This window comes from Chryseobacterium phocaeense (assembly GCF_900169075.1).
GTDB classification, from domain to species: domain Bacteria; phylum Bacteroidota; class Bacteroidia; order Flavobacteriales; family Weeksellaceae; genus Chryseobacterium; species Chryseobacterium phocaeense.
Map to the genome: position 1 here is coordinate 1 of NZ_LT827014.1, position 115,343 is coordinate 115,343.

Genomic DNA, 115,343 nt, shown 5'->3' on the forward strand with positions numbered 1-115,343 from the left:
AAAAACGTCTCACACAAAACTGTATGAGACGTTTTAATAAAAACTGGCGGCGGCCTACTCTCCCGCTTGTCGCAGTACCATCGGCGCTGGTGGGCTTAACTTCTGTGTTCGGAATGGGAACAGGTGAGCCCCACCGCTAAAACCACCCTAAAGAAGGTATATATTGTACAATGTCGGATGTATCATGTACAATGTATTTACATTATACTTTCTACAACCTACAGGGTACAAGTTTTAAGCGATAAAAACTTTCACAAAGACAAAACCTTTACTGCGCATAAAAGGCTTGTTATATAGCAACCATAGGCTATAAATCTACGGGTAATTAGTACTACTCGGCTATGCTGTTACCAGCTTTACACCTGTAGCCTATCAACGTCGTCATCTACAACGACCCTTAAAAGATGTCTCATCTTGAGGCGAGTTTCGCACTTATATGCTTTCAGTGCTTATCTCTTCCAAACATAGCTACTCAGCGGTGCACCTGGCGGTACAACTGATACACCAGAGGTTTGTTCAATTCGGTCCTCTCGTACTAGAATCAAGCCCTCTCAAACATCTAACGCCCGCAATAGATAGAGACCGAACTGTCTCACGACGTTCTGAACCCAGCTCGCGTGCCACTTTAATGGGCGAACAGCCCAACCCTTGGGACCTTCTCCAGCCCCAGGATGTGACGAGCCGACATCGAGGTGCCGAACCTCCCCGTCGATGTGAGCTCTTGGGGGAGACTAGCCTGTTATCCCCGGAGTACCTTTTATCCTATGAGCGATGGCCCTTCCATACGGAACCACCGGATCACTATGTCCTGCTTTCGCACCTGATCGACTTGTTGGTCTCACAGTCAAGCACCCTTATGCCATTACACTCTACGCACGGTTACCAAGCGTGCTGAGGGTACCTTTGAAAGCCTCCGTTACTCTTTTGGAGGCGACCACCCCAGTCAAACTACCCACCACGCAATGTCCTTCAATATGAAGTTAGGCTCCAAGTAAGTAAAGGGTGGTATTTCAACGTTGGCTCCACCAACACTAGCGTGCCAGCTTCAAAGCCTCCCACCTATCCTACACATTACTTACTCAAAGTCAATACGAAGTTATAGTAAAGGTTCACAGGGTCTTTTCGTCCCATTGCGGGTAATCGGCATCTTCACCGATACTACAATTTCACCGAGCTCGTGGCTGAGACAGTGCCCAGATCGTTACACCATTCGTGCAGGTCGGAACTTACCCGACAAGGAATTTCGCTACCTTAGGACCGTTATAGTTACGGCCGCCGTTTACTGGGGCTTCAGTTAATGCCTTCGGTTTAACCCTAAGCACCTTCCTTAACCTTCCAGCACCGGGCAGGTGTCAGACCCTATACAGCATCTTTCGATTTAGCAGAGTCCTGTGTTTTTGATAAACAGTCGCCTGGGCCTCTTCACTGCGGCCACCATTGCTGATGGCGTCTCTTCTTCCGAAGTTACGAGACTATTTTGCCTAGTTCCTTAGCCACGACTCACTCGAGCACCTTAGGATTCTCTCCTCGACCACCTGTGTCGGTTTTGGTACGGGTTGCTTCACTTCGGCTTTTCTTGGATCCGAGTTCACTACAGCAGCTTCGCCCGAAGGCTAGGCCTTGACTATTCCGTCAGTCTCCAGTAGCTACATCGAACCGTCCCCTTTTTAGTGTGAGCAAGTATGGGAATATTAACCCATTGTCCATCCACTACCCCTTTCGGGTTCGCGTTAGGTCCCGACTAACCCTCAGCTGATTAGCATGGCTGAGGAAACCTTAGTCTTTCGGTGAGGGGGTTTCTCGCCCCCTTTATCGTTACTTATGCCTACATTTTCTTTTCTGTCCGCTCCACAATACCTCACGATACTGCTTCAGCGCAAACAGAATGCTCTCCTACCAGATGTATTAATACAAATCCATAGCTTCGGTAATATGTTTATGCCCGATTATTATCCATGCCGGACCGCTCGACTAGTGAGCTGTTACGCACTCTTTAAATGAATGGCTGCTTCCAAGCCAACATCCTAGCTGTCAATGCAGTCCAACCGCGTTGCTTCAACTTAACATATATTTGGGGACCTTAGCTGTTGGTCTGGGTTCTTTCCCTCTCGGACATGGACCTTAGCACCCATGCCCTCACTGCCGCAGAACATTTATTAGCATTCGGAGTTTGTCAGGAATTGGTAGGTGGTGAAACCCCCGCATCCAATCAGTAGCTCTACCTCTAATAAACTCATTTGCGACGCTGCACCTAAATGCATTTCGGAGAGTACGAGCTATCTCCCAGTTTGATTGGCCTTTCACCCCTACCCACAGGTCATCCGAAGACTTTTCAACGTCAACCGGTTCGGTCCTCCACTCTGTGTTACCAGAGCTTCAACCTGCCCATGGGTAGATCACAAGGTTTCGCGTCTAATCCTACTAACTAACTGCCCTATTCAGACTCGCTTTCGCTCCGGCTCCGGTACTTAATACCTTAACCTCGCTAGTAAAATTAACTCGTAGGCTCATTATGCAAAAGGCACGCCGTCACCCAACTTGTGGGCTCCGACCGCTTGTAGGCGTACGGTTTCAGGTTCTATTTCACCCTTCTATTCGAAGTGCTTTTCACCTTTCCTTCACAGTACTTGTTCACTATCGGTCTTTCAGGAGTATTTAGCCTTGGAGGATGGTCCCCCCATATTCAGACAGGATTTCACGTGTCCCGCCCTACTCATTTATCATCTAAATATGCCTTTCAAATACGGGGCTATCACCCGCTATGGCTGTTCTTTCCAGAACATTCTTTTAAACATATTAAGACTTTTGGGCTAATCCGCTTTCGCTCGCCGCTACTTACGGAATCTCTTCGATTTCTTTTCCTCCGGGTACTTAGATGTTTCAGTTCTCCGGGTTTGCTTCCCCTAAGGGATGACATATCTTCAATATGCCGGGTTGCCCCATTCGGACATCTGCGGATCAAGTCGTGTGTGCCGATCCCCGCAGCTTTTCGCAGCTTACCGCGTCCTTCTTCGCCTCTGAAAGCCTAGGCATCCGCCATACGCCCTTAACGATTTCTTTCCTATTTTTGGTTACTCAAGCGCTCTTATGCGCTCGGTTTTCTCTTTGTGATGTCTTTACCGTTAATGTCAATGATCTTTAATGCTTGTATTAATGTATTATGTACAATGTAAAATGTACGGCTCTCGTACTTTTTTGATACATTTTCCATAAATACCCTCATACAGTGTACTCTATACTTTCGTACGTGGTACAATTCGTGGAGAATAAGGGAGTCGAACCCTTGACCTCCTGCGTGCAAGGCAGGCGCTCTAGCCAGCTGAGCTAATTCCCCCTCTAGTTAAGATTAAATGATTAAAAGATTTAATGATTAAATAATTAACGCTCGCTAATGTTTTAATCTTTCAATTTTTTAATATTTAAATCCCTTTAATTAGTAGTCTCGGGCAGGCTCGAACTGCCGACCTCTACATTATCAGTGTAGCGCTCTAACCAGCTGAGCTACGAGACTTTGTTATGAGTAATGGGTGATGAGTAATAAGTAATATTTTAATATCCTTTTTTTCCTCGCTTCATTCTCAATCTCTTCCCTTTTACTAATTTCTAGTGGGTTTTATTTTATAATTGATAGATGATGATTGATGTTTTATCAGTGATCAATTATCATTTATCTTTTATTTATATCAACCAAATAAAAAACTAAAGCTTAACTTTAAGCAGAATCAATGTACATCACTGTACTTAATTTTGTTTAACGTTCTTCAACGCTCTAAAATGAGATGTTCCAGCCGCACCTTCCGGTACGGCTACCTTGTTACGACTTAGCCCTAGTTACCTGTTTTACCCTAGGCAGCTCCTGTTACGGTCACCGACTTCAGGTACCCCAGACTTCCATGGCTTGACGGGCGGTGTGTACAAGGCCCGGGAACGTATTCACCGCGCCATGGCTGATGCGCGATTACTAGCGATTCCAGCTTCATAGAGTCGAGTTGCAGACTCCAATCCGAACTGAGACCGGCTTTCGAGATTCGCATCCAGTCACCTGGTAGCTGCCCTCTGTACCGGCCATTGTATTACGTGTGTGGCCCAAGGCGTAAGGGCCGTGATGATTTGACGTCATCCCCACCTTCCTCTCTACTTGCGTAGGCAGTCTCACTAGAGTCCCCAACTTAATGATGGCAACTAGTGACAGGGGTTGCGCTCGTTGCAGGACTTAACCTAACACCTCACGGCACGAGCTGACGACAACCATGCAGCACCTTGAAAAATGTCCGAAGAAAAGTCTATTTCTAAACCTGTCATTTCCCATTTAAGCCTTGGTAAGGTTCCTCGCGTATCATCGAATTAAACCACATAATCCACCGCTTGTGCGGGCCCCCGTCAATTCCTTTGAGTTTCAGACTTGCGTCCGTACTCCCCAGGTGGCTAACTTATCACTTTCGCTTAGTCTCTGAGTCCGAAAACCCAAAAACGAGTTAGCATCGTTTACGGCGTGGACTACCAGGGTATCTAATCCTGTTCGCTCCCCACGCTTTCGTCCATCAGCGTCAGTTATAGTTTAGTAACCTGCCTTCGCAATTGGTGTTCTAAGTAATATCTATGCATTTCACCGCTACACTACTTATTCCAGCTACTTCAAATATACTCAAGACATGCAGTATCAATGGCAGTTTCACAGTTAAGCTGTGAGATTTCACCACTGACTTACACATCAGCCTACGGACCCTTTAAACCCAATAAATCCGGATAACGCTTGCACCCTCCGTATTACCGCGGCTGCTGGCACGGAGTTAGCCGGTGCTTATTCGTATAGTACCTTCAGCTTTCCACACGTGGAAAGGTTTATCCCTATACAAAAGAAGTTTACAACCCATAGGGCCGTCATCCTTCACGCGGGATGGCTGGATCAGGCGCTAACCCATTGTCCAATATTCCTCACTGCTGCCTCCCGTAGGAGTCTGGTCCGTGTCTCAGTACCAGTGTGGGGGATCACCCTCTCAGGCCCCCTAAAGATCGTAGACTTGGTAGGCCGTTACCCTACCAACTATCTAATCTTGCGCGTGCCCATCTTTATCCACCTCAGTTTTCAATTCCAAATGATGCCATCCAGAATATTATGGGGTATTAATCTTCCTTTCGAAAGGCTATCCCCCTGATAAAGGCAGGTTGCACACGTGTTCCGCACCCGTACGCCGCTCTCTCTGTTCCGAAGAACAAATACCGCTCGGCTTGCATGTGTTAGGCCTCCCGCTAGCGTTCATCCTGAGCCAGGATCAAACTCTCCATTGTATGTTTTTCCTGACCCGCTCAAAGTTTATTTACGCTTTAGTTTTTCCTTACTTGGTTGTTATATTGTATGTCAATGATCTTTGTTCTTTCCGCTTTAATAAAGAACTTTCTTTCTGTCGTTCTGTTCCTTATTTGCGGTTGCAAAAGTAATTATTTATTTTCTAATGACAAAATGTTTTTGGAGAAAATTTTAAAGTTTTTTTAGTAACCTTAACCTCTTTTTAAAACCCCTATCCTTTATCTACTCCTGCGCCCCGGCGAACCGGACTGCAAAGATACAAACTTTTTTAAATCCCACAACTTTTATCTGAATAAAAATTAAAAGCTTTTTTCTTTGTATCCTTTTTAAGGAGTTTAAATAATTTCGCCTCTTTAATAGCTCTTCTGCGCTTACCAAATACTCTCGTTTTCAGTGGGGCAAAGATACACCCTTATCTACACACGAAACAAGTTTATTTAACATAAAATTGATATTTGTGTAATATAAAACCTTAAACAGCTGCTATTCAGAGAGAAAAATTTCAAACTAATGTTTAACTTTTTACCTCTCCCTGTACTCAAAAGGTTTCTACGGTTTATTTCGAGAATAAATAAGGCTTAAGAACTCTGCAAAAGATTTTTCCAATCCAATAATATCGCCTGATTTCAGGTTTAATCCACCAATTCCTGAAGTGTCTGATTTTACTTTTGCTGAAGAAACCTGGAAATATAGGTTTTCGTCATTATTTTTAGGCTGAACTTTAATGGTAGACCCCAAAAGCTTCTTTGTTGAGATGGTATATATTTCTCCCGGAATGATATCGAGTGTAAGGTAAGATCTCGGACTGAGTATATAATCTTTTTTATTGATATTAATTTTCTGATCTTTATCGGAGGAAGCAAAAACATACAGCATTCCATCCTTGCCGATCAGGTTTTCCTTGGGCGTGTAATAAAGAGCAATCTTATAATTTGCCGGATTGAGCGGCTGTGGTGTACCATCTATATTTTCAAACGGTATAAAAGAAAATGTATTGGCTCCTATTTCTTTTGCCTTCTTATATATTAAAGAGAAAACCGCCGCATCATCATTTGAGTATCCCTGCACTTCAATTTCGCCCAAATATTCCGCTCCTGTTACCGATTCAGCTTTTTTATAAAGGAACTTATCCGTATTGTCACTGGTTTTTTCAACTTTTGAAAGGTAAACATTCTGTGCGCTACAAAATGAGGCACAGAGTACGGAAAGAGCAACTGCCAGATTCTTCATCATATTATGGATGTGTTAGTAGTTTAACGGATTCTTCAAGACTGTTTTCCCAATGTTTAGGCTCAATTTTGTATATCTCTTCTATTTTATCCAAAGACATTGTACTTCTTGCCGGTCTTCTGGCAGGAGTAGGATACTGTTCTGTGGTAAGCGGATTCAATTTAACGGATGATTTTGAAAACTCGGCGATCTTTTTTGCGAATTCAAACCAGGTAGTTTCCGGATAGTTTGAGAAATGAAAAATACCATAAGTTTTTGCCGGCGTTTCAATGATCTCCATGATTGCTTCTGCAAGGTCATTTGCATTGGTAGGTTGTCCGAACTGATCAGCAACAATTCCAAGCTCTTCTTTTTGAGAAAAGAGGCTCAACATTGTTTTAACAAAATTCTTATTGAATTCCGAATACAGCCACGAGGTTCTCAAAATAATGGTTTTGGGATTGACTTCCAAAGCCAGTTCTTCCCCTCTTCTTTTTGATTCTCCATATACGCCAGTAGGATTGGTAAAATCGTCCTCTTCATAAGGAAGATTGGTATCGCCATCAAAAACGTAGTCGGTAGAAATATGAATGAGAATGGTTTTATGGTCTGCGCAAGCCTGTGCAAGACAGGCAACACCATCTGCATTGACCGCAAATGCTTTATCCGCCTCTTTTTCTGCAAGATCAACGGCTGTATAAGCTGAAGCATTAATACAGTAATCAGGTTTATTGTCATAAAAGAACCCATTGACCTGATCTTCGTCTGTAATGTCTAAAGTTTGTGAGTCTGTGAATATGAATTCATACTTATTTTCGAAATCAGGTGCTATCTTTCTGATACAGTTACCCAGCTGTCCGTTACTTCCTATTACGGCAATTTTCTTCATCTGCAATATTATTAGTTTACTTGTCAAAGACTGTTATTTTAACAGCTGACTATGAATTTTTCGCGTTCTGCGATCTTAAGAACTTCACTCTGGACTGAAACTCTTTCTGCTCCAGGTCAACATAGAACTTTCCGAAGGTCTCTTTTATATCTTCCGGATGAACTTCGGATCTTCTTGTTTTAATGTTAAAATAAATCACAGTTACCCACAGTACGGCATGAATTGTTTTTTCATCAAGACTTTTCATAAGTATCTCCACTTTAGCCGTTCTGTCCTGTACCTCAATGGTTTTGCTGCTGATCACTACCTGGGTATTGTATCTCACTTCCTTCAAGTAAGCAATCTCATTCTGAATAGCGATCCATGTACATCCTGTTTTCTTGGTATATTCTTCATAGGTAAAACCATAAAATGTTTCTACATGGTCCTCTCTGGCATTGAACATATAATCCAGATATTTTACATTATTCAAATGTCCTATCGGATCACAATCACTGAACCTTACTTTTACGGTTGTTGATACTTCTTTTTCCATAGCGCAAAAATAAAAAAACCGCCCCTAAAAGAGACGGTTAATTTATAAAACTTTGATAATTTCTTAGTTTACTCCTAATTCTTTCTTAACAGCAGCCGTTGCATCAGGACCTCCTTTGTACACAAATGCAGAAGAGTTTGCATCCATAATGAATTCATATCCGTTAGCTTTAGCTACTTTCTCGATAGCGTCGTTTAGTTTTTTCTCAATTGGACCGAAAGCTACATCCTGCTTACCTTGAAGGTCTTTCTGAGCTTTTTCCTGCATCTGAGCGATTTCTTCCTGAAGTTTCTGTAGTTCTGCTTCTCTGGCTTTGTTTTCGTCAGCAGTTTTCTTTGGAGCTTCTTCAGTATACTGCTTTAATTTAGCCTGCCCTGCGTCTGCTTTTTTCTTGATCTCCGCTTGTTTTGCATCAAGGAAAGTTTTTATGTCAGCATCTGCTTTTTTCTTTTCAGGCATAGCGTTAAGGATTCCCATTAGATCCACAGAAGCTATTTTCTGAGCTTTTGCCATACTTACCGATACAACCATTATAACCGCGGCAAATAATACACTTAATTTTTTCATAATTGGTAAAATAAATAATTTAATTTGTTTTTAGATTTTAATTTTAAGTAAAAGTTAATTTGAAAACTTACTTTTTGCTTTTACTGTTTGTCTTTTCTTTTTTATCTGATCCTTTTAATAATATGGCCAATACTTTCTCCGTATAATCATATCTTGGTAAAAGGAAAATGACATTGTTACTGGTTTTATCAAGAACTGTGCCCAAGCCGTTTTTTTCAGCCATGGTTTTCACAGCGTTCCAGATCTGATCCTGGAAGGGTACTACCAGATTTGTTCTAAGCTTTGTAATTTCGCCATTGGCTCCAAAACGCAAGCTGGTAGTGGTTTTGATGTTTTTCTCAAGGTCCATCACTTCTTTTTCACGAAGCTTGAGCTGATCCCCTATCAATAATACTTTTTCACTTTCAAAAGCAGCTTTTTTCCTTTCGTATTCAGACTGCAGATTTTGAAGTTCGGACTGCCATGTATCAATCTGCGAATTTAATCTCGCTTCTGCCTCTTTGTATTCAGGCATTTTATCTAAAATAAGCTGTGTATCTATTACTCCTACTTTCTGGGCGTTAGAAAACCCAAAAATCAGGAACAATACAACTGTGAAAATGATTTTAAAGTTTTTCATATTGAATTATAATGATTGGTTCATCAAGAAGTGTGTTTTCCATCCGGAAGGTTCTGTTCCTGTAACCGTTTTATCAAAGCCATAAGCAAAGTCAAATCCGATCAGACCAAACGCTCCCATGTATACTCTTACCCCTACACCCACTGATCTTTTCAGCTGGAATGGGTTATAGTTGCCCCATGAGTTCCATACGTTACCTCCTTCTGCGAAAGTAAGTGCATAGATCTTAGCCGTCTGGTTCATGGAAATCGGGTATCTCAGTTCTAATGTAAATCTATTGTAGATGGTACCACCTCCTCTCTGGGTGATATCCTCACTTTCTCCTCCATAAGTGGAAGCATTTTCATATCCTCTTAAAGGAATCAATTCACGACCGTCATATCTACCTCCGAATAAACCTGTTCCCCCTACATAGAATCTTTCAAATGGCGGAGCTCCAAGTTTTTTGTTGTATCCGTCCATGAATCCCATTTCCGCAGAAGATCTCAATACCAGTTTTCCGGCAACTTCATTATAAACGTCAGCCTTGAACTTGATTTTGTAGAATTCCATCCACTTATATTTATCCACCGGCGCCATTGTAGAATAGTCTTTATTACTGAACAATGAGTACGGAGCAGTCAGTTTAGCGGAAAGTTCAATATTTGAACCCATCGTCGGGAAGATCGGGTCAATACCTGCAGAGTTTCTGCTTAATCCTAAGTTAAGGCTTAAGTTATTGGCATCACCGTAGTATTCCGTCTGATCTCCAAACTGGAACGGATAGTTCTTGAATGTATATTTCTGGAACTGAAGTCCTGTATAAAGCGAGAAGTAATCATCCGGCCAGTTTAAGAGTCTGTTCAGACCTACTGACGCGGAGAAGATATTAAGCTTCTGATCATTTCCACTGCTGTCATTATATTTTACTCTGGATGTATTTAAACTCACAGAAAGAGCGGTTGGTCTTGTTCCGAACAACCATGGCTCGGTAAATGAGATTCCGTAATTCTGGAAATACTGTCCTGCCTGTGCCTGGATAGATAAAGTCTGCCCATCTCCCTGAGGTACCGGTTTAAAGTCTTTGAATTTAAGGAAGTTCTTCAACGAGAAGTTGTTGAACGTTAATCCTAAGGTACCGATAAAGCTGTTACCACCGTAACCTGCCTGTAACTGTACCTGTGAAGATCCTTTTTCAACGAGCTTCCAGTTGATGTCTACTGTATTATCCTGCTGATTCGGCTGGATATCCTGGCCTACCTGCTGTGGATCAAAGAAAGACATTCCCGCAAGATCGAAATAGGTTCTCTTGATTTCTGTCTTTTTGAAAAGCTCACCTGGTTTTGTTCTCAGAGCTCTCAATACCACATGGTCATGGGTAGTGGTATTCCCCTGCCAGGTTACTTTATTCCAGGTAGCCTGCTCGCCTTCATTAATTCTGATCTCAAGATTTACGGCATCGCCCGACACGGATTTCTCAACCGGCGTTACACTGGAGAAAAGGTAACCGTTATTCATGTATATGGACTTGATATCCGAATCATCTTCTTTACCTCCGTCTTCTCCTACTTTTTTGTTGAAACCTACGGCATCGTAGATATCTCCTTTTTTATATCCTAGTAATCTCTGTAAATATTCTGTAGAATACACTGTATTTCCGGTGAATGTAACATCACCGATATAATACTTCTTCCCTTCATTAAGCTTTACATTGATTTCGTAGTTGTTCTTTTTATTTCTCCATACAGAGTCTGAAACTATGGCAGCATCTCTGTATCCAAGGGAGTTATAATAACTGATAAGGCTCTGCTTATCTTCCTGGTATTTTTCTTCAATGAATTTTGAAGATTTAAGGATTCCCCCGATACCAAATCTCTTTTGCTTGGTTTCTTTGAATGCTTTTTTTCTAAGCTTCGCATCGGTCACGCTCTGGTTGCCTTCAAACTCGATATGGTCGATTTTTATTCTCTTTCCTTTATCTACCGTTATGGTCCAGTCTACCATAGAAGGATCGTTGGCATTCACCTTATCCTGAATGGTAATTTTAGCATCAGCAAATCCTTTTTTCACATAGTCTTTAGGAACTTTTGTTTTAAGACTGGAAATCAGGTTCTGCGTAATTTTTGTTCCCGGTTTCAGGTTGTTATCCTTCGTTAATTTTTCATTTTTAGATTTACCAATACCTTTCCCTGTGAATTTTACTTCTCCAAGTTCTTTAAGGTCTTCAAGGTAGAATCTTAAAATTACGGTCTGGCCTTCAATGCTCTGAACATATACTTCAACCTCTGAAAAAGAATGGGTGTCCCAAAGCTTTTTCACTGCGTTGCTAATTTTCTGTCCGGGAATATCTACTGCCTCTCCTTTGGTTAAGCCTGTAAATCGTAAGATCTGAGCCGGTGTATACTTTTTTACCCCATCTACAACAATGTCTTTAAGAGTGTAAGTTCCTGCTTCATTTTCTGCATGTACAGCACTGTTTACTTTGGTGCTGTCCTGAGGAGTTACTTGTCCATAAAAATGTGCCGAAGCAGCAAACATGATGATGGGTAATAGTCTAAACTTCATTTTATCGAGTCTTTCTTTTCTTTAAATTTATTGGGCTTTTATCTGATCGCCGGTTAATCCGTATCTTCTTTCTTTATTCTGATAATCCACAATACACTGGAAGAAGATATCTTTTGTAAAATCCGGCCATAGGACATTTAGAAACTGTAGTTCCGCATAAGCAATCTGCCAGAGAAGGAAGTTACTTATCCTTATTTCCCCGCTGGTTCTGATCAGCAGGTCTACAGGAGGAAAATCTTTTGTATAAAGGTAGCTTTCAAATAATTTTTCATCAATATTCTCAACATCCACATTTCCATCCTTCACATCGGAGCTTAGTTTTTTTACGGCTTCCAATATCTCGTTCTGTGAACCATAGCTTATAGCCAGTACAAGATTGCCTTTTGTGTTTTCTTTCGTAAGCTCTATCACACGTTCCAGCTGCTCTCTTACAAGGACCGGAAGCTTTTCAAGATTCCCGATTACATGCATTCTGAGCCCTTTGCTGAAAATCTCTTCTGCTTCAAGCAATAGGGTTTCCACCAGCAGGTTCATCAGTGTATTGACTTCCTCAGCCGGACGGCTCCAGTTTTCGGAAGAAAACGTATACAATGTTAAATAGGGTATATCTATTTCATTACAGGCATTAATGGCATTTCTTACTGCATTAATGGCATTCTTGTGACCGAACGTTCTTTCTTCGCCACGAGTTTTTGCCCATCTTCCATTACCATCCATAATGATGGCCACGTGTTTCGGTAAATTCTCAGAATTTATTTTATCTTTAATCAACGACATATTCATTAATCACAATAACATGGCGGTCTTCCGAATGAGTAGGTAAGCCCTAAACTGAAAGTATTTATCCAGTCTTTCGACCTGTCATCACCAATATTTCTTTTGTTTAAAAGTTCTTGTTCTCTTTCTTTAGAAACTGCATAATAGTTCCCTGACTGCAGAAGTGAAGCGCCGGTAGCGGGATCCAAAATATCTGCATTATAGCTGGAAGTAAGATCGCTGGCCAATAATCGGCTATGATCCAACTGATCAGTCAGTGTATATCTGAATGTAGCTTCTGCAAATATACCCCAGTTATGGTTGAACTTATATTTTAAACCTACCCCAAAAGGGATATGCATTGTTACTTTTTTTCCTAAAGAATATACCGGAGTACTCTTAAAATCAAGCTCATTAAGAGGAGCCTGCGCCACACCGTCTGCATCTCTTCTGAAATCATTCACAATATCTGCTTTAGGAGCATCAAACATCAATGCCCCGATACCTCCGAAGATGTATGGGCTCACCATGCTTTCCTGCTCATTATTAACAGGGAAAAGATTGTATTCAAACATTAAGCTTGCTTCGTATACGTTATTTTTTCCATATGAATTTCTATTCACTCTATATTCTTCTTTCGCAGCTTTATCGCTGAACTGGATCTGGTTGTATCCAAGGTCCAATCTAACGGTTTGGTGCGGGTTAAAATTAAATCTGTATAATAAACCACCATAAAAAGGGAATCCCCACTCTGACATCCTGTCCAAATCCAACGGCTTTTGTAAAATATAATTGGTCCTTCCTATGTCCCCCACCAGGTTACTCATACCTAGACGAACTCCCAATTCGTTTCTTTGTGCTTTAACACTGACCATTCCCAGGAAGGCAATAAAGCTAAACAATAATTTTTTATTCATAAAAGAATATGGATTTATGGTTATTTTAAAATTTAATTTTTGCAAATATAAAACTTTTTTATATTAATGATATTCTTAATGTATAGTTAAAAATAAACAAAAAAACATAATTTGTTATAAAGTAAACGGCAAAGTGCCAAAAATATTCTTTTTTCCTTAGATTCCAAATACTGATCGTATAAAAAAACCCCCATTTGCTGAGGGTTTAAAACGTTATTTTTTATTAAATATTGTTTGTACCTTATTTCGTATTCTTATGAGTAGCGGTTCTTTATAATTTTTATCTTCATCAAAATAGCCGTAGCCATAGCCATAACCGTATCCATAGCCGTAACCTTGTTTCGTATTATAATCATTATAGATCAGCCCCAAATGATCAATCTCTTCATTATGGTACTTTTCAGTAATCATTTTCAGCATGTACTTTTCAGTATATTCATGACGAACCACATAAATATTGGCATCAGAATATTTCATCAGTTCATAAGAATCGGCTACCAGACCTACCGGCGGTGAATCTATAATAATGAAATCATATCTTTCTTTCAGCTCTTCTATAAATCTGATGTTCCTTTCACTCATCAGAAGCTCTGATGGATTTGGAGGAATAGGTCCTGAAGTAGCAACATCCAGATTTGGGATTTTTGTCTTATTGATGATCTGTTCCAGCCCTACTTCACCGGTAAGGTAGTTGGAAATCCCGTATTTATTATCAATTTTAAAATCTCCGAAGATTTTAGGCTTTCTAAGGTCCATTCCCAGCAATATGGTTTTTTTATCGCTTAATCCCATTACTGAAGCAAGATTGATGGAAACGTAGGTTTTTCCTTCCCCCCCGATGGAAGAGGTTACGAGAATAGTTTTGCCTTTTCCGTCTTCTTTATTGTGGTCCATCAGGAGCCTTATGCTGGCTCTGATTCCCCTGAACGCTTCAGACACTGAAGACTTAGGCTGTTCAAGTACGGTAAGCATATTCTCGTTGCTGTTGTTTCCAATCACGCCCAGAAGCGGGATCTTCGTTGCACTCAGCAGTTCTTTAATATTTCTGATCTTATTATCCAGAACTTCTCCAACCAGGATGAAGAGAAGTGGAAATAACAGGAGTCCACCCATAATGGCCATCTTTATGGCTTTCACGTTAGGTCCTATAGGAGCCTGTCCAAGGTTTTTGGCAGGGTCAATTACGGTAATGTCAGACTGGTTGGTGGCTACTTTCATCTGTGCCTCGTTCTGTCTGGACAACAGGCTGTTGTAGGTAGCCTCTATCATATTATATCCTCTTTCCGCATCTAAATATTTCCTTTCCTTTTCCGGATATGAGTTGAGATCACTATTGGCTTCAGATACCTGACTGTCTATTTTACTGATCTCATCATAATATTTTGTATAATAGTTTCTTAAAGTACCGGTTGCACCAGCTCTTGCTTCATCAATAAGCCTGTTGACCTCTTTAATAGGCTCAGAGTTTGGCCTGTAAATAGTGGCCATTTCTCTTTTTTTGGTATACAACGCTTTCAGCTCTGTAACGGAAGCCGTAAAGAACCCATCCTCGAAGCCTGCTGCATTGGTACTGATCATTTTATCAAAATCCTGCGCCTGAAGGGTGGATTTAATGCTGTTCAGTGAAGTAATTTTGCTTACAATATCTGCCTTTTTGGCTTCCAGATCCTTTATTTTATCCAAAGATTTTTCGTCCCTGTCTTTAATATTATACAGTTTCTCTGATGTTTTCAGGTAGTTCAGAACAGCTGCGCTTGAATCCAGCTTTTTACGGATATTATTAAGATTAGCCTGCAGGTACTGGTCTGTGTTTTTGTTAACGATATTCTTATCGGCAAGCCTTTTCTTCTGAAGTTCGGTTACTGATTTGTTCAGGAAATTAACCGTACTGTTCAGGTTAAATCCTTTTTTATTGATGATCATAATCGTACCGATCTCCTTATCAAAATCCACTCCTATTGTAGATACGATCTCATTAACACTTTGATTCACAGAATTGAGTCTGACAATAATATTATCAACTTTTATTCTAGGTGTTTCAGGATTTTTAAGCAATCTGAATCTGAGATTAGGGGAATTATACCACTCGTTGATTCTTATGATTTTATTAGCCGGCCTGTTATAAGCACTAACGGTCTGAAATCCTTCTACTTCAAAGTTGTATAAGCTCGTAGACTGCCCTTCTTCGGGAAGGATCACTTCATAGGAATCCCCTCCTTTCGGGATCAGGGTGATGGCATAATTGATCTGCTGAAGGTGCTTTTTATCTATCTGCAGAAATATCGGCGAATCTGTTTTATCGATGTATGTAGACTTGATGACACCTTTAGTTGAATAATTCACAAAAAGATCAAGTTCTTTTACTAAAAATTCATTGTGAGATCTGGATAAAAGCATTTTTTTCAGGTACATTCCATCCTGATTTCCGCTTTGTCCCCAGATGAAGTTGATGGACTGGTTAGGGGTAAAATAACTCGAAGTATTATTCGACACACTTAATGAAAGGTCTGAGGAGTAAATACTCTGAGCGTAATATTTGCCGTATACCCATGAAATGATGTATCCAATAAGCAATACAAATGCAAACCAGTACCAGTTTTTGAGTATTCTTCTTAAAAAATGCTCGATATCAAATAATGCAAACGAACCGTACTTATTATCCTTCTGGCTATCGTTTCTCCCTACTTTCGCGTCGTTCTCTGGAATCATGATTAAAGGTTTTTAAGAAGCAGGTAAATTGATAATGCGGTTGTAATTACTGATACCCCGGTCGTTAAAGTCTGTACAGGATCTTTCCCGAATCCGTTTAAGCTTTTCCCTCTGGTGTTCAGATAGATTTCGTCACCATTTTGTACGTAATAGTATGGGGAATTCATAATATCTTCGCGGGTAAGGTCAATTTTTGCTACCTTGATTCCTTCAGGTAGTTTTCTGTGAATCACTATATTTTTACGGTCAATGGTTCTGTTCAAACCCCCGTTAATTGCTATAGCCTCTGTAATGGTAAGTGTATTTTTATGGGCCACTTTCTCCCCTGAAAGACCTGTGGTTTCCACGTCTCCCAATATATAATAAGTGATTCCGTCTGTATTCAGTCTTACCTCTGCCTTACCTTCCTGGAAGTTTTCATTTACTTTTTCCTGAAGCTCCAGCGTAATATCTTCAAGTGTTCTTCCCTCAGCTTTCACATATCCTATTCCGAATACATTGATTTCTCCTTTGGAATCTACCTTCAGACCATTAAAGTAGAAATTGATATTTCCTCCGTTTGATCCGCCACCAACACCAATACCACCTATTCCACCACGCCCTCCCATTGGAGAGTTGGTAGTACCCGTTACACCTCCTGAGGAATTCAGGGATGAATAAAACTGAGCGGCATCTCCTTTTGGAGTGGTTACAATATTAAGGTTAAGAATATCGTTTTTGGTTATTCTGTAGGTAGGAATATTGTAGGGAATAAGCCCTTCTTCATTGATGACAAGGCTTTCGCTTGGCTGCATATACCTTACATCTTTTTTGGTGATGCAGGATGTAATAAAAAATGGGAATATTAAAAATAAATACTTTAAGTTCTTCATCATGTTTGAATGTATTGCAAAAGTAAAAATTAAATTGTTATTTTCTTATTATTTCGTAAACGATAGATCAGATCTGGTAAATAGGCTCCAAAAAATCCTAATAAAATAATGATCAGTAGCAACAGGTTTATATTAATGTGTCTCAGATAGTAAGCCACGGTTACAATCATAAGATAATATACAATAATATAAAATGTGGAACGTCTGTGCGTAAGATCCAGTTTTAAAAGCTTGTGGTGGATGTGGTTTTTGTCTGCATCAAAGGGTGATTTTTTGTTGCAAAGCCTTACGATAATCACATTCAGGGTATCTACAATGGGCAGAATGAGGATGGCAACCGCTATAGCTGGTGCCGACTGAAGGTGATATCTGGGAACATTGGGAAGTTCTTTATCTATAAAAATGTCAATAAAACAAATGGATGTAAAAGCCAGCAGAAAACCGAGAAGCATAGATCCCGTATCTCCCATGAATATCTTATTGGTCCTGTAATTTGATAAATTGTAATAGAGAAAGGCCAGCACGGTTCCTATGATGACCACAGACAAAACCACCAACGGATAATTATATTCCCCCAGCCTGTAGTAACTTATCCCGAAAAGCCCGCTGCATATTACCGAGTATCCTCCCGCCAGGCCATCTATCCCGTCAATAAGGTTGAACGCATTGATAAGGACAATAAACGTAACGATACTGAATACCAGGCTTACAAAATACCCCATTTCATATATCCCGAAGATCCCGAACAGGCTTCTGATTCTGATATCCGAGCCAATCACAACAAGGGAAGATACAATGATCTGTGCCACGAGTTTCTTATACGCCCGCATCACCACAATATCATCCATCACTCCAATGTATAAAAGGATAACAAGGGATGCAAACAGGAATTTATAGAGATCAAAAAGCTCATAGGCAAAGATAGAAGTACAAATCCCGATGGAATAAAAAATGGCAATACCACCAAGATTTGGGATTTTTCTAAGATGAGAACTCCTTATTCCCGGTTCATCCATAAGGTTCTTTCTTCTGGATATCTTAATAATGGTGGGAATGGAAAAAAAGGTAATAAAAAAAGAGAATAGAAACCCTAATCCTATTTTCACGTAAAAAATAGAAATTCCTGATTCGCTTAAGAACAATTCAAAATTCTTCATTTTTTTTATCAAGTACATTATCAATGTCGTCTCATAAATCCAATAAGATGGTTCACAAGAAACTATCTGTCAAAGTCTTACTGATGACTGAAACAATTGCACTGATCATTTGTGTTATATAATTCTTCTTATCAGTTTCTTTTGCCCGGCAAAAAACAACAGATAAAAAATCTTTTTTTTCAACGGCAAAGATAAAAGATAATTCTTACCAAAACGACTATAGCCCAATATATCTTGAATTTTTATTTTTCTTTCTTTTATAAAAACAGCCAATTCATCTGCCATGGCATTAAAAATTTTTTCATCTTTTACAAAGGCAACGTAAGCCAGAAAAGAATATACTCCTTCGAAGATCTGAAAATTTTTCAGCTCATTTTTTTTATGGGCATAACCAGATTTTCCGAATGCTCCTTCTACATCTTTCACTGCTTTCAGGATATCCAGCCCTTTTTCCGTATGGGTTTTTGTAATGGAATCCGTCCTTTCCAGATACTGATAATGAAAATTCTGGGTCTGGGCTACTACCTTACATTCCAGAAGCAGCTGCGGAATCAATTGAATATCTTCAAAGTGAACTCCTTTTTTAAATTTCTTCTGATCAAAAAGCTCTTTTTTAAACAATTTATTGCAGGCAAAATAACTGAGATCTGAAAAAACAGAGAAATGATCTTCCAGCTCTATCTTTTCAGGCATATTAGGAATCTGTGTCAGTTTTTGTGTCACTTTCCCGTTCTGATCTACTTTCTGTATATTACAGATCACCATTTTAGCCTGATGTTTTTCTGCCAACTGAAGCATTTCCTCAAACATCGTTAATGCAACATAATCATCACTGTCTACAAAACCTATATATTCTCCCGAAGCCCTATCCAGTCCATAGTTACGGGCATCACTCAGCCCGCCGTTTTCTTTGGTGAAGGCTTTGATTTTACCGGGAAACTGCGCTGCATATTTTTCAATGATTAGTGCTGAGCCATCTTTGCTGCCATCATCAACAACCAGGATTTCAATATCCTGAAGGCTTTGGTTCACGAGAGAATCCAGGCATTTGGCCAGATAATTTTCTACGTTATATACGGGAACTATAATTGAAACCATTATTTTACGCCTTCTAAATTAACAATACTTTGGGTTAAAAAATCGCTGAACTTCTGATACCCCAGCTTATTGAGGTGAAGCGGGTCTGCGTATAAATTCCGGTCTTTGTCAAAATCACGGCTTACTCCATCAAAATTTAAAACAATTACTTTCTGAGCCAGTCCGTTATTTTTCAGATTTTCCTCTAAAGCTTTTCTGTAATCGGAAATTTTAAATGCTGTACCGCCGTTCAAAACCAGTTCTGCACCTTTATTACTGAGCGCACTGATCATATTTTTGCTTTTGAAATTTTCTTCAAGGCCGAATTCCGGCAGGGAAACCACAACAGGTTTGATGTTATAATTCAGCAGTGTTTTAACAATCATCAGCATATGATGACTGTAAAATTGAGGTCCGAGGTGCATCGCAGCATCATTTACTCCTGCAATTACAATACAGTAATCCGGTTTTTTCTCAATCACCTTTTTGGAGGAAAATTCCTGATCCTGATCTTTAAAAAGGTTTTCATAAATCATTCTCGTCTTCGCTCCCGGATTTCCCGAGGAGTAAATTTGCGCCTTAATCCCTTTATCCGAAAGTTTCTCCTGCAAAAGAGAATCCAGATTCTGCCGCACTACCCAGCTGTCGCCGATAATACCAATTTGCAGTCCTTTTTCCGGTGTTGTAGCAGAAGAAAAATATTTTTCCTCACCGGCATATGAATATTTATTCCAGAAATAGATCAGAGTGAACAGTACTGCCAGCAGAATACTACTTAAAATTATCTTTTTTTTCATCTTTGTGTATACTTAAAAGGTCAGCCTGGGATTAAGCGTTCCTCTTTTTGCTTCTTCAAAATCTTTTCTAGAACATGGAATACAGTTTTCTATATTGTCATCTTCCCCGAAATACCACAGATTGCTGAATGTATCCCGCTTAAAAGCATACTGCTCATCATCAATCAGAACATAAAACAATTCGTAATGCCTCTCTTTCGGATGCGATCTTTGGATATTGATCCCCTCGATCAGATACCAGATCATCTGGGCCAGCAACTGGTGATTTAACTGGTTTTCCGAGTAAATATTATAATTAAAAATCCCTACAGATTTTAAATTTTCACTCAATCCAATCTCTTTCATATAGGCACAGATTTCCCTCCGGTTCAGGCCATTCACCTGAGGATTCATAGAAAATGGCTCACTGAAACTCTCTACCGCATCACAGTTTAGGGTAACTAAGTCTGCTTTTCTGAAAAAAGGTTCTGTTTTTTCTGTGGAATTCATCATTTCCGCCAGACGGAGAATATCAAACTGTACATCTTTGATAAGCCTCACCGAATCTGTTTCGTTCAGATGTTTCTGGTAGCCGAGATGATGATAATTTTTGATCGAGAAATTCTTGGCGCCCAGTATTTTCCCCAAAAAGGTCAGTTCATTAATCTGCTCGCCCTGCTGCAGAGAGATAATATTGCTGATCTGGGTATAGTTGATGTTTTTTTTATGGAAATTCAGTGTTGAAAACAGCGAAAACGCAAAATCATTGGAGCCGCCGATAATCACTGGCAACGCTCTTTTATAATGGCATGCAGACAAAACCTCCTGAAGAATATAATGGGAATCCTGGACAGATTTGCCGGAAACCAGATCTCCAAGATCTACAATAGGAACATCAAAATCCAGCTGCGACAGTTTATAGAATTCTTTTCTTACGGATGTAAAATCCTGTACTTCCGCATCACCTCCGGCTCCCCTGTAATCTGAAACAAACAGAAGAACAATACTGTCTTCTTTGATATCTTTAGTGATCCGGCTGCCGATCTGCCAGCTTTCTGCTTTGAAATTTCTTGGTGAAATGATAAAATCTTCAAAATCCATACTTATCTGAAAACTTGAGAATATATTAGTGTATTAAATTACTTTTCCGGACAAACATACAAAAAAACCACAGCAAGTATACAGGCTGTGGCGTAATTATTCATAAAAAAAGCCGTCAATAAATTATTAACGGCTTCGTATGTTTATTCATATTTACTTCTTTTTCGCGGCTGTCTTTTTCACAGCAGTTGTTTTTTTTGCTGCTGTTTTCTTGGCGGCCGGCTTCTTTTTCTCTGCAAAGGCATTTTTATCCTGATCTGTGATCCATTTTTTAACCTCATCCAGGGAAACGTCCTTCAACTCTTCCGCATCATATTTGGTATCGTCTTTTTTCTTCGGGATTTTGAACATGGCTTTCCCGAATTTTACGAAAGGTCCCCATCTACCATTTTCAATTGATATTTTTTCTTTTTCCCACTGCTGGATGTAGCGGTTGGCTTCTTTTTCCAGCTTCGCATCAATCAGTTCATTGATATCGCTTTGAGAAAGGTTATCGAAATTATACCTTTTAGGAACATTCACGAATATATCTTTGTATTTGATAAAAGGTCCGAATCTGCCTGTTCCTTTCGTTACCGGGTCTCCTTTGTAGGTAGCAATCGGGGCATCTGCCTTCTTCTTTTCATTGATGATTTCTTCTGCACGAGCCTGGCTAACGGAAAGAGGATCTTCCCCTTTCGGAATGCTGATGAATGTATCGCCCCATTTCACATACGGACCGAATCTTCCCACTCCTACGGAAACAGCCTGCCCTTCAAATTCGTTCAGCTCAAACGGCAGCTTGAAAAGTTCCAGCGCCTCAGCCAGAGAGATCGTGGCAATATTTTGTCCGGTCATGAGCGAAGCGAAAATCGGTTTTTCCTCATCTTCTGTTTCACCTATCTGAATCATTGCCCCGAATCTTCCGATTCTTGCATGGACGTTTTTACCGGTTTTAGGATCTACCCCGAGAAGCCTGTCTCCTGTGGCACGGTCTGCATTTTCTTCTACATCTTCAATTCTTGGGTGGAACTTCGAGTAGAAATTGGTCATCATTTCTTTCCACTTCTGGTCTCCGTTCGCAATTTCGTCAAAACTTTCTTCTACTCTTGCCGTAAATCCGTAATCCAGGATTTCTTTGAAGTTATCGGTAAGGAAATCATTAACAACTTCACCGATATCTGTAGGTACAAATTTATTTTTATCGCCCCCGAATTTTTCTTCAAGAACTTCTTTTTTGATCTTATCTTTTACCAGAGACATCCTCATCACTTCACGGGTTTGAGGATCAATCTCTCTTTTATCCACATATTCCCTGTTCTGGATGGTCTGTATGGTAGGTGCGTAGGTAGACGGACGTCCAATTCCCAGTTCTTCCAGTTTTTTCACCAATCCGGCTTCCGTATATCTTGCACTTGGTCTGGTGAATTTCTCTGAAGCGGTGATTTTTTTGTAACTTAAAATTTCCCCTACACTTACTTTAGGAAGCAGTTTTTCGTTGTTTTCCTCATCATCTTCTTCCGTTTTTACAATTCCGTAGGCTTTTAAGAAACCATCGAAAATAATTACTTCACCCTGCGCTTCAAAATGCTGGGGCAATGAGGCATTTCCAATTTCAATTACCGTCTTCTCAATTTTAGCATTTGCCATCTGGGAAGCCAGTGTTCTTCTGTATATTAATTGATATAGCCTGTTTAATTGGGCATCACCAATACTTTTCACGGCAAAATCGGTAGGACGGATAGCTTCGTGAGCCTCCTGTGCCGATGCAGATTTCGTGGTATAGTTTCTTGGTGAAGAATATTCAGCTCCGTATTCTGAAGTGATCTGCTTTTTTGCGCCTTCTATAGCTTCCTGCGAAAGGTTCACAGAGTCCGTTCTCATATAGGTAATATAACCTTCTTCATACAGTCTTTGGGCAAGACGCATGGTATTCGTTACATTATATCCTAATCTTGAAGAGGCTTCCTGCTGCAATGTGGATGTGGTAAACGGAGCGGAAGCGGAACGGGTCCCGGGCTTGGTCTCTACATTCAGAACTTTAAATTCCGTAGTTTTTGCTTTTTCAAGGAATTTTTCAGCGTCTTCTTCTTTTTCAAAATCCTTTTTAAGCTTGGCAGCGATTTCCTGTTCAGTTTTATTCAGGAAAATTCCATCCAGTTTGAAGCTTGCTTTAGGAGCAAATTCACGGATTTCCTTTTCTCTTTCCACAATTAATCTTACCGCTACGGATTGTACCCTTCCTGCCGAAAGACCTGGTTTTACTTTTTTCCAGAGAACCGGAGACATTTCAAAACCTACAATCCTGTCCAGAACTCTTCTCGCCTGCTGGGCGTTCACAAGGTTCTGATCAATATCTCTTGGATTTTCAATGGCTTTCAGAATGGCATTTTTAGTAATCTCGTGGAAAACAATCCTCTTCCTGTTTTCCGGTTTCAGTTTCAGCTCATCAGCCAGGTGCCATGCAATAGCTTCTCCTTCGCGGTCCTCATCGGACGCCAGCCATACCATTTCAGCTTTCTTTACGGCAGCTTTGAGTTCTGTAACCAATTTCTTTTTATCTGCCGAAACTTCGTAATCAGGACTGAACGTGGCAAGGTCTATTCCCATTCCTTTTTTCGGAAGGTCACGGATGTGTCCGAAGCTTGATTTTACTTCAAAATCCTTTCCTAAATATTTCTGAATAGTTTTTGCTTTTGCCGGTGACTCTACAATTACTAAATTTTTCGACATTCTAAAAATTTTTTGCAAAAGTAAAGCTTTTTTATTATATACATTTTGTTAAAGCAGTTTAATTTAATAATTAGATGCGTTTAACAGGCGTTTCCATGGGCTTTTGTAAAGATATCAAGCCCCTTACAGGCTATCGTTTAGCGGAAAAATGAACCCTGGTAAAACAGATGATATAGAATTTTTCATCAGTGCTGATAGATGTAAAATATATTTAAGCCGTAAAAAAGCAGAACAGGAAACCCTATTCTGCTCTCTTGCTGAATTTTAAAACTTTACTGTTTGATCAATTTTACCAGCTTTTCGGCATTATTGATCCTGATCAGATATACTCCGGAAGTAAGCGCAGACAGATCTGCTGTCTTATTTTCAAATTTTCCTGACTTCACCAGCTGACCTGACATATTATAGATCTGGTAATAATATCCATTCTCTTCTGAAGCTTTGATATAGAGGATATCTCTTACAGGATTAGGATATAAGGAAATCTTGTTCTCATCCACTTTTTCTTTAATTTCACCACTGGTTAGCACTGCGGCTTCCCTACCCGAAGCCAGAGCAGTTACCTGCAGCCCGGGAATAGGCCCGGCTTCATTACCCTGCGCGTCATATTTCATTTTTACGCACCGGCAGCTGGTTCCCATATACGGATCATTATTATCATTAAATGCCGTGAATCTATTGGCTGAAGAAGCTGCGTCAAACAGTACATTTACGGATCTTCCCAGATAATTGGCTGCCAGAGCACCCGTCCAGGCACCCGGAAACTGGAAGTTTACCGTATTAAAAGTTCCCGACGAAGACTGATTAACAATAACATTTCTGAATCCGCGTGATCCTGAGTTCGGGAAATTACCAACCCTATATGCAGGATTAACAAACATATACCCTATGGTAGAAGTTGTTGAAGGATTTCTCACCCTTGTCCCTAAATAATCTGTCATCACATTATAAAAAGTAGCCACATTTTTATCTTTTTTATACCATGGCGACATTCCAAAGTCTTTGTAGGAAACCAGTGCCACATCGGAAAGATCAGGAATTCTCCATCCTGCAGGACATGGATCAAAAGGAGATTTTTTACCCCCACGTCCCCATCTGTCAGCGGCAAGGTTCGGTTCATTAGCCAGCCAGTCTGTTCCATTCGTATAATTAGGCATAGAGCTGTTATAAGGAGCAAAACTACTTGGAATCATATACACCAGAGGGTTTTTAACAGAGTACGAGAGTACTTTTTCTATTTTCTCCGCAGGTTTATCCGTACTCTGCACCATTGCACCTGCCGCATACGTATTGTAGGGAACTATATAACTTCCTGCCAAATTATTGTATGTTGCTGCCGTAAGCGTAGTGTAGGAAACTGTACCTTCATTCGAAACTCTTCCCAGAAATACGCTGAAAGAGCCCCTGTTATCCGCATTCTGGAATGTTGGAATCGGGTCTTTTCTGCCCCACTGGTAATGCATTCCGGTAGAAGCCCGTATCTTAGCAAGCTCTGCAGAAGTAGGGGTAAGCCCGTTTACAACCATCGGGAAGGCATCGGTTGCTCCCAGGTTCCTGTCCATGAACTCCGTCTGAAGGACTACATCTGCCTTAGGTACATAATTGATATAATTGGTGGCTTCGGCTGCCGGAAGTTCTGTGATATAATTAAAAGAGTTTATTACAGAATCCGTGATCCATACATGCCAGCTCCAATAGACAGGCGCGGTAATACTTCCGTTATGGAGTGTTATTACTGCATTTCCGCTTTGGTTAGGATTAATATCCAACGAAATCATGGAGGAGCCAAGATCCTGCAGTGAGGAAGGTGAAGGTTTAATGATCGATACTTTACCGATAAGTCCAGTATTGGTGGTCCATAGTACGTTGGCTTTTAAATTATCAAAACTTGTGGGATTTAATATTTCCTGATTATTCAGGATCTGGCTTTGTACAGCAAAAGCTTTGCTTACAGGAATATCAATCTTAAATGCCTGAGGGCTTTTTACGTCCTGATAGGTATTGGGATTATCAATTCCATCTCTGAACTCTTCCGGGGGAGCCATGTATTCAGAAGGAAAATCATATTTGTTTACAAGATAAAGAGGATCTTTAATACATCGGCATCCATTGGCTTCAGAAGTATACATTCCGGACATCGGCATATAAAAATATCTGCCGACAATATTGGGATAGCTTGGATCCGGAATATCCGGCTGCTCTTTATCGGGAATCATAAAAAGCCCTCTGGTAATTACTGCCGGTGAAGCATCAAAATGCCTTCCCATGGTTGCTGTCCAGAGCGCTACATGATGCTGATCTGTATACTGCCCCAGGTGGGCACTCCTGATCAGCTGTCCGGTTCCGGGAAAAATTCCCATATTATTTCCTCCTGCGTTAGACAGATCAAATCCAAGGTTAGGATAAACCTTAAAGCCTGTCATAAAAGCGGGAGCTCCGGCGTCAGTGGGTTTTATAATGTGATATTTACTTGTTTCGAAAACGTTTTTACCCATATTGGTCCTGACTCCGAAAGGGGAAAAATCTACTCTGATATCATCTGCATAGGTCTGCGATCCTAAATTAGCGACAAGCATCGAAGGAATCCTCCATCCATTGGGACATGGATCATAGGAAGACTTATCCCTGTAAGGCTGTGCACTATCGTCATTATTGTACCCCATACCGATGATTCCCTGAGAATTATCCGACCAGAGATTCAGCTCTGAAAGTCTGTTATCCGGAAGTCCTGCAAGGCGTCCAAACCAATTGACCGGAAGGTTCGGGTTGTTGTTGTAATATGCCTGGCCGCTGTTATCATCCTTATTAACATAGATCAGACTCAGTGGGTTCTTTACAGCCAGCCTGATATTATTGATCACATCTGCGCTCGCAAGCGGAAGATATTTCGTAAGGTTATCAATATTGGAGGCGCCTGTAAAATTCTTGGCTCCTCTGTGTCTTATCCTTCCAATGGAACCTGAGACTTCATAGAAATCATTTCCCCGGGTTACCAGAGGTGGTATAGGGTCTTTTCTTCCCCATTGATAAAGCAGTCCGCCACTTCTGTTCCAGTCTGACGAAGTAATAGAGCTGCTCAAGGCTCCCAGATTACGATCCATCCACTGCCAGTCGGCATCAGGAACAGGCTCAACGGTTCCGTCTGTTTTCATTCTTGAAATGTTATCAAAACTTTTATAAACCGATCCGTTGGTAGGATCATCCGTCACCCAGATATGCCAGCTCCAGTAAATATCACCATTCACTCTGAACGCAATAACGGCATTTCCTTTTTTCGTTTTATTGACGGGAACTTTTATTTTGGCATTCTGATCAGAATCCAGGATTTCAAGCGAATACTTTGAGCCGGACTTAATCAGGCCGTGAACATCTTCCCACAAGACGTCCGCCGTTATTTTTCCTGAAGGGATTCCGGTTCCTTTGATGTACTTATCATCCGTCCACATGGCATAGGCTTTTCTTACCGGAATCAGCAGGCCTTCACTGTCCTGACCGGGATCAAAAATATAGCTGTTGGGGGCTTTCGTCCAATCAAGAGGCGGAACTCTTTTTACAGGCGTGAGTACAGTATCCTGTTTGGTCTTGAGGGTCTCCGTAAATTTATACGAAGGCAGAATTTCGTTTAATTCTCTACTATTCATGGAATAGGCACAAATCGACACTAAGCAAAAAATTGCCGCAAAGTTTTTAACTGAATTTTTCATATCCTTGAACTTGTGTGCCATTCAAGCAATACAACATTTAAGCCTTTACATAAAAATAAATCATAAATAATACAAATAAAATTATAATATTTCAATTGCATTGTAAATAATCTAATGGTAAAAGATTATACATGTGAAAACGGCACAATTCGCTTCAGGTGCAAATGTAAATTTTTTCAGTATATTATTTATTGATCTCAGTCAAATTAAATGAAATCTTAATATTCTTGTCACATAACTAAAATCAACAAAAAAAAGACCACCAGAAGCCGTCTTTTATAGTATTAAATCAATGTCAAATTATGGAAGGACATGGTTATTATAGAGTTCAATGGTAAACCTGCCGACTTTGATATTATTAAAGTAGGAGAATACTACAAAATTGAAAATAACCAATGCGATGATAAAGGAGTAAATCATTTTTTTCATGCCACTTGACACCACATACATGGTATTGGGGATAATTACATAAGAGAAACCAACAAATGCCCCTACCAATCTGGATGAGAATACGGGGTTATTCCTGAATATAAAATAAAAACAGATCCCGACAACTGCATAGTTCCTATGGTATTCGTAGTAGGGATAAAGCTCTTTCATCTTGGTATCGAAGAAGAAAAGGAAGAAGGTAAGAATCATCATCATGGCCTCAGGAATCCCGAATCCGCCATTCAGTCTTTGGATGGATTCATCCATATACCCGTTTAAACCGTCCACAAGAATGTTATCTGACGCCATACTACTCATGAAATCTCCAAAAACACGGTATACTTCAAACGGAGAAAGGAATATTGAAATAATGATCATGATAAGCATGATGGTTTTATTCAGCGGAACCCTCGCAAACCAGTACATGGGAAGAAACAGATAACTCACAGTATGGACCCCTGATGCTATAAATATAAAGAACAGGTAATGCCACAGCTTCCGCTGCTTGATATACCGTATCGCAAAATAAACAATAAATGTGGCAAGGTTCTGCCTGATCTGCCCGCTTTCCCCAACAAAGAAATAAGGGATAAACATAAACAGGGTAAAGGTAAAAGGATAAAATGTATTGTCTTCCGTATATTCTATCTTAAAGAAAATAGCAAAGATAGCAATGACTAATGTAAGCGCGAAAAAAGGAGCATCAAAAACGTTGAGAAGTATCTTGTTAATCAGGGTATAGAGCCATTCCACATCCAGCTGATCGGGGCCTTCCATATGGAGCATCTTCATGAATATACTGTAATAGCTTTTCGTATCAGAATAGATGTACAGCCCTTTGTAACTTCCGTAATCCGGTCCCACATTATTACGGAAACCTACCAGCAAGATAAGGTAGATGCCAAGAAACCAAAACCACTTTTTTTCTACTTTCTTCCCGAAAACTTCCTGTACACTAAAAAAAAGCATATAGGCAATGGCAACGATAAAATACGGATGTAGTATGCTCATGCTAATTCATCATTTTATTTAACGGTTGCTGTATATTCAGGGAAAATCCAAACCTTGGGATAAACAGGCCGGACAGCAGAAAATGGAGTACTATTGTCAATAGAAATCCGTTAATTTTTTCATCATTTTTTTTCAACATAGCTAAAACAGATTCTGATTTCTTAAATCAATATAGGTTTAAAATCTATTTTCTGAAGGGAACTTTTGCAAAAGTAGAATATTTTTTTATTCTGCCTAGAATATTTTGTTGATTTTCAGACAAACTTATAGCCTAAATGTTTTGAACTAATACTGAAAAAATTAAATTTGCAGACTTGATCTTAACATATAATGCATCGTTTTTTTATCTTCTTATATTATTTTATTTCTAAAAACAGAATACTTTCTGCCCTGATTGCTTTGGGAATTGCTGTATTATGTGTTTTTTTTGCGTCCAAAATTAACTTTGAGGAAGATATCAACCAGATCATTCCTAAAAACGAGAAATCCGATCTTACGGCAAAGGTGCTGAAACAGCTTAATTTTTCGGACAAGATCATTGTCATTATCGAGAATACATCAAGCGAAGACAGCTTCCAGCTTTCCGAAACGGCAGACACTTTTCTGCAGAGAACAGAACCTTTAAAGAAATACATAGGTTCGGTTCAGGGGAAAGTAAATGACAGCGAAATCTCTGAAACCTTCGACTTTGTCAATCAGAATCTCCCTCTTTTCCTGGATGAAAATGATTATAAGGAGATTGAACGCAAGCTACAGAAAGACAGCATTTCAAAACAGGTAGAGGATAATTATGTCTCCCTGGTTTCTCCCACAAGTCTGGTTACCAAAGATTTTATCAAAAAAGATCCTCTGGGGATTACCTACCTGGGAATTAAAAAATTAAATGCTTTAAACATCAGTAAGGATTTCAAACTGGAGGATAATTATATCGTGACCAAAGACGGCAAAAACCTCCTGCTTTTCATTGATCCTAAAAACAAGAGCAACGACACCAAAAACAACGAAGCCTTCATCAATCAGCTTAACCTGATAAAAGATGACATTAATAAACAATTTAGAGGAAAAACAGAGCTCAGTTATTTCGGCTCTCCCGTCATTGCCGTCGCGAATGCGCAACAGATCAAAAAAGACATCCAGAATACGGTGATGATCTCTATGACCGTGCTGCTGATCCTTCTGATCTACTATTTCAGAAATTTCTTCACCCCGATTATCGTATTTCTTCCTACTGTTTTTTCAGTATTGCTGGCGTTGCTGGTTCTTTATTTTATCAAGGATAAGATCTCGGCAATTTCATTAAGTGTTGGCGCTATCCTGATTGGAATTACGATAGATTATGCCCTCCATATTCTGACGCATTACAAGCACAATAACAATATTGAAGAGCTGTACAAAGAGATTACACAGCCTATTGTTCTGAGCAGTGCCACCACGGCGGTCTCTTTTTTATGTCTCGTTTTTGTACGCTCGGAAGCCTTGAAAGATCTGGGCCTTTTTGCAGCTATTACGGTTATTTTATCGTCTGTTACGGCATTAATCATCGTTCCTCAGCTGTACAAGCCGAGGCAGACAGAAGAGAAACACAGTACCAACTTTATCGACAAAATCGGTTCCTATCCATACGAGAAAAATAAACCTTTGATTATAGGCTGCTCTGTTATTATCATTGCCTGTCTTTTCGGTTTCAGGCATGTGGGTTTTAATGAAGATATCGGGGATCTGAATTATATCCCGAAAGAATTAAAAATAAGTGAAGCCAAGCTGCAGAAGCTTTCTGATCTCACTTCAAAATCCATTTACACCATTTCTTACGGAGATTCCGAAGAAGAAGCACTCGCCCGAAACTCCCGTCTAAGCAGCTTTCTTGCACAGGAGAAACAGGAAGGAAAGATATTAAGCTACAGTTCACTCGGAAATGTGGTGCTTTCTGAAAAAGATCAGAAAAAAAGGATTGAAACCTGGAATACATTCTGGGATGCCGGTAAAAAAACCCGTACTGTATCTGAGCTGTTGAGTAGCGGAAACCGGTTTGGTTTTAACAGTGGAGCTTTTGATAATTTCAATGAGGTTTTAAACAAAAAGTATACAGCATTAAGCCTTAACGATTACCAGCAGGTGAAAGCCTTACAGATTTCTGAATTCATGAGCCATGAAAATGGGTTTTACACGGTTTCCAATGTGGTAAAAGTAGATGAAAAGAAAAGGGATGCCTTTATTAAAGATATTGAAAAGAAACATGATGCCCTGGCCATTGACCGACAACAAATGAATGAGAACTTTCTGGGATTGCTGAAAAGGGATTTCAGCACGCTGATTAATTATTCCCTTCTGGCCATCGTCCTTACGATTATTGTTTTCTTCAGAAATTTTGAACTGACCGTTCTTACGATGTTCCCTATTGTACTGACCGGTGTTGTAACGGCAGGTATCCTTTATTTTCTTGGACTGGAGCTCAATATTTTCAGTACGGTTGTGTGTACACTGGTTTTTGGCGTGGGTGATGACTTCAGTATTTTCCTCACCAAAGCCATGCAGAAAGAGCACACCACAGGAAAAAATGAACTTCCTACCTATAGGACTTCTATTATTTTAGCCGTTTTCACCACGATATTATCCATCGGTTCATTGATATTTGCAAAGCATCCGGCCTTGCATTCATTAGCTCTGGTAGCGCTGATCGGGATGTTTTCCGTGATCATCATCACCTCAACGCTTTATCCGTTCTGGTTCAGGTTACTGATTACCAACCGGGCCAAAAAAGGACTTTCTCCTATTACGTTCAGGTTGCTATTAAGATGCATTATTTCTTTTTTCTATTACGGACTGGGCGGCTTGATATTTTCACTCATCGGAAGTATGTTTATCAGGAGATCAAAGGGTAAAACCCTGGACTTTATTAAATGGATTTTAGCCAGATTTTTAACGTCTGTGCTGCATATAACCCCCTTTGTCAAAAAGAGAGTGATCAGAAATCCGGCAGAAGATTTCAGCAGACCGGCTGTAATTATCGCCAATCATACATCTTTTCTGGATACATTGGCCATTGCTATGGCTACCCATAAAATTATATATCTGGTGAATGACTGGGTATATGATTCCCCGGTTTTCGGTAAGCTGGTGAGAGCTCTTGGATTTTATCCGGTTTCTCAGGGTATAGAGAACGGTATGGACAAGCTGAAAGAAAAAATTGGTCAGGGATACTCTCTGGTTGTTTTCCCGGAAGCGGAACGTTCTTACACGAATGATGTAAAAAGGTTCCATAAAGGGGCCTTCTACCTTGCAGAAGAGTTCGGCCTGGACATCCTTCCCATTTACATCCACGGGAATTCCGAAGTATTGCCAAAAGGGGATTTTATCATCTACAACGGAAGCATTACGGTGAAGGTAGGAGAAAGGATCAGTAAAGATGATTTGAGTTTCGGAAAAACCTATTCCGAGAGAACCAAAAAAATCAATGCTTATTTCAGGGAGAAGTTTGCAGCGCTGAGGAGTGAGATTGAGGATGAAAATTATTTCAGGAAAAAACTGTTTTTAAGTTATTTATATAAAGATAATGAGGTGGTAAGTGAAGTGAAGGAAGATTTCAGTGCAAACAAATCCGTTTATTTTGAACTGAATAAACATATTCCGAAGGATGCAACGATTCTTCATTTCGCAGATGATTTCGGTCAAAAAGATGTCCTGCTGACTCTTTACCAGGCAGAAAGAAGGATTTTCTCACTTATTGCCGATGAGGAAAGAAGACAAACCGCCATGCAGAACTATCTGGTAAAAAGAAGGAAGCTTCATTACATTAAGAATGCTTCGGAGATCCATAAAAACATTGATATCCTTCTGGTTTCAGATCCGGATTTTGATGCAGGAACCATTGAGCTGCTTCCAGAGACGATTATATTCCTGAATACAATTCATACCGCCTTTGACAACTCAGATTATTATGAAGAGTTTAATTCAAAAGGAATAAAAATATTCAAAAAACATTAAATAAATATGAAAAGCATATTTTTGTAACCGCTAAAGAATATTAATGAAAAAAAATATACTCATCATCTACTATTCTCAGACCGGCCAGCTGGAAGATATTGTAAAGAATATGGCCAAACCCTTTGAAGCCAAAAAGGAGGAATACGAGGTGACCTACTATAATATTCAGCTCAAAGAAGATTTCCCTTTCCCATGGCCCGGGGATGTTTTCTTCAATACATTTCCTGAGTCTTATCTCCAGGTTCCGAAAGAGATCTTTCCTCCTTCTGAAGAAATTCTCGGTAAAAAATATGACCTCATCTTATTTGGATATCAGGTCTGGTATCTTACACCATCCATCCCTATCATTTCTTTTTTAAAGAGTGGCTTTGCAGAAAAACTGCTGAAGGATACGGATGTGGTCACCATTTCAGGAACCAGGAATATGTGGATGCTTTCTCAGGAAAAGCTGAAAGTATATTTAAAGGATCTTGGTGCAAAACTGATCGGAAATATCGCTTTGGTAGACCGTCATGACAATTATACCAGTGTACTGACCATCTTACGCTGGCTGACTACAGGACAGAAAGAAAAGTCCGGAATGCTTCCCGCTGCAGGAGTTTCCGATGAAGAAATTTCAGGTTCTGTAAAATATGGCAACATTATTGAAAGGCATTTCAGTACCGGAAATGTATCGGGGCTGCAACCGGAGCTGGTAGCCAACGGAGCTGTAGAGATCCGTGCTTTTCTGGTAAGGGTGGAAAAAGTGGGTAATAAAATATTCACCGTATGGTCTAATCTGATTATAAAGAAAAAAGAGAAACGTCCATTGCTGATAAAATTCTTTAAGGTATATTTGATGGCAGCGATATGGATTATCTCACCGGTCGTGTTGGTGTTACACCTGCTCACAACCCCTATATTTTGGTCTAAAAGACAAAAACAAAAACGATATTTACAAGGAATTAATTTAAAATAGAATGTACGACGTATTTATAACAAAAGCATCAACATACTTACCTAACAACCCGGTATCAAATGATGAAATGGAGACTTATCTTGGTCTGATCAATGACGCTCCTTCTAAAGCGAGATCATTGATTTTAAGAAATAACAAGATCACGACAAGATATTATGCCTTGGACAAAGAAGGAAATCCTACCCATACCAATGCACAGCTGACTGCAAAAGCTGTAGAAGGACTGTTTGATGAAAAATTCAAAAAGGAAGATATGAAGCTATTGTCTGTAGGAACTACTTCTCCGGATCAGATGCAGCCATCGCATGCTTCTATGGTTCACGGTGAACTGAATATCGGTAAATCTATTGAAATTAATACCGCTACAGGTCTTTGCAACTCCGGTATGAATGCCCTGAACTATGGATTCCTTGCTGTAAAAGCCGGTGTACATGAAAATGCCATCTGTGCAGGATCAGAGAGAATGTCTGCCTGGATGACGGCTGATAAATTCAATCATGAGGCTGAAAACCTGAAAGCACTGGAGGAAAGACCTATTATCGCCTTCAAAAGAGAATTCCTGAGATGGATGCTTTCTGACGGCGCAGGTGCTTTTCTTCTGCAAAATAAACCCAGAGAAGAGGGTATTTCTTTGAAAGTAGAGTTCATTGATTTTTATTCCTACGCCCACGAAATTGAAGCCTGTATGTATGCAGGATGTGATAAGCAGGAAGACGGAAGCCTTAAATCATGGGCAGATTACCCATCCGATGAATGGCTGAAACAATCTATTTTTGCGATAAAGCAGGACACGAAGATCCTGGATAAATATATTCTGGTAAAAGGAGCGGAAAGCTTACGATCTTCTTTTGACAAGCATAATCTGGATCCGGACAAGATCGACCATGTTCTGGCCCATATTTCTTCCGGCTATTTTAAAGACGGCCTTAAAGATGAATTCGCTAAAAAAGGAATGGATTTCCCTGCAGAAAAATGGTTCTACAATCTTTCCGAGATCGGAAACATCGGAGCCGGATCTATCTTTGTGGCTCTGGAAGAATTAATGAATTCCGGAACTCTGAAAAAAGGTGAAAAAGTACTTCTTTGTGTTCCTGAAAGCGGAAGATTCGCTTATTCATGTTCGCTGTTAACAGTCTGCTAATGGAAAACATACTGCCAACATCTGATCCGGATTTTGTGGAAAGCCTTATTCCTCAGCGTTTTCCCTTTGTCATGGTTCACCAGCTTACGGAATATTCTGAAAATCATCTGATATCAGGATTTGAAATAAAAGAAGACAATATTTTTATTCAGGACGGCGTATTTCAGGCTTCAGGGCTGATTGAGCATCAGGCACAGAGTGTTGCCCTGCACACTGGGTATAAATATTATCTTTTAGGAAAGGAAGCGCCTACAGGATACATTGGAGCTATCAAATCCTTCGAGACCGAAACTCTGCCTGAAACGGGAGATCATCTGGTTTCGGAAGTAACCATCCTGAATGAAGTAATGGGCGTAACGCTGGTAGACATCGTCACAAAGCTGAATGGCGGGATCATCGCAAAGTCTCAAATGAAAACTGCTGTAAAATAAATTTAATGGAAATCAGGGAAGATCATATCATCAATATCCACAACTTTCTGCCGCACCGCGAACCGATGCTGATGGCAGATTATATCCTGGAACTGACCAAAGAAAAGGTTGTGACTTCCTTTGAAATCAAAGAAGATAATATTTTTGTCTACAATGGTAAACTTGCTGAGGCAGGACTTATTGAAAATCTGGCTCAGACCTGTTCTTCTATCCTGGGACAAAGCTTCTTCGAAAATCCTGAAGCAGATACCAAAGTAATTGGCTTTATTACCAACATTAAAAAAATTGAAATATTCGCCCTTCCGAAAGTCGGTAGCAAAATTATTTCAAAAGCTTCACTGATCTCGCAGTATGAAAATATCTGCCATATTTTTTGTGAAACGTTTCATGATGAGGAATTGCTGATCAGGGCAGAGATTAATCTGTTTATTCAGGAGGTGAAATCTTAAGAAAGACATTTTTTATTTAGAAATATAAACCGTGCAATTGTTGTGCGGTTTTTTCTTTCCCACGGAGAGCATAGATTTTCGCAGATGATTATGTATAGAATAAATTATGTTTTGGCTAAAGCCAAATTGGATTTGTGAATATTTTGATTGAACGGGCTGAAGCCCATTCCTATTGAATGCATTTGTGAAAACATTAGGGTCTTTTGTGTTTAATTTCAAATAAAAAAGCGGAGCATTGCTGCCCCGCTAAAAAAATTGGTATCATAAAAGGTTTAGTACCCGAAAATTTCTTCCAGAGAAACCTCCTGGAACGTACCCATTTTATTGATGGATTCCATGTTCAGGTTTTCTTTTTTACCGATGATCGCTGTATTGTATTTTACAGGCTTGATTTCGGTATCGTAGAACCCGGTAAGCTGTGGCAAGGTCAGACCCTGGATTTCAGCGTAAACATCTTTTCTGATATCATAATCCACCCCAAGCTTTTTCAGGGATAGCTGATTAAAGAAAATATTCGTTCTGTTGATTCTGCTGGAAGCAATCTGTTTCAGGGCAGAGCCTCTTGAATTCTCAAACTGCGCCGGAATCTGCGGCAGGGAGACCATAAGGTCGTTCATTGCGTTTACCGCCAGAGGAAGCTTGTTGGCCTGTGTTCCGATGTAGTTGGTCACATAGTTGGCATGCCCTTTTTCCGTAGCATTACCATAAGAAACGTAGGCAGAATAAGCAAGCGACTTACTTTCTCTGATCTCCTGGAACACAATCGAAGACAGACCTCTTCCGAAATATTCGTTAAATACATTGGCTTTTCCGAAATTACTCAGATTCAGGTCATTTCCTTTCGCTACTTTGGCCATTTCCATCTGAACCATATCGTAGTTGGTGAAATATACTTTCCCTTCTGTAGCCGGCTCCTGATAATCCTTTGCTTTTGCAGGCTGAACACTGGTTTCAGCAATGTACGGCTTAACCGCTTTCTCCAAACCTGACTGATCCTGTCCGTACAGAAATACTTCATACGGAGACTGGTTCAGCACCTTCACCTTCTTCATCAGTTCCGCAGCATTAATGCTTTCAAGACGTGCCTTGGAAACAATATCTGTCATTCTGGAATTCTTTCCGTATTTCGCATAATTGGTAAGCGCCGCCATGATTCTTGTCTTATCTTTTTTAGCTGCACTTCGTGATTCAAGAATAGTTTTTACAGTTTTAGCATAAATATCCTGATCGGCTTTTACATTGGTCAGCCAGTGGTTCATCAGCTCAACGCCTTTCTTCATATTGCTTTCAAGACCGCTCAAAGTAATGAAGATCTGGTCATTGGACGTTCTGAAACTGTAGGTGATTCCTAGTTTGTAGAATTCACCTTTCAGCTGTTCAGGAGTATATTTATCCGTTCCCAGATATTCGAAAAGAGTTACCGCTACCGAAAGTTCCTTATCATTGTCTGTTCCGAACGGGAAAACATAAGTGATCTGGGCAACATCATTGTATTTGTTTTTGACAAAGCTTATTTTCTTGTCTTTGATCTGTGAAGTCTGGATCGCTGTTTTGTAATCAACAAACTCCGGTTTGATATCTGCTACCTTCGTATTCAGAATATCTTTCAGGAATGGCGACTGTGCTTCTCTATTCAGCTTGATCGGGGTAATGCCCGGATTCTGTACACGAACCAGCTTATCATTCACTCCTTTTTCCTTATAAACTGCTACATAATTATCTTTAAAAAATTCATTGGCAAATTTTACAACATCTGCTTTTGTGATTTTTTCATACTGGTTGATGTCATCCAGCTCCTGTTCCCATGATTTCTCATTGATATACGTATCATAAAGGGTGCTTGCCAGACCGTCTGCTGTTTCCCAGGATTTCATACGCTGAACTTTTTTGTCGTTCACAATGGCTTTCAGCATCCAGTCCGGGAACTGTCCCTTTTTCACAAGATCCAGCTGATCTAACAATAATTTTTTGGCTTCGTCAAAGCTCTGCCCTTCTTTCGGAGTGACAGACATGGTAAAAGCACCATATGTTTTAAAAGCAGATTCGTAAGCTCCTGCACCCAGTACCTTTTGTGTCTGGTTCATATTAAGATCTATCAGACCTGCATCTCCCCTGTTGCTTAAAATTTCTGCAACCACATCCGCCAACCTTGCATTCTGGGTTCCATTGGAATCAGATCTCCAGGCCAATGTCATTCTGGGTGTGCTTGGGCTTTTTACCGTTCTCGTCACAATACTTTCCATAGGCTGTTCAGATACCATCTTCTTCATCGGAAGCTCTTTGTATTTGAATGCTCCGAAATACTGATCAACCAGCTTTATGGTTTTATCATAGTCAAAATCTCCTACCAACACTACTGCCATATTATTAGGCACGTAATAGGTATTGAAATATTTGTGAATAGCAACCATTGACGGACTTTTCAAATGCTCAGAAGTACCAATGGTCGTCTGCTGCCCGTTCGGGTGCTTAGGGAAAAGAGCTTCCATCATGGCATAATTCACCAGACGGCCGTCATTGTCCTGAGCCCTGTTGTATTCCTCATAAACTGCTTCCAGCTCCGTGTGGAAAAGACGCAGCACCAGTTCAGAGAAACGTTCCTTTTCTACTTTAAGCCATTTTTCAAGTTCATTGGAAGGGATATTATTTTTATACACCGTTTCATCAAGCCAGGTATGGGCATTGGTTCCCGTAGCGCCTAACGATGAAATAGCTTTATCATATTCATTGGCAATGGCATATTTGGAAGCTTCCTGGGAAACCTCATCTATCTTCTTATAGAGTAATTTTTTCTTTTCAGGATCCTTTTCGGCTTTGTGCTGCTCATAAAGGTCTGAAATCTGCTGAAGAAGGGCTTTTTCCTTTGCCCAGTCCTGAGTTCCCAGATGTGAGGTTCCTTTGAAAACCATATGCTCAAGGTAATGGGCAAGACCCGTATTGTCACTTGGGTCATTGTTCGATCCTGTTCTTACAGGAATATACGTCTGAATTCTTGGGGCATCATCATTTTTTGCCAGATAGACTTTCAGTCCGTTTTTCAGGGTATAAACACGTACACCGGACTGGTCATTCTTTACCGTTTCATAGGTAAAACCCTGTCCATCCGTCATTTTCTGAGTTTCAAATTTCTGTGCCATAGCATTCAGCATACAGAAAAGAGAAACCGAAATAAAAAATTTCTTCATAAGTCTTATTTTATTTTAATCCAAATTTCTAAAACCCTATTAGTCTATAATTATTATACACTTGTTACAACGGGGATACTATATTAATTTTTAGATTTAAATCCACATTTTTCCTGTTACAGACTCATTTCCGGCATTCTGGTTTAATATGATTTACATATAATGTATTTTCACTATTTTAGCCAACTGATTAAAAAGAATCAAAAAGGTGAAGCATTTTCACCTAAAAAATAAAAAAACAAAACAGTTTACATGAAAAAGCAAGACCTGCCTCAGGACGAAAGCAATCTGAAATCGGCAAACATGACCGAAGTCTTGTATGTGACCGACGAAAATGATAATTATACAACGGCCAACAGCATCGGGTGGGAAGCTAAAAAAGCGGCCCTCGAAGAATCTATGGAGCTAATTCATGAGAGAATTGAAGAAGCACGACAGGATGTGGCCGGCAATAAAGTAAGTCCTATTATTTATTTCATGGAACTGAATAAGATGGATCTGGGTGTACTTTCCTCCTATGTCGGAATGTGGCAGTGGAGAGTAAAAAGGCACGGAAAGCCAAAAGTATTTAAAACACTAAGCGAAAACGTACTGAAAAAATATGCCGATGCATTCGGGATTTCAGTGGATGAATTAAAGAACTTTGACGGAAAATAATACTGAAATGAAGCATACTATTGTGTGCAAATTTCATTTCGCCAATGAAAAAGATAAAAGCAGCAAATGAAACTTAACTTTGAACACCATCAGACCGCGCATTGCGAAAACGGTGTTGCCTCCAATCTGTTATTAAATAAAGGCTTAAAACTAAGTGAACCCATGATCTTCGGGATCGGTTCCGGACTGTTTTTTGTCTATCTTCCTTTTCTGAAAGTGAATTTTGCTCCAGGGTTCAGCTATCGTCCGATGCCCGGTGCCATTTTCAGCAAAGCAGCCAAAAGATTGGGAATTAAAATAAAAAGAGAAAAATTTTCTAATCCTAAAGAGGCACAGTCTGCTTTAGAAAGAAATTTAAATCAGAATATCCCTACAGGACTTCAGGTAGGCGTTTTTAACCTTACTTATTTTCCTGAAGAATATAAATTTCACTTCAATGCCCACAACCTTGTGGTATATGGAAAAGAAGACGGAAAATTCCTGATCAGCGATCCGGTGATGGATTATACCACCACCCTTTCCGAAGCTGAACTGGAAAAAGTAAGATATGCCAAAGGTGCTCTGCCTCCGAAAGGCCATATGTATTACCCAACCTACATTCCGGATCATGTGAATCTTGAAGAAGCCATCAGAAAAGGAATCAAAGATACCTGTAAGAATATGCTGGCCCCGGTTCCCCTTATTGGGGTAAAAGCCATGAGATGGGTTGCCAGAAGCATTCCGAAATGGGCTGAAAAGAAAGGAACTAAAGTCACCAACCATTATCTCGGCCAGCTGATCAGGATGCAGGAAGAAATTGGTACCGGAGGCGGAGGTTTCAGGTTTATTTACGGTGCTTTTCTTCAGGAAGCGGCCGTGATTTTAAAAAATGATGAGCTAAAAGAGCTTTCAAAAGAAATCACCGCCATCGGTGATTTATGGAGGGATTTTGCGGTGGATATTGCCAGGGTTTACAAAAACAGGAACTCAAAAAGTGATATTTACAACAACCTTTCAAAATCCATGCTTCATATCGCCGATCTGGAAGAGGCTTTCTATAAAAAACTGAGAAAAGCGATCTGATATGGCAGAGAATATGATTGAGATTAAAAATCTGTATAAAAAATACAAAAACTCTGAAGAGTTTTCTGTCAACGATATCTCGCTGAATATAGAAAAAAACGAGATCTATGGAATCCTTGGGCCCAACGGCGCAGGAAAAACCACTTTAATCTCCATGCTTTCCGGACTGATCAAACCCACTTCCGGACAGTTTACCATCAACGGCCTTTCTCCCCAGAAAGACAGCTTTAAGATTAAGCAGATTATGGGCATCGTACCTCAGGAATATGCATTGTATCCTACCCTTACCGCTAAAGAAAACCTGATGTTTTACGGAAGTCTTTACGGATTAAAACATAAAGAGCTGAGGAAAACAATTGATGAATCACTGGAGATCATGGGACTTTCAAAATTTGCAGATAAGCAGGTAGAACAGTTTTCAGGTGGAATGAAACGCCGCTGCAACCTTATCGCAGGAACGCTCCATAATCCCAAAGTATTATTTCTTGACGAGCCTACGGTAGGAGTAGATGTACAGTCCAAAAAAGTAATCATTGATTTCTTACAGGAGCTGAACAAAAACGGCACCTGCATTATCTATACCTCCCACCACCTGTCCGAGGCGGAAGAATTTTGTACGAAGATTGCTATTATCGACAGAGGGAGAATTCATGCGGTAGGAACACCGGAAGAACTGGTGCAGCAGATTGCTAGTGCCGAAAACCTGGAAGACGTTTTCATTTCATTAACCGGAAAAGAATTAAGAGATGTTGTTGTATAAATTGTGGAGAAGCTTTGTGAAGGAAATTCTTCTTCTGAAAAGAGATATCGGGGGAATTGTCATTATTTTTGTCATGCCGTTGCTGTTAATTGTAACCATTACTTTAATTCAGGATTCTACCTTTAAAAATCTGGAAGGTTCAAAAATCCCGATTATTTTTATTGATAATGACAAATCTGAAGTCTCAAAAAATATAAAACACGAGCTGGAAACCAGCAAAACATTCCAGCTGCTGACGAATTACAATGAAAAATCAGCGCAGGATGCTGTATTTTCCGGAGATTATCAGATGGCCATCGTCATCCCTGAAAATTTAACGAAAGATTTAAATTCCAATATAGACTCCAAAGTTCAGACGATTGTAAGCTCGTTTGGGCTGGAAGGAGATTCCGCAGCCGTTAAAAAAACTGCTCCGAAAGCCAAAGAAATTCATCTGTATTTTGATCCTGCCACCAATGCCGGTTTCAAAAACTCTGTGATGAATTCTGTGAATAAAATGGTTTTTGAGATCGAGAATAAAAAGATCTACAAAGCATTTCAGGATCAGCTCGGAACTGAGGAAAATCTTGAAGAAAATAAAAACCTCATCAGTTTTAAGGAGATTACCCCTAAAAAAGGAGCCATGGATGTTCTGCCGAATTCCGTTCAGCATAATGTCCCTGCCTGGACCCTTTTTGCTATCTTTTTCATTGTGGTTCCCTTATCCATCAATCTGGTTAAAGAAAAAAGCCAGGGAACCAGTGTGAGGGCAAGAATCAGCCCGACTCCTTATTTTGTTCATATTTTAGGAAAAACATTTACTTATCTTATTATCTGTATCATTCAGTTTTTACTGATGGTAGCGGTGGGAGTTTATCTTTTCCCTTACATGGATCTTCCGGCGTTTGATGTTTCCGGAAAGATGTTCTATCTTTTGGTTGTCACTCTGTTTTCAGGACTGGCAGCAATCGGGTTTGGTATTTTACTGGGAACCATTGCGGACACCCAGGAACAGTCTGCGCCGTTTGGAGCAACTTCAGTTGTTGTTCTTGCGGCCATTGGAGGGATATGGGTTCCGGTATTTTTAATGCCCGATTTTATGCAGACCGTGGCTAAATTCTCCCCTATGAACTGGGGGCTGAACGCCTATTACGATATTATTTTAAGAAACAGCGGCATTGGCGGAGTTGCTAAGGAGCTTGCCTTCCTTTTTGCCTTCTACATTGCAATGGTCGCGATTTCTATTTTTTACGAAAGAAAACAAAATGCAGTCTAAAGAAAATATATTAACCTGTACCGAAGAGGTAAGAGTAAGGTTCAATGAGACAGATCCTCTGGGAATTGTCTGGCATGGCCATTATATTGTGTATTTTGAGGATGGAAGAGAAGCTTTTGGCCGTCAGCACGGACTTACCTATCTTGACATTCAGAATGCAGGATTTGTAACGCCCATCGTAAAAAGCACCTGTGAACATTTCCTTCCCTTAAAATACGGCGAAACATTCAGGATTGTAACCACTTTTGTGAATTCCAGATCTGCAAAACTTATTTACACCTACGAACTGTTCAATCAGGATAATCAATTGGTCTGCAGCGGAGAAACCATTCAGGTTTTTCTAGACAGCAACGGTACTTTATGCCTTTATAATCCCGGCTTTTTTCAGGCTTGGAAAGATAAAATGGGATTATGATGAAGAAGGAAATTTATATCACTGATTACAGCTGCGTCACTCCTTTAGGATTTGATGTTCCTTCTAACTGGAATCATCTTTTGGAAGGACAATCAGGCGTAGCATTACATACGGTTATTGAAAACCAGGAGGCATTTTATGCATCCGTTATTGATACTGAAAAGCTCAACGAAGCATTTAAAAATAAATTTGAAAATCAGAATTTTACCCGGCTGGAAAAAATGTTCCTTCTGAGCTTACAGCCTCTGGTTGAAAAACATCAGATTACAGAAAAAACTGCTTTTATTTTGTCAACCACAAAAGGCAATATCAGCTTATTAAAAAACCAGACTGAATTACCGGAAGGGGTTTATCTTTCAAAATTAGCACAGAAAATTGCAGATGCGTTTGGTTTTAAAACAAAACCTGTAGTCGTTTCCAATGCCTGCGTTTCGGGAGTTATGGCTATTGCTGTTGCTAAAAGTATGATCCGTACCGGAAAATATAAAGACGCCTTCGTTATTGCCGGCGATGAGGTTTCCGAATTTGTGATCTCGGGCTTCAATTCTTTCCAGGCCATCGGAACAGAACCTTGTAAACCCTATGACCGGAACAGGAACGGAATCAATATCGGTGAAGCAGCCGCAGCAGTGTATATCACTTCGGAACCAAAAGAAAACGAAAGCTTTAGGTTTAAAATTCTCGGAGATTCTGCGGTGAATGATGCCAATCATATTTCCGGACCTTCCAGAACGGGGGACGGATTGTATGCCAGCATCAGAAACGCCATGACAGAAGCCGGTGTCACCCCGGAGCAGATCGGTTTTATTTCTGCCCACGGAACGGCAACATCCTACAATGACGAAATGGAAGCCATTGCTTTCAACAGGATGGATCTTCAACAGGTTCCCCTCAACAGTATGAAAGGCTATTACGGACACTGCCTTGGGGCTTCCGGCCTGCTGGAAAGCATTATATCTATGGAAAGTGCCCGTCATGAAATGATCATCCCTTCTAAAAACTTTGAAGTTATGGGAGTTTCACAGCCCTTGAATATCATTACAGAAAACCAGCCTGCAGCGGTGAAATACATTCTAAAAACGGCTTCTGGTTTTGGAGGTTGTAATGCAGCGGTTGTTTTGGAAAAATGTTAAAATGAAAATGATGAAGAAAACAGAGAGCTGTACCATAGAACAAGGTAAAATAACCGTTAACGGAGATCTTGTTTTTGAAGGCCAACATGAGATTTTTCATGAATTTGCGAAAGAAGCCTATAAAAATTCAGAACTCAGCTACCCGAAATTTCACAAAATGGATCAGCTGAGCAAACTGGCTTTCCTGGCAGCAGAAATGATCTTAAAAAATGACGACCACAGCAGAACCGCAATTGTTTTTGCCAACAGATCATCAAGCCTGGATACCGATTTTAAATACCAGGAAAGCATCAATTCACAGGAAAATTATTTTCCAAGTCCTGCTGTATTTGTCTATACTTTACCCAATATCTGTGTAGGTGAAATCAGCATCAGACATAAGATGCAGACCGAAAATGCCTTTTTCGTCCTGGAAGAGCCGGATGAAGAATTTTTGAACGATTACGCTGAACAGATCCTGATCTCCGGAAAAGCAGAAAAAGTTCTCTGCGGATGGACAGAACTTTATCAGGAAAATTATAAAGCTTTTGTATATTTGCTAACCTTGTAGAAATGTAATAACATAAATGTAACAATATAACAGTCCAGCAATGTAACAATCCTTACAATCTGGGCATTGGTACACTGGTACATTGATAAATTGCTACATTAATTAAAATAATTATGGAAAACTTAAAAACAGAATTGAAGCACAAAATTATCGAAGTCCTTAACCTTGAAGACGTTTCTGTAGAAGAAATCAAAGATGCTGATCCGTTATTCGGAGGAGGTCTTGGCCTTGATTCTATCGATGCCCTTGAGCTGATCGTGCTTCTTGATAAAGACTACGGAATTAAGCTTGCTGATCCTAAAAAAGGAAAGGAAATTTTCGCTTCTATCGATACAATGGCCAAATTCATTGAAGAAAACAGAACGAAATAAATCAATGTAGCAATGTAACAGTTTAACAGTGTAGCAATTATTGGTAAACTGTTACACTGATACATTATACTGGTACATTATACAATAAAATGAGTCGAAAAATTGCCATCACAGGAATGGGTATCATCTCCTCTATCGGAAATAACGTGGAGGAAAATTTTGTTTCGCTGAAAACCGGGAAATATGGAATTTCAGATATTGAAATGTTTGAGACCCGCCATGCCGGAGCTTTAAAAACAGGTGAAATAAAATGGTCTAATGAAGAACTGGTACAAAAACTTCAGCTGCCTGAAGATAATAATATAACCAGAACCTCTTTATTAGGGATGGTTGCCGCAAAAGAAGCTGTAGAATCTGCCGGCATTTCAGATCTTAATGAATACAAGACCGGACTCATATCTTCCACCAGTGTTGGCGGAATGGATATCACAGAAAAATACTTCTACTCTTACGAAGACTTTCCTGAGAAGCAAAAATACATCGATGCCCATGACGCAGGCACTTCATCATTAGCAATTGCTGATTATCTTGGCCTGAAAGGGATCGTTTCTACCATCAGCACCGCCTGCTCTTCAGCGGCCAATGCAATCATGATGGGAGCAAAGCTCATTAAAAACGGGGTATTGGACCGTGTTATTGTGGGAGGTACAGATTCTCTTTCAAAATTTACACTGAATGGTTTCAATACGCTGATGATCCTCACCGATTCTTACAATACTCCGTTCGACAACGACCGAAAAGGATTGAATCTTGGAGAAGCGGCCGCCTTTATTATTCTTGAATCTGATGAGGTGGTGAAAAAAGAAAATAAAAAGGTTCTGGCTTATCTTTCCGGCTACGGGAATGCCAACGATGCCCACCATCAGACCGCATCATCGGAAAACGGACAGGGCGCTTTTTTAGCTATGCAACAGGCTTTGAAAATATCCGGACTGGAAAAAAAAGATATAAATTATATCAACGTTCACGGAACAGCTACTCCCAATAACGATCTTTCTGAAGGCATTGCCATGATCAGGATTTTCGGTGAAGGAAATGTACCTGAGTTCAGCTCTACAAAAGCCTTTACGGGACATACGCTGGCCGCTGCGGCAGGAATTGAAGCGGTGTATTCCATTTTAGCCATGCAGCACGGGGTTATTTTCCCCAACCTGAATTTCAAAACAAAAATGGAAGAATTCGATTTAACTCCGGTTACTGAACTGAAAGAGAAAAGTATTAACCATGTGCTTTCCAATTCATTCGGATTCGGAGGTAACTGTTCTACCTTAATTTTTTCTAAATCATGAGCGCAGTATACATCAACAGTGCATCCTGCATCTCGGTACAGGACACTTTAAAAGATCAGTTTTTCCACGACCTTACTGCTGAAAATTCCACGCAGATCTTAAAAGCAATAGAACCGAATTATAAGGAATTCATTCCGCCTGCCATGATCAGGAGAATGTCCAAAACCGTAAAAATGAGCTCCGTAGCTTCCCATTATGCCTTAAAAGAAGCGGGAATAGAACAACCGGGTGCTATCATTGTAGGAACAGGAATGGGATGCTCGCAGGATTCTGAAAAATTCCTGAAAAATGTGATCGACAATAACGAGGAGTTTTTAACACCTACGTTTTTTATCCAGTCTACACACAATACAGTAGCAGGGCAGATCGCTTTGGGCCTGCAGTGCCATGCGTACAATTTCACTTATGTGAATACATCTTCGTCTCTGGAATTTTCATTTCTCGATGCAAAACTTCAGCTCAACGATGAAGAAGCGGAAAATGTACTTGTAGGAGCTGCCGATGAGCAGACCGAAAGGACGATGGAGCTGTACCGCTTAAATAATACCATTAAAAAAGAGGAAGATCTGCCTGTGAATCATCTGCATTCCGAAACGGATGGCGTGAGCTGGGGTGAAGGGGCTGCATTCTTTGTTTTGGGAAAAAATAAAACCGAAACATCATACGCTAAACTTACAGATATCCGGATCAGTAACAGGCTTGATACAGAGGAAACCGGATCATTTATCCTTGATTTTTTAGCGAAAAACAATGTACAGGCTGAAGATATTGATGCTGTGATTTTAGGTTTCAGCGGGGATCAAAAATCGGATGTTTATTATACAAAAGCGATGGATCTATTTCAAAATTCAGCGTTACTGTATTACAAACACCTGAGCGGGGAATTCAATACGGCAAGCGGTTTTTCAATATTTATGGCCTGCCATATCCTGAAAGAACAGCAGATTCCTGAAATTATGATGATCAATCCAGTGAAAAAAACTGAGGTGAAGAATATCCTTCTTTATAACCACCTGGCGGGAAGCGATCATAGCCTGGTGCTGCTGGAGAGAAGTTAAGGGGGCGAAAAGGCAAAACAGCGAAAGGCGAATTTGCTTATTGCTTATTGCTTATTGCTTATCAAAAAAACGACTAAAAATTCAAAAGATGAAACATTATCCATTCATTGTATTCTATCTTTTCTGCAACGTTTTTATTTATGCGTTTCATGGAAGTTTTTGGGTGTATCTGGTTGGGTTTCTTGCTTTTTCTGCAGTGGTGGTTTGGGGATCTTTTGATATCGGGCTGGGTTATTTTGTCAACAGCATGATCCGCAAAAGAACGAAGATCAACGAAGTTGCCCTTACTTTTGATGACGGGCCTACCGAATTTACACCACGGTTTTTAGACCTGCTTCAGGAACACCAGGTGAAAGCCACTTTTTTCTGCATCGGAAAACAGATTGAAAAATACCCTGAGACCTTCCAAAGAATTATCGCTGAAGGTCATACCATAGGAAATCACACCTTTTCCCATTCCAATAACACGGGATTTTTATCTGCGTCAAAAATGGTGGAAGAAATTGAAAAATGTGATGATGTAATGGCCAAAACCGGGAACATAAAAACCGATCTTTACCGGCCTCCTTTCGGGGTAACGAATCCCAGTATTGCCAAAGCCATCAGAAGAACTGGTAAAAAAAGCATCGGCTGGAATGTCCGTTCACTGGACACCATTACCGATGACGAAAAGAAAATTTACAACAGAATTACAAAAGGGCTGAAAAAAGGCAGCATTATCCTTCTCCACGACACGTCTGAAAAGACATATAATGTATTGGTAGATTTATTGCTATTTTTGAAGGATAAAAAATATTCGACGTTTACGATCGATTCAATGATAAAATCAACGAAAAAATGATTAAAAATATAGCTTTCGGCGCATTTTTACTGGTTTCCGGATTCATTTCCGCTCAAATGACAGCCATGTCCGGAGCAGAAGCAAAGGCATTTGTAACCAAAGTTTCTTCTGAAACCAAAGAAATCAAAACCCTGCAAAGCGATTTTACGCAGACCAAAAAAATGGATTTCCTGGACAAAAATATTGTGACCTATGGGAAAATGTCTTTGAAATCACCCAATATGCTGAGCTGGAAATATACCAAGCCTTATCAGTACAGTATTGTTTTTAAAGACAGTAAAATTTACATTAACGATCAGGGAAAAAAATCATCTGTAGATGCCAAAAGCAAAACATTTGAGAAGATCAATAAACTGATCGTGGGAAGCTCAAACGGAAAAATGTTCAATGATCCGGAGTTTAGCGTTTCTTATTATAAAAACGGGAATTTTAATGTAGCTAAATTCACTCCCAAATCTTCACAGTTACTGAAATACATCAAACAGATCGAGTTACATTTCCCTAAAAACCAATCCACGGTTTCGCAGGTGAATATGACGGAAGCCTCCGGTGATACTACCAATATTCTTTTCAAAAATACCAGGATCAATGCCACGATTGCTGCTTCGGAGTTTAGCCTGTAGCCTGGTTTTCCTTGCTGTTTCCTGTAAAACGTATCAGCTTACAGAGGCAAAGCCGGTTCAGACTTCTGAAAAAACGGTTGAAAATTTATATTTTTCTTCCGGTGAAGATTATGTGTATAAATGCCAGATGGATATTTATAAAAATCACGTAAGTGGTATTCTCATCATCAAAAAACTGAACGAAACCACACACCGTGTGGCCATGACCTCAGATTTTGGAAATAAACTGATAGATTTTGAGATTTCGGAAAATGATTTTAAACTGAACTATGTACTTCCGGATCTGGATAAAAAAATTGTCATCAATTTCCTGAAAAACGATTTTCAGCAGCTGCTTAAAAGAAAATATCCCGTGAATGAATCTTTTGAAAATGATCAGGCTAAAATTTATCTGTCAAAAGCCGATAACAAAGCATACTACCTGTTTTTCAATAAAGAAAACGGACTGCTGAAGGAGATCATTTATACCAAAAACAATAAGGCAAAAATTGATTTTACTTTTGAGGCAAAAAAACATATCTTCGCGGATAGTTTGAACCTTCAGCACAAGGATTTCAAAATCAATATAAAACTATTTCAGATAACCGAAACCGAAGAAAAATAACATGAAAAAAATTCTGTTTTTACTCACAGCCCTGATCTCAGGCTTTGCATTTTCACAGGTAACATTTACCCCGGGAATAAGAGCCGGAGCCAATTTTTCTCACTTTTCAAACAGTGAAGATTTCAATTATTACTATTACAACGAGTTTCCCAACGCTCAGCAGCCATATATGGACTACAAAACCAAAACAGATTTTTATATCGGTTTTCTTGGGAATATCCGTCTGGCGAAATTTTATGCTTTGCAGCCGGAGATCAATTATTCCAGACAGGGAGCGAAAATACATACGAATGTGAACAACTGGGACGGGAGAACTCTTTCGGTGTCTTACCTGGGAATGCAACTGATTAATAAATTCTATTTCAATAAGTTCAACGTACATGCAGGACCTACTCTGGAATTTGTAGTAGAGAAAAAGAATTTTGATCCTGAAAATGAAATTGACCTGGGAATTACAGTCGGCTTAGGTTATGACATTACCCCGAATTTCGGAATTGAAGCCCGTGTAAAGAAAGGCTTTATCCCTGTGGACAGCTACAACAGCAACCATTCCAATGTGGTTTTCCAGACGGGACTTTATTATACATTTAACATGAAAAAATAAGATCATGCAGACCATCCTTACAGACTTTTACACCTTACAATCATACGACAAAGCAGAAAACGGAAGTTATACCACCTATATCCATCTGAATAAAGATCATGATATTTTTAAAGGTCATTTTCCGGGAAATCCGGTAACGCCAGGCGTTTGTATGATGCAGATTGTAAAAGAACTGACGGAAGAAATCACGGCATCAAAATTATTTTTAAAAACCGCCTCGAACGTAAAGTTCATGGCCATTATCAACCCGTTTGAGACCCCGGACCTGAAACTTCAGCTGGATATTACAGAAGATGAAGAAGGTGTTAAAGTAAAAAATACAACCTCTTTTGGCGAGACTATTGCATTGAAAATGTCGGTAAGCTATAAAAAATAACATCATGAAACTTTTATTTGCCTTCATTACAGCCATTGTCTTTTTCTTCCAGTCCAATATGGAAGCGTTGAGAAACAGCTATGCAAAAGCGAATCTTTCCAATGCCAACACGGAAGCGTTCATTAATCTTGCGGAAGATCAGTCCGGTAATGATGCTGTAACCAACGGATACAAGGCCGCGGCAGACATCATGCGCGCCAAGATTGCTAAAAAAGACAGAAAAGCGATGGTAAAAACAGGGGCTACTGCTCTTGAAAGCATTATCAAAAGTAATCCCAACAATATTGAACTGCGCCTGATCAGATTAAGCGTTCAGGAAAATATTCCAAAAATTGTTGGGTACAGAGGCAGCATTAAGGATGATAAAACTTTTCTGATCAATAACTACAGCAAGCAGAATTCAGCATTGAAAAGCTATGTAAAAAAATTTGCCATGCAGTCCAAATCATTTACAGAGGCAGAAAAAGCCACTTTAAAATAAAACAATGACCCTTCCTGAAGTACAAAATGCAATTTCTGAAAAGAAAATCTGCATTTTAATACCTACTTACAACAATGAAAAAACTCTGAGAAGAGTGATAGACGGTGTGCTGGATTACACCGGAAACATTATTGCGGTGAATGACGGCTCTACGGATTCTACTGCTCAGATTTTATCAGAATATCCGGAGATCACCGTGATCTCGCTCCCTGAAAACAAAGGGAAGGGAAATGCACTGAAAGTTGGATTCAGAAAGGCAAAAAAAGCAGGCTATCACCACGCCATCACCATTGATTCGGATGGGCAGCATTATCCGGATGATATTCCGGTGTTTGTAGAAGCCCTTCTTCTGGAAAAGGAGGATGTTCTTTTGATTGGAAACCGGAATATGTCTCAGGATGGAATTCCTAAAAAGAGCAGCTTCGGGAACAGGTTTTCCAACTTCTGGTTTTGGTTTGAAACCGGAATCAAGCTTGAAGACACCCAATCAGGCTACCGGCTCTATCCACTGTTGAAAATTCCGAAGAAATATTTCACTCCTAAGTTTGAATTCGAGATCGAAATCATTGTACGTACCGCATGGAGGCATGTACCGGTGAAGAATGTGCCCATAAAGGTTTTATATGATCCTGCGGAAAGGGTTTCCCACTTCAGACCATTTAAAGATTTCACGAGGATCAGCATTCTGAATACCATTCTTGTTACCATCACCCTGCTTTACATTATTCCGCGAAACTTCGTGAATAATTTCAAAAAAAAAAGCTTTAAAAGATTCATAAAGGAAGATGTCCTTGAAAGTGACGGCAGCAACCGGACGAAAGCGTTTTCAATAGCGCTGGGGGTATTTATTGGGTTTTCTCCTTTTTGGGGCTTCCATACGTTACTTGTGATCTCCCTGTCAGTTCTTTTTAAGCTGAATAAAGTCCTGGCGTTTGTGGCATCCAACGTGAGCCTTCCGCCTTTTATTCCTTTCATTATTGCCGCTTCTTTATTCCTTGGTTCTCCTTTTGTACATGGCGACAGCAATATCATGAGCAGCGAACTGAATTTTGAACTGATCAAGAATAATCTGCTTCAGTATGTCATCGGAAGTACAATTTTAGCGACCACAATGTCTGCCATTTCCGGCATAGTCTCATTTCTTTTTCTGAATAAGCTGAATCCTGAAAATAACTAAAGAGATGTGGCATCCTGATCTTCAACTATTTTTTTCAACTGTTGTACTTCAAAAATAAAAAGCCCCGAAGCCTTCGCCCCGGGACTTAATGGTATGAAAATTATTCTACTTTTTTATTTTGAAACGATGATTTTCTGGCTGTAATTAATAGTATTACCGGTAATTTTCACCATGTATGCTCCATTCAGCAGGGTATTAACATTAACGGTAGTCTGTTTGTTAAGGTTAATTCTTTCGGTAGAAACAAGTTTTCCGGTAAAATCATAAATAGAAACCGTTGTAATTCCTGAAAGATCCATTCCTGAAGGCGTTTTTATGGTAAACTTATCTGTCACCGGATTTGGATAGATTGAAATATTTTCTGAAGGTTTATCATTCTCTGTTATTACGCTCTTGCCGGCTGTATTACATTCTGCCGGAACCGTAAAGTCTTCTACCTGATCATCCAAGGAATTGTCTGTGCCAAATCCTGGTGATTTCAGTAATCCAGGCTTTGCATTAACTCCTAAACCTCTTTTAGCGAATGTATTCCAGATCATACATTTATCTACACCTCCGGTCTTTGCCTTATCAGCAGCCAGAATAGCATCTCTTCCCTGTATAAAATTAGGATTGCATGGTTGCAGCTTCAAGGCATCCACCACCAGCTGCAGAACTCTTGAACTTCCACTGTTAGCATCTGCCAGCACATCACTATTATAACCGTATTTTTCTACATACTTCCAGTTAAGATCCCAAAGCATGGTCGCCCAAACGAATCCTATGCTGTGTACATCTGCTTTGTTAGTAGTCATACCAAAAGATGAACTACTGATCTTCATCCCGTTAGTTTTTCCGTAGGTAAAATTATTAACTGTAAAATCAGGTGAATATTTTGCCGGTCTGATACCTATTCCATCGATTGGTTGATCGGATGCAAAAGTACCCATCCCTCTAGGCACGGAAGCATTATCCCCTGGTCTGTTTGTAAGCATTAAAGCAAAAAAATCAGACCATCCTTCTCCCATCTGCTCGTTGGATGTTGCCGGATTCATGCAGTTGCTTCCTTTACCTGTCATACGATTGCTGATACCATGTCCGTATTCATGAACAATAATACCATTGTCTAAACTTGTGTCTTTATAGATATAGTTCGGCTTGTCATATTTTAATGTTGAATTAATTACGGCACCATTGCTTATTTCATTAACGAGGAATGCACCTTCTGAGTTCTCAATTAAAACAGCCGGGATATTAATAGAAGTATCTGCTCCACCCATCATTCCAAAACCGACAGATGCAGGAGTATTGTAAATAACAGCTCCTACCGCTCCTTTTAACTGAGCATTTTTAACCTTGACAGTATAACTACATCCCCCCCTTTCTATTAAGGCAATTTTATTTTTAAGATCCTGAGAAATAGCAGTACAGCCATCAGCCGGGGTTACAACAGCCATGTTACCTGTTTTTGGTGCATTACCTTCCAGTTTATACCCAAAAAGGGCAGTTTTACCGGCCGGAGTTCTTCCGGTATATCCGGATGGCGAATTGTAGAAGAGCAACTGCATATTGCCGGGTTCCCAAAGAAACATCTGCATTCTTGGCGCAGATCCATCAGATGGTGATGTAAAGTCGGCATTACCATATCCCTTTCCCTCCCTTGCCTCCGCAAGTACAGCATCATTTCCACTCCCCCCTTTTCCAAAATTATTTTTCTGAAAATTTCTGGCAGTCTCTGTAAACCCAAACTTATAAAATATATCATGCACTTTATTATTAGCATAAAATAAATTGGTCACAGCGGCAGAAGTATAATTTCCTACGGTCAGGCTTACATCCATTGGGAAATCAAATGCCCTTGCCGCTCCTCCATCCGGAGAAAACTGAACGGTATTGTTCCCGATTTCGTCTGTATACGCAAACACGTTATTTCCCCTTGTATTGGTATACCTGGTAGTTCCATCATAATGCCATCCTTCAGGAGAAGCTGTCAGATCCCAGGGATTACTAATCAAAGTTCTGGATCCAAAAGTAGGGCCCTCCACCGGAAAGGCAAGGACATTATAAGAAGCATCATCCGGTGCAGCAAGCACAAAATTCTTATTCTTCTGATTTTCCGCCAAAGGAGAAGGATAAATATTCTTAGATTCTGAAGGATGCTCAGCGTGAGAATGGCCATAAGCGTCAGGATGGAAGTTGCAGGAAAGTGTTAGGTTTTCCTGATAAAGCACGGAGCCGTCATCTGTACTGATAATCATCCCCCATAGCTTTCCCGTTTCTTTTTCTTCCATATTGAAGTGATATCCCAGGATCAATTCACCGTCTTTTGCGAAATACACCAGATCAGTTTTCACAGGTTCCTGTTTTCCTTCACTGTTTTTAGATGTGCTAAGTCCGTTAAATTTCCGGACAACATCCTCTACCAGCTTGTCCTTGTCGTTATTCATTACCCCTCTTATTTTTGAAGGATAGGTTTTAATAAAGGTATCTGCAAAGTTCAGAACCTTATTTTCCCTGATGAGTACATTGGCTGAGCTACCAAACACGGGAATCCCATTGATAGTCTGCTGAATTCCAACAACGTCTCCTTTTAAGCTTTCTGAAGGATCAACATTGATCACTGAAAATGCTTTGAGTTCTTCATTCACTCTTTCAAGAGCTCCTTTTTCAGAATTAAAATAGGCTCTGATAACCTGCTCGTACTTTTGCGCCGAAATCATTCCAAAACCTGAAACTGAGCACAGCATTAAAAGTTTAACTGAAAGTTTAATTTTTCTCATAATTCGATTTTTTTAATCGGATGAAAAGTAAATCAACACAATAAAAAATCATAAAAAAAAGGAACAAAAATCAAATAGTATTCAAAAAATAGGCATTTTAAATAAAAACAAATCAAATATTTAATTAAAAAAAGGCAAATTCTAATTTTTATAAACTTATGAAAAATGAAATATAATTAGAAAATAAACAAATTAGCAGCAAATTAAACTTTTGTTTAGTATTCGTTCAGGCCATAAACTTTGCTGTAAATTAATCAGGTAGAAATAAAAAGCCCCGAGGCCTTGGCTCCGGGACTTAATGGTATGAAATTATTCTACTTTTTTATTTTGAAACGATGATCTTCTGGCTGTAATCAATAGCGTTACCTTTGATGGTTACCATATAGGCACCATTCAGCAGAGTATTAACATTAACGGTAGTCTGTTTGTTAAGATTAATTCTCTCTGTAGAAACCAGTTTTCCGGTAAAATCATAAACAGAAACCGTTGTAATTCCGGACAGATCCATTCCTGAAGGTGTTTTGATCGTAAACTTATCTTTCACCGGGTTTGGATAGATGGAAATTCCTTTGGTATTTGCAGCAGCTTCATTTACCGCCAAAGTATTACACTCGGCAGGAACATCAAAATTCTCCACCTGGTCGCTCAGGTCAGGAGCCGGCTGGTTGAATCCTTGCCATACCCCTGTAAGTCCGCCAGGAGCTGCATTTACTCCTAATCCTCTTTTAGCAAATACTTTCCAGATCAAACATTTATCAACTCCATTGGTTTTTGCCATATCAGCGGCAAGAATAGCATCTCTTCCCTGGATAAAATTAGGATTACACTGCTGTAATTTAAGGGCATCTACCACGAGTTGAAGTACCCTTGCACTTCCACTGTTCGGATCTGCCAGAACATTGCTGTTATAGCCATATTTTTCAACGTATTTCCAGTGAAGATCCCAAAGCATAGTTGCCCAAACAAATCCTATGCTGTGTACATCTGCTCTTGTAACCGGCAGGAAGCCGCCAAGAATGTCATTCACTTTCATTCCGTTGGTTCTTGCATAAGTATAGTTATTGATCGCAAAATCAGGGGAATACTTTGCCGGCCTTATTCCGCCTCCGTCAGTAGCCTGGCTGGATGTAAAGGTACCCATCCCTCTGGCAACAGAGGCATTATCTCCCGGTTTATTGGTCAGCATCAGGGCAAAGAAATCAGACCATCCCTCTCCCATCTGCTCATTGGAAGTACCGTAATTAAGACAATTGCTTCCGGTACCTGTCATACGGTTGGTAATACCGTGTCCGTATTCATGGGCAACAACGCCGTTATCTAAACTTCCGTCTCTGTAAACGTAATTTAATTTGTCATATTTTAATGTGGCATTGATCGTTGAACCATTTGTAAGCTCACCCACTAAAAATTCTCCTTCCGTTCTTCCGATCATAATAGTCGGGATCGTAATGGTTGCATCAGATCCTCCCAATGGGATCGGGGTATCACTGTTCGGGTGATATTGTACAACGCCGATAGCGCCTCCCGTCTGCAGGTTTTTGGTTTTTACAGCAAAACCACAGTTGGCAGGTCCTGCTGCATTTAATACTGCTATTTTACCCGTAAGGCTTCCCGCGGCTGCAGGAGCACATCCGTCCGCAGGCACCGGAAGAGCCAGATCCCCGGTCACAGGAGGGTTTCCTTCTAATCTGGGGCCAAATTGTGCTGTTTTACTGAAAGGTGTTCTTCCGGTAACAGTAGAAGGCGAGTTATAGAACAGATTCTGCATTTGTGCCGGCTCAAAGAGATACATCTGCATTCTTGGTACCGATCCTTCCGCAGGAGACTGGAAATTCGCATTGTTGTATGCTCCTCCGTCTCTGGCTTCTGCTAAAACGGCATCATTACCCGTTCCACCGGCTGCAAAATTACTTTTCTGAAAGTTTCTGGCTGTTTCCGTGAATCCTAATTTATAAAATACATCATGCATTTTATTATTTACATAGAACAGGTTGGTTACGGCAGCAGAGGTATAGTTTTGTGGCGGAAGCGTCACATCCATCGGGAAATCAAATGCCCTCGCCGCTCCTCCATCCGGAGAAAACTGAACGGTATTGTTCCCGATTTCGTCTGTATATGCAAACACGTTATTTCCTCTTGTATTGGTATAGCGGGTAGTTCCGTCAAAATGCCACCCTTCAGGGGATGCAGTAATATCCCATGGGTTGTTCAGTAAAGCTCTGTTTCCGAAAGAAGGGGCTTCTACAGGGAATGGCAATACGTTATAAGATGCATTATCCGGAGCCAGGACAAAGTTCGTATTGATTTTATTAGACTGGATATCTAAATATTCCGGAAGGCCCACAGCATGAGCATGTTGTTCTCCGGCAGGAAGGCCTGTCTCAATGTGCCCGTAGGCATCATCATGGAAATCACAGGAAAGCGTAAGGTTTTCGCGGTATAAAACTGAACCGTCCTCCGAGTTGATCACCACTGTCCAAAGATTTCCGGTCCCTTTCTCTTCAACATTGAACTGATATCCTAGTGTAAGTTCTCCCCCGTTTGGAAAATAAACAAGATGGGTCTTTATAGGAGCTTCTTTTCCTTCGCTGTTTTTAGAGGTAGTGAGTGCATTAAATTTGTTAGCCGTTTCCACTACCAGTGCATCCTTTGCTGCCGTCTGCTTTCCTTTTATGCTGGTAGGATAGGTCTTGATAAAAGTATCTGCAAAGCTCAGTACTTTATCTTGTCTCACCAAAACATTGGCTGAGCTTCCAAAGACCGGAATACCATTAATGGTCTGCTGTATTCCTACCACATCTCCGTTCAGGCTTTTTGAAGGGTCAATATTTACGATGGTAAATGCCTTTAGTTCAGGATTTATTCTTTGGAATGCTTTCTCGGAATTAACATAGTCTTTGATCACCTGCTCGTGTTTCTGAGCGGACCACAGACCAAAACTGAGAAAAGAACCAAGCAATAACACCTTCACACTTAGTCGAATTCTTTTCATATTTTTTACTTTTTAAAGAAATGTTGATTTTTATTAATTCCTCTGTTAGTAGTAGAAACAATAAAATGTTACACTTTTAACACAAAAAATGCAAAAATATTTTATGAATGATTTGTCTAACCTACAGTTTATAAATAAATTTTCAATATTTAATTTTTAAAAATTATAATTTAAAACGGCCAGTATCAATCATTTAAGAAAGGTAAGGTTTGAAAAATTGCATTTTTAGTGTTTTTCAAGGCCATGCCTGAAAAAATGTGAATATTTTCAGGTCTCCTGATAGTTCCTGTGAGAAAAGAACAAATAATTCTATTTGAAGACAATATCTGAAAAAGAAAGCGGACTCATTATAACAGTGACAAATATGGCAAGAATAATCAATACCAGCTGGTATTGGGCAACGGTTTTTGTTTTATCCTCTTCTTCTACTTCGAAAGTGAATTTAATCTTCTCCGGCTTTCTGATGATCATCCAGATAAAACTTAAAATAATCAGGTTTAACAGGATGGGTGCGAACAGGAAAAGCTTGCTTCCAAAACCGTCATTCTTCCCTCCATAGCCATGAATAGGGATAATATCGGGAATCGAACTGTATTTTGTTAACAGGTAGCCCGTGTAACAGATGATGATGACAAACGGAATACAAAACAGCAGTTTGATGTGTTTCGGGATCATTTTAATTTTTTTAAAGTTTTCTTCAGGTATTTTTCCACATTCTTCCGGTCCGGAACTGTAGTAATTTCCTTTGTCAGAGCTTTTTCAAACTCTTTTTTAGCATTTTCAAACTCATGAATTCCAAAGTAATATCTCCCGGCCTGGTAATAAACAAACCAGAAGTCGGGGTTCATGGACTGATAATAAGGAATAAAATCTTCAGTTAATGCCATATCTTTTTTATGGTCTATAGCATTACTCACTTCCTCACCCAGCATTTTGGATATCTGATAGTTATTGAAATCTTCAGAATCTGCAAAAGGATCCCGGGCGATATTCAGTTCTGTTTTTGCTTTCAGGTTTTCTTCAGTTTTTTTTCCGGAGAAAATTTCATTCAGGTCGTAGCATACAAATTCTCCCAGCTGGTAAGGATTTGATGAAACCCATACCAGTTTTTTTTCGGGTGAAAAAATAACGGCATGATGAGCCAGAAGCTGGTTAATGGCCTTTTCATTTCCGTAGCCTATTTTTTCTCCTTTCAAACCGGACTTATCTCTCAGGATGGCCGCCATTTTCTCAGGATTCAGCTTTTTGTTTTCCTGAAGCAGCTCCTGAAGTTTTTCATAGCGGTATTCGGAGTGGCTTTCTATAATATGTTTTTGGTTTCTTTTATCATCTTTATAGGCTTCCGACTGAAAATGGTTGGTGCAAAAAACTCTGCCGGTGTTTTCAACCCTGTACACTCCAAAATTATCCGGAGACACTTCTATGATGACCGCATTTTTATCATAGGCACTTCCGACAAGAATAGATTCTGAAACAAAAACTTTTCTTTTTTTTGCAATGTCAATGGCTTCATCAATATTTTTAGCGTACTGCAAAATTTCCCTGGTCACCAGAGAAATCGGGGTTTTAGCCGTAAGAGGAATTTTAGATTTACCGGCATTGATGGTTACGGTAATCCCTTCTTTATTCATTCCCGAAACTACACCTATCATTCCCGGCCAGCTTACGGACATATAGGGAATTCCTGTTTCCGGCTCTACAAATTCGATCAGTTTGTTTTTAGCAAAATCATCCCCGACATAAAAGTCAAAATTTCTTCCGATAAGCAGGGTTCCGTCTTCTGTATTTTCATTCCACACTGCCAGAGAAGTGCATCCTACCATTGCCAGGTCCTGCATGGCATGGCCGATGTCGTGGGCTCCGTGCAGATACAGGTTCCGGAGGTATTTTGGGGCGATAAAATTATATTTATCCGATGAATACTGTGATAATCCGTACAGTTCAGCCTGGTAATCTTCCCTTACATTGAGATACATTTTCCTGTTGTACCACTTCAGGAATCCCCGAAGCAGTTTCTGTTTAAATTTTGAAGGAACAAAACCTTCCACTTTCGAGAAAAAAATCTCTTCCTGCTGCTGCATCAGGTTTTGGGTAAGGGCTCCGTTATTATATCCCAGTTGCAATGGATTCCCTTTGATGTAGAGCTCCCAGAGCTGCTGTTTATTTTTGGTTAAATAATTTTGTTTAAAACTGAAAGTAGAATCATTGATCTTATTGACCCTTGGAGTTTCCAGAGCATAAGTGCTGATATCCGGAATATGACGGATAGATTTTGAAACACCACATGAAATAAGGGAAATCAAAAGGACAAACTGAATTCCCCGGAATACTGCAGCCAGCCTGTTATTAGTTTTCATTTGCATTGATCATTTGTTTCAGCCGTTCATCCAATACTTCTTTTCCCAGGATTTCCGCACAGGTATTGAACGCACCGATCGTAACTCCCAAAATCCCATGCATGTTCACCGACTGCCCCGTGAGGAACAGATTATCAATCTTTGTGCGTGGAGAAACCATTGTTTTCAACGGATTATCTGAATTTTTCATATAACCATACATATTACCTTCAAAGCTGCCGATATAATCCCTGTACGACAGAGGTGAAGAGGTATAAATACTTTTGATGGAATGTCTGAGGTTCGGGATTTTCTTTTCCAGAGCGCAGATCATCTTTTCTGCTTTTTCCAGCTTGAATTTCTCATAGCTTAATCCTCTTTCATGTTCGTCTGCTACAGTATTAATCGTTTTTTCCCACGCTTTAACCTCATCAAAATCCATATAGGAAATTGCTGTAAGACTTTCTGCATACTCCGGATGATGTTTTGAAGGGGTGGAGGATAGCATGTACGTTTCCGGCCAGTTTTCTTTACGGTAGCGGTATGCATTCCAGATCATGTCTTCTGATGAATAATGGTAAATATTGTAGTTGAAATTCGGAAAAGACTGTGGCTTTAAAACCATATACACACTGAAGCATGAGGAAACTGGGTTCCAGCTCATAACCCTGTTCAGAAATGATTTTCTCAGTTTTTCCTCTCCTATCAGCTTAATAAAAGAACGGATTTCTATGTTTGAAATAAATTTCTTCGCTGCATATTCTTTTCCGGACTTGGTCTTCACTGAAGATACTGTTCCCGATTCATTAAACACAAATTCTGATACTTCCGAATGTTTATGGACTTCCGCACCATATTGCCGAAGTTTTTTGATCAGCAGCCGGGTGATCTGGCTCCCTCCTTTTATACATTTGTACGCACTCTGAATGTAAGAATTCACCGTGAGTGCATGAACGTAAAAGGGAATGTTTTCGGAATCTCCGGCATAGAGAAAATTGGAACCCAGCAATACAGCCTGAAGCTTCTTATCCTGGGTAACGGACTCTATAAATCTTTTGGTATTCAGGTGGAGAATTTCTTCATTATAATTTTCTTTTCCAATGACCTGATATCTCGGAAACTGGGCACAAACATACTGGATTTCTTCACAGTAGCTTTCCAGGTTTTGTTTTTCGTTGGGAAAATAGGCGGTAAGCTGTTCTACAAAATTTTCATAGCCTTGCGCGTGCGGATATTCAATATCTTCATCTCCAAAAGAGATTTTGTCATAGGCATCTTCATTCATCTTATGCAGTTCTAGCTCCCCCATAATTTCAAGATAGGAAAAGAACTGATGAAGATTCTGTCCTTTTGAAAGACCTCCGAGATAATGGACTCCTGTATCAAAGATGAGCTTATCCCGCGAAAAAGTCTGCAGGTTGCCGCCGTACTGGTTGTTTTTCTCCAGGACACAGACTTTCAGGCCTTCTTTCGCCAGTATCAGAGCCGAAACAAGACCTCCCAATCCACTACCGATCACAAGTATGTCGTATTCTTTTTTCAAAAGGAGAAAAGTGGTGTGTTTTTTATTTCAAAAATTAAGAAATTCAGAGATTCAGAAATTGTTCCAAACCGGAACGAGGTGTAAAATCGTCCTGTTTCTGTATTTTTTACAATTTGAGTTTATTTATTAGTTTTAAAGGATAAAATTAGAAAAATTAATCAATATCATCCCAAAAATCAAAATAATTGAACCACTGAAGGGGATATTTTCTGATCATGGTTTCAAGGTTCTGCACATAAGAATTGAGAAGTCCCTGAGAATCACGGTTTTTAATATTTTTTGCCACTCTTGCGTACAGATGGTAGTGAAGATTTTTTTCTTTCATCACATAGACGTAGACCACAGGAACACCTAAACGGGAGGCAATAAGGAAGGGACCCGCCGGAAACTTTGCACTTTTTCCCAGCAAATCTGCCTCCAGATACTTTGAACCTTCAAAATAACGGTCTCCGGTGAAACAGATCAGTTCATTTTCAGATAAGGCCTTGTTGATCTCAAAAATATGAGACATATCCTCTTTTACATATATAAATTTGATGTTACTCTGCTTTACGGCGACACTTTCCAGATATTCCTTAATCACCGTAACTTCCTGATCTGTAGTGACCAGATTAATCTGACAATCGAAATCAATATCTGCGAAGAAATGCTCTGCAATTTCAAAATTCCCGATATGGGCACTAATGAGCACACCGCCTTTTTTTTCAGCCAGCAGATTTCTCAGGTTCTCTATCCCGTCAAATTCATAAGTATATTTTTCCCTTAAACCAGCTGAAATAGCGGTTTTATCAATCAGGACTTTCCCAAAGGTGAAATAACTTTTGAATACGGAAGCTTTTGCTTTCCAATATCCGTAACTGAGTCTTTTCTGAAAATAGTAAGAAATGTAGCGGTTGCTTTTTCTGAGAAATAAAAAATAATAAGTTGCTACAAAATAAAGTACAACATATGAACTGCGGATCCCGATATTTCTAATACACCACACAAAGATTTTATATCCTGTGATGGTTCCTTTAGATTTACCTTTCCATTTGTTCATAAGTACAGTTTACCAATTTATAAATGTACCAGTGTGACAATACTATAATTCATTGTTACACTGGTACATTGTTTTATTGTTACATTATTAAAAAATAAAGTTCAATCGATAGTTATGCGTTTTTTTCAGCGATTTTGTTTTCAATAGTAGTATAGAAATCATCAAACGTGACCATTTTTTTAAAATCTGCTTCTCCTAATTTTACTCCAAAATTAGATTCAATTACTACGACCATATCAATATAGTCCAGGCTGTCGAGCCCGAGTGTTTTTTTAAGGTTGGCGTCATTGCTGATTTCATCACCATCCACTTCAAATTCGTTTACTAAGAAATCATTAACGATGTCAACAATTTTTTCCCTTTCCATGTTTTTAATCAAATTTTTTAACTATTAATGCGGAATTGGTTCCCCCAAATCCGAAAGAATTTGACAAAAATCCGTCAATTTTTTGATTTTTCGTTTTGGAGACCAGATTTATCTTTTTCGCCTCATCATCAGGGTTTTCCAGATTGATGTTCGGTGCTATAAAATTATTCTGCATCATCAGAATAGAATACACCACTTCGCTGGCTCCCGCCATCCAGCATTCATGCCCGGTCATAGACTTGGTAGAGCTTACCGGAACTTCACTTCCGAAGATCTCATGAATTGCCCTGGCTTCATTGGCATCCCCAATGGGTGTGGAAGTTGCGTGGGCGTTGATATAATCGATGTCTTCCGCTTTCAATCCTGACTGTTTCAGAGCCCTGTCCATTGCCAAAGCAGGTCCGTCCACATTAGGGGTTGAAATATGTCCGCCGTTTGAGGAGAATCCATATCCTACAATCTCTGCAAGAATGGTTGCGCCTCTTTTCTGAGCAGATTCCAGGCTTTCTACAATAAGGCTGGCCGCTCCTCCGCTTGGGATAAGCCCGTCTCTGCCTGAATCAAATGGTCTGGAAGCTTTCGCAGGCTCATCTTCTCTCACTGAGAAAACGCCCAGCCCGTCAAAGCTAGCCATTGAGTATTTGTTGGTTTCCTGGGCTCCACCACAGATAATCATATCCTGAAAACCGTTTTTGATCATCATATAAGCCAGTCCCAGAGAATGGGAACCGCTGGCACATGCCGCACTGATGGTAAGATTGATGCCTTTCAGCTTAAAAATCGTTGAAAGGTTCATGGTTACGGTAGAATTCATTGACTTGAAAATCGCTCCCGACCCCATCAATGTAGTATCTTTTTTCTCCCTGGCAATATCAATAGATTCTACCACTGCCTGGGAAACACTGTCATTTCCATACAGGATTCCTACTTCGTGGGCATCCAGAAATTCCTGGTCAATTCCCGCCTGCTTCAATGCATCTGTAGTGGCAATATAAGCATACTCGCTTTCCTCGCCCATGCTTACACGCTGGCGTCTGTTGAGCAGGTTTTTAAGTTCCGGTTTAGGAACTACCCCTGTAAGGCCGGACCTGAAGCCAAATTCTTTTCTTTCCTGTACTAACGCAATACCGGACTTTCCTTGATATAGGGATTCCCTGACTTCTTCCAAAGAGGTCCCGATGCAAGAATAAATTCCCATTCCGGTAATTACAACCCTATTTTCCATTTTTTTATAAATTTAGCAATGTATCAGTTTAATAATGTAACAATAATATTGAGGCTAAACCAGCATTGTTACACCGGTAGATTGATATATTGTTATATTATTTTATGAGTAAATTCCTCCGTTAATATTCACGACTTCCCCGGTAATGTATGATGCTTTTCTGGATGCTAAAAATGCAACCAGGTCCGCTACTTCTTCCGCTTCACCGAATCTGTTGGCCGGAATCATTGCTTTAAGTTCGTCTTCGTTCAGTTCCTGGGTCATATCCGTTCTGATAAATCCCGGAGCCACGGCATTTACCGTAATATTTCTTTTGGCTACTTCCTGGGCCAGGGCTTTTGTAGCGCCTACCAAAGCGGCTTTTGCTGCAGAGTAATTGGTTTGTCCTGCAGTTCCTTTCACCCCGGATACAGATACCATATTGATAATCCTGCCGTATTTATTGCGTAAAAGTTTCTGGATAAAGAAATTTGTAACGTTGAAAAAGCCATTCAGACTGGTATTGATCACGGTGCTCCAGTCTTCATTTTTCATCCACATGAATAGCCCGTCTCTTGTAACACCGGCATTGTTGACGATCACTTCTACAATGGCATCAGGATTTTTTTCCTGCCATTCCGTCAAAACTTTTTGACTTTCCTCAGCATCAGCCACATCAAATTTAAGGATCTCTCCTGTAGCGCCAAGTTCCTGTACTTTGGACAAAGTTTCCTTTGCTGCAACTTCATTTGAAGCGTAGTTGATCAGTATGTGATAGTTTTTTTCTTCAGCCAGTTTTATACAGACCGCTCTCCCAATTCCCCTGGAGCCGCCTGTGACAATTGCACATTTCATGTGTTAATGTTTAGTCGTTTTAGTTTTTTTATCCTTTTGTATGACAATCTATTATCCCTAATAGTTACATTGTCTTTAAATATTCCTTCACTTTTTCCAGATACGGATACATCACCATATCATCTGAGAACGCAGGAATAATCTTTCTTATTTCATCGTACAGTTCTTTGGTAGAAGACGAAACTTTATCCTGGAAGCCCAGGTATTCAACAGCCTGAATAATGGTTATCGCTTCAATAGCCAAGACTTCAAATGCGTTTTCTATCACTTTTCTGCAAATCACTGCAGCATTGGTTCCCATGCTTACAACATCCTGATTATCATTATTATTAGGTATACTGTGAACATACATCGGGTTTGAAAGCATCTGGCTTTCCGCCGTGGTAGAAGTTGCCGTAAACTGAACCCCCTGCATTCCGAAATTAAAGCCTAATTTACCTAAATTTACAAAAGGAGGCAAGATTTCATTGATCTTTGCATTTAAAAGGTAGTTCAACTGCCGTTCTGCCAACATCGTGAGCTTAGTTACCACAATTTTCAGTTTATCCATTTCCAGAGAAATATAATCTCCGTGGAAGTTTCCGCCGTGATATACATGACGGTCTTCAACACTGATGATCGGGTTGTCATTCGCTGAATTGATTTCATTTTCAAGAACATTTTCCGTGTATTCCAACGTATCCAGCACCGGACCCAGGATTTGAGGAACACATCTCAGGGAGTAATATTCCTGTACTTTTTCCTTGAAAACTTTTTCCTGCTCTTCAAAATGGGTATAAAGATGGTCTTCTCTTTTCCTGATTAGCTTACTATCGGCTAAATAGGCACGCATTCTTTCTGCCACTTTCTGCTGGCCATAGTGTTTTTTGGTTCCGTTCAGAACTTCTGAAAGATGGTCATCGTACGCCTGAACAATTTCATTAATTGCACAGGAAAGTCTGATTGAAATATCTGTTAACTGATTCGCCTTGTAGGTATTTACAATTCCTATTCCGGACATTACGGAGGTTCCGTTCATCAAAGCAAGGCCTTCACGGATTTCCACCTTGATTGGTTCCAATCCTTCTGTTTCAAAAACCTCTTTAGTTGCTTTTCTTTCACCTTTATAAAAAACTTCCCCTTCACCAATCAGTACCAATGCAAGGTGGGCCAGCTGTACCAGGTCACCGCTTGCCCCCACACCTCCGTGTTCAAAGACCAATGGCGTAATATCCCTATTGATCAATTCTTTAAGTAAATGAACTACGGACTGATGTACGCCTGAATTTCCAAGTGAGAGGGTGTTAAGTCTTGCCAGCATACAGGCCTTTACTTCATCAGCAGGCAATGGATTTCCGATCCCTGAAGAATGGCTCCTGATCAGGTTATACTGAAGCTGGAGCTTGTCTTCATCACTGATTTTAAATTGAGCCATGGGCCCAAAACCGGTATTCACACCGTATATTACTTTATTTTTCGAAAACTCCTTTAAAAACTGAAAGCTGGCCTCCACTCTGTCTAAAAGTGAGTCGTTCAATTCAATTTTTCTGTTCTCAATGATGATTTTTTGAAAATCCTTCAGTTCTAAAAAGTTACTTATTTTCATCAATTAAAAAGTAATAGTTGGTAATTTTGTAAAATATTAATTATTTGTCACTAATTTTGCGGCAAAGATAGAAGTTATTATTAAAATAAAAAATCAAGATGAGCAAAGAATTTGTTGATGTTCTTGTAATCGGCGCCGGACCTTCCGGATGCGTATCTTCTTCATACTTAAAGAAGAACAATATCAACGTAAAGGTTGTGGAAAAAACAAAGTTCCCAAGACTGGTGGTGGGCGAAAGCTTAATTCCCAGGGTAATGGATCATTTTGATGAGGCGGGGCTGTTTCCTGCTTTGGATAAAATGGGCTTTGAAAAGAAGCTGGGCGCACGTTTTTTAAGAGGTGACGAGGTTTGCATTTTTGATTTCAGCGACAAATTCGGGGAAGGCTGGAATTGGACCTGGCAGGTTCCGAGAGCTGATTTTGACCATACATTAGCTCAGGAAGTAATCAACAAAGGCATTGATCTGGAATTTGAAACGGAAGTAACTGATATTCAATTCAACGGTACAGATTCTGTGACAACGGTAAAAACCAAAGATGGAGAAACCAAAGAGATTCATGCTAAATTCGTAATTGATTCCAGCGGCTACGGAAGGGTACTGCCGAGACTTCTTGATCTTGAAAAACCTTCAAAACTGTCTCCTCACTCTGCTATTTTTTCTCATGTGGAGGATATTAACAGGGAAGATGGCGAGGAAGGAACTTTAATTTCCTTTGACATTATAGAAACGGAGGTATGGCTTTGGGTCATTCCTTTTTCCAACGGAAACACAAGTGTGGGTATTGTAGGCCCTACAGACTATATTGAAAAGCTTTCCGAAAACGGGAATACTGCTGAGGCATTAAGAAAAGCCATCTCCCTCTCGGATTATTATGTGAAACGTTTCGGCAATGTAGATTTTCTTTTTGAGCCGAGACACCTGAAAGATTATTCATGCTCGGTAAAGCAGCTGTTCGGGGATGGATATGCCCTGACAGGAAATGCGTCCGAGTTCCTTGATCCTGTATTTTCTTCAGGAATGGCTTTTGCTACGGAATCCGGGATGCTGGCAGCCAAACTGGCTTTAAGACAACTGAACGGCGAGAAAATCGACTGGCAGAAAGAGTATACGGATTATATTCTTTACGGGGTGGATGTTTTTACCACGTATGTAAAAGAATGGTATACGGGAAATCTTCAGGAATTATTTTTCCACCAGCCGGAAAACCCTGATGTAAAGAAAAAGATCTGTGCTGTACTGGCGGGCTATGTCTGGAATAAAGACAATCCTTTTGTAAAGAAACATGATTCGGTGATTAAAAACCTCGCCAATCTGATCAAGCTGGAGAAACAGCAGCAACGAGAACAATTATAAAAAAACCGGCCTGAATTTCAGGCCGATTTTGGTTTTTATTTTAAATCTTTTTCAATTTTCTGGGCCAGGGTTTTACCTGTTTTAGCAAAACCTTCTCCTACCCTGGTTTCGTTATTAAAATTACTTCCCCACTGATCTCCCGGAGCATCTATACTTTCTACATCAAACAATACTTTTTTAGAACTGCTATCCATGAAAGTAAGCTGTGTAGTCACTTTCGCCGGTTGCTTCATGATTCCCGCATCCCAACCCGGATACACCCATTTTACTTTTACAACCAATGTATATGGGCTTTTAGCATTTTCCTGAAGCTTTGTATTGATACCTTCTTTTGTTAAAACTTTGTTGAATATGGTGATGAATTTCGGATTCCACAATTCTTCTTTGCTGCGTTCCCATTGTTTTTTCCAGATATCTCCGCTTCCCGCAGTTTTTTTATTCAGTTCTTCAATTCTTCTAGGGATATATTCTGCTTCGGTATAATTCTCTTTCAGCAATTTCATCCCTGAATAATCGAAAACAACATTTACGGTTTCTGTTCCTTTTAAGAATTTTGCATCCCCACTTTGAATTTTAAATTTCTGAGCCATCGCAATCGTTGAAATTGCAACAAGCATCAACAATAATAGTTTTTTCATGGTTTATAATTTTTTTAAAATTTTAAGTTTCAAATATATTATAAAAACCCATTCACTTGAAACACTTATTATTTTTTTTCTTTGTAGTGGTTTGCCTTTAAAACCAATACTTCTGAGATCTTAACTCACGGAAAGACCTGCACTCCAGAAATGGTGTTTTATAATCAGCTTTTTACCTGATTTTTTATCTTAAATCGATAAATGTAATGGGTTTTCTGCTGTTCGGATTAAAAACAGTTTTAGAAAGAATATCGAAATCTATGACTTCAATTTTAGGACTTACTCTGAGTTTTGCACGGAAGTGATCACGGACTTCATTCACAAAGGTCTCGTGTTCCTGCTCCGTACTCAATTTGATGATAATTTCATCCAGACCAATCTCATTGGACTGAATGACGATCTGATAACATAAAATAGTGCTGAAATCATTCAGAATATCATTCATCGCAGGCGGATACAAGGTGGTTCCTTTATATTTGATCATCTGCTGTTTTCTTCCTACCACCGGCCCAAGCCTCATGGTGGTTCTCCCGCATTGGCAAGGTTCGTAATGGGCTTTTACGAGATCCCCGGTTTTAAAACGAAGCAACGGAATTGCTTCTACCCCTAAGGTTGTAATGGTTAACTCGCCGTTTTGCCCTTCCGGAACAGGATTTCCGTTATCATCAAGGATTTCTGTGATGATCAGCTCCGGATGATGATGTCCTCCGATCTGGAATTCACATTCTGTGAACGCCGTGCTCATTTCCGTGGAAGCGTAAGTGGAAAATAATTTAATGTTCCATTTTTCTTTAATCTTCTGCGAAAGAATATTGTCCGAAAAATCCTGATTTTTAATACTTTCCCCTATACATACGGCTCCGTAAACGCTTGAATTTTTATAATCCAGCCCATTCTTTTCTGCGTAATCAATCATTTTCAAAAGAAAAGACGGAACAGTGATCAGGTATTTAGGCTTATATCTGAAAATAGAATCCCATTGCAGTTCAGGAATTCCGGGTCCCATTCTGACCACGCTGGCTCCCATTTTCCTTAATCCCAGAAAATAGGCAAGACCTGCCATAAAACGTTTATCAATGGTGGTAATCATCTGCACCACATCTCCTTTTTGGATCCCGGCACAGGCGAATGAAATGGCTTCATTGTAAGCCAGTCTTTCCAGATCACCGTCAGACAGCCCGAAAGTAACCGGATCGCCCAAAGTTCCCGAAGTGGTGCTGTAGTCTACAATCTTATCCGGTGTGATGCAGAAAAAATCATGATTGTACTGTTGCAGGTCATTCTTTGTGGTCGTTGGGATCCTCCTGAGGTCTTCCAAGGTCCGGATATCTTCAGTATTGATATGATGCTCCCTGAAAAGCTTCTGATAAAAAGGGGAATGGTTTTCAAGATACCTAAGCAGTTCCTGAAGTTTATACTCCTGAAATTTTTTGATGTCCTGAAGATCTGATCTCTCGATGGCCGGATAGAATTCCAATGATTTTAATTTTTAAAAGACAAATGTATTTAATAAAATTAAAAGATTGAAAAATTGAAAGAGTAAAAGATTAGTGACTGCTATAATTTATCGCTGGAAGGTAAAAGTCTGCACATTGGTGTTTCCTGCGGTATTGGTTGTGGTGACTTTTAAAGTATGAAGTCCCGAGCCTTTGGGGCATTTTTCATCGAAAGCATAGACAAAATCATCTTTTACACGGGCAAAACGAAGCCACTTCCCATCCAGCTCCGCCCGGACTGAAACAATATCCCCCACTTTTGTGGTTCCCTTCAGCCTTAGTGCACTGCTACCGATAAGCGCTCCCTCCTTCCAGCCAGCAGAAACGGAAGGCAAGCTCTCATCCAACAGGAGAACGGCTGTTCCAAATCTGTTAAATCCTGCTTCCACCCAATCTCCGTTCCATTTCCCTTTTATTGCATCTCTATCACTTCCGTAATCAAACAGCATAACGACTTTATTCTTTTCTTCACTGGATAGCTTTCTGTTGGGCTTGATCTTTAGAGTATATTGGTCATGAACCGGAATGTATGAAGTCTGCAGAACAATTGTATTTGAAACGGCATGGGCATGGGAAGCCGGATTTTCATTCATTTTAAAATTTATGGCATCGTACACGGCGTTTTTGCTGAGTGTAATTTCTGCATTTTCTGTACGGATTGTTTTCCCTTCATTCGGTTTTACCAGTTTATCGGAAGAAGTAACCTGCGGTGAATTTCTGTCGTAGCGAACCTTTGTTACCAGCTTACTCGTGTTTCCATTGATGTCCTTTAAAACAATTTCGATATTGTGAATGCTGTCATCCTCAAGATGAATAATTCCTGTGTTTCCGGATGAATTATAATTTTTCAGTTTCACACCGGGTAATTCAGATAAATGCTGAATGCTCATTTTATCTCTTGAAAACTTTGTATAATCTATACAACCATTCTGGTAACGGGTGTCATCATAACTTACTTTGTCGATGGAAAAGCTATAGATCAGATTTCCATCCATTAATAATTCTGCCTGATAAATTCCCAGACTGAATCCCTGATTGGCTTTGTCTGTGGCTTTCACCGCAAAGCTTATTTCCGGGGAGGTAACCTGAATAATATCAGTTGTGTAGGCACTTCCTGCTTTCTTAACAGCAATTCCATTTGCACCAGGTTCGTAAGTACTGAAACGGCGATCATACCAATAAATGCCGCTAACAGAAGGAGCTATACGGTCGGGAATATTAAAGCCAAAAAGCAAAGGATTGATACATTCTTCTGTTTTGGTATCCCTGATCTCAAAATGCAAATGCGGTCCCGCAGAGCCTCCAGTATTTCCACTCAAAGCGATGGTTTGCCCTTTGGTTACAGGAAACTGCGAAGGAGAAAGATTAATATCCTGTTCCCATTTTTCTTCTTTGTACTGTCTTTCCTTCACATAATCATCCAGTCCCGGAAAGTACTTATTGAGGTGAGCATATACGGTGGTGTAACCGTTCGGATGGGTAATATACACTGCATTTCCAAACCCATAGCGTTCTACTTTGATCCTGCTTACATAGCCATCTGCTGCGGCTACAACCGGTAAATTTTCCTGACTGTTAGTTCTGAGATCCAGCCCCATATGAAAATGATTGGAACGAACAGCTCCGAAGTTAGCTGCAAGCTGCATGGGAATGTTCAATGGGTTTCGGAAATAATTTTGCGGATAATTATTTTGAGCTGATATCACGATACCTATAAAGGAACAGACGATGATCGTAAGCTTGTGGAAAAGTTTCATACAGCATTGGTTTTGGGTTCTATTTAAATTTACGAAATTTTATTTTATAATGGGATGGAATTTCTTTATTTGTGACTGTGCTTTTGTTTTTAACTACAGATGGTACAGGTTTTCACAAGTAATTTGTAGAGAAAATTTCATATTATATTTTGGCTAAAGCCAATGAGATGGTTTTGCTTTAAGCAGGTTAAAACCCGCTTCTATTGAAGGTGGAAGAATTGTATAAACTATAGGAAAATTTGACCTATTCACCCTCCATTATTCACATTTTACTGCTTTCTGCATTTATATTTCTGAAATTGAAGTTTTTAATAGATGTAAGCTAAAATAAACATATATTATAAACCGACAAAAATCACTAAATTTGCAGACTTAATTAATCAACGATATTGAGATATTTACAATGAGCCAATTTAAAGAATACAAAAACCTCAACCTTATTGACATCGCCGAGAATGTAGCAGAATTCTGGAAACAGAATAAAACGTTCAGTAAAAGTGTTGAGATCCGTGAGGGTAATTCCGAGTTTGTTTTTTATGAAGGTCCGCCTTCTGCAAACGGTATGCCCGGAATTCACCACGTAATGGCCAGAGCATTAAAGGATATTTTCTGTCGTTTCCAGACGCAGAACGGGAAACAGGTTTTCCGTAAAGCGGGCTGGGATACACACGGACTTCCTGTGGAACTGGGCGTAGAAAAAGAATTAGGAATTACGAAGGAAGATATTGGCAAAAAAATCTCTATTGAAGACTACAACAAAGCCTGCCGTGAAGCGGTAATGCGCTATACAGACGTATGGAATAACCTTACGGAAAAAATCGGATACTGGGTAGACCTTGATGATCCTTATATCACATATAAATCCAAGTATATGGAGACGGTTTGGTGGCTTTTAAAGCAGTTGTATGATAAAGAATTACTGTACAAAGGCTACACCATCCAGCCTTATTCTCCAAAAGCAGGAACAGGACTTTCTTCCCATGAGCTGAACCAGCCCGGAACGTATCGTGATGTTTCGGACACAACGGTTGTGGCACAGTTTAAAACAAAGAAAGAAACTTCACAATTGTTCAATGATGTGGATGGAGATGTACATGTTTTAGCATGGACAACTACGCCATGGACACTGCCTTCCAATACTGCTTTGGCCGTAGGAAGAGATATTGAGTACGTTTTAGTGAAAACTTTCAACCAATACACATTTGAACCGATCACAATTGTTCTTTCAAGAGTTTTGTTGCCTAAAGTATTCGGTAAGAAATATGCGGAAGGAACCGATGAGGATTTTGCCAGCTATACGGCAGAAAGCAAAGTGATCCCATTCAAAGTATTAAAAGAGTTCACAGGAGAGCAGCTTGCCGGAACTCAGTATGAGCAGCTAATCCCATGGTTTACGCCGAATGATTCCCCTGAAAAAGCGTTCAGAGTGATCATCGGGGATTTTGTGACCACGGAAGACGGTACCGGTATCGTTCACATTGCACCTACATTTGGTGCGGATGATGCCAGGGTTGGTAAGGAAAACGGAATTCCGCCGATGTTGGTGAAGGATGAAAATGACAATCTTGTTCCTCTGGTAGACCTTCAGGGTAAATTCATCAAAGGAGAAAATGTCCCTGAAGTATTTTCAGGAAAATATATCAAGAACGAATATTATGATGACGGAACCGCTCCTGAAAAATCATGGGATGTGGAACTGGCGATCGTTTTAAAAACAGAAAATAAAGCCTTCAAGGTAGAAAAATACGTCCACTCCTATCCGCACTGCTGGAGAACGGATAAGCCGGTATTGTATTACCCGCTGGATTCCTGGTTTGTGAAAATGACGGCTGTAAAAGACAGACTGGTTAATTTAAACAAAGAAATCAACTGGAAGCCGAAAGCTACCGGAGAAGGGCGTTTCGCGAACTGGCTTGAAAATGTAAACGACTGGAATTTATCCCGTTCAAGATACTGGGGAATTCCGTTACCAATCTGGAGAACGGAAGACCTTAAGGAAGAGAAAATCATCGGGTCTGTAGAGGAATTGTATCATGAAATAGAGAAGTCGGTTGCAGCCGGATTCATGAAGGAAAACCCATTCCAGGGCTTTATCATCGGAAATATGTCTGAACAGAATTATGAGCTGGTTGATCTTCACAAAAATGTAGTGGATAAAATAGTTCTGGTTTCAGATTCAGGAAAAGCAATGAACCGTGAAAGTGATCTGATCGACGTTTGGTTCGATTCAGGCTCTATGCCGTATGCACAGCTGCATTATCCGTTTGAGAATAAGGAAATGATCGATAACAACAAAGCCTTCCCTGCTGATTTTATCGCGGAAGGTGTTGACCAGACGCGTGGATGGTTCTATACGCTTCACGCGATCGGAACGGCTGTTTTTGATTCTGTGGCTTATAAAAATGTAATGAGTAACGGGCTTGTCCTGGATAAGAACGGCCAGAAAATGTCAAAACGTTTAGGAAATGCGGTGGATCCGTTTGAAACACTTTCAGTATACGGACCGGATGCTACGAGATGGTATATGATCTCGAATGCCAACCCATGGGAAAACCTGAAGTTTGACATCGAAGGAATTGATGAGGTAAGAAGAAAGTTCTTCGGAACCCTTTACAATACGTATTCATTCTTTGCGCTGTATGCCAATGTGGATGGATTCAATTATACGGAAAAAGAAGTGGAAAATCGTCCGGAAATCGACCGGTGGATTCTTTCTGAGCTGAATCTCCTGATAAAGGAAGTAAAAGCATTCTACGAAGATTACGAGCCTACAAGAGTAGCAAGAGCCATCAGCACATTTGTGAATGACAACCTGAGCAACTGGTACGTAAGACTTTGCAGAAGACGTTTCTGGAAAGGAGATTATTCTGACGATAAAATCTCTGCTTACCAGACTTTATATACCTGTCTTGAAACAGTGGCGAAATTATCCGCGCCTATTGCTCCGTTCTTTATGGATCAATTGTATCAGGATTTAAATAAAGTAACCGGTAAAGAAAACTGTGAGTCTGTTCACTTAACGGATTTCCCTGTAGCAGATGAAAGTCTGATCGATCAGGATCTTGTGGAAAAGACCCATCTGGCACAGAATATCACCAGTATGGTTTTCTCATTGAGGAAGAAAGAAAATGTGAAAGTACGTCAGCCGTTACAGAAAGTACTGGTTCCGGTTCTTGATGCGAAAACGGAAGGACAGCTTTTAGCGGTAGCAGACCTGATCAAGCAGGAAGTAAACGTTAAAGAATTACAGCTGATCAACGCGGAGGAAGCCTCTCATCTGATTGTAAAGCAGATCAAACCGAATTTCAAAGCATTGGGTCCTAAGCTGGGGAAAGATATGAAAACGGTAGGAGGAGCTATTGCCGAAATGAATGCCGAACAGATTGCCAGCCTTGAAAAAGAAGGAAAAATAGATATCCAGGGGTATGAAATCACACCGGATGATGTAGAAATCTCTACCAAAGACATTCCGGGATGGACGGTAACTTCCGACGGAAAAACAACTGTGGCATTAGATTTGACGTTAACAGAAGAATTAAAATCTGAGGGTATCGCAAGAGAGTTCATCAACAGAATTCAGAACCTGCGAAAAGATAAAGATTTTGAACTGACGGACAGAATTAAAATCTCCATTGAAGAAAATTCACCTTTCCTTGAAGATGTTAAGAAAAATGAGGAATATATTTCTTCAGAGGTCTTGTCAAATAAAATAGAAATTGTATCTTCACTTTCAAATTTTAACGAAATCGAAATAGATGAGGTTAATTTTAAGGTAAATGTTGAAAAGAATTAACATATAGTTAATGTATTTCAAATTCCATTTCATAATTTTATTAAAAAAGAGAAAAGAATATGTCAGACGAAAGAGTACGATACAGCGATGCTGATTTACAGGAATTTAAGGCAATTATTAAAGAAAAAATAGAAAAAGCAGAAAGAGATCTTCAGCTGATCAGAGAAAGCTTCATAAATGACCAGAATAACGGGACGGATGATACTTCCCCTACATTCAAAGCTTTTGAAGAAGGAGCGGAAACTTTAAGCAAGGAGCAGAACTCAATATTGGCAGGACGCCAGGAAAAATTCGTGCGTGATCTTAAAAATGCTTTGATCCGAATCGAAAATAAAACCTACGGGGTATGCAGAGTAACAGGGAAACTGATTCCTAAAGAAAGACTTTTGGCAGTTCCTCATGCTACGCTGAGCATTGAAGCGAAAAATATGCAGAAATAAGCCGTAAGGTTATTAAAATAATATTGGGTTTATATCGTATTCGAGGATACTTTATAAACCTAATTTTTAATGTATACCCATGAGCGAAGTACTAATTTTAGTGATTATTGTAGCTGTAGTCTTACTGTTCTTCAACAGGACCTGGATCAAAAACAGGTTCTTTCCGGATCAGCGCAGAAACTACACCATAGATGATCAGTTTAATTCTGATAAACGCGAAAGGGAAAAAGAAATCGACAGGCTTTTAAGTAAGATGGGCCGCAACGGAATTAATGACCTTTCCGAGAAAGACAGGAAAAGACTGGACGAGCTGTCCAAAATGTAACATAAAAAACAGAAAAGAAAATGGAATCTATCATAGTACATCCTAAGAATCCTATGGAGCTGAGTGCGCTGAAAAGTGTTTTAAAGGAAATGAACATCAAATTTGAAAAAGCCCACACCAAAAATACTTTCCATACAGAAAAAGTAACGAAGAAAATTTTCGATAAGAAGAATACGGACAAACCTTCTAAACCAAAAGGACTGTAATGAAAAAGATCTTAGCTATAACATTTTTAGTATTGTTAATTGATCAGGCTTCAAAAATTTACATCAAAACCCATTTTAACCTGGATGACAGTATTTCCGTTCTCCCGGGGTTTAAACTGACCTTTGTAGAGAATCCGGGAATGGCCTATGGCCTTCATTTCGGAGGAATTATCGGAAAATATTTCTTAGTGATCTTAAGACTTTTCCTGATTGGAGGAATGGTTTATATGTTCAAAAAATGGCTTAGAGAAGGAGCATCCAACTATCTCCTGATTCCTATGGCCATTATTTTTGCCGGTGCTATAGGAAACCTCATCGACGGTATGTTTTACGGACTTATTTTCGACAGCGGAACTGTTTATGACCCAATCATCGACCGCTGGATCGGATACGGAGGAATTTCGAAGTTCGCTCCTTTCGGGCAGGGTTACTCGGCTTTCATGAAAGGATGTGTGGTAGATATGCTCCACTTCCCGCTGGTAGACTGGTATGTCCCTGAAAGCTGGCCTCTGATAGGAGGAAAACATATTGAGTTCTTCAAATATATTTTTAATGTAGCCGACTCTGCCATTACCGTTGGAGCAGCCTTCTTACTGATTTTCAGAAAAAAAGCGTTCCCGAACGGACTGGAGTTTTAAAAGATCTATTCCGGATGAAAAAAATAATCAAAAATATATTTAAAATTTTCCTGCTTCTTCTTGTAGCGGGAATTATTTTTATCGCCTGGGCCAACTACAGCATCAGAAAAGAAAGCAGCCCATTCGTTTCTTACAACATCGCTGATGTTCCCAAAACCAAAACGGCTTTACTATTAGGAACCGGAAAAAAACTAAGCAATGGACTGCCCAATGCCTACTTTTATAACCGGATCCAGGCTGCCATTGACCTGTACAAAAGCGGAAAAATACAATACATTATCGTAAGCGGGGACAACAGTACGAAAGATTATAATGAACCGGAAGACATGCAGCTTACCCTGATGCAGTATGGCATTCCAAAGGAAAGAATTGTGATGGACCATGCCGGATTCCGCACACTGGATTCCGTGATCCGGGCCAAAGAAATCTTTGGACAAAATAAGCTGGTTATCATCTCCCAGAAATTCCACAATGAAAGAGCGGTTTTCCTTGCCCGGAAAAATGGAATGGAAGCCTTCGGTTACAACGCGAATGATGTGAATAAATATGCTGGCTTAAAAACAAACCTGAGAGAGTATCTTGCCAAAGCAAAAGTATACTGGGATCTGCTTTTTGGGGTGGAACCGAAATTCGGAGGGGAAAAGATTGTGATTCCTTAAGCGAAAAGGCAAATGGGCGAAACGGCGAATTTGCCTTTTTGCCCTGGCAATTCTTTTCATATTTCCGCACCATTTTCAATTTTATTCCGCAAAACCTCGTAAATTTGCCATTCATTAATTTTTATAAACCAAAAACAAATGTCAAGAATTCTTACCGGCATTCAAGCCACCGGAACTCCCCATCTTGGAAATCTCCTTGGGGCGATTATTCCTGCTATTGAACTTTCCAAGCAGGAAGGAAATGAATCATTTTTATTTATTGCAAACCTTCATTCTTTAACCCAGATTAAAGATGCATCGGTTTTAAAACAAAATACCTACGAAATTGCTGCGGCTTGGCTTGCTTGTGGGCTGGATACAGAAAAAACATATTTTTACAGACAGAGCGATATCCCTGAAACCTGTGAACTTTCTTGGCATTTATCATGTTTTTTTCCTTATCAGAGATTAACCCTTGCGCATTCATTTAAAGATAAGGCAGACCGACTTCAGGATGTGAACGCCGGACTGTTTACCTACCCTGTTTTAATGGCTGCCGATATTTTATTATACGATGCGGAAATTGTTCCTGTAGGAAAAGACCAGCTACAGCATCTGGAAATAGCACGTGATGTGGCGTCAAGGTTCAATAACCAGATGGGTGAAGTTTTTGTACTGCCACAATCTGAGCTTCAGGAAGACACAAAATATGTTCCCGGAACAGACGGACGCAAAATGTCTAAATCCATGGGCAATATCATCAATATTTTCTTACCTGAAAAGGAACTGAAAAAACAGGTAATGAGTGTAGAAACAGATTCCAAATCCTTAGAAGAACCTAAGGACCCTGAAACAGACAAGGTTTTTGCCATCTATCAACTGATTGCTACTTCTGAACAGACTGAGGAATTAAGAGCAAAATACCTGGCTGGTAACTTCGGGTACGGGCACGCCAAAACAGAGCTTTTGAACCTTATTTTGACCCGCTTTGCCAAAGAAAGAGAAATGTTCGCATACTATATGAACAATCTGGACGAGCTGGAAGCTAAGCTTCAGGAAGGTGCAACAAAAACAAGAGTGGTTGCTACAGAAACGATGAAGAGAGTTAGAACAAGCTTAGGAATTTAAACATACAGATCATCTGCATTATTTCGAAAGAATAAAACAATGCATGCCATCTTCGAACTCATAGACAATATCCCAACCGGGATATTGTTTTGTTATAGTCCTGATGATAGAAAGCCCGAGGCCGGTAGAACTGTGGTCTGAACCCTGTTTATAGAAACGGTTGAAAATCTGCGTCTTATCGAGTGGAACTCCGTTTCCGCTGTTTCTGAAGATGAGCCTGTTATTTTCTATGATGATCTCCACCTGTCCTTCCTGGTGATTGTATTTCACTGCATTTTTAAGCAGATTGGAGAGGAGAATATCAGCCAGGTCAGGATTAAAATCTGCTCCAAAAAACCCTTTTTCAAGGATGCTGACACGCACTTTTTTAAATTCAATAAAATCTTCATAGCTTTTTACCAGCTCTGTAATCCGTTCATTAAAATCTACTTTTGAGGTTGTATTGAACTGGCTGTTCTCTATTTTTGAAAGCATCAGCAGAGACTTATTCAGTCCCGACATTCTTCTCAGATCTCCTTTTAATTCAGAAATAAAATTCAGTCCTTTTTTGTCCAGCTCTTCATTCTGGATCTGCAGATCGATTTTATTGATGGCAATAGCCAGCGGCGTCTGAAGTTCGTGGGAAGCGTTTTCAATGAACTGCTTCTGCTGGTGGAAAACAAGCTCGTTACGCTCTATCATTTCCTCTATTTCCACATTAAGCTCTTCAAATTCTCTAATGGAATATTTCTGAGGCTCCTGTGATGAAGATACCCCGAACTGGTATTTTTTAAGTCTGTCTAAAATCGCGTAAAAAGGGCGCATGGCTTTATTCAGGAGATATCCGTTCACTGCCACGATACTGATCACCAGTAAAATATACAGCACAATCAAAGCTGTGGTAAGATCGTAGACCAGTTCGTCCTGCTCCACTGTAGAGGTTCGTATTTCGAGCCGCTGGGGTTTTCCGAACTGATCTCTGAAATCTGTCTCAAGCACCCGGTACGGCTGGTCTTTATCATCATACTCCATATAATACATCTTATTATAGAGCCTGCTTTTGTCTTTGTACTCGGACTCTGCAATGGGTTTGATCTTAAATTCATTAAATCCAAAATCCTTACTGTCCAAAAGCTTGGGATCATGATACACCGCTTTGATGATCTGTATCTTCCGGTCCTTCAAACCATCATCCACATTATCGTAGACTTCATCCAGGATATACGCATAAAAAAGTGCTGCCCAGACTGCAATTATGAGCAGCAGGATAACGATCATGTATTTTATGGTGTAATATTTTAATGAAACTTTCATCAGACAAATTTATAACCTATTCCGTAAACCGCCTGAAAATCGGCTTCTGCGTTCAGTGATTTGAGTTTTTTGCGTAGATTTTTGATTTGTGAATAAATAAAATCCAGACTGTCTGCCTGATCGATATAATCTCCCCAGATCGCTTCGGCCAAGGTAGTTTTCTGCAGCGTTTTTTCCGGATGGATCACAAAATAGTATAAAAGATCATATTCTTTCCTGTTGACCGCCAAATCTTCACCTCCTATTTTTACCGTCCTGTTTTCCGGATCAATACTGATGTTTTTGTAGACGATGGTATTTTCTCCGTCCTGGTTTTTTCTTCTGATCACAGACCGTATTCTCGCCATCAGTTCTGCGAGATGAAAAGGTTTAGCCAGATAATCATCGGCTCCTATTTCCAGACCTGCTACTTTATCATCCACAGAATCTTTCGCAGATAAAATAATGACAGGATCTTTTTTGTGAAGTTTTTTAATTTCCTTCAGCAAATCAATCCCATTTCCGTCCGGAAGCATGATATCGAGGAGAATGCAGTCATACTCATAGGAAATAATTTTTTCCAGACCATCGTTGTAATTCAGGGCATATTCCACAATAAAATGCTCAGCTTCCAGATAAGCCTGTACAGTATCTTTCAGGTCCGGTTCATCTTCTACAATTAATATCTTCATGGCTCCAGTATTAGCTTCTATCAAATATAGGGAATAGAAAGGAAGAAGGAAGCGGGATGATGGAAGTTATTTATGTGCCACCTTCCAGCTCCCGCCAAATCTTCCTTATTCGATCCTTTTAATCATCGATCTTTTTGAAATTTCCTTTGCTGTCGAATTCCAGATCCAAACCATTTGAAAGCTCAGCTTTATAAGACCATCGTTCTTTTTCAATTTTAACAATGTATGTGTTCGGGAAATTTTTAGCGGCATAATTTCTAATGGAAGCCGGAATAAATCCAAAAGGAATTTTCTGGTGTTTTCCATCCACTTCTTTCCAGTTTCCTCTGCTGTCGAATTCTACTTTCATACCATTCGCCAGATACACCTGGTATTCATCTACCCCATAGATTTCACGGTCTTCAATAGCAGATCCTACCGCTATTCCTTTGAAATGGGAAGCAAGGAAAGTCTTTGCCGTTTTAGGTAGCTGGTTAGCCGCAATTGCTTTGTCCTGCGCAAAAATAAAACCGCCGGCCAATGAGAAAACTAAAATAAATGCTCCTGTGATTTTTCTAAAACTTTTCATAATATTAAATTTTTCTGTTTTTATTATGAAGCAAAGTTCAGGATCAATTTAGGAAAGAATTAGGAATGTATTGTTAAAAAAATATAAACCACAAAAGTCACAAAAGATTTTTTTTAGCACTTTAGTTTAATTTAAAGTGTAAATTATTACTGCATAAAAGTACACTTAAGTCTTTTTGAAAATCTAAAATTTTCATTCATTATGCTAAAAATCGGCTCTATCTGCCTGATCCGCGCGAGACATAAAGTAAACCATCAGAATCTGACATGAGGTTAAAAAGTAAGACCATGAATGGAAGCCAAAAGAGAGGGCTGGCGTCAATAACTTCCCTCTTCAGACTTTAAGCTTCCGATCCTAAACTATATTTACAAATATTCCTTGATCTGCAAGAGATGGGTAATGCTTTTCAATCCTTCTTCCTGCCTGTTTTCCTTATACACATCAAAGAAAATTACATCCAGACCATAGTTCTGTGATCCCACGACATCAGCAATCCAGTCGTCACCGATCAGGATACTTTCTTCTTTCTGTGCTTCTGCAATACCCAGAGAATATTCAAAGATTTTCGGGTTGGGTTTTCTTACCCCTACAGAATCTGCACTGGTAATAGTTTTAAAGTATTTATCAATTCCGGAGAGGATGCATTTTCTCTCCGTAACTTCCTGGAAACCGTTGGAAATAACGTGTAATGTATAATGTTTGGATTTCAGATAGTCCAGGATATAGGCAGCGCCTTCCACCAGCTCATTGTGGTTAAGGATCTTATCCAGAAAATGCTCCTCAAAGTATTGAGAGAGTTCTTCATTATCTACTCCAAAGTGTTTGAAGGTATCATAGAAACGGTGTTTTCTCAGATATTCCTTCCCGATAAGCCCATCTCTGATCTTTTCCCAAAGACTTTCGTTAATCTCATGATAGACCGAATGAAAATCTTCAAACGGGATATTGTAATGTAATGTGATTTCCTGCTTTTCAAAAAGATCCTTGATGGTAAGGTAAGCGTTCTTGCGGTGATCCCAGAGCGTATTGTCCAGATCAAAAAAAATGTGCTGAATTTTCATACAGCACAAAATTAGTCAATTTTAATTTTTGGAAACCGGAAAATTCTTGTTTTTGGCTTTCACCATTTCAAGACTTTTGGAGTAATTCAGTAAAAAATCAATTGTTTGTTTCTTAGGTTTCAAAGTTTTCACTTTTAAGGAATCATTTTTTTTCATAGGCTACGTATGTTTTCCTTTAAACGTGAATTTTTCAAAATTATTATCCTAACGTGTCAATACAATATTATTTTCGTCCATGATTTTTCTCAGGTTTATCAGTGCATACCTCACTCTGCCCAGGGTGGTATTGATACTCATATTGGTATGATCTGCAATTTCTTTAAAGCTCAATCCGTCAAAAAATCTTAGTTTTATGACTTCCTGCTGGTTCTGGGGCAGGAACTGAAGCATTCTCAGCAGGTCTTCCTGGATCTGCATCGTCACCAGATGGTCTTCGATATTTTCCGAAGGCTCGCGGATCAGATCAAAAATAGAATACTCGTCTGTCTCAAAAGTAGTTTCCGAAACTTTAACGTTCTTCGATTTCAGTCTGAAATGATCGATAATAAGGTTGTGTGCTATTCTTTTGGCCCAAAGAATGAATTTGCCTTCTTCGTTGTAGCGTCCTTCTTTCAGCATCAGGATAATTTTCATGAATGTATCCTGAAAGACATCATTGGCCAGGTCTTCATCATTAATTTTGTAAAAAATGAATGTAAACAGTTCTCTCTGATGACGATGAATAAGGGCTGATAAGGCTTCTTCGTCTCCTTTCTGGTAAAGGGAAATTAGTAGGCTGTCCGTTTTTGATTTCATAACTCTTCTCAATAATAAAAAATTTGCAGACCAGCAATTCTCCAGATATTTTATCTGGCCCCGGCTGTAAATACAAAACAGTTTTTCAGAGTAAAGTAAAATCGATAGGCGGTACAATTATTATATGGTGTAAATATAATAATTTTTTAATAACTGTTAACCTATTATTAAATTTTTACAACAAAAATTTAAAAAATATCAGTTAAACATATCATGAATAAAGACGGTAGGGATATTTAGTGTTAAATTAACATTTAATCCTTTTAACTCTTTTCCGTTCAAGCGGGCGTCTCCCACCGGAAATGCATAGCCTCCCGTTAGATCCAAAAGCCCGAAAAGTGTAACCCCGATTTTCGGAGCAATATATTTATTGGTTCCTTCTGCTCCTATGAGAAAGTAATAGGAATGGTAAAAGTCCACATTTTTCTCGAAATTCAGCAGTACATCTGCCTGCAGCTTAGGCATAATGGCAAATTTGGATCCGGCAGACCCCATTAATGCAGATCCTCCCAGTCTGTAAATCACATCATCATTCTTCAGGAAAAGCAGCTTACCCCCTACTTCTCCAAAGCTTTGATTCTGGTAGGTGTATCCCACAGTCACCATCTTATGCATCGTATATTGTGATTTAGTCATAATGCCGAGGAAAACAACGGTAAGTATCGTAAGTGCTGATCTAAAATTCATCATCTTTAATTATTTAAGGTGTAAAATTAAAAAAAACTGCCTTATCAAAAGATAAAGCAGTCTATTTATTATTTCTGAAGGGAAATTAAATACCAAAAGCGGCTTTAATTTCGTCTACTTTGTCAAGTTTCTCCCATGTAAAGAACTCAAGTCCTGTAAGGGTAAGTTCGTTTTTCTGACCTTTGTTGAAGGTTTTGTCAGCAATGTAATGTTCTTTACCCATATGCCCGTAAGAAGCCGTTTCAAGATAAATCGGGTTTCTCAGTTTCAGGTTTTGCTCAATAGCATAAGGTCTTAAATCGAAGATTGTAGAAACCTTTTTGGCAATTTCACCATCATTCAGGTCTACTTTTGCAGTTCCGTACGTATTGATATACAAACCACAAGGCTCAGCAACACCAATAGCGTAAGAAACCTGCACCAGAACTTCATCTGCAACTCCTGCAGCCACTAAGTTCTTAGCAATATGTCTTGTTGCATAAGCTGCACTTCTGTCTACTTTTGAAGGGTCTTTTCCGGAGAAAGCACCACCACCGTGGGCTCCTTTTCCACCGTAAGTATCTACAATGATTTTTCTTCCTGTAAGACCTGTATCTCCGTGAGGACCTCCGATTACGAATTTCCCTGTAGGATTGATATGGTATTTGATCTGGTCATTGAACAATGCTTTGATTTCCTCAGTCTGCTGTGCAACAACTCTTGGAACCAGAATGTTTTTGATGTCTTCACGGATTTTGTTCAGCATCTCCTCTTCAGTTCCGAAGTCATCATGCTGTGTAGAAACTACAATAGAATCAATTCTTACCGGTTTGTGATCATCAGAATACTCAATGGTTACCTGGCTTTTTGCATCCGGACGAAGATAACCGATCTGGTTTCCTTCTCTTCTCAATACAGAAAGTTCTTTAAGGATCGTGTGGGCAAGATCCAGAGCCAGAGGCATATAATTAGCTGTTTCGTTGGTTGCATACCCGAACATCATCCCCTGGTCTCCCGCACCCTGTGCATTGGCTTTAGCTTCAAAAGACCCGTCGCTTACCGCTCTGTCTACTCCCTGGTTGATATCCGGAGACTGCTCATGAATTGCAGAAATCACACCACAGGAATCTCCGTTGAACATGTATTCTCCTTTTGTGTATCCAATTCCGTTGATCACCTCTCTTGCAATCGTCTGAACATCCAGATAGGCATCAGATTTCACTTCTCCTGCAAGCACTACCTGCCCTGTTGTTACAAGGGTTTCGCAAGCTACCTTAGAGCTTTTATCGTAAGCTAAGAAATGATCGATAAGTGCATCGGAAATCTGATCGGCAATTTTATCCGGGTGTCCTTCTGAAACGGATTCAGATGTAAATAAGTAAGACATATTATTCTTTGTTTTTTAGATTAAAAAATATGTGAGGAAAAATAAGAATAAATGGCCCGAAAAAAGAATACTGTTTTAGCATTTTTTTAGAGAGGTTGCAATCAGGTCAAATTTTTCCTCGTTTATAAACGTCCGCAAATTTAAGTACTATTTTTTTAATACTCAACAATTTTGCTTATTAATTATAATTTTCTTAGAATTAATGATTTATATCACTTTGCGGCCTTCTTAGTTCACTGAGGTTTTATGCTCACAAACTCCTTTGGATTCGCATGATAATTAAGTTTAAGCTCTAAAGAATTTTTGATGGAATGAGATAATTCATCAATAATCTTCTGCTTAAAGGTAGGCTTGTAATAGATGATGCTGATCTCTCTGTAAGGGAAAGGCTTTTTGAACCTGAAGACATTGTCTTTCTGCTCTTCTGAAAGCTGGCTCAATGCCAGTTCCGGCAAAATACTGATCCCTCCGACCTTATCTACCATATGAACAAGCGTCTGGATATTGGAGGCCAGAAAATCTAAATTCTTAGGCTTTAATGTATTTTCTTTCAGATGACAAATGTTTTCAAACTGGTTTCTCAGACAGTTTCCTTCCTCCAGAAGCCACACTTTTTCCACATTCAGCTCTTCAGGAATGATATAGGAATTCTTTTTATTGGCTTCCGTATTGGAGCTGTAGATCATAAGCTCTTCATTGAAAAGGAAATCCTGGTAAAATTCATCAGCAGAATCATATGGAGTGGAAATAATTCCCGCGTCCAGTTCTCCTGCTTTTAAAGCTTTAACAATATTATCAGTAGTCATTTCCTTCACATTCATCTGGATTTTCGGGTTTTCTTCCAGAAACTTAAAGATTTCCGTAGGTAAGATAAAAGATGAAACGGTAGGGATGATTCCCAGGTTAATTGTTCCGCCCAGAATATTATTCAGGAGATTCGCTTTATTCTTAAGTTCATTGACAGATTCTATAATTACCTTAGCCTGATCAATGATCTGAAGCCCCACATCCGTAGTACGGATCGGGTGTGTAGTCCTGTCGAACACCTTTACATCCAGTTCATCCTCGAATTTCTGTATCATCGCACTTAATGTAGGCTGCGTAATAAAGCATGCCTGAGCTGCTTTACCAAAATGTTTGTACTTATCTACAGCGATAAGATACTCCAGTTGCTGAATGTTCATCTGATTAATATTATCTATTACAAAGATAAAATGTTTTTGCTATTTGTAATCAAAAATTCAAGTAAATTTGATATTTCATACGTCTGTGTAAAACAGCGTACAAGGTAAACCAATAAGACAAATCATAACTATATGGATTCTAAAAAATTAACGCTAAGCAACGGCGCTCCTTACTATGAACATCAGGACTCACAGACTGTAGGGCCCAGAGGACCTGTTCTGCTGCAGGATTTCATTCTTCAGGAAAATCTTGCTCATTTTGTTAGGGAAAGAATTCCTGAAAGAATTGTACACGCCAAAGGAAGTGGTGCCTACGGAACCTTTACGGTAACCCACGACATCACCCAATATACCAAAGCCAAACTATTTTCAAAAGTCGGAAACTCATGCAGAATGTTTGCCCGCTTTTCTACCGTAGGTGGTGAGAAAGGAAGTGCAGATACGGCAAGAGACCCAAGAGGTTTCGCTTTAAAATTTTATACGGAGGACGGAAACTGGGATCTGGTTGGAAATAACACACCGGTATTCTTTATTAAGGATGCCAAGAAATTTCCGGATTTCATCCACACCCAGAAAAGAGTTCCGAAGACCAATTTAAAAAGTGCGACCATGATGTGGGATTTCTGGAGCCACAACCCTGAATCCCTGCACCAGGTCCTTATCTTAATGTCAGACAGGGGAACGCCTCACGGCTACAGGCACATGCACGGGTTTGGTTCTCATACTTTCGCTATGATTAATGATCAGAATGAAAGAGTATGGGTAAAGTTCCATTTTAAAACAAAGCAGGGAATTAAAAATTTCACGGATGCAGAAGCTACGAAAATGGCTGGAGAAAATCCGGATTTCGCTCAGGAAGATCTTTGCAACGCCATTGAAAACGGTGATTTCCCTAAGTGGACGATGTATATCCAGGTGATGACTGAAGAGCAGGCCAAAGATTTCAGATGGAATCCTTTTGATGTAACAAAAGTATGGTTCCAGGGTGATTTTCCATTGATAGAAGTAGGAGAAATGGAGCTGAATGAAGTTCCTGTCAATTATTTTGCGCATGTGGAACAATCTGCATTTTCACCAAGCAGCCTGATCAACGGAATTAGCTTTTCTCCCGATAAAATGCTTCAGGGAAGACTGTTTTCTTATCCGGATGCCCATCGCTACAGGGTAGGCGTCAATGCCCACCAGCTGGAAGTGAACCGATGTCCTTTTGCCGTAAACAATTACCAGAGAGACGGCTTTATGGCAGATTCCAGCAACTACCAGGATAAACCTAATTATTTTCCGAACAGCTTTGATGACATCAAGCCGGACTTATCTTATAAAAGCTATGAGTATGAGCTGGACAGCGCCCACGTAGCAAGCTACAACAGGAATGAAAACGATGATGACCATTACACCCAACCCGGATTGCTGTATACAAAAGCTATGTCCGCTGAAGACAGAGAACACCTGATCAGCAACATCGTGGGAAGTATGAAAGGAATTAACGGACCAAAAAAAGATGAGATCATCAACCGCCAGTTATGTCACTTTTTCAGGACTAATATAGAACTTGGCATGAAAGTGGCATCTCAGCTAAATATCAATATTGATGCAAATATGATGAACCACTCAAAATAGGATTTTGAAGGATTCATTACTTAAAAGGAAAAAAAACTAATATTTTTTCCTTTTTTTTGTAAAAAATTCATAATTTGCAAAAAATAATATTTTATAGTGGAATAATGAGTTACGAAAATATATTATTAGAGAAAGAAGACAGGTTAGCTGTCATCACCATAAACAGACCACAGAGCTTAAATGCTCTTAATGCAAAAACGATTCAGGAAATCAGTTCAGCAATAGATGAGCTAAATTCGGATGCATCCTGCAGAGTAATCATTCTTACAGGAAGCGGCGAAAAATCATTTGTAGCAGGAGCTGACATCAAAGAATTCAGTGATTTTGGACAGGAAAAAGCCGAAGAACTGGCCAGAAACGGGCAAAATACCCTGTTCAACAAAATTGAAAATACAACTAAACCTGTCATTGCAGCCGTTAATGGATTTGCATTGGGCGGAGGTTTAGAGCTTGCCATGGCGTGTCATATCAGATATGCATCAGAGAATGCAAAACTGGGACTTCCTGAGGTAACCCTTGGATTAATTCCGGGTTACGGAGGAACACAGAGACTTCCTAAACTGGTAGGAAAAGGCATCGCCAACGAAATGATCTTCTCAGCCAAAATGATCCCCGCACAGAGAGCAAAGGAAATAGGATTGGTGAATGAAGTATACCCTATTGAAGAATTATTAACCAAAACAAAAGAATTAGCGAGTATTATAGCCGGCAACTCACCAATGGCTATATCAAAGGCCATACAGGCCGTGAACTTGTCTGACACAGATAAAGGTTTTGAATCTGAAATCAAATATTTCGGGGAGCTTTTTGACATGGCAGACAAGCAAGAAGGAGTTACAGCTTTTATAGAGAAAAGAAAGCCGAACTTCTAGATTTTTAATCCAAATTATTTCGAAAAAAACTAATGCTGCGGTATGAATAAGTTTGATAAAGCTTATCTTAAAATGGCTCAGGAGTGGGCAAAACTATCCTACTGTAAGAGAAAACAGGTAGGAGCTCTTATCGTAAAAGATAGGATGATTATTTCAGATGGTTACAACGGAACACCTTCGGGGTTTGAAAACTGCTGTGAAGATGAAGAGGGAAAAACACACTGGTATGTACTTCATGCGGAAGCCAATGCGATATTAAAGCTGGCCGCTTCCACTCAGTCTGCAAAAGGCGCAACGTTATATTTAACGCTGTCGCCTTGCAAAGAATGCAGTAAACTGATTCTGCAGGCAGGAATTACAAGACTTGTGTATATTAATGAGTATTCAGACGATGACGGCATCTCGTTCCTGAGAAACCATAATATTGAAATAGAACAAATATCGGACTGTGAACTAAAAAAATAAGCACAAATGACTTGGGATGAAAAGATCAAAGATTTTGAAATATTTCTTCGTTTCGAAAGAAATTTTTCAGAAAACACTCTCGATGCCTATATTCGAGACATCAAAAAATTAAAAGATTATGCCATAGTGGATCTGGAAAACGTCGGTCCGGATGCTATAGGCTACGAAAACTTACAGGAATATATCTTCAATCTTTCCAAACAGAAGTTCAGCGAAAGATCACAGGCAAGATGGATTTCTTCCATAAAGGCTTTCTTCAAGTTTCTGCTTGAGGACGAGTACAGGGAAGATAACCCTGCGTCCCTGCTTGAAGGCCCAAAACTGGGATTATATCTTCCTGACACCTTGAGCCTGCCTGATATCAATAAGATCATTGCAGCCATTGAGGCCGATTCTGACCTCGGAAAGAGAAATCACTGTATCATTGAAGTTCTATACGGATGCGGATTACGTGTCTCCGAACTTATCGATCTGAAAATTTCGAACATTAATTTCAAAGAGCAGTACATCAAAGTACACGGAAAAGGAAACAAAACACGTTTTGTTCCCCTGGCTGACTATACTGCAGAACTTTTGGAAACATACATTAAGGAAGTTCGTTCGAACAGTAAGATCAATAAAAAATATGAGGATACGCTGTTTCTTAACAGCCGTGGAACATCAATGTCCAGGGTGATCGTATTTCTGATCATCAAGGAACTTACAGACAAGGCAGGAGTAAGCAAAAAAATCTCACCACACACTTTCAGACATTCTTTTGCGACCCACCTTTTACAGAATGGTGCAGACCTTCGCTATATCCAGGAAATGCTGGGACATTCCAGTATCACCACTACGGAGATCTATACCCATCTGAAGACAGAAGAACTTCGGGATGTAATCCTGAGCTATCACCCGAGAAATATTAATGTTACTCAGTGAGCTTAGTTCTATCTGGTCTCTAAGAAACTAATTGTAGACACATGAAATTATTGAAATACTGCCCAAGCTGCGGCAAAGAAACCCTTCACTGGGATAATGAAAAGAAATGGAGCTGCCCTGAGTGCGGATTTACGCTCTATAACAATGTAGCAGGCGCTGTAGCTGTCGTGATCCGATATGGTGATGAAATTTATCTTACCCGAAGAAACCGGGATCCTAAAAAAGGAAAACTGGATCTGGCAGGAGGTTTTGTAGACCCAAAGGAAACCGCTGAAGAAACCTGCAAAAGAGAGCTTTTTGAAGAACTTCAGCTTGATGTGGATATTTCAAATTTAAAGTATGTGACCAGCCTTCCGAACATCTATCAGTATAAAGAGATTGATTACAACACCATCGATCTTTTTTATGAGTATCGTGTTCAGGAAAAATTTGAGGTGAATCTTGAGCTTTCTGAAATATCAGAGGCAGTCTGGATTCCTTTGAATGAATTAAAGCTGGATGATATTGCTTTTGATTCTCAGAAAAGATTTTTTGAGGACTATATAAAGAAATAATTTTTGTACCCTATACTCCCGTGGATTTTGCAGAACAGCAGATAATTGTATTCACAATCTGTTTGATCTGCAAAATCTGCGAGAGTTTTTTATAACGGAAAGAAGAATTTAGTACGTTCCTGATTTCAGCATTTCTTCGAAATAATGCACCAGCAGAGTTCTTTCTGCTTCAGATAAATTAGCATCTTTGTGGTAAACAATATAGCCGGGCATCGGCATGGTTTTGCTTTGAATGGTCTGAATGGACTTCTTCAGCATATTTTCTTTAAGTTCCTTATTGTAAGTTCCCCAGACAGAAAAATTGAGATGTTCCCGTCCTTCGTTGATGTGGCTTTTTACAGACCAGGAAATGGGTGCAAAATAAGCATACTGAGGATAAACGGTCTCATTGGAATGGCAGTCGTAGCAGGCTCCTTTTATAAGTCCGCTGATCTTTTCCGGTGTCTTTTTAACATCGATGAAGTTGACTGCTTTATCCACAGGTTTATTCACTCTGTCAACCGGAATAAACTGGATCAGCGCAAAAGCCACCAGCGTCCAGAATACCACTTTTTTTACCGTCTTCATAGTTTTTATCTTACCGGCGTCAGTACTGCTTTCCCGGAATCTGACTTGAGCTCTTTTTTTACATCCTCCTGAACAGTTGTTTTCGGAGTTTCTTCTGCAGGAGCCGGTACTTCAGGCTTTGGAGCCGTTCCTTTAGGATTATCAAGTGTTCGGGTATCTTTCAGGTCCCAGTCTTCTTTGGTCTCCCATAAAGCCCTTACAATTGCTTTTTTGTAAAAGACATAGGAATCTTCGGCATAGGTTTCCGTTTCAAAATCAGCGACGTCCCAGAATTTATTTCCGTTATTGTCTACCAGAATTCTTACTACATATTCTGCAGGTTTAAGGATGTCGAATTTCACCGCATTTCCTTTGGTGTATCTTGAATAGACCACTTTATCCGAACCATCCAGAAGCTGGATCCAATAGCTGGCTTCCGGTGCATTCTGAATATTAAATGCCAGACTTCCGAACTGATCTACTTTTTCCACTTCAAAATCGAAACGTTTCGACTGGAAATTTTTAGCGTAATAAGACGATACCGTTTCTTTCGGAACCGTAAGCTGATATTTTTTGCCTGCTACAAAATCTGACTGAATGATGATCTGATACGGATCGGTCTCCGAAATTTTTGCAGTAAATTCCTGCGTGGTTAAACTGTCACTTTTCAGCGTCAATTTTTCAGGATTGAGTTTATCAATGATATATCCTGATCTGATCTTAAAATCTGAATTCGGGGCCAGCGCCGGACCGCCGTTATCATTTTCAAGATCCATTGCATTTTTCTTGTTATACTTGTAGAATACAGACACGGTATCCTGTTTGCTGCCGGTATCATAGCTGAACTTAAGGTTCTCGGTAACAGTCTGTCCTACATCACTTTTTACCGGATCAAACCAGATTCTTACTGTGTCAGACTTCGGCTTATGGGTTACTTTGATATCCTGAAGTTTGTCATTAACAGAAGCCACTTTAACGCTTTCCGGGTTTCCTTCAAACGTCATGACGATCCCTCCGGGACTTTCCTTCATTTCTCCATATTTCAGAGGTTTTTTAGAAGGATATACTTTTAAATTCAATCCTGAAACAGATTTTTCAAAATCGATTGGCTCTTTCTGGAATCCTATTTTTTCTTTACCGGGCTCATATACAGAATTGCCGTTTTCATCTTCAAAAGCAATAATCTTATATTTTCCGGGAGTCAGGTAATTCAGCTCATAATAGCCGTCCTCATCCACTTTTGTGATATAGTAAGGTTTTTGTTTATAATTGATGGTATCTTTCACCTGATAAAGCCCTACCACCAGCTTATTCTCACCTTCTTTCTTTTTAATAGCCGATGCGTCTGATATCTCACCACTGATGTAAAGATCATCCAGCTTCTCCCCGGTGGAAAAAGCAAAGTTGAAATAGCGGAGGATATTGGTCTCATTATTATCTGCAATAGAATTTCCAAAATTGAAATTATACGTGGTATTCGCCTGAAGGGTATCTTCCCACTGAATGATCACATATTTATTGGCAATATTGGAAGGAAGAATCCGCTTTATATTTTTGATAGGGGGAGAAATGATCAGGTTTTTATTGATATCCTTTAGTGTGACATATTCATCAAAATCAAGCCTGAGCTCACCAATATCCCTTTTCACATTGACCCTTGTGGTATCAATATTTGAACTTAAAAACTTAGGTGCTATGGTATCTTTAGGTCCCCCGACAGGAGCTCCTACCCTCGCACACGAATGTACAAGAAAACAGATCACGAATAATAGAAGAAGTCTTTTCATAGATGTTTAAGCAAAATTAAACATTATTCTCCAAAAACTTCATGTCCGGCATTCAAAGTATCTTTATTGTCATTCATTACACTGTGCAGTTTATCTTTCTGGGCAGGAAAATCTTCGAACAATCCGGATAATGCAAGCGCTGTGTACACCTTTCCGGAATATTTATTTCCTATGGCTACAATGGTTACTTTTGACTTCAGAAGATGGGCAAATACAGAGTTTGTTCCATGCCACCATCCGTTGTGATAGGTAAGCTTCTCTCCATTATCAAAGATCTTCATCCTGAAACCAAGGCCATAATTGTTCATTCCTGCCTTTTCGTTGCTATATGGGGTGAAGACCATCTGCATCAGATCCGGCTTCAGGAAATCTTTCGAGAACATGGCTTTCGAGAAGTTGTAAAGGTCTCTCGGCGTTGTATATACATTTTTATCCCCGTAAATCAGATCAAGCCTGTCCAGAGGATAAAGCCTGTTTCCTCCGTAATAAAAAGACTGTGCCGCGGTAGGAATATCTTTCTCCTCGAAAATATAGCTGTGCTCCATTTTCAGAGGCTGAAACACCATTTCTTTCATAGCCTGAGGAAAAGGTGTTTTGGTGATTTTCTCAATCAGCAAGGCCAGCATCGCAAAATTCGTATTACAGTACATAAAGCCGGTGTCCGTATCTCTCGCGAGGTCCGGTTTATATTTGATGATCATATTCAGGACATCCTGATTGGTGATAAAAGGTTTTGAAAGTTCAGCCGGAGCCGGTTGTATCTTGGTAATAAAGTATTCGTATTTCGGAAGTCCGCTTCGCTGATCCAGAAGGGTTTGTACGGTAACATTCGGGTAAGGAAAACCAGGAAAATATTGAGTAAGAGGATCGGAAAGCTTAATTTTTCCGGCTTCCACCAGTTTCAGCATAGCCATAGCGGTCAGCGTCTTTGAAACCGAAGCTACATGCAACGGTGTATTTTTATCAATAGGCATTTGGTTTCCTTCCCGCCCAAAGCCTCTGTAGTTTTCGTACAGGATTTCGTCTCCTTTTGCTACGAGTATTCCGCCACTCAGGTCTCCGCCTTCCCAGATCTTTTTATAATACTGATCTATGTACCCTGTCAGTATTCCTTTATCACCAAGCTCGCTGTCGGCCTTGGTAAAAACACCGTCCAGGTCTACGTTTCCATAGTTCGGAAGGTTGGTTGTATTTTCAGCTGAAGCCTTTTTGGAATCAGCCTCTTTTTTACAGGAAATAAGGGATAAAAAAACACTTACAATAAGTACAAAGTTACGCGTCGTCATGAGTATCAAAAAATGAGCAGCAATTTAATAAAACTCAAAATAAATTCTCAATCTGCGGGGTATATTATGAATTATTTAACATAAGAGTGGTGGGAGGTGAAAGGGCAAAATGGCTAAACTGCAAAATGGCGAAAGGGCGAAGGAAGCGAATATGGCAAAGAAAGCTAATAAGCAAATTTGCAAATCAGCGATTTTGCCCTTTTGCAGTTTCGCCGTTTTGCCTCCTCGGCTTTCTTCGCTTAGCAATACGAAGCTACTATCTTATCAACAATCACCTGTGCCAGTTTTTCCTTACTTTGATGGGTCCAGCCGGCGATGTGTGGAGTTACAATTGCTTTTTCGGAGTCGAGAAGGTATTGAAGGTCTTCATTTTCTGTTTCCAGATTTTCGAAAGATGATTTTTCATATTCGAGCACATCAAGACACACGCCTTTTACTTTTCCAGCCCTTAAAGCCTGAACTAAATATTTAGTTTCCACATTTTTTCCTCTTGCCGTATTGACGAAATAGAAATCTTTTTTCATCTCTGAAATAAATTTTTCATCTACAAGATAATGGGTTTCAGAGGTTAGCGGAATATGAAGACTTATAATATCAGCAGATGCTTTTAACTCTTCCAAACTTACCTGTGAGGCAAACTCATCGGAAAGTCCGGGAAGGATATCATGAAAGATCACTTTGCAGCCAAAGCCTGAAAATCTTTTGGCGGTGGCTTTTCCCATATTTCCGTACCCGATAAGTCCCACGGTTTTTCCAAGCAATTCATCGCCTCTGTTTTCTTCACGAAGCCAGATTCCATTTTTCACTTCCTGGGAAGCAATGAAAAGACGATTCATAAGAATCAGCAACATGCCTACAACATGTTCTGCTACAGAATCCCTGTTGCCTTCCGGAGAATTGATCAGTTGAATCCCCAATCGCTCAGCAGCAGGAATATCAATATTTTCCATGCCTGCTCCTACTCTGGCGATAAATTTCAGGTTTTTCCCTTTTTCAAGGAAATTTTTATCCAGGGGAATCCTGCTTCTGATGATGATTCCCTCATAATTTTCAATTTTATGGCAGACCTCATCGTAGGACGAGGTAAAATCCTCTTCCAGGACAAAGTTTTTAGCTAAAAGCTGTTCTGTGATCAGAGGATGGTTTTTATCTAAAAGGAGAATCTTCATAGCTTAAACACAAATTGCACTAATTATTTTTCACAAATGACACCAATTAAAGGGTCATAAAGTACCATTAATAACTCTTTTTACTCCATTCTTAAACTGAAGTGTATTAAAATTGATCAGCATTCCAAGCTTACAATTGCTTAAACGGAGATAGGTCAGAATCTGAGCCAAATGTATATCATTTAAAGATTCAACAGATTTAATTTCCAAAATAAATTTATTTTCAATTAAAAAATCCAGCCTATACCCCACATTCAGTTTTATTTCATCATAAATCAAAGGCATTGGCTTTTGCTTTTCTACAAAAAGATTATGCTTATTCAGTTCATAGAACAAGCATTCTTCATAAGCACTCTCCAGAAGCCCGGGACCTAAAGTTTTATGAACAAGATATCCTGCTTCGTAGACAATCCTTGATATATCATTTTCCGAAATATCTGAACTTATCATTTTTTTCATTTACACGGTACAAATCATTTGTGAAAATTTGTGCCATTATTTGTGATATTTGTGTTTAAGTATTTCGCAGGGGCGCTAACGCTTAGCACACCAAAGAACTTAATTTATTTCTTATCCTTCTTTGATTCCTTTGTTTCTTCCGGCTCCTGGAATAATTTTTTAAGCTCTACAGATTCCAGGGGTTTCATTCTTCCGGAAAGGATCAGGGAAAGTTCTTTTCTTCTGAATGCTGCAGCATGTCTCAGTTTTTCTTCTTCTGTTTCCGGGATCATTTCCGGGATTGGAATAGGACGGTTGAATTCATCTACCGCTACAAAAGTGTAAATCCCTTCGTTGGTATGAATTTTCTTCTGATTGATTGGGTCATCCAACCAAACGTCCACATACACTTCCATGGAAGTGGAGAATGCTCTTGAAACTTTAGATTCCAGAACCACAACACCACCTTCAGGAATTGGATGGTTAAAAGAAACGTGATTTACAGAAGCTGTTACTACTCTTCTTTCACAATGTCTGGCTGCAGAAATAGACGCGCAACGGTCCATTTTTGCCAGAAGCTCACCTCCGAAAAGGTTTCTTAAAGAATTGGTTTCGTTCGGAAGAACAATATTCGTCATGATAGTCAGGGATTCTGACGCTTTTTTTATTTTTGCCATTATTAAGTCTTAGTGTTGTTTTGAGGCTGCCGGGGCCGGCTTTACGGCTTTCACAGCCGGTTTTGATAATGAATCCTTTTTCAAAGAATCTGAAACGACTGCTTTCGGATTTGGGATATTTGGCTTTGCTGTATCTTTTACGATTCTGTGGGTTGATGTCTGAACAGAAACTTTGTCAAAGGATTTTTTCCCGAATAGCAGTTCTTGCTGGGTAAATGCCAGATACAGAATTCCCAGCACCGGAATTACAAGCAGGAAGATCCAGAGAATGGATTTTTTGAATTTGTAATCTTTTTCCCTGTTCTCTGCAATGCTTATTTTTTCTCCGTTATTGATATCCGAAATTCTGATTTCTTCCAGACCATAAAAATCCGGATGTCCTGATCCTATTCTTTTCCCTTTGAAACGGGTTTGATCGTTTTCTATACTGATAGTCCCAAGATTCTGAATGTCCAGAAACTGATCTGCCTGAAGTTTTTTCTTCCAAAAATCCGTCTGGATTTTCAGATCACTTTTTGAGGCATCCAGAGACATTTGTTTTTCTCCGGCTATAAAAGCGGCCAGTTCTTCCGACTGCATCTCATAATCTACCGCAAAAACAATCTCGCTTGCAGGAGGAAGGATGCTTCCGTTCTCAGAATTGATAATTGCCTTGGAGTTTTTAAGAGAAAATACACCGAATCCCGGAACTTCCACAGTTCCAAATTGTTTCAGATATTCTAAAATGTAAGCTGAAATATTCATTTGGCAGCAAATTTATAATTTTTTCGTGACTTTTTGAAGACATTTATCGGATATAAAAAAAGACTGCCGAAACAGTCTTTTGATGATTCCGTATTAAAACGGGAATAGTTTCATTTAATTTTTGGCGAAAAGGCAAAATAGCGAAAAGGCTAAAGGGCTAATTTGCGATTTTGCCGTTTTGCCTTTTTGCCATATTAACATTATTGAATCTTCCAGCTGATCCCAAACATGAAATTGGTTCCTGCCTGTGCAAAATAATAAGGATCTCCACTGTAAACCGCTCCGTTGTTAACATACTTTTTATTGAACAGATTATTCACCAGTAATTTCAGCGCAATATCATTACGGGCAATGGTAAATTGGTACTGGGCATTAAAATCTGTCAGGAAATAATCTTTAAGTTCAAGATTTTTATCTCCCGTATTATCCAGATACTGTTTTCCAACGTATTGATTCATTAAAGCGAACTGGAAGCTTTTGGAAGGGTTGAACTTTAATCCAAGATTGGCAATGATATTAGGAGAAAATGAAATATCGGTATCGCCAAGATTCTGAAGCATTCCTTTACTCTTAATATTAAAATCGAGGTTTCTGTTCTGGCTGAGGCTGACATTTCCGTTCACTTCCCATTGTTTGGAAAGCTTGGCCAATGCACCAATCTCAACTCCTCTTCTGTAGCTCTTCCCTGAATTCGTTCTGATAAACGCACCTACATTATTCAACTCTCCGTTTAATACGAGCTGATTAACATAGTACATATAATATAGATTAGCCGTAACGGATAAAATCCCAAACTGCTTTTCAATTCCTGCTTCAAAATCGTGAAGCTTTTCGGCTTTCACTTCATTATCACTCATCAGGTCATCCCTGTTCGGTTCACGCTGGGCATGGGCATACGACAGGAAAACCTTCCCGTTTCCTATTTTGTAATTCACTCCGGCTTTCGGATTAAAGAAAAGCCAGTTTTTATCCAGATTTCCACCTTCTCCATCTCCGGCAGTCAGGATTTTGGTATCATAGTCAATATTTCTGAGCTGAAGATCCCCGAAGAACTCAAAATGATCTCCCATTCTCCATAAAGCCTTCGCAAAACCGGCTAACTCTGTTTTTACTGAACGGTTCCTGTAGTATTCAAATTCATTGATCTGCGGAAAATAAACTCCCGTAACATTTCCGAAGTGTCTGCCATAGTATTGGTTTGCAACCACCCCAAAATTAAGATCTACATTCTCAAGCTTTCCGTAAAGTGTGGAAACAGCCCCGTAAAAATCATTATCCAGCCATTTTTTTCTTATAAAATCTGAGATTTCTACCGGAGCACCGTTAACGATAGGGACAGGTAAATTATAATTGGAATAATGGATAGCCTCCACATCAGTCTCATCCACCCTGGTGTAGTTTTCGTAATATCCTCTTCCTTTGGTATAATGAAGTGTTGTTTCCAGATTCCAGTTATCATTGAATTTCTGCTCCCACAAAAGCTGGTAATGGTTCTGTCTGTAATTGTCCGTTTCATTATCATAAAACTTTTCTTCTCCCGTAAACAGATCCGTATACTGTCCTGAATAGTTGAATTTCGGATTGGTTTCCCACGTTGGCCTGTCAATTCCGTTCCACGCCTGATAAGTTTTTTCTTTTCCTCCGAACGCCATCAGACGAAGCCTTGTCTTACCTTCTTCAAATAATGCGGTGAAGTTATAGGAATGCAGATTGGAAGAAGCCCTGTCTATATATCCGTCTGAATGGATACGGGTATACCTTCCCATCACAGAAAGCCTGTTTTTCCAGAATTTCCCTGAGCCCGCTTCCGCTGAATATTTATAGGTATTGAATGAACCGTAGCTGTCATCCGTCTTAAAATACATTTTCTCATCCGGTTCTTTTGAGATCACATTGATACTCGCTCCAAAAGCGGAAACCCCGTTGTTGGAAGTTCCAACTCCCCTTTGGATCACAATCTGGGAGGCCGAACTTGTAAGATCCGGAACATTCACAAAGAATGTCCCCTGGCTTTCAGAATCATTGTAGGGAACGCCGTTCATCATGACATTGATTCCTCTTCCGGCCACCCCACGGATTCTAAACCCGGTATATCCAACCCCGTTTCCGGCATCAGAAGTAGAGATAATAGAAGTTTGATTTTTCAAAAGAATCGGAAGATCCTGACCCAGATTTCTGCTGTCTACATCTTTCTGAACGTTGATGATTTCTTTAGCAACAGGAAGCCGCTTAGTAAAACTGACCGTTTCTATTTCCCTGATCTTAAGGGAATCCTTATTTTGCGCCTGGATAAAGGCTGCAGAGCCTACAGTAAGCCCTAAAAAAAATAATCCTTTCATTCTATAAATCTTTAAAATTTAATGAATAAAAGGGGCAGATTAATAATGTAACAATTGTTTAATTTAACAGTCTAGCAATAAGAATTGTTATATTGTTACACTGATCTACTGGTACATTTTTAAATTCCCTAAACAGCATTATCTGTTCCAGGTTCATTGGGTATAATCTCAGCCTGTTAAAGCACCCCTTTATTTCAGCCGCGAAATTACAAAAAAATTACGAGATACGAATCTGGTTCCGGGTTGCTAAATTTGGGCGTATATTTTTGGTTGCCGGTTTACTCTGTTAATAAATCAGCCTTATCTGCCAAATCTGCGAGAGCTCTCAAAGTAAAAAATATAAAGCATAAAGCCCAAAGCTTACCGCTTTCAGCCTACCCTCATCAATACGTCTTATTCCTCGCATCAATATAATAATAGTTCGTTCCGTCTTTTGTGACTTCAAACATTTTTCCCAGTTTCCAGCTGAAATTTCTTTTGATATTGGAATATTCAAAAGGGACAATCACTTTATTATTCACATCAATGACTCCGAATTTATCATTGTGAGAGGCCACAATCATCGGGTCTGCCGTATCATCACCTTCCATGATGTACAGATACTGATACTGCGGGTAAATCTGGTATTGTCTGTAATCTGCAGCATTTTCAAATTTTGCTTTTTCAATGATTCCGTAAAAGCCATTCAGCACATACGCCTGATACAGCTGCTGCTTATAATCTCCGAATTTGCATTTTCCGAGGTCGGCATCTTTAAACTGGTATACTCTTTTCCCGGTTTTATCCACTCGGTAAGAAATCATATCTTTTTCTACGGTAGCATATTCTTTGGTTCCGAATTTCCTTACTTTTTCATTCGGGGAATTCAGCAGGTTGCAGTCTTCATAAAAAAATACCGCAATATGATATTCCGGCTTGATGATAAATTTCCCTCTCTGATTAACATATCCGAAATTCCCGTTTTCCTTTTTGGGAATCAGGACCGGAAGATCTTCGTTGATGATCACGAGATCCGGATTAGGTTTAGTGGCCTTAGACACCTTCTTTGCAACACTTTTAGTTCCATTTTTCACCTGAATTTTTTTCACAGATTTAGCCTGTGAAAAAATGAAAATCGAAATAAAAACGCACAAAAAATTAAGGATATTTTTCATAATCATCATTTGCCTGCAAAATTACGGCCAAATATAGAAATTATCAAATTCATATTTATAAAGAATCTAAATAATTTCACCTTTATAAAATACTAAAATTTCGTACTTTTGGGAACCTTTTTAATGAATTGATAATTAAAGAATATTATCTCACATTGACAAAAAGGCCGTAGATTATTACACTGACTTACTCCGGTCCCACTGCCTATCAAATGGCTCCCATTGTACGGTATATAGGCAGAGAGGCAGTATTAACAAAGCATGTATTGATCTGCGTTTTAATATTGAAAGATTTCTATTATTATGAGTATTTATAAGGATTACATCAAAGAGATTGAGGAAAGAAAAATCCAGGGGCTTCATCCAAAGCCAATTGATAGTGCTGAATTGTTAAGCGAAATTATTGCACAGATTAAAGATTCTGGAAATGAAGACCGACCGGATTCTCTTAAATTTTTCATCTACAACACCCTGCCGGGTACTACAAGTGCTGCAGGTGTAAAAGCTAAGTTTTTAAAAGAGATCATTCTAGGTGAATCCAAAGTAGAAGAAATATCACCGGCATACGCCTTTGAATTATTGTCTCACATGAAAGGAGGTCCTTCCATCGAAGTATTGCTGGATCTGGCTTTAGGGAATGACATTTCTATTGCCAAGGACGCTGCAAACGTTCTTAAGACTCAGGTTTTCCTTTATGAAGCAGACACTAACCGTCTGAAAGAAGCATTCAACAACGGTAATGAAATTGCTAAAGATATCATTGAAAGCTACGCAAAAGCTGAGTTTTTCACTAAACTTCCGGATGTTGCCGAAGAAATCAGAGTGGTAACCTTCATCGCAGGTGAAGGAGATATTTCAACCGATTTATTGTCTCCGGGTAATCAGGCCCACTCCAGATCAGACCGTGAACTTCACGGAAAATGTATGATTACGCCTGAGGCACAGGAAGAGATCAGAGCTCTTCAGGCACAGCACCCTGATAAAAGTGTGATGCTGATTGCTGAAAAAGGAACAATGGGGGTAGGTTCTTCCAGAATGTCAGGAGTAAATAACGTGGCGCTTTGGACTGGAAAACAGGCAAGCCCGTACATTCCATTTGTTAACATCGCTCCTATCGTTGGAGGGACAAACGGTATATCTCCGATCTTCCTTACCACGGTAGACGTTACCGGAGGAATCGGTATCGACCTTAAAAACTGGGTTAAAAAACTTGATGAAAACGGAAACCCGGTTCGCAACGAAAATGGAGATATTGTTCTTGAAGAGGCCTACTCTGTAGCCACCGGAACTGTTCTTACGATCAATACAAAAACCAAAAAATTATATAACGGCGACCAGGAATTAATCGATATTTCCAAGGCCTTCACGCCTCAGAAAGTTGAATTCATCAAAGCCGGCGGTTCGTATGCCATCGTGTTCGGTAAAAAACTACAGACTTTTGCGGCTCAGCTTTTAGGAATTGAGGCTCCTGTGGTTTTTGCTCCTTCAAAAGAAATTTCTCACGAAGGACAAGGTCTTACGGCAGTAGAAAAAATATTCAACAGAAATGCAGTGGGTATTACACCAGGAAAAGTGTTACATGCCGGATCTGACGTTCGTGTACAGGTTAACATTGTTGGTTCTCAGGACACCACAGGTCTGATGACCTCTCAGGAACTTGAATCCATGGCAGCAACCGTAATTTCTCCGATTGTTGACGGGGCTTATCAGTCCGGTTGCCACACCGCTTCTGTCTGGGATAAAAAAGCTCAGGCTAACATTCCGAAACTAATGAAATTCATGAACGAGTTCGGTCTGATCACGGCCCGTGACCCGAAAGGGGAATACCACGCCATGACAGACGTAATTCACAAAGTTCTAAACGATATCACTGTAGATGAGTGGGCCATCATTATTGGTGGTGACTCTCACACAAGAATGTCCAAAGGGGTTGCTTTCGGAGCCGACTCTGGAACCGTTGCCCTTGCCTTGGCTACCGGAGAAGCATCTATGCCAATTCCGGAATCTGTAAAGGTGACGTTCAAAGGAGATATGAAAGAACACATGGACTTCCGTGATGTGGTTCATGCTACACAGGCCCAGATGCTGAAGCAGTTTGGAGGAGAAAACGTATTCCAGGGAAGAATCATTGAGGTTCACATCGGAACGCTTCCTGCCGACCAGGCCTTTACATTTACAGACTGGACTGCTGAAATGAAGGCAAAAGCTTCCATCAATATTTCAGAAGACAATACTCTGATTGAGTCACTGGAGATTGCAAAAGGCAGAATCCAGATTATGATTGACAAAGGAATGGACAATCACAATCATGTTCTTCAGGGATTAATCAATAAGGCTGATAAGAGAATCGCTGAGATCAGATCTGGAGACAAACCGGCTTTAACTCCGGATTCAAACGCAAAATATTATGCGGAAGTAGTTGTTGACCTTGACATAATCGTTGAACCGATGATTGCTGACCCGGATGTAAACAACGAAGATGTTTCCAAAAGATATACCCACGATACCATCAGAGATCTTTCTTACTATGGAGGGGAGAAAAAAGTAGACCTTGGTTTCGTAGGATCATGTATGGTTCACAAAGGAGATTTGAAAATTGTTTCTCAAATGCTTAGAAACCTTGAAAAGCAAAATGGTAAAGTTGAATTTAATGCTCCATTGGTGGTAGCAGCACCTACCTATAATATCATTGACGAATTAAAGGCAGAAGGAGACTGGGAATTACTGGAAAAATATTCCGGTTTTGAATTTGATGATAATGCTCCTAAAGGCGAAGCACGTACAGAATACAAAAACGTAATGTACCTGGAGCGCCCTGGCTGTAACCTTTGTATGGGTAACCAGGAAAAGGCAGCTAAGGGAGATACGGTACTGGCCACCTCAACCCGTCTTTTCCAGGGAAGAGTGGTAGAAGATTCCGAACGTAAAAAAGGAGAATCTTTACTGGCTTCCACTCCGGTTGTTGTTCTTTCTGCTATTATCGGAAGAATTCCTAACATTGATGAGTACAAAGCTGCCGTTGAAGGCATTGACCTTACTAAATTTGCTCCACCTATTAAGGAGTTGGTTCAGGTAGGCCATTAACAGAATTTGACGATAAGTCCCAGACTTTTTAAAAATAATATCATTGAAAGATTCCAGTCCTGCAGGATGTGGAATCTTTCATTTTTTGTTTAGAACCTTTCCATTTAAGACCTGTTAAGAATTATTTTAAATAAAACTGAGAAAATAAATTCCATTTTTTTCTTAACTTGATAGACATAAAATATTTTTACCATTGATCAGAATTATCCTTTTTTATAGATGGAAGGAACAGAATTTGATGAATTGTAGTGACAAAAGATATTCCCATTTTTAAGACTTAAATTAATAATGGAAAAGTGCATTAAAAAAAGAAAAATTAAGATATGACTTTTGATATTGATATGATCAGAAAAGTGTACGAGCGTTACCCGGAAAGGATTGCAGCTGCAAGACAAATCGTGGGAAAACCGCTTACACTTTCAGAAAAAATCCTTTACACTCACCTTTGGGAGGGAAACGCTACACAGGCACATGAACGAGGAAACTCCTACGTAGATTTTGCCCCGGACAGGGTAGCCATGCAGGACGCCACAGCACAGATGGCACTTTTACAGTTTATGCAGGCGGGAAAAGCTAAAGTAGCTGTACCATCCACTGCCCATGCGGATCACCTGATCCAGGCAAGAATAGGTGCTGAAGCAGATTTACAGGAAGGTATCAACAAAAATTCCGAGGTATTCAACTTCCTGAGCTCCGTTTGTGATAAATACGGAATTGGTTTCTGGAAACCTGGAGCCGGAATTATCCACCAGGTAGTATTAGAAAATTATGCATTCCCCGGAGGTATGATGATTGGAACCGACTCTCACACGGTAAATGCGGGAGGACTGGGAATGGTAGCCATTGGTGTAGGTGGTGCAGATGCGGTAGACGTTATGGCCGGAATGCCGTGGGAGCTTAAAATGCCAAAACTTATCGGGGTAAAACTAACCGGCAGAATGAATGGATGGACTTCAGCCAAAGACGTTATCCTGAAAGTAGCCGGTATCCTTACCGTAAAAGGAGGAACAGGCTGTATCGTGGAATATTTCGGAGAAGGGGCTGAATCCCTTTCAGCAACCGGAAAAGGAACCATCTGTAATATGGGTGCTGAGATCGGAGCTACAACTTCTACCTTCGGATATGATGATTCTATGCGGAGATACCTTGCCGCTACAGGAAGACAGGATGTGGTAGATGCAGCGGATAAAATTGCAGAACATCTTACGGGTGATGCTGAAGTATATGCCAACCCGGAACAATATTTTGATCAGTTAATTGAAATTAACCTTTCTGAACTGACTCCTCACTTAAACGGACCTTTCACTCCTGACTTAGCAACGCCGGTAGCAGAATTCAGAGCTAAAGCTGAAGCTAACGGATGGCCGCTGGAAGTAGAATGGGCACTTATAGGTTCATGTACAAACTCTTCTTATGAAGATTTATCAAGAGCAGCTTCTATTGTGGAAGATGCGGTAGCAAAAGGAGTAAAACCAAAAGCGATCTTAGGGATCAACCCCGGTTCTGAGCAGGTGAAATTCACAGCAGAAAGAGACGGATTCTTAAATTCCTTCAGAAAATTCGAAAACGCAAGAATATTTACCAATGCCTGTGGGCCATGTATCGGACAATGGGACAGAGAAGGCGCTGAAAAAGGAGAGAAAAACTCTATCATCCACTCTTTCAACAGGAACTTTGCAAAAAGAGCTGACGGTAACCCAAATACCCACGCATTCGTAGCTTCCCCAGAAATGGTAGCTGCAGTTGCGATCTCGGGAAGACTGGATTTTAACCCGATTACGGATACGTTAACCGCTGAAAACGGCGAACAGGTAAAACTTGATGAGCCAAAAGGTTCCGAGCTTCCTGCAAAAGGTTTTGCCGTAGATGATAACGGATACCAGGCACCTTCTGAAGATGGGTCTTCAGTGGTTGTAAATGTTAGTCCTACATCAGACAGGCTTCAATTGTTGGAAGAATTCCCTGCATGGGACGGTAAAAATATTGAAGGCGCCAAAGTATTGATCAAAGCTTTCGGAAAATGTACGACTGACCATATTTCTATGGCTGGACCATGGCTGAAATACAGAGGCCACCTCGACAATATTTCAAACAATATGCTGATTGGAGCCGTCAATGCTTATAATATGGAAACTAACCATGTTAAAAATGAAATTACTGGAGAGTATGGCGAAGTTCCGGCTGTACAGAGAGCCTACAAAGCTGCTGGAATTCCGACGATCGTGGTAGGAGACCAGAACTATGGTGAAGGTTCTTCCAGAGAGCATGCCGCTATGGAGCCGAGACATCTTGGCGTAAAAGCCGTATTGGTAAAATCATTTGCAAGAATCCACGAAACCAACCTTAAAAAACAGGGGATGTTGGGAATCACTTTCGCTAATGAAGCTGATTACGATAAAATCCAGGAAGATGATACGGTTAATTTCTTAGACCTTGACCAGTTTGCTCCGGGAAAACAACTGACTTTGGAATTCGTTCATGCGGATGGAACTAAAGACATCATTATGGCTAACCATACTTATAATGAGCAGCAGATTGACTGGTTTAAAGCCGGTTCAGCGCTTAATCTGATTAAAAAACAACAGAATTAATTGTTAGAGATTAATTAATCATAAGAAAATCGGCTCCGAAGGAGCCGATTTTTATTTTATCCGGGCTAAAAGATTGCTCCTGTAGCTTTCACCAACAGGAATTACCTGGTCTGAAATCAGCACCATTCTTTTTACGCCTATATTTTTTGTTTTATCGAGGTTGACAATAAATGATTTATGGACCCTGACAAATCTTTCTGACAACTGGTTTTCGAGGGATTTTAATGTGTCCAGTACAATGTATTCCTCGTTAGAAGTTCTGATATTGACATAATCCTTGATGCTTTCAATATACAGGATATCAGCAAAATTAATCCGATGCTGCTGTCCGGAGGATTTTACAAAAAAATAGGTATCTTCTTTATTTTCATTCATTGGAAAACGTTCACGGGCTTTCTCGGCACTTTTATAAAACCGTTCAAATGAAACCGGCTTCAGAAGATAATCAATAATATTGTGCTCATAGCCTTCCAAAGCGTATTCGGAATAGGCTGTCGTCAGGATATACCTTTTCTTTTCTCCCACGATCTTCATAAAATTGATCCCCGTAAGTTCAGGCATCTGAATATCCAGAAAAATGAGGTCTGCTTCATTATTTTGAATGTACTCCAATGCTGTAATAGGATTTTCCGCAGAAAAAACAAGCTCCAGAAAGGGAATCTTCCGGACATAATTTTCTAATAGTGAAATTGCCAGGGGTTCATCATCAACAATGATGCATTTAATCGTTTTCATGGGGGAAAGTTATTCTCAAATCTACAATAAATTCAGATTCCAGGTCTTTTATATTCAGTTGATGCCTTTTAGGATATAAAATTTCCAGACGTTTTTTTACATTTTCAATCCCGATACCGGAGGCTGTATCTTTCATTCGCTGATTTTTAAAATTCTGAAGATAAAAATGAAGCACATTATGTTCATCTGAAACCTTAAGAACAAAACCTTTATCCCTGAAATCTCCGTGTTTAAAAGCATTTTCCACAAACGGAACCAACAGCATCGGGGAAATTCCAAGCTTCGGATTGGTGATATTTTTTTCGAAGACCAACATTTCAGAATTCTTGATTCTGAGTTTTTCAAGCCCGATTAAGCTTTCAATATAGCCAATTTCTTTATCCAGGCTGATAACATCTTTTTCAAGGTCTTTCGTACTGTACCTCAGCAGCTCACTCAGCTTTTCAATAGCAGGAAGCGATTGATCCGAGTTTTGATAGACCAGGGAGTAGATATTATTTAAAGAATTAAAAATAAAGTGCGGGTTGATCTGAGTTTTCAAAGCCTGAAGCTGAGCGTGTTTTCTTTCTTCGATCAGTTTTGTGCGCTCTGCTTCAATTTTAAAATAATACTGAAAAAACCACAGATTGGTACTCACGAAAACCGTTAAACTTGAATAATAAATATTGTCATAAAAATAATACAGGAAAGTAGTTCCCTCCTTATAATTCCTGTAACCCGTAAGTGCCGGCAGCAATAGTTCTTCTAGGGAGTAGCGAAAAAAAACAAAAACGAATACTCCCACAAAAAAACCGATAATCATCATATAGAACCTTTTTGGATCAAAAAATCTCGGGACCACGAAAAAGTAATTCGTATAAAAGCCCAGGAAATTAGACAGAAATATGGTGATGCTCAGGATATCGAACGTTCTGGTATCATAGACCAATATGCCAATGATCCCATTGAAAACAATCAGCAGCCAGTAGAAAATATGCAGGAGAAGAATTTGTTTTTGCTTCATATCCAAATGTAAGGCTCCCTGCATAAAGATTCATAAACATTTCCGACAAAACCCGGTTTTTTCCCGATGAAATATTTTTGACCGGAATAATTCAGGGCAAAATCTAAATGCCATTTCATAAAAAAACGATTGAAAATACCTTTGATCCAAGATTTTAAACCATGAAACTAAAATATATTTTTATTATCTGCCTTTTTTCTTCAGCTTTTTCAGGACAAATCAAGAAAGACAGTGTCCGCAACGTGGAACAGATCAATCTTCTGGTTAAGAAGAAGCTACTGGAAAGAAAAGCCGACCGTCTTATCTTCAATGTAGAAGCATCGATCGCTTCTCAGGGTATGGATGCTTCCGAAACCCTGGCCAATGTTCCCATGCTGAAAGTGGATGAAAATATGGGCTCCATTTCAATTACAGGAAAAAGTACGGTAAGCGTAATGATCAATGGAAGAATGCTCAATCTTTCAGGAAATGCGCTTTTAAACTACCTGAAATCCATCCGCTCCGAGAATATTGCAAAAATTGAGGTGATTACTACACCGCCTGCAAAATACGAGGCTCAGGGAAACAGCGGGATCATCAATATTATCCTCAAGAAAAACCCGAACATCGGCTTCAGCGGGAATATCAATACGAATCTGATCCAGAGGACCTACTCCGGATTCAGTTCCAACGGTTCGCTTAATTATCAGACAGAAAAATTCAGCGGCAGCCTGAAACTTACCCATTATGATTCTGCCAAACGTTCTGATGAAAATTATTCTATTGTTGGGGCTACACAGAATTACAGCAATTCCGTACGGAGGGATATGTGGAATGAACTGACTCCTACCCTCAATTTTTCTTATAAAATCAGCAAGAATTCTGAAATCGGAATGGAGTACATCTATGCCCATCAGAAATCAGGAATGGATATTGTGAATACCACCAAAAATATAACCTCGGATCATCAGGAAGAAAATCTCCTGACCCATACTTTTCACCGTGAAAAACTTCCTACGCATACTTTAAGTGCCTATTATGATCTCAAACTTGATTCACTGGGGAAGAAACTAAGCATTGCAGTAAATTTCTATAAAAACAATTCTGATACCGAGGTTAATTTTTCCACACTAAGATCTTCGGACCAATCTGTCCAGGATATAAAAACCATTTCACTGGTGTCTCCGCAGATCTTTTCAGGACAGGCGGATCTGGAACTTCCGTTTTCATTTGGAACCATTGAAACGGGGTTGAAATTCAATCAATTTAAAAACAATTCGGATCTGCAGTATTACAATTTAAATGGTGGAGCATATGTTCCGGATTATTCAAGAGCCAATATTTTTCAGTATCAGGAAGAAAATTATGCTGCCTACTTCAGCTTTGCAAAAAATTTCGGGGAACACTGGGAAACAAAAACGGGTGTGCGTTATGAACATACGAATGCGAAAAGTTTTACGCCTTCAACCGCCTCGGGTAATACCTATAATTACGGACAGTGGTTTCCTTCCGCCTATGTTTCTTATAAGCAAGATAAGAATGTGTTCAGCTTTTCTTATTCCAGAAGGATCAACAGACCAAGCATGAGCAACCTGAACCCGTTCCGCTGGTATTCGAATCCTTATTCTTATTCTTCGGGAAATCCTCTGCTTACTCCGGCTTATATTAATAATTGGGAATTGGGATATACTTTCAACAGTAAATTTTCAGCCAGCGTTTATTATCTGAGAATGAAAAATGCATTCGGCCAGATCTCCTATCTGGATGACCTCTCCCAGGTCAGTAATTATCTGAATTATTACAACAATAATTTCTGGGGGCTTAATGCTTCGTACACCGATACTTTCTTCAGGTTCTGGGAAACCAGCCTGTCGATGAACGCTTCCCTGCAGAATTCAACGGTATTTAATATAGAGGCACAAACCCAGAAAGGAAATTCATTCAGCTACTCCATCAACAATACGTTCAGTTTAAATAAGAAGAAGACCGTAGCATTATTTCTAAATTACAGCCACAGTCTTCCCTATAGAAACGTCAACTCTTATTTTTATGATTTTCCCCAGCTGAATTCTGGAATAAAAGTTTCATTGATGGAAAAGCAACTTCAGGTCAATGCAACGGTGACCAATATATTTGCCCAACGATACCGTGGTGATAAATATTTTTCTGACAATACCCAATATATGGACAATTACTGGGATGGCAGAAGCTTCCGCCTAAGCGTTAATTATACTTTCGGGAACAGTAAAAAGAAAATTAACAAAAAGAATATCAGGTTTGAAGAAAAAGAAAGAGCCGAATAATTACCCGATTTGACATTTCAGTTAGAACTTATTTAAAACTTTTAATTTTAAACCATTAAGATTTAATTTAAGATTTTAAGAATATTAAGCCTTCTTCCACAAAATAAAAACAGAGAACTGCTCTCTGTTTTTATGTATTCTGTAAACTGAATTTAAAGCTTTAAATGTTTGTTAAGAAGTGAATTTCTTAATCTCTTAATGTCTCAATTTCTTAATTCCTCAATTTAAAACTTAAACTCTACTCTCGCAAACACAAATCTCCCTCCAATACCATACTGCGAAACCTGTCTTGAATACACAAACTGGTTATCCGCCGTCAGAGAACTGATATTCGGGCTTCTGGAAGGAAGAACATTAAAGAGGTTGTTACTTCCGACCGTTGCGGAAATATTTTTATTGAAATCATAACCCACAGAAAGGTCTGTTACAAAACGTTCATTCAGAATATAGTGCTCCCTGCTGCCGACCACTCCGTCGAAATTTGCATCCAGCACATCCGCATCGGTGACTTTTCCAAAATAAGAATTTCTCAGGGAAACGGTAAGTGCTGATAGTTTAAGCGTATTGGAAAGCGTAGCTTTGATGCGGGGCACCGCTTCTTCAAAGTAGACCCTGTTCGGTTCAGAGAAATAATTATTGATCTGGCTTACCAATTTTGGAGATGCATGAATTTCACCGATTCTTCTGGTCTGATTGAGATTAAGGCCAAAGTTATTTTCCAAAGAAATCCCTTCAGAAATCCTTGAATTCTGAGAAACCGTGATATCTAATCCTTTTGTCTGCGAATCAACAGCATTGGCGAAGAAATTCGCGGCACTCGCCCTCGCAAGATCAAAGGCACTCTGCAGCACCTGATCATCCGGACTTTGAACGGTTTCCGGACGGTAAAATAAGTCAGTAAGCACCACTCTGTCCTTGATTTTTATATAATAGGCATCTGCTGTAAACACTAAACTTAAAGACGGGATCTTCCATGTAATTCCGGTACTGTACGATTGTGAGGTTTCCTGTTTCAGCTTTGGAATTCCCAAGGCCTGTGCCGCTTCAGAATTGTTCCTGAAAGTTCCTACCTGTGTGGTTTGTCCCTTTTGTATCAGCGTAGAGGTAGAACTGTAATAAATCTGCGCCAGGGAAGGAGCTCTGAATCCGGTAGAAACAGCTCCCCGCCAGTTAAAATTATCCGCCAGCTTCACATTGGTCGCCAGTTTATAATTAAAAGTGGAACCGAAATCCGAGTAATTTTCAAAACGTACAGCTCCTTCCAGCAGCCACCAGTCGGTAGGTTCAATTTCAACATCTGCATAGGCCGCAAAACTGTTTCTGCTTCCGGAAACCGCATTGTCAGGACTGAATCCCGGGAAAACCTGTGCACCGGCGGGTCTGTTTACGCCAAAAAAATCGGTTACTTTTTCATTCTCGGGCGTTGCAGCGGTTACTACACGGCCATTAATATCGTAGGATGCATATGAATTTTCATTTCCGGCATTAACCTTATAGTTTTCATAACGGTATTCTCCTCCGAAAGCGAGATTCAGACCATGAAGCACATCATATTTTTTAGAAAAATCAAGATTGAGGGTATTTTGCAGGAATTCTGAACCTCCGGCTTCAAATGTTCTTGGTGAAAGATCTCCCAGTGAAGCATTAAATGTATTCACCACACCGAAATTAAAGGCATTTTTCCCGAACGTATTACTTAAATCTACATTCCAGCCGTTCCATTTTCCTTTGATTCCTCCGGCAAGGGAATAATCGTTCACACTGGCTTCAATTTGGGGAAGGTATCCGTTTGGTGTCACAGCATTGATATTTCTTTCCGTATTCGGCAGGCGGAAGAAACCTCCCGCATTTCCCAGACGGTAGCTGTATCCTCCGAAAGAATATACTTTCCAGTCTTCATTCACCGGAATTTCAGAATTGAAAAAAAGCTGTGCAGACTGTAGTTTGGACTGTCCCGCTCTGAGACTGAAATCTTTTCTTTCCAGATTTCTGTACTTAAGCTCCTGATCCGTAAAATCAGCCCCCAATAACCCCTGCAGTTCCGAAATAGTGTTTGCGTTGGAGATCTGCGACTGAAAAGCAGGAGAAAAATAATAAACCTGTGAGGCATACTGCTTCACCGCATTGATGATTTGCTGCGTGTTGGAAGTATTAGTGATATTTTTATATAAGCCATCAATATTAACTCCACTTTGTAAAGCCCTGTAATTAATTGCATTATAAGCATTAAAAATATCTCCCTGACGAACTCCGGCTCTTGAATAAGGGTCTCTGTACTGGACAGAACCCGTGACATTGATGAATCCTTTTTCCCCAATTTTGGCTCCGTAGTTTAGGTCGGCTGAAATGGTCTGGCCGTCTATTCCTCCTGAAAAATTATTGGTCACAGGGGATGCATAGCCGCCAAGGAATACCTGTCCTGACAAACCTAATCTTTTCTTAAGTCCCAGATTGACCACCCCTGCAATGGCATCGGAACCATATTGTGCTGAAGCTCCATCCCGCAGGACTTCAATTTTTTCCAAGGCAAATGCCGGAATGGCATTAAGGTCTGTCCCTACCGAACCTCTCCCAGGCGTTAGGGTTACATTGATCAGGGAAGACTGGTATCTTCTTTTCCCGTTGAGCAATACCAGTACCTGATCCGGCCCAAGTCCTCTCAGAAGCGCCGGATCTACGAAATCGGTTCCGTCATTGACCGTGTGGGAAGTGGAAGAAAATGAAGGCACCACGTAATTAAGAGCCTGACTGATATTATTGACAGGACTCTGTCTCAAAATCTTTGAGATATTGATGATATCCACCGGAACCGGGGTCTCTGTAAGGGATCTCCCCGCTCCTCTTGATCCCAGAATGACTACGTCATCAATCTTTTTGGATGATGCAGAATCCGACTGTCCAAAGTAAAATGCGGAGATCAGGGTTGCTGATGTTATGATGATTTTTTTGTTGAAAGTGTACATGTGTTTTTCTATTTTTTTATTACTGATTGTTTGATATTTTTTGGCAATAACATTTCTGTAACCTTCTGTTTAAGGTTACTTTCAAATTCGAAAATGTTAAGATTATTTTTTAAAGAAGTCTAGAAACAACAACACATGCACATGTGGAAATGGCATGAAAACAGTTCAGAATAATGAAGTGAGGCTTCATGATCTGAAAAACGGAAATTGAAATGGTTTTTGAGGTTTCCCTTGTCTTTAAACATTGATTTTATTTTTAAAACAAAAATTTCAAGATGGGAATAAAATAGAGAATAAACATTTTTTCCGGGCCGGCCGGCTTATCTATTTCAGCACCTTGCTTGTTTTTGCAGGTTGCTATCCCATCTATGAGATTCTTGATAATTACGGTGCAAAGATATTATAATTTCGGAATAAAAAAAATAATCGTAAGAATTTTTAGATTTTATTTAATTGAATAACAAATCATTTTGGTTGTTGGGACATCGTAAAGACGCAAATTATTATTTACAAAAAAACGTTTTGAGGCGCAAAGGTTTATCTCCGGATAAAACTAACAAACCAATTTTATTTTTGGATAAGGCCGCCTAAAATAACCTGCTACAACTACTCATCACTCCTGACGAAAATTTTTGATTTTCCCGCGCCTTACAGCAGAGTAACACTCAAACCTTGCGACTTTGCGATTTTCCAACAAAGCCGTTTAGACCTATTCTATTACAGTGATTAAGAAACACACAACTATCTATCTCATTTCCTTGCCATTGAAGACACCCAATTGAAGTAACCTAATATATTTCATGTTTTTTCCAGTAACAAATGAAACTTTTTTACGTCTAACTGAAAAGTAGTAAAAAAAACATTATGAGAAAAACTATATTGACGTTATCCCTGCTGGCATCATTTGTTGCCTATTCGCAGGAAAAGACCAGTAGCAACCCGGAGAAGGAAAAACAAATTGAAGGGGTTGTTATCACCAAAACTAAAAAAGCCGTTGAACAAAAAGCAGACCGTACCATCTTTGACTTCTCTGAGCAGCCACAGCTTAATAACGGCAACGTTCTTGAGGGGATTAAAAAGCTTCCTGGACTGGTCTCT

Annotated in this window: 91 protein-coding genes, 2 tRNA genes, 3 rRNA genes and 1 riboswitch (1 of these 97 running past the window's edge); of the genes, 39 read left to right on the top strand and 57 right to left on the bottom strand. The window is 39.7% G+C overall.

Annotation, left to right across the window (positions count from 1 at the left end; all coding sequences use genetic code 11):
* Positions 1–41: 41 nt before the first annotated feature.
* The 22 genes from rrf to B7E04_RS01630 all read right to left on the bottom strand — a co-directional run bounded on the left by rrf (position 42) and on the right by B7E04_RS01630 (position 28,892).
* Positions 42–150: ribosomal RNA gene (gene rrf / locus B7E04_RS01525) — 5S ribosomal RNA — on the bottom strand.
* A gap of 155 nt (positions 151–305) precedes the next feature.
* Positions 306–3,060 (bottom strand): 23S ribosomal RNA (locus B7E04_RS01530).
* A gap of 200 nt (positions 3,061–3,260) precedes the next feature.
* A tRNA-Ala gene (locus B7E04_RS01535) sits at positions 3,261–3,334 on the bottom strand.
* A 103-nt stretch (positions 3,335–3,437) separates the two neighbouring features.
* Positions 3,438–3,511, bottom strand: a tRNA-Ile gene (locus tag B7E04_RS01540).
* Positions 3,512–3,772: 261 nt separating this feature from the next.
* A 16S ribosomal RNA gene (locus B7E04_RS01545) occupies positions 3,773–5,289 on the bottom strand.
* The 16S, 23S and 5S rRNA genes sit together here with 2 tRNA genes alongside, the layout of an rRNA operon.
* A 568-nt stretch (positions 5,290–5,857) precedes the next feature.
* Complete coding sequence (locus B7E04_RS01550; RefSeq protein WP_228439780.1) at positions 5,858–6,541, bottom strand: hypothetical protein; 684 nt, start codon at positions 6,539–6,541, stop codon at positions 5,858–5,860.
* A gap of 1 nt (position 6,542) precedes the next feature.
* Positions 6,543–7,433, bottom strand: a complete 891-nt coding sequence (rfbD, locus tag B7E04_RS01555) for a dTDP-4-dehydrorhamnose reductase (RefSeq protein WP_228439781.1) — start codon at positions 7,431–7,433, stop codon at positions 6,543–6,545.
* A gap of 22 nt (positions 7,434–7,455) precedes the next feature.
* Complete coding sequence (locus B7E04_RS01560; RefSeq protein WP_080776944.1) at positions 7,456–7,941, bottom strand: acyl-CoA thioesterase; 486 nt, start codon at positions 7,939–7,941, stop codon at positions 7,456–7,458.
* 63 nt (positions 7,942–8,004) lie between these two features.
* Complete coding sequence (locus B7E04_RS01565) at positions 8,005–8,508, bottom strand: OmpH/Skp family outer membrane protein (protein ID WP_080776945.1); 504 nt, start codon at positions 8,506–8,508, stop codon at positions 8,005–8,007.
* Between the two features lie 67 nt (positions 8,509–8,575).
* The gene (locus B7E04_RS01570; protein ID WP_062653972.1) at positions 8,576–9,127 is read right to left on the bottom strand and encodes an OmpH/Skp family outer membrane protein; all 552 of its coding nucleotides are present in this window, start codon (positions 9,125–9,127) and stop codon (positions 8,576–8,578) included.
* 6 nt (positions 9,128–9,133) lie between these two features.
* Positions 9,134–11,671, bottom strand: a complete 2,538-nt coding sequence (bamA, locus tag B7E04_RS01575; protein ID WP_080776947.1) for an outer membrane protein assembly factor BamA — start codon at positions 11,669–11,671, stop codon at positions 9,134–9,136.
* Between the two features lie 27 nt (positions 11,672–11,698).
* On the bottom strand, positions 11,699–12,448 hold the full coding sequence (locus B7E04_RS01580) for an isoprenyl transferase (RefSeq protein WP_080777930.1): 750 nt from the start codon (positions 12,446–12,448) through the stop codon (positions 11,699–11,701).
* A gap of 5 nt (positions 12,449–12,453) precedes the next feature.
* Positions 12,454–13,344, bottom strand: a complete 891-nt coding sequence (porG, locus tag B7E04_RS01585) for a type IX secretion system protein PorG (RefSeq protein WP_080776948.1) — start codon at positions 13,342–13,344, stop codon at positions 12,454–12,456.
* A gap of 213 nt (positions 13,345–13,557) precedes the next feature.
* Positions 13,558–16,053 (bottom strand): exopolysaccharide transport family protein, encoded by a 2,496-nt coding sequence (locus B7E04_RS01590; RefSeq protein WP_080776950.1) that lies wholly within the window; start codon positions 16,051–16,053, stop codon positions 13,558–13,560.
* A 2-nt stretch (positions 16,054–16,055) separates the two neighbouring features.
* Positions 16,056–16,928: a polysaccharide biosynthesis/export family protein gene (locus B7E04_RS01595; RefSeq protein ID WP_080776952.1), complete on the bottom strand. Its 873-nt coding sequence runs from the start codon at positions 16,926–16,928 to the stop codon at positions 16,056–16,058.
* A 26-nt stretch (positions 16,929–16,954) separates the two neighbouring features.
* Positions 16,955–18,082: an MraY family glycosyltransferase gene (locus B7E04_RS01600; protein WP_080777931.1), complete on the bottom strand. Its 1,128-nt coding sequence runs from the start codon at positions 18,080–18,082 to the stop codon at positions 16,955–16,957.
* A gap of 114 nt (positions 18,083–18,196) precedes the next feature.
* Entirely contained in the window at positions 18,197–19,180 is a 984-nt protein-coding gene (locus B7E04_RS01605; protein WP_080776954.1) for a glycosyltransferase family 2 protein, read from the bottom strand.
* Positions 19,180–19,956 (bottom strand): SGNH/GDSL hydrolase family protein, encoded by a 777-nt coding sequence (locus tag B7E04_RS01610; protein ID WP_080776956.1) that lies wholly within the window; start codon positions 19,954–19,956, stop codon positions 19,180–19,182. Before B7E04_RS01610 ends, B7E04_RS01605 begins: the two co-directional genes overlap by 1 nt.
* Before the next feature lie 12 nt (positions 19,957–19,968).
* Complete coding sequence (locus tag B7E04_RS01615; RefSeq protein WP_080776958.1) at positions 19,969–21,036, bottom strand: formimidoylglutamase; 1,068 nt, start codon at positions 21,034–21,036, stop codon at positions 19,969–19,971.
* Between the two features lie 153 nt (positions 21,037–21,189).
* Positions 21,190–23,748, bottom strand: a complete 2,559-nt coding sequence (topA, locus tag B7E04_RS01620; protein ID WP_080776960.1) for a type I DNA topoisomerase — start codon at positions 23,746–23,748, stop codon at positions 21,190–21,192.
* A gap of 272 nt (positions 23,749–24,020) precedes the next feature.
* Positions 24,021–27,389 (bottom strand): T9SS type A sorting domain-containing protein, encoded by a 3,369-nt coding sequence (locus B7E04_RS01625; RefSeq protein ID WP_165439399.1) that lies wholly within the window; start codon positions 27,387–27,389, stop codon positions 24,021–24,023.
* 363 nt (positions 27,390–27,752) lie between these two features.
* On the bottom strand, positions 27,753–28,892 hold the full coding sequence (locus B7E04_RS01630) for an EpsG family protein (RefSeq protein WP_228439783.1): 1,140 nt from the start codon (positions 28,890–28,892) through the stop codon (positions 27,753–27,755).
* 330 nt (positions 28,893–29,222) lie between these two features.
* Here B7E04_RS01630 and B7E04_RS01635 point away from each other — a divergent pair, with 330 nt between their 5' ends.
* Genes B7E04_RS01635 through B7E04_RS01655 form a run of 5 tightly spaced genes read left to right on the top strand, consistent with a single transcriptional unit; the run spans position 29,223 to position 35,855 of the window.
* Positions 29,223–32,876 (top strand): MMPL family transporter, encoded by a 3,654-nt coding sequence (locus B7E04_RS01635; RefSeq protein WP_080776965.1) that lies wholly within the window; start codon positions 29,223–29,225, stop codon positions 32,874–32,876.
* Between the two features lie 43 nt (positions 32,877–32,919).
* Positions 32,920–33,834, top strand: a complete 915-nt coding sequence (locus B7E04_RS01640; protein ID WP_080776967.1) for a hypothetical protein — start codon at positions 32,920–32,922, stop codon at positions 33,832–33,834.
* Position 33,835: 1 nt separating this feature from the next.
* Entirely contained in the window at positions 33,836–34,975 is a 1,140-nt protein-coding gene (locus B7E04_RS01645; RefSeq protein ID WP_080776969.1) for a dialkylresorcinol biosynthesis protein DarB, read from the top strand.
* Entirely contained in the window at positions 34,975–35,406 is a 432-nt protein-coding gene (locus B7E04_RS01650; RefSeq protein WP_080776971.1) for a hotdog family protein, read from the top strand. Before B7E04_RS01645 ends, B7E04_RS01650 begins: the two co-directional genes overlap by 1 nt.
* Before the next feature lie 5 nt (positions 35,407–35,411).
* Positions 35,412–35,855 carry a hotdog family protein gene (locus B7E04_RS01655; protein WP_080776973.1) on the top strand — a complete coding sequence of 148 codons (444 nt, stop codon included), beginning with the start codon at positions 35,412–35,414 and terminating at the stop codon, positions 35,853–35,855.
* A 272-nt stretch (positions 35,856–36,127) separates the two neighbouring features.
* Here the strand turns inward: B7E04_RS01655 and B7E04_RS01660 are convergent, their stop codons facing one another.
* Positions 36,128–39,040: a M16 family metallopeptidase gene (locus B7E04_RS01660; RefSeq protein ID WP_080776975.1), complete on the bottom strand. Its 2,913-nt coding sequence runs from the start codon at positions 39,038–39,040 to the stop codon at positions 36,128–36,130.
* A gap of 252 nt (positions 39,041–39,292) precedes the next feature.
* Between B7E04_RS01660 and B7E04_RS01665 the strand changes: the two genes are divergently transcribed.
* The 17 genes from B7E04_RS01665 to B7E04_RS01745 all read left to right on the top strand — a co-directional run bounded on the left by B7E04_RS01665 (position 39,293) and on the right by B7E04_RS01745 (position 52,296).
* A complete protein-coding gene (locus B7E04_RS01665) occupies positions 39,293–39,697 on the top strand; it encodes a flexirubin biosynthesis protein DarG (RefSeq protein WP_080776977.1) in 405 nt (134 codons plus the stop codon).
* Between the two features lie 66 nt (positions 39,698–39,763).
* Complete coding sequence (locus tag B7E04_RS01670) at positions 39,764–40,759, top strand: BtrH-related acyltransferase DarH (protein WP_080776979.1); 996 nt, start codon at positions 39,764–39,766, stop codon at positions 40,757–40,759.
* A 1-nt stretch (position 40,760) separates the two neighbouring features.
* The gene (locus B7E04_RS01675; RefSeq protein ID WP_080776981.1) at positions 40,761–41,519 is read left to right on the top strand and encodes an ABC transporter ATP-binding protein; all 759 of its coding nucleotides are present in this window, start codon (positions 40,761–40,763) and stop codon (positions 41,517–41,519) included.
* Positions 41,506–42,774 (top strand): ABC transporter permease, encoded by a 1,269-nt coding sequence (locus tag B7E04_RS01680; RefSeq protein WP_080776984.1) that lies wholly within the window; start codon positions 41,506–41,508, stop codon positions 42,772–42,774. The genes B7E04_RS01675 and B7E04_RS01680 overlap by 14 nt, the downstream gene beginning before the upstream one ends.
* Positions 42,764–43,189, top strand: a complete 426-nt coding sequence (locus B7E04_RS01685; protein WP_080776986.1) for an acyl-CoA thioesterase — start codon at positions 42,764–42,766, stop codon at positions 43,187–43,189. Before B7E04_RS01680 ends, B7E04_RS01685 begins: the two co-directional genes overlap by 11 nt.
* Positions 43,189–44,322, top strand: a complete 1,134-nt coding sequence (locus B7E04_RS01690; protein WP_080777932.1) for a beta-ketoacyl synthase N-terminal-like domain-containing protein — start codon at positions 43,189–43,191, stop codon at positions 44,320–44,322. The genes B7E04_RS01685 and B7E04_RS01690 overlap by 1 nt, the downstream gene beginning before the upstream one ends.
* A 7-nt stretch (positions 44,323–44,329) precedes the next feature.
* Entirely contained in the window at positions 44,330–44,872 is a 543-nt protein-coding gene (locus B7E04_RS01695; protein WP_317043778.1) for a 3-oxoacyl-ACP synthase, read from the top strand.
* Positions 44,873–44,985: 113 nt separating this feature from the next.
* Positions 44,986–45,243 (top strand): phosphopantetheine-binding protein, encoded by a 258-nt coding sequence (locus tag B7E04_RS01700; protein WP_062654023.1) that lies wholly within the window; start codon positions 44,986–44,988, stop codon positions 45,241–45,243.
* A gap of 89 nt (positions 45,244–45,332) precedes the next feature.
* On the top strand, positions 45,333–46,532 hold the full coding sequence (locus B7E04_RS01705; RefSeq protein ID WP_080776988.1) for a beta-ketoacyl-[acyl-carrier-protein] synthase family protein: 1,200 nt from the start codon (positions 45,333–45,335) through the stop codon (positions 46,530–46,532).
* Positions 46,529–47,590, top strand: a complete 1,062-nt coding sequence (locus tag B7E04_RS01710) for a beta-ketoacyl synthase N-terminal-like domain-containing protein (RefSeq protein ID WP_080776990.1) — start codon at positions 46,529–46,531, stop codon at positions 47,588–47,590. The genes B7E04_RS01705 and B7E04_RS01710 overlap by 4 nt, the downstream gene beginning before the upstream one ends.
* An 88-nt stretch (positions 47,591–47,678) precedes the next feature.
* On the top strand, positions 47,679–48,431 hold the full coding sequence (locus B7E04_RS01715; RefSeq protein WP_080776992.1) for a polysaccharide deacetylase family protein: 753 nt from the start codon (positions 47,679–47,681) through the stop codon (positions 48,429–48,431).
* The gene (locus tag B7E04_RS01720) at positions 48,428–49,054 is read left to right on the top strand and encodes a flexirubin biosynthesis/transport protein LolA2 (RefSeq protein ID WP_080776993.1); all 627 of its coding nucleotides are present in this window, start codon (positions 48,428–48,430) and stop codon (positions 49,052–49,054) included. The genes B7E04_RS01715 and B7E04_RS01720 overlap by 4 nt, the downstream gene beginning before the upstream one ends.
* Positions 49,020–49,658 carry a flexirubin biosynthesis protein LolB2 gene (locus tag B7E04_RS01725; RefSeq protein ID WP_080776995.1) on the top strand — a complete coding sequence of 213 codons (639 nt, stop codon included), beginning with the start codon at positions 49,020–49,022 and terminating at the stop codon, positions 49,656–49,658. Before B7E04_RS01720 ends, B7E04_RS01725 begins: the two co-directional genes overlap by 35 nt.
* A 1-nt stretch (position 49,659) precedes the next feature.
* Positions 49,660–50,262: an outer membrane beta-barrel protein gene (locus B7E04_RS01730; protein ID WP_080776998.1), complete on the top strand. Its 603-nt coding sequence runs from the start codon at positions 49,660–49,662 to the stop codon at positions 50,260–50,262.
* A 4-nt stretch (positions 50,263–50,266) separates the two neighbouring features.
* Positions 50,267–50,638, top strand: a complete 372-nt coding sequence (locus B7E04_RS01735; RefSeq protein ID WP_080777000.1) for an ApeI family dehydratase — start codon at positions 50,267–50,269, stop codon at positions 50,636–50,638.
* 4 nt (positions 50,639–50,642) lie between these two features.
* Complete coding sequence (locus B7E04_RS01740) at positions 50,643–51,119, top strand: hypothetical protein (RefSeq protein ID WP_080777002.1); 477 nt, start codon at positions 50,643–50,645, stop codon at positions 51,117–51,119.
* Between the two features lie 4 nt (positions 51,120–51,123).
* Positions 51,124–52,296: a DUF2062 domain-containing protein gene (locus B7E04_RS01745; RefSeq protein WP_080777004.1), complete on the top strand. Its 1,173-nt coding sequence runs from the start codon at positions 51,124–51,126 to the stop codon at positions 52,294–52,296.
* A 113-nt stretch (positions 52,297–52,409) separates the two neighbouring features.
* On the opposite strand, the gene B7E04_RS01750 is transcribed toward B7E04_RS01745, so the two are convergent.
* The 10 genes from B7E04_RS01750 to B7E04_RS01795 all read right to left on the bottom strand — a co-directional run bounded on the left by B7E04_RS01750 (position 52,410) and on the right by B7E04_RS01795 (position 66,976).
* Positions 52,410–55,055, bottom strand: a complete 2,646-nt coding sequence (locus tag B7E04_RS01750; RefSeq protein ID WP_139785312.1) for a T9SS-dependent M36 family metallopeptidase — start codon at positions 55,053–55,055, stop codon at positions 52,410–52,412.
* 322 nt (positions 55,056–55,377) lie between these two features.
* Positions 55,378–58,047, bottom strand: coding sequence for a T9SS-dependent M36 family metallopeptidase (locus tag B7E04_RS01755; RefSeq protein ID WP_080777006.1), 2,670 nt, complete (start codon positions 58,045–58,047; stop codon positions 55,378–55,380).
* A 309-nt stretch (positions 58,048–58,356) separates the two neighbouring features.
* Positions 58,357–58,722, bottom strand: a complete 366-nt coding sequence (locus B7E04_RS01760) for a DUF1648 domain-containing protein (RefSeq protein ID WP_080777009.1) — start codon at positions 58,720–58,722, stop codon at positions 58,357–58,359.
* On the bottom strand, positions 58,719–60,404 hold the full coding sequence (locus tag B7E04_RS01765) for a C45 family autoproteolytic acyltransferase/hydolase (RefSeq protein WP_080777011.1): 1,686 nt from the start codon (positions 60,402–60,404) through the stop codon (positions 58,719–58,721). Before B7E04_RS01765 ends, B7E04_RS01760 begins: the two co-directional genes overlap by 4 nt.
* On the bottom strand, positions 60,394–61,926 hold the full coding sequence (locus B7E04_RS01770) for a phytoene desaturase family protein (protein WP_080777013.1): 1,533 nt from the start codon (positions 61,924–61,926) through the stop codon (positions 60,394–60,396). The genes B7E04_RS01765 and B7E04_RS01770 overlap by 11 nt, the downstream gene beginning before the upstream one ends.
* Before the next feature lie 154 nt (positions 61,927–62,080).
* Complete coding sequence (locus B7E04_RS01775) at positions 62,081–62,965, bottom strand: LpxL/LpxP family acyltransferase (RefSeq protein ID WP_080777015.1); 885 nt, start codon at positions 62,963–62,965, stop codon at positions 62,081–62,083.
* 112 nt (positions 62,966–63,077) lie between these two features.
* Positions 63,078–63,332 carry an acyl carrier protein gene (locus B7E04_RS01780; protein ID WP_040999465.1) on the bottom strand — a complete coding sequence of 85 codons (255 nt, stop codon included), beginning with the start codon at positions 63,330–63,332 and terminating at the stop codon, positions 63,078–63,080.
* Between the two features lie 4 nt (positions 63,333–63,336).
* Positions 63,337–64,557, bottom strand: a complete 1,221-nt coding sequence (locus B7E04_RS01785; protein WP_080777017.1) for a beta-ketoacyl-[acyl-carrier-protein] synthase family protein — start codon at positions 64,555–64,557, stop codon at positions 63,337–63,339.
* A gap of 102 nt (positions 64,558–64,659) precedes the next feature.
* Entirely contained in the window at positions 64,660–65,391 is a 732-nt protein-coding gene (fabG, locus tag B7E04_RS01790; protein WP_080777019.1) for a flexirubin biosynthesis SDR family reductase FlxB, read from the bottom strand.
* A gap of 64 nt (positions 65,392–65,455) precedes the next feature.
* Entirely contained in the window at positions 65,456–66,976 is a 1,521-nt protein-coding gene (locus tag B7E04_RS01795; RefSeq protein WP_080777021.1) for a flexirubin biosynthesis tyrosine ammonia-lyase FlxA, read from the bottom strand.
* Positions 66,977–67,074: 98 nt separating this feature from the next.
* Between B7E04_RS01795 and B7E04_RS01800 the strand changes: the two genes are divergently transcribed.
* Complete coding sequence (locus B7E04_RS01800) at positions 67,075–68,331, top strand: NAD(P)/FAD-dependent oxidoreductase (protein WP_080777023.1); 1,257 nt, start codon at positions 67,075–67,077, stop codon at positions 68,329–68,331.
* 35 nt (positions 68,332–68,366) lie between these two features.
* Here B7E04_RS01800 and B7E04_RS01805 read toward each other — a convergent pair whose 3' ends face one another.
* The 3 genes from B7E04_RS01805 to B7E04_RS01815 all read right to left on the bottom strand — a co-directional run bounded on the left by B7E04_RS01805 (position 68,367) and on the right by B7E04_RS01815 (position 72,222).
* On the bottom strand, positions 68,367–68,969 hold the full coding sequence (locus tag B7E04_RS01805) for a hypothetical protein (RefSeq protein WP_080777025.1): 603 nt from the start codon (positions 68,967–68,969) through the stop codon (positions 68,367–68,369).
* Positions 68,970–69,153: 184 nt separating this feature from the next.
* Positions 69,154–70,446, bottom strand: coding sequence for a flexirubin biosynthesis putative acyl-CoA ligase FlxY (locus B7E04_RS01810; protein ID WP_080777027.1), 1,293 nt, complete (start codon positions 70,444–70,446; stop codon positions 69,154–69,156).
* Between the two features lie 87 nt (positions 70,447–70,533).
* Positions 70,534–72,222 (bottom strand): M23 family metallopeptidase, encoded by a 1,689-nt coding sequence (locus tag B7E04_RS01815; RefSeq protein ID WP_080777029.1) that lies wholly within the window; start codon positions 72,220–72,222, stop codon positions 70,534–70,536.
* A 403-nt stretch (positions 72,223–72,625) separates the two neighbouring features.
* Between B7E04_RS01815 and ileS the strand changes: the two genes are divergently transcribed.
* From ileS to trpS, 7 genes are all read left to right on the top strand, one after another.
* Complete coding sequence (ileS, locus tag B7E04_RS01820; RefSeq protein WP_080777031.1) at positions 72,626–76,015, top strand: isoleucine--tRNA ligase; 3,390 nt, start codon at positions 72,626–72,628, stop codon at positions 76,013–76,015.
* Positions 76,016–76,074: 59 nt separating this feature from the next.
* Positions 76,075–76,455, top strand: a complete 381-nt coding sequence (locus B7E04_RS01825; protein ID WP_034726982.1) for a TraR/DksA family transcriptional regulator — start codon at positions 76,075–76,077, stop codon at positions 76,453–76,455.
* A gap of 79 nt (positions 76,456–76,534) precedes the next feature.
* The gene (locus tag B7E04_RS01830; protein WP_080777033.1) at positions 76,535–76,780 is read left to right on the top strand and encodes a DUF6576 domain-containing protein; all 246 of its coding nucleotides are present in this window, start codon (positions 76,535–76,537) and stop codon (positions 76,778–76,780) included.
* A gap of 20 nt (positions 76,781–76,800) precedes the next feature.
* A complete protein-coding gene (locus tag B7E04_RS01835) occupies positions 76,801–76,986 on the top strand; it encodes a DUF2683 family protein (RefSeq protein WP_080777035.1) in 186 nt (61 codons plus the stop codon).
* Positions 76,986–77,624: a lipoprotein signal peptidase gene (locus tag B7E04_RS01840; RefSeq protein WP_080777037.1), complete on the top strand. Its 639-nt coding sequence runs from the start codon at positions 76,986–76,988 to the stop codon at positions 77,622–77,624. The genes B7E04_RS01835 and B7E04_RS01840 overlap by 1 nt, the downstream gene beginning before the upstream one ends.
* A gap of 14 nt (positions 77,625–77,638) precedes the next feature.
* Complete coding sequence (locus B7E04_RS01845; RefSeq protein WP_080777039.1) at positions 77,639–78,283, top strand: SanA/YdcF family protein; 645 nt, start codon at positions 77,639–77,641, stop codon at positions 78,281–78,283.
* Between the two features lie 138 nt (positions 78,284–78,421).
* Entirely contained in the window at positions 78,422–79,390 is a 969-nt protein-coding gene (trpS, locus tag B7E04_RS01850) for a tryptophan--tRNA ligase (protein WP_080777041.1), read from the top strand.
* Positions 79,391–79,408: 18 nt separating this feature from the next.
* On the opposite strand, the gene B7E04_RS01855 is transcribed toward trpS, so the two are convergent.
* The 9 genes from B7E04_RS01855 to B7E04_RS01890 all read right to left on the bottom strand — a co-directional run bounded on the left by B7E04_RS01855 (position 79,409) and on the right by B7E04_RS01890 (position 87,015).
* Positions 79,409–80,683, bottom strand: a complete 1,275-nt coding sequence (locus tag B7E04_RS01855) for a sensor histidine kinase (RefSeq protein ID WP_080777043.1) — start codon at positions 80,681–80,683, stop codon at positions 79,409–79,411.
* On the bottom strand, positions 80,683–81,354 hold the full coding sequence (locus tag B7E04_RS01860) for a response regulator transcription factor (RefSeq protein WP_080777044.1): 672 nt from the start codon (positions 81,352–81,354) through the stop codon (positions 80,683–80,685). The genes B7E04_RS01855 and B7E04_RS01860 overlap by 1 nt, the downstream gene beginning before the upstream one ends.
* A 118-nt stretch (positions 81,355–81,472) precedes the next feature.
* A complete protein-coding gene (locus tag B7E04_RS01865) occupies positions 81,473–81,922 on the bottom strand; it encodes a PepSY-like domain-containing protein (RefSeq protein WP_080777046.1) in 450 nt (149 codons plus the stop codon).
* Positions 81,923–82,287: 365 nt separating this feature from the next.
* Positions 82,288–82,983 carry a YjjG family noncanonical pyrimidine nucleotidase gene (locus tag B7E04_RS01870; RefSeq protein WP_080777048.1) on the bottom strand — a complete coding sequence of 232 codons (696 nt, stop codon included), beginning with the start codon at positions 82,981–82,983 and terminating at the stop codon, positions 82,288–82,290.
* 21 nt (positions 82,984–83,004) lie between these two features.
* A complete protein-coding gene (locus tag B7E04_RS22515) occupies positions 83,005–83,139 on the bottom strand; it encodes a hypothetical protein (protein WP_262484639.1) in 135 nt (44 codons plus the stop codon).
* A 48-nt stretch (positions 83,140–83,187) separates the two neighbouring features.
* Complete coding sequence (locus tag B7E04_RS01875; RefSeq protein ID WP_062654084.1) at positions 83,188–83,778, bottom strand: RNA polymerase sigma factor; 591 nt, start codon at positions 83,776–83,778, stop codon at positions 83,188–83,190.
* Between the two features lie 198 nt (positions 83,779–83,976).
* A complete protein-coding gene (locus B7E04_RS01880; RefSeq protein WP_080777050.1) occupies positions 83,977–84,468 on the bottom strand; it encodes a hypothetical protein in 492 nt (163 codons plus the stop codon).
* An 82-nt stretch (positions 84,469–84,550) separates the two neighbouring features.
* Complete coding sequence (gene metK / locus B7E04_RS01885; RefSeq protein WP_080777052.1) at positions 84,551–85,831, bottom strand: methionine adenosyltransferase; 1,281 nt, start codon at positions 85,829–85,831, stop codon at positions 84,551–84,553.
* Positions 85,832–86,064: 233 nt separating this feature from the next.
* A complete protein-coding gene (locus B7E04_RS01890) occupies positions 86,065–87,015 on the bottom strand; it encodes a LysR substrate-binding domain-containing protein (RefSeq protein WP_062654091.1) in 951 nt (316 codons plus the stop codon).
* A gap of 132 nt (positions 87,016–87,147) precedes the next feature.
* Here B7E04_RS01890 and B7E04_RS01895 point away from each other — a divergent pair, with 132 nt between their 5' ends.
* The 5 genes from B7E04_RS01895 (at position 87,148) to B7E04_RS01915 (ending at position 91,447) form a co-directional block, all read left to right on the top strand.
* Positions 87,148–88,635, top strand: a complete 1,488-nt coding sequence (locus tag B7E04_RS01895; protein WP_080777054.1) for a catalase — start codon at positions 87,148–87,150, stop codon at positions 88,633–88,635.
* Positions 88,636–88,739: 104 nt separating this feature from the next.
* Positions 88,740–89,507, top strand: coding sequence for an enoyl-CoA hydratase-related protein (locus tag B7E04_RS01900; RefSeq protein ID WP_080777056.1), 768 nt, complete (start codon positions 88,740–88,742; stop codon positions 89,505–89,507).
* 42 nt (positions 89,508–89,549) lie between these two features.
* Entirely contained in the window at positions 89,550–89,972 is a 423-nt protein-coding gene (locus tag B7E04_RS01905) for a deoxycytidylate deaminase (RefSeq protein ID WP_002983800.1), read from the top strand.
* Positions 89,973–89,978: 6 nt separating this feature from the next.
* A complete protein-coding gene (gene xerD, locus B7E04_RS01910) occupies positions 89,979–90,893 on the top strand; it encodes a site-specific tyrosine recombinase XerD (RefSeq protein WP_080777058.1) in 915 nt (304 codons plus the stop codon).
* Between the two features lie 41 nt (positions 90,894–90,934).
* The gene (locus B7E04_RS01915) at positions 90,935–91,447 is read left to right on the top strand and encodes an NUDIX hydrolase (protein ID WP_080777059.1); all 513 of its coding nucleotides are present in this window, start codon (positions 90,935–90,937) and stop codon (positions 91,445–91,447) included.
* A gap of 108 nt (positions 91,448–91,555) precedes the next feature.
* Here B7E04_RS01915 and B7E04_RS01920 read toward each other — a convergent pair whose 3' ends face one another.
* The 9 genes from B7E04_RS01920 to B7E04_RS01960 all read right to left on the bottom strand — a co-directional run bounded on the left by B7E04_RS01920 (position 91,556) and on the right by B7E04_RS01960 (position 101,521).
* Entirely contained in the window at positions 91,556–92,014 is a 459-nt protein-coding gene (locus B7E04_RS01920; RefSeq protein WP_080777061.1) for a heme-binding domain-containing protein, read from the bottom strand.
* A 5-nt stretch (positions 92,015–92,019) separates the two neighbouring features.
* The gene (locus tag B7E04_RS01925; protein ID WP_080777063.1) at positions 92,020–93,780 is read right to left on the bottom strand and encodes an Ig-like domain-containing domain; all 1,761 of its coding nucleotides are present in this window, start codon (positions 93,778–93,780) and stop codon (positions 92,020–92,022) included.
* Between the two features lie 23 nt (positions 93,781–93,803).
* A complete protein-coding gene (locus tag B7E04_RS01930; protein WP_080777065.1) occupies positions 93,804–95,066 on the bottom strand; it encodes a serine hydrolase domain-containing protein in 1,263 nt (420 codons plus the stop codon).
* A gap of 239 nt (positions 95,067–95,305) precedes the next feature.
* Positions 95,306–96,235: a 2-hydroxyacid dehydrogenase gene (locus tag B7E04_RS01935; RefSeq protein WP_080777067.1), complete on the bottom strand. Its 930-nt coding sequence runs from the start codon at positions 96,233–96,235 to the stop codon at positions 95,306–95,308.
* A gap of 54 nt (positions 96,236–96,289) precedes the next feature.
* Complete coding sequence (locus tag B7E04_RS01940) at positions 96,290–96,685, bottom strand: GxxExxY protein (protein ID WP_228439785.1); 396 nt, start codon at positions 96,683–96,685, stop codon at positions 96,290–96,292.
* A 113-nt stretch (positions 96,686–96,798) separates the two neighbouring features.
* Complete coding sequence (locus B7E04_RS01945) at positions 96,799–97,350, bottom strand: acyl-CoA thioesterase (protein WP_080777069.1); 552 nt, start codon at positions 97,348–97,350, stop codon at positions 96,799–96,801.
* 9 nt (positions 97,351–97,359) lie between these two features.
* A complete protein-coding gene (locus B7E04_RS01950; RefSeq protein ID WP_080777071.1) occupies positions 97,360–98,094 on the bottom strand; it encodes a hypothetical protein in 735 nt (244 codons plus the stop codon).
* 200 nt (positions 98,095–98,294) lie between these two features.
* Positions 98,295–100,433, bottom strand: a complete 2,139-nt coding sequence (locus B7E04_RS01955; protein WP_080777073.1) for a TonB-dependent receptor — start codon at positions 100,431–100,433, stop codon at positions 98,295–98,297.
* Between the two features lie 383 nt (positions 100,434–100,816).
* Positions 100,817–101,521: a WG repeat-containing protein gene (locus B7E04_RS01960; protein ID WP_228439787.1), complete on the bottom strand. Its 705-nt coding sequence runs from the start codon at positions 101,519–101,521 to the stop codon at positions 100,817–100,819.
* A gap of 369 nt (positions 101,522–101,890) precedes the next feature.
* Between B7E04_RS01960 and B7E04_RS01965 the strand changes: the two genes are divergently transcribed.
* On the top strand, positions 101,891–104,671 hold the full coding sequence (locus B7E04_RS01965; RefSeq protein ID WP_080777077.1) for a bifunctional aconitate hydratase 2/2-methylisocitrate dehydratase: 2,781 nt from the start codon (positions 101,891–101,893) through the stop codon (positions 104,669–104,671).
* A gap of 323 nt (positions 104,672–104,994) precedes the next feature.
* Entirely contained in the window at positions 104,995–107,262 is a 2,268-nt protein-coding gene (locus tag B7E04_RS01970) for an aconitate hydratase (protein ID WP_080777079.1), read from the top strand.
* A 51-nt stretch (positions 107,263–107,313) separates the two neighbouring features.
* Here the strand turns inward: B7E04_RS01970 and B7E04_RS01975 are convergent, their stop codons facing one another.
* Both B7E04_RS01975 and B7E04_RS01980 read right to left on the bottom strand, forming a co-directional pair.
* The gene (locus B7E04_RS01975) at positions 107,314–107,997 is read right to left on the bottom strand and encodes a LytR/AlgR family response regulator transcription factor (protein WP_080777081.1); all 684 of its coding nucleotides are present in this window, start codon (positions 107,995–107,997) and stop codon (positions 107,314–107,316) included.
* On the bottom strand, positions 107,984–109,000 hold the full coding sequence (locus B7E04_RS01980; protein WP_080777083.1) for a sensor histidine kinase: 1,017 nt from the start codon (positions 108,998–109,000) through the stop codon (positions 107,984–107,986). Before B7E04_RS01980 ends, B7E04_RS01975 begins: the two co-directional genes overlap by 14 nt.
* Positions 109,001–109,161: 161 nt before the next feature.
* On the opposite strand from B7E04_RS01980, the gene B7E04_RS01985 reads away from it, so the two are divergent.
* Positions 109,162–111,282 carry an outer membrane beta-barrel family protein gene (locus tag B7E04_RS01985; RefSeq protein ID WP_080777085.1) on the top strand — a complete coding sequence of 707 codons (2,121 nt, stop codon included), beginning with the start codon at positions 109,162–109,164 and terminating at the stop codon, positions 111,280–111,282.
* A 224-nt stretch (positions 111,283–111,506) separates the two neighbouring features.
* Here B7E04_RS01985 and B7E04_RS01990 read toward each other — a convergent pair whose 3' ends face one another.
* The gene (locus B7E04_RS01990; protein ID WP_228439789.1) at positions 111,507–114,245 is read right to left on the bottom strand and encodes a TonB-dependent receptor plug domain-containing protein; all 2,739 of its coding nucleotides are present in this window, start codon (positions 114,243–114,245) and stop codon (positions 111,507–111,509) included.
* 290 nt (positions 114,246–114,535) lie between these two features.
* A riboswitch (SAM-I-IV-variant riboswitch) is annotated at positions 114,536–114,634 on the bottom strand.
* Positions 114,635–115,109: 475 nt separating this feature from the next.
* Here B7E04_RS01990 and B7E04_RS01995 point away from each other — a divergent pair.
* Positions 115,110–115,343, top strand: the beginning of a protein-coding gene (locus B7E04_RS01995; RefSeq protein WP_080777089.1) for an outer membrane beta-barrel protein. It continues 1,983 nt past the right edge of the window; the window shows 234 of its 2,217 coding nt (coding positions 1–234); the start codon lies at positions 115,110–115,112; its stop codon lies off the right edge, out of view.

Coding starts and splice junctions, on each gene's coding strand:
- B7E04_RS01780 (WP_040999465.1), bottom strand. CDS start 63,332: ATGGAAAGGGAAAAAATTGTTGACATCGTTAATGATTTCTTAGTAAAC.
- B7E04_RS01855 (WP_080777043.1), bottom strand. CDS start 80,683: ATGAAAGTTTCATTAAAATATTACACCATAAAATACATGATCGTTATC.
- B7E04_RS01630 (WP_228439783.1), bottom strand. CDS start 28,892: ATGAGCATACTACATCCGTATTTTATCGTTGCCATTGCCTATATGCTT.
- B7E04_RS01645 (WP_080776969.1), top strand. CDS start 33,836: ATGTACGACGTATTTATAACAAAAGCATCAACATACTTACCTAACAAC.
- B7E04_RS01775 (WP_080777015.1), bottom strand. CDS start 62,965: ATGAACAAATGGAAAGGTAAATCTAAAGGAACCATCACAGGATATAAA.
- B7E04_RS01835 (WP_080777035.1), top strand. CDS start 76,801: ATGGAATCTATCATAGTACATCCTAAGAATCCTATGGAGCTGAGTGCG.
- B7E04_RS01675 (WP_080776981.1), top strand. CDS start 40,761: ATGGCAGAGAATATGATTGAGATTAAAAATCTGTATAAAAAATACAAA.
- B7E04_RS01595 (WP_080776952.1), bottom strand. CDS start 16,928: ATGATGAAGAACTTAAAGTATTTATTTTTAATATTCCCATTTTTTATT.
- B7E04_RS01795 (WP_080777021.1), bottom strand. CDS start 66,976: ATGAAAATAAGTAACTTTTTAGAACTGAAGGATTTTCAAAAAATCATC.
- B7E04_RS01740 (WP_080777002.1), top strand. CDS start 50,643: ATGAAACTTTTATTTGCCTTCATTACAGCCATTGTCTTTTTCTTCCAG.
- B7E04_RS01680 (WP_080776984.1), top strand. CDS start 41,506: ATGTTGTTGTATAAATTGTGGAGAAGCTTTGTGAAGGAAATTCTTCTT.
- B7E04_RS01875 (WP_062654084.1), bottom strand. CDS start 83,778: ATGAAATCAAAAACGGACAGCCTACTAATTTCCCTTTACCAGAAAGGA.
- B7E04_RS01670 (WP_080776979.1), top strand. CDS start 39,764: ATGAAACTTAACTTTGAACACCATCAGACCGCGCATTGCGAAAACGGT.
- B7E04_RS01610 (WP_080776956.1), bottom strand. CDS start 19,956: ATGAAAAAAAAGATAATTTTAAGTAGTATTCTGCTGGCAGTACTGTTC.
- B7E04_RS01735 (WP_080777000.1), top strand. CDS start 50,267: ATGCAGACCATCCTTACAGACTTTTACACCTTACAATCATACGACAAA.
- B7E04_RS22515 (WP_262484639.1), bottom strand. CDS start 83,139: ATGAAAAAAAATGATTCCTTAAAAGTGAAAACTTTGAAACCTAAGAAA.
- B7E04_RS01965 (WP_080777077.1), top strand. CDS start 101,891: ATGAGTATTTATAAGGATTACATCAAAGAGATTGAGGAAAGAAAAATC.
- B7E04_RS01940 (WP_228439785.1), bottom strand. CDS start 96,685: ATGATAAGTTCAGATATTTCGGAAAATGATATATCAAGGATTGTCTAC.
- B7E04_RS01905 (WP_002983800.1), top strand. CDS start 89,550: ATGAATAAGTTTGATAAAGCTTATCTTAAAATGGCTCAGGAGTGGGCA.
- B7E04_RS01845 (WP_080777039.1), top strand. CDS start 77,639: ATGAAAAAAATAATCAAAAATATATTTAAAATTTTCCTGCTTCTTCTT.
- B7E04_RS01690 (WP_080777932.1), top strand. CDS start 43,189: ATGAAGAAGGAAATTTATATCACTGATTACAGCTGCGTCACTCCTTTA.
- B7E04_RS01695 (WP_317043778.1), top strand. CDS start 44,330: ATGATGAAGAAAACAGAGAGCTGTACCATAGAACAAGGTAAAATAACC.
- xerD (WP_080777058.1), top strand. CDS start 89,979: ATGACTTGGGATGAAAAGATCAAAGATTTTGAAATATTTCTTCGTTTC.
- B7E04_RS01580 (WP_080777930.1), bottom strand. CDS start 12,448: ATGTCGTTGATTAAAGATAAAATAAATTCTGAGAATTTACCGAAACAC.
- B7E04_RS01840 (WP_080777037.1), top strand. CDS start 76,986: ATGAAAAAGATCTTAGCTATAACATTTTTAGTATTGTTAATTGATCAG.
- B7E04_RS01715 (WP_080776992.1), top strand. CDS start 47,679: ATGAAACATTATCCATTCATTGTATTCTATCTTTTCTGCAACGTTTTT.
- B7E04_RS01640 (WP_080776967.1), top strand. CDS start 32,920: ATGAAAAAAAATATACTCATCATCTACTATTCTCAGACCGGCCAGCTG.
- B7E04_RS01865 (WP_080777046.1), bottom strand. CDS start 81,922: ATGAAAAGTTTTAGAAAAATCACAGGAGCATTTATTTTAGTTTTCTCA.
- B7E04_RS01805 (WP_080777025.1), bottom strand. CDS start 68,969: ATGAAAAAACTATTATTGTTGATGCTTGTTGCAATTTCAACGATTGCG.
- B7E04_RS01765 (WP_080777011.1), bottom strand. CDS start 60,404: ATGAAAACTAATAACAGGCTGGCTGCAGTATTCCGGGGAATTCAGTTT.
- B7E04_RS01980 (WP_080777083.1), bottom strand. CDS start 109,000: ATGAAGCAAAAACAAATTCTTCTCCTGCATATTTTCTACTGGCTGCTG.
- B7E04_RS01935 (WP_080777067.1), bottom strand. CDS start 96,235: ATGAAGATTCTCCTTTTAGATAAAAACCATCCTCTGATCACAGAACAG.
- B7E04_RS01705 (WP_080776988.1), top strand. CDS start 45,333: ATGAGTCGAAAAATTGCCATCACAGGAATGGGTATCATCTCCTCTATC.
- bamA (WP_080776947.1), bottom strand. CDS start 11,671: ATGAAGTTTAGACTATTACCCATCATCATGTTTGCTGCTTCGGCACAT.
- B7E04_RS01730 (WP_080776998.1), top strand. CDS start 49,660: ATGAAAAAAATTCTGTTTTTACTCACAGCCCTGATCTCAGGCTTTGCA.
- B7E04_RS01945 (WP_080777069.1), bottom strand. CDS start 97,350: ATGGCAAAAATAAAAAAAGCGTCAGAATCCCTGACTATCATGACGAAT.
- B7E04_RS01950 (WP_080777071.1), bottom strand. CDS start 98,094: ATGAATATTTCAGCTTACATTTTAGAATATCTGAAACAATTTGGAACT.
- B7E04_RS01725 (WP_080776995.1), top strand. CDS start 49,020: ATGCCACGATTGCTGCTTCGGAGTTTAGCCTGTAGCCTGGTTTTCCTT.
- B7E04_RS01830 (WP_080777033.1), top strand. CDS start 76,535: ATGAGCGAAGTACTAATTTTAGTGATTATTGTAGCTGTAGTCTTACTG.
- B7E04_RS01750 (WP_139785312.1), bottom strand. CDS start 55,055: ATGAGAAAAATTAAACTTTCAGTTAAACTTTTAATGCTGTGCTCAGTT.
- B7E04_RS01560 (WP_080776944.1), bottom strand. CDS start 7,941: ATGGAAAAAGAAGTATCAACAACCGTAAAAGTAAGGTTCAGTGATTGT.
- fabG (WP_080777019.1), bottom strand. CDS start 65,391: ATGAAATGTGCAATTGTCACAGGCGGCTCCAGGGGAATTGGGAGAGCG.
- B7E04_RS01975 (WP_080777081.1), bottom strand. CDS start 107,997: ATGAAAACGATTAAATGCATCATTGTTGATGATGAACCCCTGGCAATT.
- B7E04_RS01745 (WP_080777004.1), top strand. CDS start 51,124: ATGACCCTTCCTGAAGTACAAAATGCAATTTCTGAAAAGAAAATCTGC.
- B7E04_RS01755 (WP_080777006.1), bottom strand. CDS start 58,047: ATGAAAAGAATTCGACTAAGTGTGAAGGTGTTATTGCTTGGTTCTTTT.
- B7E04_RS01985 (WP_080777085.1), top strand. CDS start 109,162: ATGAAACTAAAATATATTTTTATTATCTGCCTTTTTTCTTCAGCTTTT.
- B7E04_RS01895 (WP_080777054.1), top strand. CDS start 87,148: ATGGATTCTAAAAAATTAACGCTAAGCAACGGCGCTCCTTACTATGAA.
- B7E04_RS01685 (WP_080776986.1), top strand. CDS start 42,764: ATGCAGTCTAAAGAAAATATATTAACCTGTACCGAAGAGGTAAGAGTA.
- B7E04_RS01870 (WP_080777048.1), bottom strand. CDS start 82,983: ATGAAAATTCAGCACATTTTTTTTGATCTGGACAATACGCTCTGGGAT.
- topA (WP_080776960.1), bottom strand. CDS start 23,748: ATGTCGAAAAATTTAGTAATTGTAGAGTCACCGGCAAAAGCAAAAACT.
- B7E04_RS01615 (WP_080776958.1), bottom strand. CDS start 21,036: ATGGATTTTGAAGATTTTATCATTTCACCAAGAAATTTCAAAGCAGAA.
- B7E04_RS01700 (WP_062654023.1), top strand. CDS start 44,986: ATGGAAAACTTAAAAACAGAATTGAAGCACAAAATTATCGAAGTCCTT.
- B7E04_RS01925 (WP_080777063.1), bottom strand. CDS start 93,780: ATGAAAAGACTTCTTCTATTATTCGTGATCTGTTTTCTTGTACATTCG.
- B7E04_RS01890 (WP_062654091.1), bottom strand. CDS start 87,015: ATGAACATTCAGCAACTGGAGTATCTTATCGCTGTAGATAAGTACAAA.
- B7E04_RS01760 (WP_080777009.1), bottom strand. CDS start 58,722: ATGATCCCGAAACACATCAAACTGCTGTTTTGTATTCCGTTTGTCATC.
- B7E04_RS01880 (WP_080777050.1), bottom strand. CDS start 84,468: ATGATGAATTTTAGATCAGCACTTACGATACTTACCGTTGTTTTCCTC.
- metK (WP_080777052.1), bottom strand. CDS start 85,831: ATGTCTTACTTATTTACATCTGAATCCGTTTCAGAAGGACACCCGGAT.
- B7E04_RS01800 (WP_080777023.1), top strand. CDS start 67,075: ATGAGCAAAGAATTTGTTGATGTTCTTGTAATCGGCGCCGGACCTTCC.
- B7E04_RS01710 (WP_080776990.1), top strand. CDS start 46,529: ATGAGCGCAGTATACATCAACAGTGCATCCTGCATCTCGGTACAGGAC.
- B7E04_RS01920 (WP_080777061.1), bottom strand. CDS start 92,014: ATGAAGACGGTAAAAAAAGTGGTATTCTGGACGCTGGTGGCTTTTGCG.
- B7E04_RS01550 (WP_228439780.1), bottom strand. CDS start 6,541: ATGATGAAGAATCTGGCAGTTGCTCTTTCCGTACTCTGTGCCTCATTT.
- B7E04_RS01600 (WP_080777931.1), bottom strand. CDS start 18,082: ATGAAGAATTTTGAATTGTTCTTAAGCGAATCAGGAATTTCTATTTTT.
- B7E04_RS01655 (WP_080776973.1), top strand. CDS start 35,412: ATGGAAATCAGGGAAGATCATATCATCAATATCCACAACTTTCTGCCG.
- B7E04_RS01565 (WP_080776945.1), bottom strand. CDS start 8,508: ATGAAAAAATTAAGTGTATTATTTGCCGCGGTTATAATGGTTGTATCG.
- B7E04_RS01955 (WP_080777073.1), bottom strand. CDS start 100,433: ATGAAAGGATTATTTTTTTTAGGGCTTACTGTAGGCTCTGCAGCCTTT.
- B7E04_RS01625 (WP_165439399.1), bottom strand. CDS start 27,389: ATGAATAGTAGAGAATTAAACGAAATTCTGCCTTCGTATAAATTTACG.
- B7E04_RS01605 (WP_080776954.1), bottom strand. CDS start 19,180: ATGGTTTCAATTATAGTTCCCGTATATAACGTAGAAAATTATCTGGCC.
- B7E04_RS01665 (WP_080776977.1), top strand. CDS start 39,293: ATGAAAAAGCAAGACCTGCCTCAGGACGAAAGCAATCTGAAATCGGCA.
- B7E04_RS01990 (WP_228439789.1), bottom strand. CDS start 114,245: ATGTACACTTTCAACAAAAAAATCATCATAACATCAGCAACCCTGATC.
- B7E04_RS01570 (WP_062653972.1), bottom strand. CDS start 9,127: ATGAAAAACTTTAAAATCATTTTCACAGTTGTATTGTTCCTGATTTTT.
- B7E04_RS01815 (WP_080777029.1), bottom strand. CDS start 72,222: ATGAAACTTTTCCACAAGCTTACGATCATCGTCTGTTCCTTTATAGGT.
- B7E04_RS01650 (WP_080776971.1), top strand. CDS start 34,975: ATGGAAAACATACTGCCAACATCTGATCCGGATTTTGTGGAAAGCCTT.
- trpS (WP_080777041.1), top strand. CDS start 78,422: ATGTCAAGAATTCTTACCGGCATTCAAGCCACCGGAACTCCCCATCTT.
- porG (WP_080776948.1), bottom strand. CDS start 13,344: ATGAATAAAAAATTATTGTTTAGCTTTATTGCCTTCCTGGGAATGGTC.
- ileS (WP_080777031.1), top strand. CDS start 72,626: ATGAGCCAATTTAAAGAATACAAAAACCTCAACCTTATTGACATCGCC.
- B7E04_RS01930 (WP_080777065.1), bottom strand. CDS start 95,066: ATGACGACGCGTAACTTTGTACTTATTGTAAGTGTTTTTTTATCCCTT.
- B7E04_RS01900 (WP_080777056.1), top strand. CDS start 88,740: ATGAGTTACGAAAATATATTATTAGAGAAAGAAGACAGGTTAGCTGTC.
- B7E04_RS01785 (WP_080777017.1), bottom strand. CDS start 64,557: ATGGAAAATAGGGTTGTAATTACCGGAATGGGAATTTATTCTTGCATC.
- B7E04_RS01825 (WP_034726982.1), top strand. CDS start 76,075: ATGTCAGACGAAAGAGTACGATACAGCGATGCTGATTTACAGGAATTT.
- B7E04_RS01660 (WP_080776975.1), bottom strand. CDS start 39,040: ATGAAGAAATTTTTTATTTCGGTTTCTCTTTTCTGTATGCTGAATGCT.
- B7E04_RS01720 (WP_080776993.1), top strand. CDS start 48,428: ATGATTAAAAATATAGCTTTCGGCGCATTTTTACTGGTTTCCGGATTC.
- B7E04_RS01970 (WP_080777079.1), top strand. CDS start 104,995: ATGACTTTTGATATTGATATGATCAGAAAAGTGTACGAGCGTTACCCG.
- B7E04_RS01590 (WP_080776950.1), bottom strand. CDS start 16,053: ATGATTCCAGAGAACGACGCGAAAGTAGGGAGAAACGATAGCCAGAAG.
- B7E04_RS01635 (WP_080776965.1), top strand. CDS start 29,223: ATGCATCGTTTTTTTATCTTCTTATATTATTTTATTTCTAAAAACAGA.
- B7E04_RS01915 (WP_080777059.1), top strand. CDS start 90,935: ATGAAATTATTGAAATACTGCCCAAGCTGCGGCAAAGAAACCCTTCAC.
- B7E04_RS01860 (WP_080777044.1), bottom strand. CDS start 81,354: ATGAAGATATTAATTGTAGAAGATGAACCGGACCTGAAAGATACTGTA.